The following is a 115,343-nucleotide window of genomic DNA, read 5'->3' as shown; positions in this document are numbered from 1 at the left end:
CGAGGCCGGCGAGCAGGACCGACACCGCCGCGAGGTGGATCGGCTCCACTCGCAGCAGGCCGATCCGCGTCAGGTCGTCGCTGAGGCGCTGCGCCGCGCGGCTGCGGGCGCGCCGCTTGGGGCTGCGCTCGTCCTCCCATGCGGACATGAAGATCAGCAGCGCCCCCATGCCGAGCACTGCTCCGAGGATGATTCCCTTCACTGCCATCAGGCGGCCCCCAGCAGTTCGCCGAGGTCTTGCCCCGCTCGTGCGAAGCGGTCCCGGTGAGGCGGGAACCCGTCGGCCCGGATCAGCCGACCATCGCGGGTCTCGAAGATCTTCTCGATCTCCACTACGCCCTCCTCCACGCGTCCCGGCACGGCCGCGATCTCACGGATGCGGCGGCGCCCGTCGGGCATCAGGTCCTGGTGAACCACCAGGTCGATGGCGGATGCAACGGTGGGGATCACGAAGCCGCCCGCAACGTTCTCCCCAGCCAGCAGAGGCAGCGTGCAGAGCTTTCCGATCGCGTCGCGAGCCGAGTTGGCGTGGATGCTGGCCATGCCGGGCAGGCCGGAGTTGAGGGCGATGAGCATGTCCAGCGATTCCGCTTCGCGCACTTCGCCGACGATGATGCGGTCCGGCCTCATCCGCAGGGTCTCCTTCACAAGGCGGCGCATGCTGATCTCGCCCGTGCCCTCCAGGCTCGCCTGACGGGTCTGCATCGCCACCACATCGCGCACCCGGATGTCGAGCTCGAAGACCTCTTCGATGGTGATGACGCGCTCGCGGGGACGGACGGCTGCTCCCAGACAGTTCAACGTGGTGGTCTTGCCTGCGCTGGTGCTGCCGGAGACGAGGATGTTCAGGCCGGCTTTGACAGCGGCGTCGAGGAACCGGGCCGCCTGGTCCGTGAGAGTGCCGAGCTGAACGAGATCGCTGAGGCTGTGCGCACGGGCGATGAACTTTCGGATGTTGACGCTGATGTGCTGCCGGGTGACGTGCGGGATGACGGCATGGAGGCGGGATCCGTCCGGCAGGAGGGCGTCCACGAACGGGGTGGAGAGGTCGATGCGGCGACCTGAGGAGGCGAGCATGCGCTCCACCAGGCCGCGGACCTGGGAGTCGGACAGCACCAACGGGGTCAGTTCGGCGACGCCGAGGCGGCTGACGAACACCTCCGTTGGGGAGTTGATCCAGATCTCTTCGACGGTGGGGTCGTCGAGGAACGGCTGGAGGGGGCCGAAGCCGCCGATGCGGGCCGCGACATCGGAGACGACCGATTCGGGATCGCGCACGGTCGGCACTTCCCCGCGGGCTGCGCGGGCTTCGTAGTCCGCGAACACTTCGCGGATCAGGGCTTCGAGGGCGTCCGATCCGGTCTCGATCCCCCGCATGCGGATGCTGTCGCGTGATTCCGCTTCGATGATGGCAACGGCGTCCACAGGCCACTCCTCGTTGAATCGACTGTGATCCACATAACCAGACTGCGCGAAGGATCGGGCAGGATTCGGACTTCTTGTGGATAACGTTTCGGGCATGAAGATCACGGAATGATCACGACAGGCCGCCCGCGCTCCAGGGCCGACGGGCTCCGAATCGCTACGATGATCTGGATCGACACCACAATGGAGGCATCCCCCATGGCCAAGAACTCCGCCGCTGAGGACGGGAAGAAGGTCCGCCTGTCCTCGTCCGAATGGAAGTACGCAGCCAAGCGCACTCTTCCCGAATTCACCCGAACCGGCAGCACCGACCTCGCCGCTTCCCTCACCTACTACACGGTCCTCGCCATCGCGCCGGCGCTCGTGGCCGTGTTCTCGCTGACCGCTCTCCTGCTCAAGGGCTACAAGGAGGAGGTCGCCAAGGCCATCAAGGACATGATCATGACCTCCGGTGTGGGCTCCGGCACGGAGGTGGGGCCGGCGATCGACTCCACTCTCGACAGCCTGATGTCCTCCAGCTCCGGAGGCACGGTCGCTCTGATCCTCGGCATCCTGATCGCGCTCTGGTCCGCCTCGGCGTTCGTCAAGGCGTTCTCACGCGTCTCCAACGACATCTACAACGTGGAGGAGACCCGCGGCTTCGTGAAGCTCGCCGGGTCCATGTACCTCGTCACCGTGGTCGTCGTGGTCGGCGCCCTGGTCGCGCTCGCCTCCCTGCTGCTCAGCCAGGGCCTGATCGACTCCCTCCTCGGACCGATCTTCAAGGCGATCGGCATGACCGACACCTTCACCTTCCTGTCCGGCACCTTCATGCCGATCTGGGCGTGGGTGAAGTGGCCGGTCATCCTGGTGCTGCTGTTCGCCATCGTGTCGCTGCTGTACTGGGCCGCTCCGAACCTGAAGCGCCCCTACCGCCCCGTCTCCCCCGGCGGCATCTTCGCCATCATCGGCATCGCCCTGGCCGTGGTCGCCCTGTCCATCTACATGGCCACCGCCGGCAGCTACTCCAGCTACGGCGCCATCGGTGGTGTCATGGCTGTGCTGTTCGCGCTCTGGGTGATCAACATTGTGCTGATCCTCGGCGCCGTGTTCGATGCGGAGTACGAGCGCGCGAAGGAGCTCGCTGCCGGTCACGCCGCTGAGGACGACTTCCCGCTGGAGAAGCGCGGCGAGGACACCCCGACCAAGGCGGACAAGAAGCACGAGAAGCTCGTGGACGAAGCCCGCGACCTGCGCCTGGAGAACATGCGCAACGCCCCGGAGACCAGCAAGGGCGGTCGCTTCCCCGGTCACCAGGTGACCGAGGGCTCCACCGCCGCCGAACCGGAGAACTGAGGAGACCGGCGCCGTGTGCGGACGCTTCGCCTTCCATCAGGAGATCGACGCCCTCGTCGATGACCTCGATGCAGTGGACCTGACCGACGGGGCCCTCACCTCCCGGTTCAACATCCCGCCCACGGCGCCGATCCACATCGTCACCGAATCCGTCGACCGCGACACCGGCGAACTGGTGCGGGCCCTGCGCATTGCACGCTGGGGCCTGCTGCCGCCGTTTGCGAAGGACGAAGCGTTCTCGTCCAAGACGTTCAACGCGCGCGCCGAATCCCTCGCCGACAAGCCCTCGTTCCGCGGCAGTCTGAAGTCGCGGCGGGCGATCATTCCCGTCAGCGGGTACTACGAGTGGACGCCCGTGGAGGGGCAGAAGCGCAAACAGGCGAACATGATCCGCCGCGCCGATCACCGGCCGATGCTGATGGCCGGCCTCGTCGCCTGGTGGAAGGGCGAAGGGAAGAACGAGGGCCCTGCCGCCTACGACGACGGCGAATGGCTGCTGACCGCCACCATCATCACTGCCGAAGCAGAGGGCTCCATGGCCCAGATCCACTCGCGGATCCCCGTCATCCTCACCCGCGACGGTGCGAAGGAATGGCTGAAGCAGGACTCCTTCGAAACCGGGCGCGAAGCCCATGACTGGATCAACACGCAGGCGCCGCGCGTGCCCAACGGCGACCTCGAGGTGTACGCGGTGGACCCGGCGGTGGGGAATGTGCAGGCGCAGGGCCCGCACCTGATGGATCCCGTGTGAGCCCCCAGCACGAGCCCAGAGCCTCAGCCGAAGGGGGGCGACGGAGCCCTCACCCGCCTGGCTGCCGGTGAGCTCTCAGCCGTCCAGGCCCTGGCGGTCCGGACGGCACTGCGGCTTCAGCAGGATTATGAACACGGCGACCGCCAGGACCGTGACCACCACGGCGGGCGCCAGCATCGCCGCCTTGAACATGGACGCACCGATCAGCGCCTGGAACAGCTGCCAGGTGATGCCGTAGGACACGCCGTACCGGCCGCGGCGCAGCAGCGACACCGCCGCCAGGACCAGCAGTGCCGCGAAGACCGTCAGCACCACCGCCAGACCGAACGCCACGGTGGGGATCCCGTCGGCCTCTGTGCGGAGGTTCAAGACCGCGAACACGGCGGTGCCCAGCAGCAGGACCGCCTCCAGCACCAGCAGTGACGCACCGACCACCCGGAGGCGCTCCGGCCGCCCCTCGAGGCCCTGCCCCTCGCTGTCGACAGGAGAACGGGACGCGGACGCGCGGGTGCGGGAGCGATCAGAAGCGGTCATAGGGCCAACTGTATCGCCGGTCCCGTCGGCCTCGGAGCCCACCGGGCCGAGGTGCCCAACCGCGGACGAGGCGGTGTGGGAAGCATTACGGCACCTTCGCGACATAGACCCTTGTGAGCGGCGCCGGGACGGGGAACAATTGATGCACATCCGCCTGTTTCACCGCGTCACTGCGGAGGAACCGGCAGCGGGATGCTCCCTCGGAGCCCCGCCGCCAGCGGAACCGATGCGAACCAGTAAGCCTGCTCGGCAAAGAATGCCGCAGGGAGCCGCCGCCCGGCGCTTCTCCTGCGGTCTGAGAAAGAGAGAGTGACGATGGACTGGCGCCACCGCGCGGCATGCCTCACCGAGGATCCGGAACTGTTCTTCCCCATTGGAAACACGGGGCCGGCGATCACCCAGATCCAGGAGGCGAAAGCCGTCTGCCAGCGCTGCGAGGTCATGAACGTCTGCCTCAAGTTCGCTCTGGAGACCGGCCAGGACGCCGGCGTCTGGGGCGGCCTGTCGGAGGACGAGCGCCGCTCCCTCAAGCGCCGCAACGCACGCGCCCGTCGCGCGAGCTGACATCCACCAGGCGGCCCGCCGCCTGCAGAGGAGCCCGCTGATCAGCACGATCAGCGGGCTTCTCTGCGTCCGGGGTCAGACCGTCACCGCAGCAGGCGATCACACGGTCACAGAAGCAGCAGATCAGACGATCACGGGATCCAGGTACACCTCGATGGTGGCGCGGGTGCCCGCATCCGGACGGTTCTGCCAGGACAGCACCCCGCCCAGCTCCCCCTCCACGAGGTTCTGGGCGATGGTGGTGCCGAGACCATCTGGCTTGCCGGCCATCCCCGCGCCGTCATCGTCCACATGGATCTTCAGGTGGGAACCGGTGCGCTCCACCACGACCTCCAGGGTGCCGCCGGAGCGGGCGAGACCGTGCTCCACCGCGTTCATCGCCAGTTCCGTCACCACCAGGGCCAGCGGCGTCGCCTCCTCCGCGCGGATCACCCCGACCTTGCCGCGGCGCTCCGTGCGCACAGTGGCGGGACCGTGAGCACCGCCGTCCGCACTGGGCGCTGAGACTGTTGCCGCCGCGGCGTCCACCGCAAGGCGCAGGCATCGGTCGATGATGTCGTCGAAGAACACGGTCTCCTCACTGCCCTGCAGCAGCGACTCGTGCACCAGCGCGATCGTGGAGACGCGGCGCATCGCCTCCAGCAGCGCCTCCTTCGCCTCCTCCGACTTCATGCGACGCGACTGCAGCCGCAGCAGCGCGGCCACAGTCTGCAGGTTGTTCTTCACGCGGTGGTGCACCTCGCGGATCGTGGCATCGCGGGTCATCAGTTCGCGTTCGCGGCGGCGCAGCTCGGTCACATCGCGCACCAGGAGGATCGCCCCGATGCGCGTGTCGCCCTGCTTCAGCGGGACGGCGCGCAGCGAGAGCGTGCTGCCGCGGCCCTGCATATCGGCGCGCCAGGCTGCTCGGCCCATCAGCACGAGGGGCAGCGATTCGTCCACGGCAGCGCGGGAACGCAGCATGTCGGTGGCGTGTTCGGCGAGGGACTCCCCCGTCAGGTCACCGTCGATGCCGAAGCGGTGGAATGCGGACAGCGCGTTCGGGGAGCACCACAGCACCCGTCCAGAGGCGTCGAGGGACACCAGGCCGTCCTGCACGCGCGGCGCGCCGCGGCGAGGCGGCACCGGAGCGCCGAGGATCGGGAAGGACCCCTCACTCAGCATCACCAGCAGGCGCATGCCGAGTCGTCGCATCTCCGCTTCGGTGGTGCCCAGGTGGCCCGTCTGGAACGAGGTGAAGGACTCAACGGACAGCAGGGCGATGATCTCTCCGCCGGTGCAGACGGGGGCGAACATCACCGATGCGGTGCGCTCGTCCCGCTCCACGGTCCACTCCTGGGTGGAGACCGTGGAGCTCTCGAACGCGTCGGCCATCTGGGGCCAGTCCGCAGGGGCGTAGCGGTTGCCGACGGGGTCGTCGTAGTACACGGTGGTGCCGTTGCCGGGCCGCGTGTGACCCACGGCCACCATGGTGTCCTTCCCGCCGATGTCGCGGCGGATCCACAGGACGAGGTCAGCGCCCATGAGGTCGGCGACCACCTGCCAGTCCCCCAGCACGAGCTGCAGCCACTGCGCGCCCGTCTGCTCGGATTCGGAATCGGCGTTGAAGAACTTCGACAGTGCTGTGGGCATGGTCTGAGCCTACCGCCCGCACCTCCGGGGCCGGGCGCGGCACCGGGCCGGCTGAGATCAGGGCCGGCTGAGTTCAGGGCCGACGGGGTCACGGCTCCCAGCGCTCGGCCTGCGCAGACCGGTAGGCTCCAGCCGAACACCGCTCCCCGCCTGACTGCCGCCCCGCTGCGGCACGTGGCCGGGGCGGCCCGACACGACCCGGAGGTTCCCCATGCTGCCGTTCAATGAGACCATCGAGTTCTCCCAATCGCCGGAGGCCGTCGCCGCGATGTACGCCGACCCCCAGTACGCCGAGATCCGGAAGCAGGAACTGACCGCTGACTGGGCGACCGCGTACGTCAACGGCACCCCGGAGGCCGGCTTCACCACGACGACCGAGTTTGCGATGCCCACCGATCGCGCCCCGCAGATGGTGCAGTCGGTGATCGGCTCCTCCGTCACCGTTCACGAGGCGCAGACCTGGGAGGCCGCCGGTGCGGACGGCCGGCGTGAGGGCCGTGCCGAGATCACGGTGAAGGGCACGCCTGCGGTCGTCAGCGCCCACTACCGTCTGGAGCCGTCGGCCGGAGGCTCGGTGCTGACGGTGACCGGAGAGCTGAGCGCGCAGGTGCCGCTGGTCGGCAAGCGGATCGAAAAGGCGGCGGAGCCGTACGTGGCGCAGGTGTTCGGCGTGGAGCAGCGCGCGGCGCAGCGCTACTTCGCGGAGCGGGAGGACTGACCGGGCCCAGCCCGTGGAGTGATCGGACGACCGGCGCTGCGCCGACCGGATGCCTCCACCGGGCCACCGTCTGCCGGGCCGTCGCCGGCCGGGCGGTCTCGGTCAGGTGGCGTCAGTCGCCCGCGCCGCTGGCGTAGGCGAACGCCTCCGCCGTCTCCGAGGGGTCGAACCAGAGCACGTCCGGGGCGAACTCGTCGGCGAGGGCCTCCGCCGCGGTGAGTTCGCTGACGTGCAGGGCACGGATGCGGACCGGCTCGTCGGCGGTGAGCCGCCGGGCATGGTCTCCGTTGTCCCCCGCCTCGGCGGGTGCGGCGTCATCGGGCACATCCACGGCGGCGATGACCACGCGTGTGTGCGCGGCGGCGCCGGTGGCGCCGTGCGCGGTGACGAGGACGGCCTCCTGGACGGCATCGAGATCGAGCTGCTCCGCCTCGTCAGCGGTGACGTCCTTCGCGATGCTGGGGTCCACGCCCCACACGAGCGTGCCGGCGGCGATCACGGGTGCGGAGTCGGGGGCGGCGGAAAGCGGAACGAAGATGCGCACGGGACCTCCTGTTGACGACGCCACGATTCTACGCGGGAACCGCGGCGGCCTGCCTCCAGTGCTGATCGATGCGCTCCACTGCCGCCTCGGCGGCCCGCTGCAGAGCCCGCCGGACGGCTGAGCGCGGCGCGGCCTCGGCCAGCAGAGCACCGTCCCACAGTGCGCGCCTCATGACCAGCGGGTCCCTCGGGACAGTGGTGATGCCGGCGGGGGTGAACCGCTGCGCAATCGCCGCCTGCAGCTGCGACTCGGGGGCGGCGCGGTCGGTGCCGTTGATGATGACATGCACGGGAGCCGAGGTGATCGCCTGCAGCGGCCCGACTTCGCGGACGAACCGGGTGATGGACACGGGGTCAGCGGCGCACACTCCGATCACTTCGTCGGCCTCCGCGAGCGCCGAAATGGCGGCTCCGTCGCGGCAGGAGATGAGCGAGTCGGCCAGGGCGTCGTCGTCTTCCAGGCCGGCGGCGATGTCGACCACGACGGCGTCGGCCTCGCGCGCCAGCGCCGCCAGCACCGCGGTCAGCGCCGACGGCTCCACCTCCGCCCACCGGCTCGGCACACCGATGCCGGACAGCAGGCGCAGGTTCGGTTCGATCTCCGGCACGATGCGGTGCAGCGCGTCGGCCGTCAACTGGGACGAGGTGGCGAGCCGTGCTGCGGTGACGAGCCCGGGCACCTCGTCGACCACCCCCAGCAGCTGGGACTGGCAGGGGGCGTCAGTGTCGGCGTCCACCAGAATGGTGCGTCGTCCGGCACGGGCGAGCTCCCCGGCGATGTTCGCGGCGATGGTGGAGCGTCCCGGTGCCCCGGCGGGCCCCCAGACCGTGATGATGCGTCCGCGCGGCTCATCCACAGGTTCGTCCGTGGTCCATGCGTCCGCGTCATCGGCGCCGGCGACGGCCTCGAGGATCGTGGAGTACATCTGCTCGACATCGGCGGCAGGGTCGATCCCCCAGGTGATGCCGAGGTCCGCAGGGGCGCGCCGCGTCCCTCCGTCGAGACCGATCACGGCGGTGCCGCCGGCCATCAGCTGCGCGACGCTGGAGCGGTCAAGGCCGTCGACGTCGCAGTCCACGAGGACCGCGTCGGCCACCCCGGCGCTGACAGCGGCGAGGGCTTCGGTGAGTTCCGCGCAGCGGCGCACGACCCGCACCCGGTCGGGCAGTTCGGTGGCGAAGGCATGGACGATGCGCAGTTCGTCCGCGCCGGAGGCGAGGAGGACGAGGTCGATCATCAGCCGACCTCCGTGCCGCCGAGGACTTCGATGGCGAACATCGAGTCGTCGCGGTCGATGGCTTCGAGCACTTCGGCGACGGAGTCCGCTGGGACGAGCACCTCGACCGTGGCCTTCTGCATGCTCAGGGAGCTGCCGCTGCTGACGGACCGCACCTGGGCGCGGTCCACCAGCATGTGCGCGCCCTTGGTGCTGGCCTCGGCGCCCTCCTTGGCACTGGCGGCGGTCCACACTTCGACCACGTCACCGGACTGCAGGCCGGCAGCGGCGCCGGACTCGATGGGAACGGCGATGGGCCGCAGGGTGCTCTCCTCGCTCTGCCCGATGGCGGAGACGGGCAGCAGCTCGCCCTGTTCGATGCGGGTGGCGGCGAGCGCCCCCGCGGGGATCTGATCGGCGGAGACGGCGTAGCTGCTGGAGCTGTCGCCGAGGCTGACCTCGACCTGCCGGAACGCGGAGGGGTCGATCTTCTGCCCTTCGGCGATGTCGGTGGTGGCCACCAGGACGGTGGTGGTGCGGGTGGCTGCAGTGAGGATGCCGGCTCCGGCGAGCACGCTGATGAGCACCAGGGCGATTCCGGTGAGCAGGCGAGGATCGCGTGCACGGGGGCGGCGCAGGCGCATGGCGCGCACTGGAGCCCGCCCTGGTGCGAGGACGGCGGGGCCGACGGGGTCGGGCGAGCGGGTCTGCTCAGCCCCTTCGGAATCGCGGTTCTGCGCGGCGGAGGGACGGCGGGAGAAGATGCTCATAACGAATCCTGGGTCGACGGTGACGGGACTGTTCGTCCACGCTAGGCCGAGCATCACCATGGTGGGGCGGTTGTGGATGAACGGTGTCCGTATTGAGACCTGGTGTCCTCCGGGGGCGGGCCGCTGGAACCGTCCCGGGCCGGAGCGGCGCGTCTGGTCGAGGTTGTCCACAACAGGTCGTTCACGGCGCGGCTGCGGCAGTGTGCGTGAGAGGATGAGGACCCACGAACCACCCCGCGCGTCGGAAGGACTCGAGCATGGCCGCACGCTTCATCCCCCTGTCTGAGGTTGCTGAGCAGCTGTCCATCAGCGCCTCGCAGGCGTATGCGCTCGTGCGCAGTGGGGAGCTGCGGGCCATCAAAGTGGGCGGCCGCGGCCAGTGGCGCGTGGAGCAGGCCGAACTGGAGGCGTACATCGCCCGCAAGTACAAGGAGACGGAGTGGGAGATCGCGCAGGAGCGCGCCGCCGCTGCCTCATCTGCTGACTGAGGCGACCGTCGCGATCGCCGAGAACGGGATCGCAAGGAGGTCCGCACCGCGCTGATCGCCCCGCAGATCCAGGTGATCCGCCCACACGGCAGCGATTCTGCCGCGCAGCGTCTGCACCCCGGCTGCGACCACAACGGCCCGCCGGCTCTCCTCCCAGTCACTGAGAACGGACCGCAGTGAACGGCGGTCGAACCCGTCGGCCCCGCGGGACCGCTGCGACAGACCTGTCGCAATCTGGACTGCATCCATCCGCACGAGCGTCGCTGCGTCCCCGTCAGAGATCGTCACCCAGTCGGCGCCGACCTCCGCAACCGTGCCGCGGAGCACTCCCCCAGTGATGAGCGTGAGCCGCACCTGAGTGCCCCCATTGCCGGCGAAGCGGTCAGCGAGCCCGATCGATCCGCGCTCCAGGCGGGCGAGTTCACGGGCGCTGCGGCGCGCATCGAGCTGCGAGGCGTGCTGCAGCTGGGCAGCGACATCCTGCAGACGCTCGTCACCGCTGACGGACGAACCCGGTGGACGACGACGGTGTCGGCGGGGCTGGTGTGCGTCACCGGCCGGTTCAACCACGGCAGCTCCTGGTGTCGGCGAGGGCGGCCTGTCCGCCTACGAGTTTTCACGAATGTTAGCAAAGCGGTTGCGACCCCCTCAATGTGGATCTAACCTCATGATCACATTCCAAACAGGACCAATATTTATCAAACTGCATCAAACAGCATGAATGGTGTCGGCGCGGGGCAGCATCCCACCGGCACCCGCCGCAGAGGGGATTCCCATGGACCACCAGCACCACCACGGGCGAGGGACCGCCATCGCCGCATCCGCCGGCGCTGCCGTTCTGAGCGTCAGCAGCACAGTGTTCGCACTTGCGCAGGGCGCTCTGGTCGCCGAGTCCGATCGCATCCAGCAGCTCACTGCTGGGCTCCTGGCCGCTGCAGCGGCTGCGCTGGGAGTCTGCGCCGCGTACCTCGCCCTCGTGTGGGCCCTCATCGCGGTGACCCGCGTGTTCGGAACCGGCTCGGCCGCCGGCCGCATCAGCTTCGGTGCCCTGCGGGTCATTGCTCCACGACTCGCCAAGACTGTGGTCGGGTCCGGACTCGCGGCGGGCAGCGTGGTCGCGTTCAGTGTGTCGGCTGTGGCCGCAGAACCCGCCCCGGCACCGTCCGGTGGGTTCGGCTGGTCGACGCCCTCGGAGCAGTCCGCAGCGGATGACTCCGCCGACGGCTCTGCTGAGGACGGTGATCTGAACGCGGACGACCTCGAGATCGGGTGGGCGCCCCAGCACGACTCCGCCAGCGCACCGCCGGACGCCCCCGCGGATGCACCGCCGCCGGCACCCGCGCCCGCGCGCGATGCGCCCGAACCGGCCAGTGATGAGCCGGCACCGTCCACCGATGAGCCGGCACGCGCCCCTGAAGATCCGACACCCGCCACTGAAGCACCGACACCTGCTCCTGACGAGCCGGCGCCCGCTTCTGAGTCGCGCACCCCGGCGCCGGCATCCGACGCGCCCGCACCCGGCACCACCGCGACTGTCCGCCCGGGCGACTCCCTCTGGCAGATCGCCTCCCACACCCTCGGCCCCTCCGCCGACGACGCCGACATCGCTGCCCTCGTGGAGCAGATCGCCGCCGACCCGGAGAACCGCATCGAGGATCCGGATCTGATCCACCCCGGCGATGAGCTGCACATTCCCTCGGCGGCCGCCCCCACCATCACTCCTGCTGACTGACGAGACGACAAGGAATCCGCATCATGTCCACAGCCCCGATCTCCTCCACGCCCGCAGCTCGTCCCAGCCATCAGCTGGCCCCGTCGGGACCGTTCGCCGACCCCGACAGTGGGGAGCGCGCCGTCACCGCTGTCGCGCGCAACGCGCTTGAAGTGATCCTCGGCCAGCGCCCGCTGACGAGCCTGGACCAGATCGTTGACCTCGAGGTTCGCCGCCGCCTGCATGAGCGGGCGCGGCTGATCGCCGATGTCGCCGCTCAGCGGGGAGTCAGGACCGCTGCCCGCATCCGCGTGGGCGGGGTCCGCTTCTGCGCCGTCACCGACACCGCGGTCGAAGCGAACGCCGTCATCAGCGACTCCCACCGCAGCCGCATGGTCGTCATGCGCTGGGAGCTGCGCCGCGGACGCTGGAAGGTGGTCGTCCTGGACGTCGGCTGAGGGGCCGGCGTCCCCGCTCCTCCCCTCGATTCCGCCCTGCACGAGCGATGCCCCGCCACCTCACGGTGACGGGGCATCTGAATGCACCGGACGATGCAGATCAGCGCCGGCGGCTCTTCGCCTGCTTCTTCTCCGCGCGGCGCTGCTCACGCTCAGCCTTCCGTCGCTCAGCGCGCGACATCGGCGCGGCGCTCTCGCCCTCCGCGGAGGAGTAGGACAGCTGGGAGGGGTTCACCGAATCCTCCAGACCCTTGGCGTGGAGGTGGATCTCGCTCGCCTCATCCTCGAACTCAGCGTCCTCACCCGACGCTGCACTCTCGGTGTCGGCAACCGGTTCGGAGCCGGCCTCGGCGGCTGCACCGGCGGAGGCGCCGACGGAATCGGCGTTCGCGGACAGGGTCGCGGCGCTCTTGGCGAGGAGGTTCTTCACCGCATCCGGGACGAGAGGCTGGCGCTGCACCTGCACGTTGAGGTTGAACAGGTACCCGACCACGTCCTCCTTGATGCCCGCCACCATGTCCTGGTACATCAGGAAGCCCTCGCGGCCGTACTCCACGAGCGGGTCGCGCTGCGCCATGGCGCGCAGACCGATGCCCTCCTTGAGGTAGTCCATCTCGTAGAGGTGGTCGCGCCAGCGGTTGTCGATGACCCGCAGGATCACCTTGCGCTCCAGCTCACGCATCGCGTCCGAACCGAGCTCCTCTTCGCGCTTCCCGTACGCGATGCGGATATCGGACAGCAGCTCCGTGCGCAGGCGCTCCCGCGTCAGGTTCTCCTTGCCGCCGACCTCGTCGATCAGGTCCTCTTCGGTGAACGACACCGGGTACAGGGACTTCAGCGAGCCCCACAGTTCGTCGAGCTCGAAGTCCTCCGCGCTGCGGCTGCCGGTCGCGTTGGCGACGGCGGTGGTGATGACGTCCTCGAGGTAACGGTCGATCGTCGCGGTGATGTCCTCACCGTCGAGCACCCGGTTGCGGTCGCCGTAGACGCGTTCGCGCTGCTTGGTGAGGACATCGTCGTACTTCACCACGTTCTTGCGGATCTCGAAGTTCTGCGACTCGATCTTGCGCTGAGCGCCCTGGATCGCACCGGACACGAGGCGGCCGGTCAGCGGCGTGTCCTCATCCACGCCGCCGCGCGCCATGATCTGCTCCACGCCCGGGCCGGCGAAGCGGCGCACCAGCTCGTCCTGCAGCGACAGGTAGAAGCGGGACTCGCCCGGGTCGCCCTGACGGCCGGAACGGCCGCGCAGCTGGTTGTCGATGCGGCGGGACTCGTGGCGCTCCGTGCCCAGCACGTACAGTCCGCCGAGGTCGCGGACCTCATCCGCCTCGTCCTTCACCTGGCGCTTGGCGCGCTCCAGCGCCTCCTCCCAGGCCGCCTGGTACTCCTCCGGGTTCTCCTCGGCATCCAAGCCGCGGTCCTCCAGGGACTTGTGCGCCATGAACTCGACGTTGCCGCCGAGCATGATGTCGGTGCCGCGGCCGGCCATATTGGTGGCCACGGTGACGGCGCCCTTCGCACCCGCCATGGCGACGGTGGCGGCCTCACTGGCGTGGTTCTTGGCGTTCAGCACGTTGTGCGGCACGCCCTTCTTCCGCAGCAGCTCCGAGAGGTGCTCGGACTTCTCCACGCTGGTGGTGCCCACCAGCACAGGCTGCCCCGTCTTATGGCGTTCGACGATGTCGTTGACGACCGCGGCGAACTTTCCGCGCTCCGTCCGGTAGATCTCATCCACTTCGTCCACACGCTTGGTAGGGAGGTTGGTGGGGATCGGCACCACGCCGAGCTTGTAGGTCGCCATGAATTCGGCGGCTTCGGTCTCAGCGGTGCCGGTCATACCGGCGAGCTTCTCGTACAGCTTGAAGTAGTTCTGCAGGGTGATGGTGGCGAGGGTCTGGTTCTCCGCCTTGATCTCCACACCCTCCTTCGCCTCAATGGCCTGGTGGACGCCCTCGTTGTAGCGGCGCCCGGCGAGGATGCGACCGGTGTGCTCATCGACGATCATCACTTCGCCGTCGATGATGACGTAGTCCTTATCGCGCTTGAACAGCTCCTTCGCCTTGATGGCGTTGTTGAGGAAGCCGACCAGCGGGGTGTTGAGCGACTCGTAGAGGTTGTCGATGCCGAGCTCGTCCTCCACCCGGTCGATGCCGGGTTCGAGAACGCCGACGGTGCGCTTCTTCTCGTCGACCTCGTAGTCACGATCGCGGCGCAGGGTCTTGACCACGCGTGCGAACTCGGCGAACCACTTGTTGACGTCGCCGGACGCGGGACCGGAGATGATCAGCGGGGTGCGGGCCTCGTCGATGAGGATGGAGTCGACCTCATCCACGATGGCGAAGAAGTGGCCGCGCTGGACCCTGTCCTCGGCGTTCGTAGCCATGTTGTCGCGCAGGTAGTCGAAGCCGAACTCGTTGTTCGTGCCGTAGGTGATGTCCGCGGCGTACTCGCGCCGACGCTGCGCCGGGGTCTGGCCGGCGATGATGACGCCGGTGCTCATGCCGAGGGCGCGGAACACGCGGCCCATGAGATCGCTCTGGTAGGAGGCGAGGTAGTCGTTGACGGTGACCACGTGCACGCCCTTGCCGGCGAGGGCATTGAGGTAGGCGGGCAGGGTCGCGACGAGGGTCTTGCCCTCACCGGTCTTCATCTCAGCGATGCGGCCGCGGTGGAGGGCGGCGCCGCCCATCAGCTGCACCGGGTACGCGCGCTGGCCGAGGACTCGGCGGGCTGCTTCTCGAACCGCGGCGAACGCCTCGATCATGATGTCGTCGAGCGTCTCGCCGTCCTCGAGGCGCTGGCGGAACGCGTCGGTCTCCGCACGCAGCTCGTCATCGGTGAGCTCGCGGAACGACTCTTCGAGCTTCTCCACATCATCGGCGATCGCCGCCAGACGCTTCTGCTCACGGCCTTCGCCTGCTCGCAGGATCTTCTCGAAGAAGCTGGCCACTCGTACTCCCTGGATTGCTGAACGTCAGTGTCGTCGGCCTGAGAAGGGCCCAGCCCACGCTAGTCGGGCCACCTTGGAGTCTACAGACAATGAGCGGGCGGGACGCGCCCGTTGTGGTGCGTCCCGCCCTGCGGGTCGTGGTCCGCTCGACTGCGCGGGGCCGACGGGGTCATCCGCCGACGGGTGCGGAGCCGATGCGCGTGCCGGTCATGGCCGGACCCTGCTCACGCTGAGCGTGCGCTCACTGTGAATCGGTGTCCAGTTCGATGACGCCGTAGTTCCAGCCCTTGCGGCGGTACACGACCTTCGGGTGGTTCGTGTCCTTGTCGACGAACAGGAAGAAGTCGTGGCCCACCAGCTCCATGCGGTACAGGGCGTCGTCGATGGTCATCGGCTCAGCCTTGTGCTTCTTCTCGCGGATCACCACGGGCGACTCCGGGGCATCAGCAGCGGTGTCCGGCTCCGGGTCGACAGCCTCGATGGAGCCGGTGGCAGTGCGCTCCTTCTGCTCTTCGATGAGCCGATCCATGTGGACCTGGTCCTCGCCCATGGTGCGCAGGGACTCGGTCTCCACCTGGTGGGCGCGGTCGCGGCCCTTGCGGCGATCCTTGCGGCGGTCGCGCAGGCGGCGCAGACGCTCCATGAGCTTGTCGTAGGCGAGATCGAGGGCGGCGTACTGATCGGCGGCGCTGGCCTCGGAGCGGATGACGGTTCCGTTGTCGTGGACAGTGAGCTCGATCCGCTCCTTCTGGTCCGCCAGTCGCGGGTTCTTCTCGGTCATCACGACGACGTCCGTGCGGGATGCGTTCGGGGCGAGCTGGTTGACCTTGTCGAGCTTGTCGTTGATATGGCGCTGGAAGCGCTCCGTCACGTCGGTGTGGCGGCCGGCAACGTTGATGTCCATGGAATCCTCCAAAGAGATGAGACTCGAAGAATGCGCTCGTGCGCATCCTGATCAGGGTGGGGTGCGCATCACCTCCGACTCTGCTCGAGGATCCAGTCGCCGCTAGCGGCGATCACCGGGGCTTCCGGTGACTTCATTATCCCCGATCGAACTGACAGTGTCATGAGAGTCACAGGCACGTTGCGAGCAGGATTCACGGCCTGACGGACGTTGGCCCGACGCGCTGTGCGGCCGCCACGACAACAGCGCCGAGAACGCGGCACCCGGCCGCTTCGAGCGCATCCGCGGCGGCGGCGAGGGTTGCTCCGGTGGTGGCGACGTCATCCACCAGCACGACGGACGGGCCCCGCCCTGGCGCGTTCCGCGATGTCCCGGTCGTCGGACTTCTCGCCTCGTCGGCGGCGCTCCTCGCCTCTGCCGCGAAGTGCGAGGATCCGAGCGCGCGGGTGACGGCGCGGCCGCTCACCCGCATTCCGCCGGACAGGCGCCGCTCCCGCCGATTCCGTACCCGTCGGCCCGCCACAGCACCACCCGACCGTGCTGCCACGGCAGCACCCGAGCGCGCAGCCGACGCACCTCCCGGCAGCCCCGCGGGCGCCCCGCTCGCCCGCGGCAGCGACAGGCACGACACCACCGGTGTCCGGAGGGACTCCCCCAGCGCCTCCGCAATGAGCTGCGTGTGCTGCTCGCCCCGTCGGCGCACCGCCGCCCCGCTCGAGGGCACCGGCACCAGCACACCACCGTGCCGCAGCAGCTCCCGCGCCGGATCCAGCAGACTGCGGGCGAACGGCTCCGCGAGCGCAAAATGGCCACCGTTCTTGAACGCCAGCACCAGTGCCTGCAGTCGGGCCGTGTAGTCCCCCGCCGCCACCACCGGCATGCGGGGTCTGAACGACACGGCTCCGCGATGCTCACCGAGCTCATCGGGGACGGCGAGCTGCAGGGCGTCGAGCCGGTCATCGACCCGCTCGGCGCCCATCTCGAGCACCGCGGCGCAGTCCGCGCACAACACCCTCCCGCCGACACCGCAGGGGCAGGCCGTCGGCAGCAGAACATCGGCGAGGGACCGCAGAACGGTGTGGGTGGTGGCATGCATGAGCATCATGCTGGCTCGGCGCGCACGGCGGCGCGCGGCGGCCGGCCCTTCTGGGGACGACTCGACGTGTGGACAGCGCTGAGGCGCGGACCGGGGTGCGGCGAGGCGGCGGCGGAACCCGCTGCACGCCCCGCGTGGAGTCCCAGATGATCGCCTGCGGACTCTGGCCCTCCGCTGCCGGCACGAACACGATCATCGCCTGCTTGGAGTACCAGCAGAGCTCACCGGAGCCGTTCACCGGCAGCGGCATCGTCTGGACCGTGGACAGGCCGATCGGATCACCCTTGCGGCTGCGGACCACCGCGCTCTCACCGAGCAGCAGCCGGCCGTCCCGTTTGATCAGCAGCGCCAGCTGCGTGGAGCCCAGCCCCAACGAGGCGCTGCAGATCTCGTCGCCGTCGGCGAGGTTCAGCAGCGCAGACGAATGCTCCGCCCCGCCGGACTCGTTCACGGCGAGGAGTTCACCGGGACGTTCGGAGTCCGCGGTCCAGATCCACCCGAACTGGTCCACCGATGGGGGCACCAACGCCTGCCCGGTCAGCGCCTCCCTGCGCTGGAGGCGACCGTCGGTCGACCCCGTCAGCAGGGTCCGGCGGTCCGGCGTGAGCGCTGCCGCGGTCGAGGACCGAGGGGACCCCACCGGTGCGATGACGCAGTCCTTGGCGAAGGCGGGCACGAGGGACAGCGTGCTGTACCCGTCACCGCTCTCGCGAACCGCCATCACAGCGGCGCGCCGCCGAGTGCCTGCGCCACCCGGTCCACAGCGCGGGCCTGGACGAACCAGCGCAGATCCCCCACCAGAGTCGTGCGGGTCGGGTCGAGGTATGCGATCCTGACCGGCGTCCACAGAAGGTCGAAGGTGGCCTGCGAGATGACCACCATGTCCGGCGGGTCCGCGATCCGCCATTGTCCGGCGACCCGGGTCAGATGGAGGGTGTATCGCATCGGCTCCCCATCCAGGAGCCAGGTGCGCACACCGGAGGAGTCCACGCGGGTCACCGCCGTCAGCGTCACCTCCACGGTGGAGGTGTCGACCTGCGAGATCACCGGTTCTTCATTGGGAACATGGACGAAGACCTCCGTGTCCGGCGCCTACGTGCGGGCCTTTTCGGGCGTGAGGAACTGGCGGGCGACCGCGGAAGCGGACGCAGCCGCTGCGAACGCTGTGAGCGCGCCGCGGCGGGTCAGGCCCCGGCTCCTCATCCGATCTCCCGCGGAGTGCCCACCCACTCGCCGTCGTCCGGCAGCTCCCATGACCGCCGCAGCGCCAGAGGGGAATCGTCCACGGATGCGTCCGGAGTCTTCGGCAGCGTCAGGCGGAACACGGCGCCGCGGCCCTCCTGGCCCCACGCCTCCAGCCAGGCACCGTGCAGGTGAGCATCCTCCGCCGCGATCGACAGGCCGAGGCCGGCACCGCCGAGCGTGCGGGAACGCGCAGGGTCGGCTCGCCAGAACCGGGAGAAGACATGGCGCGCGGACTCCTCGGAGATGCCGACGCCGAAGTCCTGCACGATGATCGCCGCGCACTTCTCGTTCGACGCGGTCTCCACCGCCACCGGGCCGCCCTCCGCGTGCTCCAGCGCGTTCACCAGCAGATTGCGGACGATCCGCTCCATACGGCGGAAGTCCATCTGCAGCAGGATCGGCTCCTTGTGCCACTTCACGCAGAACGCCGAATCCGCCTCGTCAGCGATCGGCTTCAGCAGCTCTACCGTGGAGCGGGCCACATCGCTGAGGTTCTCCTCGCGTTCGTCGAGGATCGCGGCTCCCGCGTCGTGGCGGGAGATCTCCAGCAGGTCCGCCAGCATGTGGTCGAACCGGTTGACCTGGTCGGTCAGCAGCTGTGTGGTGCGCCTGATGGTCGGGGAGAACGAGTCCTTCTCCGCATCCAGCACGGACGCCGCCATCTTGATGGTGGTCAGCGGGGTGCGCAGCTCATGGGAGACGTCGGAGACGAAGCGGTGCTGCACATGGGACAGCTCCGTGAGGTCCGTGATCTTCTCCTGCAGGGACTCCGCCATCCGGTTGAAGCTAGTGCCCACGGTGGCGAGCTCGTCGCCGCCGCGCACGTCGATGCGGTAGTCGAGGTCACCGTCGGCGATGCGCTCAGCGGCGTTCGCGACCCGCCCCAGCGGAGTCTTCAGCATGCGCGCAATGATGATGGTGATGCCGAGCAGCAGCAGCATGATGACAGCGCCGCCGGTCAGCAGCACGGGCCGCATGAACGAGAGCGTGTTCTGCTCCTCCGCGAAGGAGTACAGCATGACGAGGTCGAAGGATCCCGATCCGGGCACGCTGATCCGCACCGCGGTCAGCATTCCCGGGGTGCCGTCCTTCAGCTTCACGTTGCGGTGCACGATCGACCCGGTGGAACCGGACAGCTGCCCTCGCAGCTCGGGGTCCACGTAGTCCATCACCGCGCGGTCCGTGGAGATCGTGGACATGGTGGACTCCTCATCCACCGGCAGCAGCGCCGCTGACGAAAGCGGGCCGTGCTCTTCGGTGCGCAGCGACTGGATGAACTGGGCGACCGAGTCCTGGCGTTCACCGGGGCTGCTGCCCACCGAGCTGCGCAGTTCTCGGGTCAGCGAACTGCGCGCGAGCTCGGTCTGCTCGAACACGAGGTCGCGGCGCTGATCGTAGAGTCCGTCGGCGATGACCGTGGAGAGGTAGCCGCCCACCGCGGTGATCGCGATGGTGGACAGGACGAGGGTGATGACCGCAACGCGGACGCTCAGCGGCCAGTGGGGGTAGTGACGCCTGCCGGAGCGTCCGAGGGGGGCGCTACTTTCCTGCTCGATATCCGACACCACGAACCGTCACCACGATCTGCGGGTTCTCCGGGTCGAGCTCGATCTTGGCGCGCAGTCGCTGCACATGCACGTTCACCAGGCGGGTATCGGCGCTGTGGCGGTAGCCCCACACTTCGCGCAGCAGGACCTCGCGGCTGAACACCTGCCACGGCTTGCGCGCCAGCGCCACGAGGAGGTCGAACTCGAGGGGGGTGAGCGGCAGGCGCTCCTCCCCGCGCCACACGCGGTGGCCCTCCACATCGATGACGATGTCCGCCACCTTGAGCGTTTCGGGACCGGGCTCCTCCTGCCGGCGCACACGGGCGCGGATGCGGGCGACCAGTTCGTCCGGATCGAACGGCTTCGTCAGGTAGTCGTCGGCTCCGGCCTCCAGACCCTCCACGATGTCCTTCGTGTCACTGCGGGCGGTCAGCATGATGATGGGAACACCGGAGACCTCGCGCATGCGGCGGCAGATCTCGTTGCCGTCGGTCCCCGGCAGCATCAGGTCCAGGAGGACGACGTCGTACATGCCGTCCTCGAAGCCGTCGAGTGCTTCATTCCCGTCCGCTGCGGTGGTGACATCGAACCCCTTGCCGGTAAGAACGATGGAGACCATCTCGGCGATGGCCGCATCATCATCGACCACGAGGACCTTGGGTGAAGTGCTCATGGGTCCCATTATGCCGGAAGAGGACGGAAATTCGCTGATCTTACCGCTGCTGGATCAGCATCGGGAGGCCTTCAACATCACGATATGCCAACGAACACGCAGAACAGGTGATGTGCGCCCCGTGCTGGACGAGGTCGCTTCGACATGCGGGGCAGCGCACCACATCGGCCGCCCACGCCGGCAGGGACGGGATTCGGCTGCGCGCTGCGGGATGCGCCGCTCCATCAGGGCGGCCGACGGGTCCCGCCGAATCCGAGCGGCGCCGCCCCGCGGGGGCATCGGCGCGGATGATCCCCAGGATCTCATCGCGCACCCGCGCCATAGTGTTCCCGGTCGCCGCCTCCACGTTCAGTCGCAGCAGCGGCTCCGTGTTCGACGGGCGCAGGGAGAACCACCAGCGCTGATCCTCGGGCATCGCCTCATCCCAGTGGGTGACGGTCATGCCGTCGAGGTCGTCGATCGTGACGCCCGGGACCCCTTCGATGGCGGAGCGGACCCGCTGCGCGGCGCCGTCGGCATCCGCAACGCGGGAGTTGATCTCACCGCTGGCGGCGAACGGGTCGTGCTCCGCCATCAGGTCGGAGAGGGTCCCGCTGCTCTTCTGCAGGGCGCGCAGGGTGTGCAGCGCCGCCAGCATGCCGGAATCGGCGAAGAAGAAGTCCCGGAAGTAGTAGTGGGCGGAGTGCTCACCGCCGAACACCGCGTTCTCCTTCGCCATCAGCGCTTTGATGATGGAGTGCCCCACTCGGCTGACCACCCATCGGCCGCCCTCGGCCTCGATGGCGTCGCGCACATGGCGGCTGGAGACGATGTTGGCGACCACCGCCGGGCTGGTCTCGCCCTCGGCGCGGACTCGGCGGATCTCACCGGTGGCGATCATCGCGGTGATGGCCGACGGGGACACCACCTCACCTGATTCGTCCACCACGATGCAGCGGTCGGCGTCGCCGTCGAAGGCGAGGCCGAGATCGGCGCCCTCCCGCTTCACCGCTGCGCGCAGATCGCTCAGGGTGGAGTAGTCCAACGGATTCGCCTCATGGTTCGGGAAGGTGCCGTCCAGCTCGAAGAAGAGGGGGACCACCCGCAGGGACGGCACCCGCTGGGCGAGCGCGGGAACGGTCAGGCCCGCCATCGCGTTTCCGGCGTCGACCACAACGGTCAGCTCGCGCTCCCCGTCCAGGGGGACGAGGGACAGCACGGTGTCGATGTAGTCGCCGAGGGTGTCGATCTCACGCTGCTCGCCCCTCCGGCGAGCCGCGGGGATGGTGCCTGCGTCCAGGTACGCCTGGGCGGTGTCGCGGATCTCGGTGAGCCCGGTGTCGCGGCCCACGGGAACGGCGCCGGCGAAGCACATCTTGATCCCGTTGTCCGGGCCCGGATTGTGGCTGGCGGTGAACTGCGCGCCTGCGACGTCCCGCAGACCGGAGGCGCAGTACAGCTGGTCGGTGGAGCTGAGCGAAGCCCACAGGACAGTGGAGCCGCGGGTGCGGGCCCCATCGGCGAAGGCGCCGGCGAGCTCCGGGGAGGATTCGCGCATGTCGTGGGAGACGATGATGTCGGCGCCGTCCAAGAGGTCGGCGAACGCGGCGCCGAGGGCGCGGGAGCCGTCGGCGGTGAAGTCCTCGTGGGCGCGCCCGCGGACGTCATAGGCCTTGACGATGCGGCTGAGATCGGTTCCGGAGCGGTCGATCGGTGTGGATACGGTGGTCACGGGTCTCCTCATTCGCTGTCGGCGGAGCGGACAACGCGCAGGTGCCGGCCCTGACCGGCAGCGCCGGCCTGCTGGGCGGGAGTGCCCTCGCGATGGGGCGCCTGCGCGGGAGCGGCGGGGGCGCGGTGGGCGCCGTGCGGTGCTCGGGACGCGGCCGAAGGTCGGTCCTCGGCGTCGGCGAGGGCCTTTGCGAGGGCGAGGACGTCGTCCTGCTGGCGCAGTTCGCCGGGGACGCGCTGCACGGTCCAGCCGTTGGGGACCGTAAGGCTGCGAGCGTGAGCGAGGCACAGGTCGTACCCGTGCGGGTCGCGCTCTGCCGGGAGCGGGCCGATGACCGCGACGGAGTCCGCGTAGTTGTAGGTCAGGACGGCCACGGCCGGCTCAGAGCATCCGGTTTTTGAGCATTCACGATCAGACACGAGGCAACTCTATCGCGAGCCGCAGCGCTGAGCCTCACCGCCTCCGGCGCCGATAGGCTGGGGCCATGCCCTCCCCTCGACGCCGCCGACGCGGCCGCGCCTTCCGTCACGACCTCGTGCCGCCGCATCTGCCCGGCTATGTGAGCCGACGCGAACGCTTCGACGCTTCGGTGCAGGATGCGATGGCGGAGATGCTGCAGCGCTTCCCCCGCGAGCTGGAGTACGTGGAAGTGCTCGCCGAGGACGTTCCGCCCTCGTCGCACGTGCACTGGGAGGACGCGGTGCTGCTGGGACGTGCTTTCCCCGGCGACCGCCAGTCGCCGCCGCAGATCGTGGTGTACCGCCGCCCCATTGAGATGCGTGTGACGGACGCGGAGGACCTGCGGGAGCTGGTGCGCTCGGTCCTGGTGCAGAACGTGGCATCTCTCCTCGGCAAACAGCCCGAGGACATCGACCCCGACTTCAGCCTCTGAGGCCGACCTGTCCTGCGCCCCGGTGGGCCGCCCAGCTGCGGTGATCCGCTCAGTACTGCAGGCGGACGTTGACGCCGGAGGCGGCCACGTTGTTGTCCGCCAGGCGCACACTGCCGATGATCGGTCCGCTGCTGCCCGCCTTCGCGGTCTGGACCCAGTCCCCCGTGATCGATGAGGGCGTCTCCGGCACCACGATCAGGCCCGTCAGGTCCTCCGGCTTCGGGTCGATCTCGTTGGCCGCGATCGACAGGGTCTGACCGTCCGCCACCGGCTTCGTCACCGGCTTCGACAGGGACCCGTCGGCCTTGGTGCCGATCACGGTGACCGTGGTGTCCGCCAGACCGAACAGGCGCACCTGGCCGTCGGCGCCGCCGAGCGGCAGCGCGAGCACGGAGGAGTTCCGGATCGGGTCCGACGGGTTCTGGATCGTGAAGTCCACCGCTTTCGAGGTGGTCTCCCCCGGCTGATCGCTGCCGAACACTGACGAGCGGATCGTGGCGAACACGGGCGCCTCGGATTCCACCGTCACCGTGTAGGCGCCGCGGGGCAGGGTCCCGGTGTCCAGCTGCAGCACGCCGGAGGCGGGGATCTGCACATCTGTCATCTCCCGGTCCTTCACCTCGCCGGTGGGGCTGATGAAGCGGACAGTCGCGGTGGTGGGCTGCCCGGTGCTGTTCAGCAGGTCGATCTTGAGGGGCCGGCCCGCGGTGATGGTTGCGCCGGGGAACACGTGGTCGGTGGACGGCGCCTGCTGCGCGGTGGCGATGTCACCGCCGTGCGGGGTGAGGCCGTCGCGCTCGGACGTCTCCATGCTCATCGCGAGCGGCGAGCCCTGCACGGTGACCGACACGCCGAGCGAGTCGAATCCGGGGGCGATGGATTCCATCGGGATCCGCTCGGTTGCACCCGGCGCGACCACGATGGTGCCGCGGCCCTGCGGGTCCGCTTCGCCGTCGGCTGTGTTCACCGTCAGGCTGGCGGAGGAGGGCCGGTCCGTGGTGTTGGTGAGCACGAGCACGCTCGATGAGCCGGGCGTGGTGGAGACGCCTACGAAGGTGCCCTTCACCCGCGGCTCCCAGCAGCGGGTGAGCGCGAGGGACCGGAAGTCACCGGATTCGGTGCGGACGGCCTGGATGGTGTCCGCGATCGGCCGCTGGGAGTCGAACGAGGTGGAGCGCATGATCGCCCCGTCGGCGCCGGCCTCCGCGGACGCGGTTGCGAACTCCGCCTTCCCCTTCACCGGGGTGGCGTCCAGCGGGGTCCCGTCGCGGTTCTCGGCGTCGATGGTGGGGGTGCGGGGCGTTCCGTCCTCGGTGAGGCGGGTGGCGGCGACCTGGTCCTGCCCGAACAGGAGGCTCGTGTCCGGTTCGAGAGCGAGGGTGCGCACCTGCGCGGTGTCCGCGGGCTTCTGCTCGGCGAGCGCCTCGTCGGTGCCGGTGGTCTGTTCCGGCGGCAGGAACGGCCCGGGGCACGACTGCGCCTGGGCGACCGCGGTGGAGCGGGCGGAGAGGTCCTCCACGGAGGTGAACGACTTCTGGCCGAGGGTCGCGCCGGCAGCGACGACGCCGATGAGGGGGACGAACGCGAGGACGGCGGCGGCGACGCGGCGGCTGCGCACCGGGCTGCTGCCGACAGGGCCCGGGTCGGTGGGGCCGACGGGGTCTGCGGGAACGTGCGGCTCAGTGGGGGTGGAACTCACAGTGCCTCCTTCGAACGGCGGCGCCACGGCAGGGCGACCAGCACGGTCACCGCCAGGATGATGAGGCCGATGATGATCAGCGGGGTCGCCAACGGGCTGGTGTAGCGGATGTGGAGCTCACCGCTGGCGCCTGCCGGCAGTTCGAAGCCCTGCGCCCAGTCGTCGACCACCACCGGGGTCAGGGCGCGGCCGTTCAGGGTGGCGTGCCACCCGGAGTCGGAGCGCTCGGAGAGCATCACCGTCCGCACGTGGTCGGCGGCCTTCACCTGCGCCTGAGCGTCGGTGCGGCCCGACGGCAGGGCCGTCGTCGTGGTCGGATTGATGCGCTGGCCGGGCGCGGAATCAAGGATCATCGCTCGGGCCGACGGGTCCACCACGCGCCACAGCCCGCCCTGATCGGACTCGGTGACGCGCTCGAACCGCGGTGAGGAGTTCAGCGCAAGAGTGATGGAGTCCGCGTTCTCCTGGCTGGGCACCACCACGTACTGCACCGCGAAGGTGGACAGCGGCGGCACCACGCCTGTGCCGTCGTCGGCGAGGTTCGCGGCGATGGAGCCGACGAGGTGCTCACTGGCGGTGTCGAACGGGCTGGCTGTCTCCCCCAGCTCCGCCTGGCGCGCGTTCTCCGCACCGGAGGACTGGTCGATGGAGTCGCCTGCACCGTCCACGACACGGCCGGTGACAGAGCCGTCGTTCTCCTGGTGGAGCACGAGCGTGCGGGTGCGCTGATCGGACACGCCCTGGTCGGCGGCGACAGCGGGGATCTGCAGCTCGGTGGTGCGCTCCAGCTCCATCGCCGACGGCGCCATGATCGCCCACGAGGCGACGAGACCGACGGCGAGGATTCCGAGCACGGGAGCGAGGGTGCGCCGCAGCCAGGTCTGTCCGGCGACCGGCGATGCAACGCGGTGCGCGATCGCGTCCCCCGTGCACAGCAGAGCGGTGACGAGGCCCGCGCACACGATGGAGAGCGCTGGTCCGGCGTAGGAGGTGAAGGGGGTGCCGTCATCGAACCCCGTGACGAACCGGCCGAGGGCCAGGGCGAGCGCGAAGCCGCCCGCCACCACGAGCACCGAGAAGATGCCGACCCGGCCGGCGTCCCCGGCGAGGAACGGGGCGGTCAGCAGCGCCAGCAGCCCGGCGATCATCAGCGAGGCGGCGAACAGGGCCCACAGCAGGGACCCGTCGGCCCCGGCGGCTTCGGCGAGGCGGCCATGCGCGGTGGGCTGCAGCAGCGCGAGGTCCGCCAGTGAAGGGCGGGCGAACGCGCCCTCGACGCCGCTGACGGCGATCAGCGACTTCGGGTGCTGAATGTAGGCGGTGAGGTTCGGCAGGTGCAGGCCGAGAACGGGGACCGCGAACCAAACCATCCGCCAGCGTCGACTGGGGATGAACGGGATGATGAACAGCAGGCCGATGAACGCCATCGGTGCGAGGATCGGCTGCACCGCGCTGATCACCGCAAGCGCGAGACCGCCTGCCGCGGCGGCTGCCGGGCTCGCCTGCGCCGTCTTGTGCGGCAGGCCGATGGCGCGCACCAGACCGATGGCGGCGAGCGGGATCATGAGGTGCACCAGGACGGCGGGCCAGCGACCGGACAGCAGCGCGTCCGCGAGCGGTGGGGCCGTGGTCCAGGCGACCGCGGCGATGAGGCGCACCACGATGGACCGGCTGAGCGTGCCGGCGGCGAACCAGGCGCCGAGCGCCGCCGCGGGGATGGCGAGCAGCTGCAGGGTGAGCACGATCGCGTCCCCGCTGAGGGGGATCATGCCGACGAGGCGGGTGAGGGCGTCGGAGGGGCCGGGCGCGCCGAGCTCCCCGGGGATCCAGGAGGAGAAAACGGTGTCCCACCGGTCCTGGAGCACGTTCGTGGGGGCGATCAGGTGGGGGCCCACGAGAGACCCGCGCCCCAGGATGCTGCGCATCGCCAGCAGGGCGATGGCTGCTGAGAGGCCGGCGAGGACGAGCGTCCACACGGTGTGCCGACCGTAGTCGGCGTCGTCTGCGCCATGACTGGTGCCGGCGATGCCCCAGGTGGTGCGTTTGATGCGGCGCGTGTGCGCGTCATCAGCGAAGAGATCTGTCCACACTTCGTCCAAGGCCAAGCGGGCGGCGGCACTGCGCGGAACGTACAGCGGCGCGAGGCGTCTCCGTGGGATCGGTGAGCGCGCACTCGAGGCGCGGCCGCGGGCGAACACCGCGGGGGCGTGGCGCAGGATCCGGACGAACGCCTGCAGTTCATGGCCGACTGCGCGGGGCCGGTGCGACACGATCGCCCCGATGATCCGGGCGATCAGCGCGAACGGCAGGACGAGCAGCGTCAGGATGCCCATGAGGGTGGGCCGCTGCCGGATCAGGGACAGGACCTGACCGGACCGGAAGGCAACGGGGTCCTTCGCGCCGGTGAGGCGGCTCGGGTCTGCGCTGACACGGGAGTCGGAGACAGCGGTGACGCGTTCGCCGGAGCGCCAGATCCGCTGGCAGAGGTCGAGTTCAGCCCATGGGGAGGCGAGCGCCGGGTCGAACCCGCCGACATCCTGCAGGGCGGCGGTCTGCACCAGCATGCTGGGCAGGGTCACCCCGAGGACGTCGGTGCGCCAGTCCGCCTGCCCCTGGTCGATCTCGCCGGCGTCGACGCTGGTGCGGATCCGATGGGAGTGCGTGAGGGTGATGCCGAGGTCCACCAGCGGCGGAGCATCGGAGCGGGAGTTCGCCGACAGGTGCTTGGAGCCTGCGACAGCAGTGGAGGGCACCTCTCGGACCGTGCGGACGAGTTCCTCCAGCGCGTGCTGGTCGGGTTCGGCCTCCATGGTGAGCAGCCAGAGCCAGCTCTGATCGTCGGCCGTGGCGCGGCGACGACGGCCCCCTCTGGCGCTTCCGCGCTGCCGCAGGCGAGCCGGAACGCGCGCTTCTTCCTGTGCTTCGCGGGTCGAACGGGCGAGCTCCGCTTCGGTGTCGACGCTGCGGGCGCGGCGGCCGCGATGCTGAGGGGAGACCGCGGTGGAGCCGCCGGTGTGCGCGTCGGCACGGCCGCTGGGTTCGGCTGCCCGGGCGCCGTCAGGAGCGACGGCGGCGCCCTGCGCGTCGGCGTCCTGAGCGGCGTGATCGGCGTTGTCGGGGCGACGCCCGCCGGCCTCGCGGCCGGCGATGCGGGAGACGACGGCGCGGGTGGCGCCGGCCATGGTGGCACCGGGCGACAGGTTGATGCGGTCATCCACCATGCCGTCGGTCTGGAGGGTGCCGAGGTACTCGGCGACGGACTCGCTCAGTCCGGCCGCGGCGACGAGGACGGTGCGGTCGGCGGGGCGGGACTGCTGGCGGACTGCGCGGACTGTGCGGTCAATGGCGCCGACGGAGTCGGCGGACGAGACGAGCAGAACGGCGGTGACATCGCGCTGGATCACGGACGCTGGTCGTCCTTTCCGGAGGATCGGTGGGCGCTCAGATGGCCTGCTTCTTCAGGCGGCGGCGTTCGCGCTCGGACAGACCGCCCCAGATGCCGAAGCGCTCATCATTGGACAGGGCGTATTCGAGGCATTCGGCGCGGACCTCGCAGGAGGTGCAGACCTTCTTGGCTTCGCGGGTGGAGCCGCCCTTCTCGGGGAAGAACGCCTCCGGGTCGGTCTGGGCGCACAGGGCCCGCTCCTGCCAGGACGCGGGTTCCAGCTCCTCCCCGAAGTCACCGGCTCCCATGATCTCCACGATCGAGAGTCCGCTCTCCATGGGCGTGCGAGGCGCGTTCTGCTGCATCGGCGCGATCCTTTCCAGCCGGAGGTGTGCGGTGCCGCCGCAGTCTGCGCCCCCCACATCGGGGTCTGACACAATCATCTGCGGACCGGCAGGGCGCCTCTCGGCCACTGTCCTGTCCCAACTAAACTACACCGGTGCAACTCCGCTTCGTCAAGTGCCCGTGAACCTTCGCTCGGGCCCAGTGCGACAGCGGACCGCCCGACTCGAGGAGACCCCACGATGCCAGCACGCCTGCTCAGCGAGGACGAGCCCTTCTTCCGCGAATGGAAGCGCCACCACGGCCCCATGGTCCGGTCCCGTCAGCGGGCCGCTCTCCTCGCCGAGACCGTCGGCATCGACCGGGACCCCGCCGTGCCCGTCATCGGAGTGGTCGGATCCAAGGGCAAGGGCACCACGGTCGCCGCCGCCACCCAGCAGCTGCGCCGCCTCGGCCTGAACGTGGGCACCGTGTCCTCCCCTCCGTTCATCACGAACCTGGAGCGCATCCGGTTCAACGGCGAGCCGATCTCCCTGGAGGACTACACCGAACTCGGACAGGTGCTCTCGGACGCGATCCAGCAGCTGCCGCCGGTAGAGGAGACCGACGGGTACCTCGCCCCCACCGGCTGCTTCACCCTGATGGGCGCCCACTATCTGCTGGAGCGCGGCGCGGACGTCCTCGTCATTGAGGAGGGCCTCGGCGGCGCCACCGACGAGATCTCCCAGTTCCGCCTCGACACGCTCGTGGTGACGCCCGTGTTCCTCGAGCATGAGGGCGTCATCGGCGACACGATCGAGGAGATCGCCTGGAACCTCGTCGGCGCCGGTGACCGCCGCACCGAACGGGTCGTGACCCTGGAGGCACAGGACCCGGTCGCGATCCGCGCGATCGAGGTTCTCCTGCCGCAGGCACATGTGCTGCGAGTGCCGTCCCCGGAGGACCTCGGCTTCGGGCCCCTGACCTCCGCGAACATCGCCGCAGGGTACACCGCCGCACTCGCCGCCCACCACCGCGCGGACACGCTCGAGGACCTGCCTGCGCTGGATCTGAGCGGTGCCCGACACCTGCAGCTGCCCGGGCGCTCAAGCTTTCTGGAGCACAACGGCGCGCCGTGGTTCCTCGACGCGGCGATCTCCCGCGAGGGATTCCAGGCCGCGCTCGCAGCGGTCAGCGCCCACAGCGACTTCCGCGGCGCCCGCTATCTGGTGTGCCTGCCGGACATCAAGGACATCACCCGCATCATCGACGTGGTGGACAAGGACCGCACCACTCTCGTGCGCACCCATGAGGACCACCTGACGTTCGAGAACTACCCGGAGGACTGGGCGCAGGCGTCGTTCGAGGACGCTGTGCGGGACGCGGAGACCTCCGGTGACCCCGTTGTGTGCCTGGGCACGATGAGCTTCGCCGCGGAGATGGCAGAGCGGATGGGACTGGATGTGGACCGCTGGTGGGTGGAGGATCCGTCGGCCGCGGAGACGGGGGTGGAGCGATGAGCGACCTCTCCCCCACCGGCGCCGATCTGCTGGCCGCTCTCGAGCAGCGCGGCCCCTCCCCCGCCCTCATCTGGTACGGCGGCGAGGACGGCCGCACCGAGCTGTCCGGGCATGTGCTCGCGAACTGGGTGACGAAGACCGTCAATCTGCTGCGGGACGAGCTGTTCGCCGAGCCGGACACTCCGATGGTCATCGCGATGCCGCCGCATTGGAAGCGCCTCGTGCTGGCGCTCGCCGGCTGGTCGGTGGGCGCTGAGGTGCGGATCCTCAGCCTCGACGCCGCCGCCGGCGAGGCCGCCGGGCTGCTCGCCGAGCCGCTGGCCGACGGGACGGTCCTCGCCACCAGCGACCCCGCTCTCGACGCCGTGGATCAGGCTGACGAGGTGCTGGTGCTCGACCCCGTGTCCCTCGCGCTGCGCTTCAGCGGCGAGGTCCCCGACCTGGCGCATGACTACCTGCCGGCGGTGCGCGGCCACGGCGACCACCTGAGCGCCCCGCTGGAACACTTCAGCGGCCCTTCCCCCGTCCACCTCGAGGGTGGTGATCATCTCGGCGACGGTTCCGGTTCGGTGGAGCCGGGCGCGGTGGTGGCGCTGGAGGACATCGATGGAGCCGATGCATCGCGCGCGTTCGCGGTGTGGCTGGCCGGCGGTGTGGTGCTGGCGCCTGCGTGGGCTGTCAGTGAGGAGCAGCAGCGCGCCGAAGGGGTGCGCTGACTAGTCGGTGTCGAGGTCGTCGGGTTGGCCCTCGTGGTGCTCGTCGGCATCGTCCTCGTGCTCGCCCGGCTGGGCGTCGCCGCGCAGCACGCGGATCGCTTCGGCCGGATTGCCGTTGAAGATCAGGTTCCCGGACTGCATGACGGCGATGCGCGAGCAGAGCTTCTGCAGCATGTCCAGCTCGTGGGAGACGATCACCATGGTGGCGCCGTCGGCCTGCATCTGACGGATCCGCTCAATGCATTTGCGCTGGAACGGCTCGTCACCGACCGACAGGATCTCATCCACGAGGAAGACGTCCGGGTCGGTGTGGATCGCCACGGAGAACGCGAGCCGCAGGAACATACCGCTGGAGTAGTACTTGACGTCCGTGTCGATGAACTTCTCGATCTCGCTGAACGCGACGATGTCATCGAAGCACGCATCGATCTGCTCCCGGGACATCCCGAGGATCGCTCCGTTGAGGTAGACGTTCTCGCGGCCGGACAGGTCCGGGTGGAACCCGGCGCCGACTTCGATGAGTCCGGCGACGCGGCCGCGGACCAGGACCCGGCCGCTGTCGGGGAACAGCACCCCGCTGATGGTCTTCAGCAGGGTGGATTTGCCGGAGCCGTTCAGCCCGATCAGGCCGACGGTCTCCCCCGAGGACACGGTCAGGTCCACCCCGTTGAGCGCCATGAAGGAATCGGAGAGCTTCTTGCCCTTGAGGGCGGCGAACGCCAGCTCCTTCAAGGAGTGGTTGTGCCGCAGCGAGAACTCCTTGGTAACGGATTCGATGCGGATCATTTCGCGGGCGTCGGCGTCGGGCAGGGACGCGGCGCTGGGAAGAGCGGTTGACATCGCCGTTTCAGAGCTCCTGGGCGAAGCTGCGCTTCGCGCGGTCGAACACGAGGGCCCCCACGATGAACGTGGCGATCGCGGTCAGCAGGCCGAACCACCACAGACCGGCCACGGAGGACCCGATGTCGATCGCGGCCTGCGCCTGTTCACTGGGGTGCGCGGTGCGGGCGTAGCCGCGCCAGAACGCGGAGTGGAACAGCTCCACCACGATGGTCAGCGGGTTGTGTGCGTACAGCGACCAGAGGACGCTGCCGCCCATCTCCTTGTGCACGAGGGACACGGGGTACAGGATCGGTGAGGCCCACGTGGCGATCATGATGATGAGGTCAACGAAGTTCTCCACGTCGCGGAATGCGGCGTTGAGCGCGGCGGCGAGCATGCCGAGGCCCACGGTGAAGATCACGAGGATCGTGAAGCCGGCGGCGAACGATGCCGCTTCTGTCAGGCCGGGCCGCCACCCGAACACGAGGGAGCCGACCGTGAGCACGAGCAGCTGCGGGATGAAGTGGATGATCGCGACCACCGCACTGGACCAGGGGAACAGTTCGCTCGGCAGGTAGATCTTGGAGACGAGGGGCGCGTTGGAGGAGATGGAGCGGGTGCAGTTGCCGAACACTTCGCCGAACAGGTTGATCACCACGATGCCGGAGAACAGGTAGACGGCGTACGCCGGCATCGACCGGTTCAGCTGCAGGAACACGCCGAGGGCGATGAAGAAGACGAGGAACTGCGCGGCCGGTTTGACGTATGACCACGCCATGCCGAGCACGCTGCCGCGGTAGCGGACGCGCAGCTCCTTCTTCACCAGCAGGTGCAGCAGGAACCGCTCCTTGACGGGGTTCAGCCAGCCGGCGTCATCCCCCGGTTCGCGCCATCCCTGCTTCTTCTCCTCACGGTTCAGCGCGGTTCGGCTCAACGATCAGCCCCCGCGCTGTTCTTGTCCTCCCGCTGCGGTGCCGGGTTCGCGGCGAAGGTCTTCTCCCACTCCTCGAAGGAAGTGATGCGCGGCGCGGCATCCTGGAACGCACGGCTGAGCTCCTTCCACCGGCGGGTGAGGTCGGCGTGGACGCGCACAGACTCGCCGAGCGCCTTCACCGCTTCCTTCGGGTCGCGCTGGTACCAGAACACCTGAGTTCCCTCAGCGTTGGAGACAAGGGCGCTGTCGTAGCGGGTGAGGCGCCACCAGCGGGCATCCTGGTGCGCGATCGCTGCCTGCGGGTTCTTCTGCGCCTTCTCCGACGGCTTCACCAGGGTCTGGCGCACCAGCTGCTTCGCCGCCCACAGCGGCAGGGCGGCACGGCGGGGCTGCGTGAGCGGGCGGCCCTTGCGCGGCGGCTTGCCGGGCACCACGGCGGGGAAGTCGTCGATGTTCTTCTTCGGGCGAGAGTCCGCATAGTCACCGGTCTTGGACCGGATCTCAGGAAGGATCGTGCCGATGTTCTGGTGCAGGGCGTCCGGGCCGTCCAGGATGGCGCGCTGCGCGAGGGCACGGCCCATCTGGGTGAAGTACTGCATGGAGATCACGTGCTTGATGTCCATGAACTGCGACTCCTTGGGCACGCGGCCGCCGTTCTCGTACGGGGAGTGCAGGAGGGCGGTGATGATGCGGTTGCGTTCGTGGAAGAACGCCTGCCAGCCGACGAGGTCGTCCTTGTCACCCCAGGCGACGTGCCACACGGCGGCGCCGGGCAGGGACACGGTCGGGTAGCCCGCCTTCTTGGCGCGCAGGCCGTACTCGGCGTCGTCCCATTTGATGAACACGGGCAGGGACAGTCCGATCTCACGCACCACTTCGGTGGGGATGAGGGTCATCCACCAGCCGTTGTAATCCACGTCCACACGGCGGTGCAGCCACGGCGTGGCGCGCAGCGGGTAGGAGGCGAGGTTGTAGCTGAGCTCCATCTCCTCGTTCGGTGCCGCGGGCTGCGTGCGCCACGGGTCCACCACTTCGCCGAAGGTGTGCAGCGAGGAGCGGTTGTTGAGATCGAACATGTGGCCGCCCACGAGGGTGGGGCGGGTGCAGAAGTCGGCGAAGGTGAGGACGCGGTGGAAGGACTCGGGTTCGATGACGATGTCGTCATCGCAGTTGATGACGTAGTCGGAACGGCCGTTGGTGGAAGCCTCGTACATACCGCGGGAGAAGCCGCCCGAGCCGCCGATGTTGCCCTGCTCGATGATCCGGAGCTTCTCGCCCATCCCCTCCTGCAGGGGCGTGAGCTGCTCGGCATGGTCGGTGAGGCGGTCGCTGCCCTGGTCGATCACGTACATGACGTCCATGAGCTCCAGGAGGTCGTCCTGCCGCAGGAGAGTGCGGATGTTGTCCAGGCAGTACTCCACCTTGTTCATGGTGGTCATGCCGATGGAGAAGGTGCCGCGGCGCTTCGCGAGGGAGGCGTCCGCAGAGTACGCGGCGCCGAGGATGCGCAGCCCCTGGGCTCCGGCGAAGGCGTCGAACCAGTACCAGCCACCGTCGCCGAAGGCGTCGAGCTTCAGCGGGACGCGGGTGGTGCGCCTTCCGGTGACGGCGACGGCGTCCACGCGCTGCTGCGCACCCTTGGCGTTGGAGCGGTTCACGACGATCTGCCCGTCACCCTCGGTCTGGATGGTGAGGGTGATCTCCCGCACCGGGGTCCAGCGCCGCCAGTACGAGGCCGGGAAGGCGTTGAAGTAGGTGCCGAAGGACCGGGAGCCTGCGGCGGGGATGGTGGCGCCGAAGCGGGAGCGGTGCTCCGAGAGGTCGAAGTCCTCCGCCACAGCAGCCCCGGGAGCCATTGGGGTCTGCTCCGCCTTCTTCTGCGGACCGACCTCTCCGAGGGCCGACCCGGTGGAGGCGAGGGCGGCGGCCCCTGCAGCAACGGACTCCACGTACAGCGGCAGAGTGTCCGCCATCGGGTCCTCCGGCATGATCAGCCGGTGGAGGACTCGGTGGTCGTCGGGGATGCGGACGGTCTGGTTCATCGGGAAGGCTCCTGGATGGTGGTGCGGATGCGTCTCGGCCGGGCGGGGTGCGCTCAGGACCGCAGCAGGTCCGGCAGCTTGTTGTCCGCCATGGACAGGGCCGCGCCGATCGCCATGTGCATGTCGAGGTACTGGTAGGTGCCGAGGCGTCCACCGAAGAGGGTGGAGGGCTCGGCGGCCGCCTTCTCGCGGTACTGCAGCAGGGTCTCGCGGTCGGCGCTGGAGTTGATGGGGTAGTACGGCTCGTCGTCGCGCTCCGCGAAGCGGGAGAACTCACGCTGGATGAGGGTGCGGTCGGTGGCGTAGTCGCGTTCGGGGTGGAAGTGGCGCGGCTCGATGATGCGGGTGAAGGGTACGGACTCGTCGGCGTAGTTCATCACGGACGTGCCCTGGAAGTCGCCCACATCGAGGTGCTCGGTCTCCAGGTCGATAGTGCGCCACTTGAGGTCGCCGAGCTCGTAGTCGAAGTAGCGGTCCACCGGGCCGGTGTAGACGACCGGAACATTGCCGCGCAGGTTCTTCTTGTTGAGCTCCTGCGATTCGTCGAAGTAGTCCGTGGACAGCTTCACCTCGATGTTGGGGTGGTCCGCCATGTTCTCGAGCCACGCGGTGTAGCCCTTCGTGGGCAGGCCCTCGTAGGTGTCGTTGAAGTAGCGGTTGTCGTAGGTGTAGCGCACCGGGAGGCGGGAGATGATCGAGGCGGGCAGGTCCTTGGGATCGGTCTGCCACTGCTTGCCGGTGTAGTGCTTGATGAACGCCTCGTAGAGGGGGCGGCCGATCAGGGAGATACCCTTGTCGTTGAGGTTCTCCGGGTCCTTGCCCGCGAATTCGCCGGCCTGCTCGGCGATGAGCTCGCGCGCTTCGCTGGGGCTGTAGGCGGCGGAGAAGAACTGGTTGATGGTGCCGAGGTTGATCGGCATCGGGTACACCACGCCCTGATGAGTGGTGTACACCTTGTGCACGTAGTCGGTGAACGAGGTGAAGTCGTTGACGTACTTCCACACCCGCTCATTGGAGGTGTGGAACAGGTGCGCACCGTACTTGTGGACCTCGATGCCGGTGCGGTCATCGACCTCGGAGTACGCATTGCCGCCGATGTGGTCGCGGCTCTCGATGATGGTCACGCGGGCGCCGTGCTCACGAGCCGCGCGGTCGGCGATGGTCAGTCCGAAGAGGCCGGAGCCGACGATCACGAGGTCAGGGTTCGACATGCGTCTGCCTTTCTGAAGTCAACGTGGCTCCACTGTACCGATTCGGCATCTGAGGAGCCCTTCGGGCGGGCCGGTGGAGACCCTCCCAATACCTGTTCACCCCGTGCGGGTGGGAAGTCACACACCGATCTTCTCGACGAGCAGGCGGTACATGAGCCGCCGGAGAGGGCCGGGCACCGTTCGGTAGGCGCCGCGGATGCAGAGGTTGCGCAGCGCGCGGGGCCAGGAGGTGACCCCGTCGGCCACCATGCGGCGCTGCATCCGGATGTCGCTGCGGAACAGTTCGAGGCCGCCGCGTCGGTCGTACAGCTCCGGGCCCACGCGGTAGTCCACGAGCGCTTCGGCGAGGTTGCCTGCACGTGCACCGGCTCGCAGCATCCGGTACCAGAGGTCGTAGTCCTCCATGAACGGGAGGCTCTGATAGCCACCTGCGGCGAGCACGGCCTCCTTGCGGAACACCACGGTGGGATGCTGAAACGGCGAGTGGTCCTTGAGGTACCGCTCGATCTCCTCCTGCGAGGTGGGACGGTTGCGGGTTCGGCCCGAGCCGAGTTCGCGCATGCCGGCGCCGAGGATGTCGAGGTTGCGGCGCAGCAGCGCCGGGATCTGCTTCTCGAAGCGGTCGGCGTGGTTGAGGTCGTCGGCGTCGGCGCGGGCCACCAGCGAGGTGGGGCACGCCAGCAGGCCTTCCTGGAGGGTTTCGGCGAGGCCGCGGTGGTCGCTGCGGCGCAGCACGGTTGCGGGGCCGTACTCGCCGCGCTCCACACCGTCGGCGATGGCGGCGAGCGCCGGGGGCAGGTCACCGTCGCAGGAGAGGACGACATGGTCCGGCGGAAGGGTCTGCGCGCTGGTGGCGCTGTGCAGGGCGGCGCGGACGGCGGAGGGCTCGTCGTTGCCCCACACCGCCATCAGAAGGGTGAACGGCTCGCGGGGATGCTGCGTCACCGGCGGGCCGCCTTCTCCACGGCTCGGATCTCCTCGGCTCGCTCCGGGTCGGCTCCGAGGACCACGGCGTTCATGCGGGGCATCTCGCGCAGGCCCTCGCGCAGGCCGCGCCACGCGATCGGCAGAAGGTCGCCGCGGGTGCGCAGCAGGGTCCTCCCCCAGCCGAGCGCGGACTTCCCGCCGTAGAGGACCTGCTCCTTCCGGGTGAAGGAGTCGGTGCGCAGGAGGGTCCACAGGCGGTTGCGGACGTCGTAGCGCATGCGGCTGCCCGGGTTGGCGGCGGCGTTGGAGAACGCGACGGTGCGGTGCTCGACCACGCTGCCGGGCACGGCGAAGCCCTGACCGCTGCGCAGAAGGCGGCCGGTGAATTCGAAGTCGTCGCTCCAGATGAAGTAGTCGGCCTTCGGCAGGCCGTGGGTGCGGACCTCGCCGGCACGGATGAGGGCGGAGACGAAGCTGGCGGTGCGGATCGGGCGCACTCCGATCTCGGCGAAGCGCTCCACCTCGCTCTGGGGGACCCCGAGGCGGGTCCGTGAGGAGTTCATGGGGTGGTCGCGCCCGTCGGTCCAGACGGCACGGGAGGAGAGCACGGCGGCGCTGATGCCGCGCTGCTGGAGTCGGTGATCAGCGGCGAGGAGTTCGGCGAGGGCGTCCGGAAGGGGGACGGTGTCGTCATCCATGATCCACAGGAAGTCGGTGTGCTCGCCGCTGCGGAGGGCGTGGGCCATGCCGACGGTGAAGCCTCCGGCGCCGCCGACGTTGCGGTTCAGGTGGAGGACGTCAGCGCCGATGTGGTGTTCGTCGGCGACGCGCCCGGATTCGTCGGTGGAGGCGTTGTCGATGATGATGACGCGGTCCGCGGGGCGGGTCTGGTCGGCCAGGGCGTCGAGGCTCTCGCGCAGGAGATCGGGGCGGTTGTACGTGACGACGACAGCGGTCACGTGCATCGGCGCGAGGTCGGCGGGCATGGATGATCTCCGTTTCGTCGGGCTGGTTCGCCTCGAGTGTAATCGGGCGAGCCTGCCGAATCGTGGTGGCGCGAGGGGAGGTGAGGTGAAGATTGTTCGCACACGCGGCGATGGGGTTGTGAGGGTGGGCCGACGGGCCTCGAAGTGGGACCGTTGCTGTGTACTCTGAGTGGGCAGCAGACCCCGAGCAGTTCGAATCGGAGACCCCATGAACCAGGATTCCCCCGAGCAGTCCGGCAGGTCGCATGCGCGACCCGGCAGCTCTGCCCGCCCCATCGGCCCAGCCGGAGGGAATCCTCACACCCGCTCGTCTCGTCCGCGCCCGCCGCGCGGTTCCCGTCCTGTTCCGACGGGTGAGCAGCCCACGCAGCAGATGCCGCGCCAGGAGCCGCCGACCCGTCGGATGCCGCCCGTCCGCGGTGGCGCCCCTGCTGGTGGCGCACCTGCTCGAGGCGCGACCCCCGTCGGCCAGGGCGGCGCTGCCGCAGCCACGGCCGGCTCTCAACCCGCTGCTGCACAGCCGGGCGCGCTGCGGTCGCAGGGACGCCCGCAGCGCGTGCCCGGCCAGGTGGGCGGCTCCCGGCCCGTGCGGCGTGAGGGCGGCCGACGGGGTCTGCCGCGGTGGGCGAAGCTTGCGCGAACCGCGGTGATTCTGCTGATCATCCTCGTGCTCGGCTGGGGTGTGGGGCTCGGGGTGTGGACGAACTCGCACATTCAGCACACGGCTGCGCTCTCGGGCGCCGAGGACACGCCCGGCACGACCTATCTCGTCGCCGGCGCGGACCTGGAGGACGGCGGCGCGCAGCGCACTGACACCCTCATGCTGGTGCACAAGGCGGACAACGGGAACACCTATCTCGTGTCGATCCCCCGCGACACCCTCGTGGACATCCCCGGGAAGGGGAAGTACAAGATCAACGCCGCCTACGCGATGGGCGGCCCGCAGCTTCTGGTGAAGACGATCGAGCAGTTCACCGGTCTGACGGTGGACCACTTCGTGGTGATCGGGTTCGACGGCGTCACCGACATGGTCGACGCCGTGGGCCACGTGAACCTGTGCATCGACCAGGACGTGGACGATGAGAAGTCCGGTCTGAAGATGACGAAGGGCTGCCACGACGTGGGCGGTGAGCAGGCGCTTGCGTTCGTCCGCGCCCGCTACTTCGATCCGCGCGCAGATCTGGGGCGCCAGGAGCGCCAGCAGCAGTTCATCTCATCGATGATGAAGCGCGCCGCCTCCCCTGCCGTGCTTCTGAACCCGTTCGCCCATGTGCGCTTGGCGAGCGCGTCCGGCCGAGCACTGCTGACCGACGACGACACCGGGCTGGTGGACGTGACGCGACTGGGAATGGCGATGCGCAGCGCATCGAATTCCGGCAGTGCGGTGCCGATGCCGATCGACAACCCTGCTTTCCAGACCAAGCATTCGGGTGTGGCGATCTCCACCGATGATCAGGAGATCGAGACGTTCTTCTCCGAGATCAAGGACGGCACGCTCGATGTGGAGAAGGCGAAGAAGAACGCCCTGTGATGGGCGCGCTCAGCGCAGGATCATGTCGATGACGATGTTGATGGAGTTCAGAACCGACTGACCCTTGGCGCGGGAGTAGTCGGTGTACAGGATGTGCACCGGATGCTCCTTGTAGGTGAGGCCGTGCCGATGGATCTCCGAGGGGATCTCCGAGGCGTGCGCCATGCGGTTCTGCTCAATGGTGATGACCTCGCAGGCGGTGCGGCCGAGCACGCGCAGCCCGTTGTGGGCGTCGGTCAGGCTGACCCCGGTGGTCAGGTTCTCGTACACGATCGCCCCCTTGAGCACAATCCGCTTCAGCAGGCCCGGCTTGGTGCGGGTGTCCAGGAAGCGGGAACCGAGGACCACGTCCACGCCGTCATCGTGGAGCATGCGGATCATGGAGGCGGCGTCATCCACCTGATGCTGACCGTCGGCGTCGAAGGTGACGACCTGGCGCATGTTCTCGTCCTGCAGGGCGTAGTCGATGCCGGTCTTCAGCGCGGCGCCCTGCCCCATGTTGTAGGGGTGGCGGACCACGACGGCGCCGGCGGCTTCGGCCTGCTCAGCGGAGTCGTCGTCGCTGCCGTCATCCACGCAGACCACGAGGGGGTAGCGGGTGCGCAGCTGCGTGATCACGTCATGGATCACGGGGCCCTCGTTGAAGAGGGGGATGACGAACCAGGTGGTGTCCGTTCCCGGGTCGGGCAGGGGCGCTGAAGTGGTTGGCTCGCGGCGCTCCTCGGGGACGTGGCTCATCGCGCTCCTTCGGTGGTTCGGCGTCGTGACGGCGGGGCCGGGCGGCGGGCGCGAGCTTCGCCGCATTCGGCATGGCGCTCCCATGGTCCCCGACCTCTAGGAGGATACCCTGTTGAGGACTGTTAACCGGGACGCGGACTCGGCCTGGTGGCCGGATTCGCATCGACCATGTGAGGACACCCGAACGTGAAGACTGCCGTTGTTGCACTGGGGAAGATCGGCCTTCCCCTCGCCGTCCAATTCGCTGACGCAGGCCACGAGGTCATCGGCGTTGACGTCAACCAGCGCACCGTTGACATGGTCAACGACGCGAAGGAGCCGTTCCCCGGCGAAGCGCACCTGCAGGAGAAGCTGGAGGAGCTCGTCCCCGCTGGTCGGCTGCGCGCCACCACGGACTATTCGGAGGCCATTCCCGGCGCCGACGCCATCGTGATCGTGGTGCCGCTGTTCGTCAACGACGAGACCTGGGAGCCGGACTTCGCTTGGATGGACGCGGCCACCACGTCGCTTGCCGAGCACATCACCCCGGGCACGCTCGTCTCCTACGAGACCACCCTGCCCGTCGGCACGCTGCGCAACCGCTTCGTGCCCGCAATCGAGAAGATCTCCGGCCTGAAGGAGTCGAAGGACTTCTTCGCCGTGTTCTCCCCGGAGCGAGTCCTCACCGGCCGCGTCTTCGAGGACCTGCGCAAGTACCCGAAGCTGATCGGCGCCCTCTCCCCTGAGGGCACGAAGCGCGCCACCGAGTTCTACGAGTCCGCCCTCCAGTTCGATGAGCGCCCGGATCTGGCCCGCCCGAACGGCGTGTGGGACCTCGGCACCCCGGAGGCGTCGGAGCTCGCGAAGCTCGCCGAGACCACCTACCGCGATGTGAACATCGGTCTGGCGAACGAGTTCGCGCTGTTCGCGCAGGACAACGGCATCGACGCATTCAAGGTGATCGAGGCCTCGAACTCGCAGCCGTACAGCCACATCCACCAGCCGGGCATCGCCGTGGGCGGGCACTGCATCCCGGTGTACCCGCGCCTGTACCTCTCCGGCGACCCGTCGGCCGAGACCGTGCGCTCCGCTCGCATCCTCAACGCCTCCGTCCCCGCGAAGTTGGTGGAGCGCGCTGAGAAGCTGCTGGGGTCCCTGAAGGGCATGAAGGCCGTGGTGCTCGGTGCGTCCTACCGCGCCGGGGTGAAGGAGACCGCCTTCTCCGGTGTGTTCCCGACCGTCGATGAGCTCACCAAGCGCGGTGCTGAGGTGGCGGTGCACGACCCGTTCTACACCGATGAGGAGCTCGAGGGCTTCGGCTGGACGCCGTGGCACGAGGGCGATGCCGCTGACCTGGTGATCGTGCAGACGAACCACCCGGAGTACACGGAGTACTCCGCGGACACGGTGCCCGGTGTGAAGCTGATCGTGGACGGCCGCAACATCACCGGTGCGGAGAAGTGGCAGGGCACCCCGCGCCTGGTCCACGGCGACGGCGAGCAATCGACCGCCTCCGCGAAGGACGCCTGACATGCCCGGCGCTGCTCTCCTCGCCCATCCCGCTGTGACCGGAGCCGTCGTGGCGGCGCAGGGCGCCCCCGCGTTCGCGAACCGGGCGTTCATCATCCAGATGATCCTGATCCTCGGCATCATGGGGATCACCGCGTGGCTGTTCCTGAAGCGCGGCGCCAAGCAGCTGGCGATCCGCCGACTGCTGATCATCATGTTCGCCCTGTTCGCGGTGTTCACCGTGATCTTCCCGACGATCCTCACTCAGGTGGCGCAGCTCGTCGGCGTGGGCCGCGGCGCTGACCTTCTGCTGTATGCGACCGTGGTGGTCCTGCTGGGCTTCCTGGCGCTGCAGGAAGCGCGGACGAAGAACGCGGAGAAGCGCACCACGTACCTCGCGCGCCGCCTGGCGATCGCCGATGCTCCCACCCCCGAGGAGTTCCGTAAGCGTGCTTTCGGCAAGGGGCACTGATTTGCGCAGGGAACTCTGATGACGTGGATCCACTTCATGGGGGCGGCTGCTGCAGCAGCCGCCCTCATCCTCATCCCCGGCTGGGCTGTGCTCCGTTTGTGCGGAGTCTCCCAGCGTATCGCCTGGGGCGCCGCCCCCGCCGCTACTGCCGGCGTGCTCGGAACCGGCGCCGTCGTCAGCCAGCAGATGGGACTGCCGTGGTCACTGCTCACGGCCGGCCTGTCGACGCTCACCTGCATAGGCCTTGTCCTGCTGGCGCGCCTCGCTGCGAGCCGAGCCGCGGGCCCCGAACCCGACCGTCCATCCGGACGGCGGTCCGCGCCGCCAAGGTCCCGCATCCATTTCGCAGCCACGTGCGGTGCGCTCCTCACGTCAGGGATGATCAGTGTCCTCCCGGTGCTCCTCTCCATGCCCGGACCCGATGCCGTCCTCCAGCGCTGGGATGCGCTCTTCCACCTCACGGCCGTGGAGCACGTCCGCGAAACCGGCGATGGCTCAACGCTCACCCTGGGAACCATTGCCTTTTCATTCCCGAATCCGTCCTTCTACCCGGCAGCGTTCCATGACATCGCTGCGCTCGTGCCGACCGACTCCACTCTGCTGGCCGTCAACGCGACGGCCATCGTCGGTGCGACCGTGCCCTGGGCGCTCGGCAGTGCTGCGCTTGCTCACCGTCTCTGGCCCCGCGTCACCTGGGCGCCGACCGCCGCCGCTTGTTTCGCGCTCCTGGCACCGGCTGCGCCGCTGAGCGAATGGGTGCACCTCTCCCCCACCTCGAACCTCATCGGCTTCTCCGCGCTCCCCGGCGCACTCGCACTCATCCATGCCGCGTATTCGCGCCTCGTCGCCGCCGGCCCCGCTCGACGCGGGATCATCGCGCATACGGCAGCAGTGGCGATGTCCCTGGTCGGCATCGCACTCCTCCACCCCAACGTCCTGATCACACTCTGCCTGCTGGTCGCCATCGCAACGGCTGCGCAAGGACTCCAGTCGATCCGACGAGGTGCCCGACCGGCGGCTGTGCTGGTCATTCCGCTGCTGGCTGCAGCACCCATCCTCGCCATCGCGCTCCTGCCGGGCAGCGAGGTCGCGGGAAGCTTCACCGGCGGGCTCCGAGTTCCGGGCTGGAAGGCGGTCGGCGAACTGGGACTCGGGCTGCTGACCGTGTGGCCGATGGCGATCGGGGTCGGTCTCTGGGCGCTGGCATGGACGGGCGCCTACGCCTTTGCTCGGCGAGGGTCGTGGATCCCGCTGCTGTGCATAACCGCCATCGGCGTCCTCTACCTCGACGCCGCTCTCGACTCCTCACTCGGCCTGTCGCGACTGTGGTACCGCGGGCAGGACCGCCTGTCGATGCCGCTGACCATGCTCGCCGTGCAGTTCGCCATCGCCGGTACGGCGCACCTGTGGACGCTCATCAGACGACTTCCCAGCATGACCTGGCAGACCATCGTCATCGCTAGCGCCGTGGTCACCAGTTCGATCCTCATCGGCTGGTCCGTGCCTGCCCGCATCGACAACGCGAACCTGAACTTCGCCCTCGACCGCACCGACCGCAACCGCTTCTTCGACACCGAGGAATGGGCGATGCTGCGCACCGCCGCGAGCACCCTCGACTCCGACGGGACACTGCTCGCCAGCCCGTTCTCGGGGGGTTCCCACCTGTTCGCCGCCCACGGCCAGCAGGTGCGCTTCGGAACCGCCGGCCATGCCCTCCGCAATCAGGACCTCCGGGTCCTCGCAGCCGCTGAAGACCCGACCGCTCCGAACAACTGCGAATTCCTCCGCTCAGAGGGGGTGCGCTACATCTATGTCGACTCCCGCGCGTACAACGTCTCCCACCGATACGACCCGCTGCTCACACGGCGCATCGACGGGCTGGAGCCCATCGCCAAGACGCAGCACTCCGCACTGTACGAGCTCACCTGCGGCTGACCGCGGCGACGGGGACCATCGACCTCCCGGCGATTCTCCCCGGTTCCTCCGGTCAGTCCGCTCAGCGGCGCCGGGGCAGGCGGATGCTGAGGGACCGTTCGACGAGGCCGACGATCCTCGCGGCGACCGCTTCGAGGCTCGCATTTCCCTCCGTCCACCGTCGGAGCTCCTGGGGGCCGCCGACGCGCTCCGGCTCATCGATCGCGGCCAGCATTGCCTCGGCCGCAGACTCCGGCGTGTAGTCAACAGCCCAGCCGAGCCTGTTCTCCTCGATCATGCTGACGGTGGGCCCCTCACCGGCGTAGATCACCGGCGTCCCCGATGCTGTGGAAGCATAGATCTTCGTCGGAATGGCGAAGTCATACCCCTGCCCCGGGCGAACACACGCCAGGGACGCAGCCGCTCCTCGCAGGCGGGCTGACAGCTCGTCCGTCCCGACCCGGGAGTGGAAGGACACACCACCCAGACCCGTCTCCTCGACCACCTGCTCCAGATGCGCCTTCTCCGAACCTTCGGAGAAGAACTCCAGGCGGGCGGACGGGTGCACCTCGCGAACACGCCGGAACGCCTCCAGGAAGATCCCTGCGCCATGCCACTCCGACACGGTGCCGGCGTAGACGAAGACCGGAGTGCTCCGGGCACCGCGCTCGGGGCCGTCTGCGGAGAAGTCACCCACGCGGATTCCGTTGCCGATCATGGCCACCTCGACCGAATCCCCGCACAGCTCTCGGATTCGGTGCTCTACGCCGGGGGAGATCGCCATGACCACTGCGGCGCGGCGCCAGACGAGCCGCTCCACGAACCCCAGAACCGCCGGAACGATCGCCGGAGTGCCGTCCAGCGTGCCGGCGGCATCGGCCCAGATGTCAGCTGCGTAGTAGACGTACGGAATCCGCCTGATTCCCGCGGCCACCATCACCGCGAATCCCGTGGTGGGCGGCGGCTCCGCAATGATCACGGCCGGGCGCGGCATCACCAGGACCCTGAGGATGAGAGGAACATCGAAGCTCATGTACGACAGGTAGCCCTTCACATGCCCCTGCGAGTCCCTCAGCACCGGCCAACGCGACACATCCTGATCGGCAGGCTCGCCGTCACCGGGGACCGACGTCGTCAGCACCCCAACAGGGATTCCCGCCGACCTCAGATGGTCGAACAGCGCTCGATGCCGAAACGCTGCCGGCGTCAGCTCCGGGGAAAAGAGACGCGTGGCGAGCACTGCTCCTCCCCGAGACCCGGCCGGACGCCGGAGGCGTCCACCGACCTCAGCGGCGCAACGGCGCACCCTGGTGATTCCGGAGTGAACAGCAGACAGCAATGAAAGCTCCTGTACGGTCTGGCGAGGTGATCCGCGCGGTGGACCGCCCGGAGGACCAGCTTACCCAAGGCGCCGCCGCCGACCGACACCTGGACGGTCGACAGCTGGGCGCCGCGTGCGCAGCCCCACCGCGATCCCCGACTCTGCCGCGGTATAGTGTCGGGCGTGTCTGAACCCGCAATCCTCCTGATCAGTCTGTCCCCCATCACACGCGATTCGCGCGTGCTCCGGCAGTTGAGCGTCGTCAGAGATTTCGGGCGGGTGACGACCGTCGGGTACGGTCCGAAGCCGGATGATGCGGACGAGCACATCGAAGTGCCCGAATCGCTCAAGACCCTTCCTCAGACCCCCATGGGCGTTGCCCGCCTCGCGCTTCGGCAGCTCAACAGGTCCGAGCTCGCCGCCCCTGCCATCCAGTGGGTGCTCGGCGCACTCAAGAATCGACGGTTCGATGCCGTGGTCGCCAATGAGGCGCGGATCCTCGCCCTGGCTGCGGCCGTGGCGCACGGCGCACCGATCTGGGCGGACATGCACGAGTGGGCGCCGGAGGAGCGCACCCACATCACCTCGTGGCGTCTCCTGGTGGCGCCGCTGATGGACCATCTGTGCCGCAAGCACCTCCCTCAGTGCGCAGAGGTGACAGCGGTGGGCGGCAGGATCGCCGAGCTGTACGAAGCACGCTACGGAGTCCCGACCCAGCTCATGCGGAACTCGTCCCCGTGGCAGGATCTCACCCCCTCACCAGTCGACGGCGATAACGTCCGCCTCGTCCACTCCGGAGCCGCGGTGAAGGGGCGGAACCTGGAACTGATGATCGATGCGGTCCTCTCCCTTCCCGAACGGTTCACCCTCGACCTCTTCCTCGTCCCCGGGAACGACGGCGGTGCCTACATGCGCACTCTGCGGGAACGTGCCGGATCGAGCTCCCGCATCCGATTCCACGACCCCGTCGTCCCTGCCGACCTCCCGGCGACGCTCAACGGGTACGACATGGGGGTGTTCTGGATCGAGCCGTTCAACACGAATGCGCGGCTCACACTGCCCAACAAGTTCTTCGACTTCGTGCAGGGCCGACTCGCCGTCGCGATCGGGCCGAGCGAAGAGATGGAGCCGCTCGTCCGAAGCCACGGCCTCGGCCCCGTCGCCGCCGGATTCACGGTGGAGCAGTGCGCCGACTCGCTGCGTACTGTGACCCGCGAGCAGCTGCAGGAATGGAAGCAGGCCTCGCATCGCGCATCGAAGGAGCTCAGCTTCGCCACCGATGCCGACGTCGCCCGATCCATCATGCGCCGCATGCTCGCCGCCTAGTCGACCCGAGACGGAGTCCCCATTGATCACCATTCCACGTCCGGACCAGATCGCGGATTTCGCGCACAACCGCATGCTCACTCGCCTGGGCTCCGATTCCGGCGCCGGTGTCGTCGACCGAATCTGGGCCGCCGCGTGGTCCCCCCGCAGCGCACGACTCGTCACTCGCGCCGCGCAGGCGCTGCACCGCCTGGACACGGGCACACCGTTGCCGTGGGATGAGCTGAGATCCATCGCCGCGGAGCTCCTCGCCGCCGCGGACGGCATGGCCGGACATGCTGCGGTTGCCAGGCGCCTGCGCAATCTGGCCGTGCGACTGATGTACCACCGCACCATGCACGCCGGGGCGACTCGTTCTCCCCTGATGCACAACAACTCCGAGTTCATCGGAGTCCTGCGCAGCGCCCACAGCTCCAACGAGCTTCTGGTCCGCCCGGACTCCCCCATCCCCTCGGCTGCATCCGATCGGGCTGCCGGCAGCTCACCACTCAAGGTGCTCATCCTCTGCCACTCCTCGTGGACATTCATCGATCGTGTGCAGAGCGACCTCGCCGCCAACACGGAGATCGAGTTCCGCACCTTCGATGTCTCCGCTCTGCCGCTGTCGGAGCGCCCCACGTGGGGAACCGTTCTTCGCCAGCGCGACCGATGGAACACACGCCGCAGGCTCTCTCCTGTGCCGAAGAGCCTCGCTCCGCATCTGGCATGGGCGGATGTCGCATTCGTCGAATGGGGAGCCGAGACCTTTGCCTGGTTCAGCTTCCTCGACCTCACCGACTGCTCCGTGCGCGCCGTTGCGCGGATCCACCGCTACGAGACACTCACGCCCTATCCGATGCTCGTCCGGGGCGGCTTCTACGATGCCGTCTGCTTCGTCACCCCGGCGCTGCGCCGCCTCATGGAGACGAGCTCGCCACGGCTCGCACAGACGCAGCACCTGCCCGTGGTTCACAACGTCCACGACTTCACCGAGTTCTTCGCCGCCGACAGTCCTTTCAGGGACCGCTTCGCGCTCGTCCAGGTGGGCTGGTCCGTTCCCGTCAAGGACGTCCTGTTCTCTTTGGACGTCCTGGAGCATCTGCGTGCCCGGGATCCGCGTTTCCACCTGCGTCTGATCGGACGGCCGCTGTCGACGACTTCCACGGCGGCGACGCGAGCCTGGGCGGACGAAGTCGAAAGCAGAATCGAACAGTTCGGCAGCGGGGTGCGCGAGGAGGGTTTCCGCGACGACATCCCGGAGGTCCTCGCCCAGTCAGGGTTCCTGCTGTCGTCGTCGGTCTCAGAGGGCACCCATGAGTCCGTTGCGGAGGCCGCCGCTGCCGGCTGCATCCCCGTGGTGCGCAACTGGCCGGACATCGCTCCGTGGGGTGGGGCCCAGGCGATCTATCCCGCCGAATGGACCATCGGAACACCTGCTGAGGCTGCGGAGCGCATCCTCGCCCTGGTGGAGGACGCCCCGTACGAGAGCACCTCCGCATCGGTTCGCCGTTGGGTCCAGGAGAACCGACGCGAGGATGAGGTTCGCGCCGACTACGTCGGTCTTCTCAAGGGCTGACGCCCCGTCATCGTCGTGCAGGGGCCTGCGGGACTCCGCTGACTGACTAGTCGATGGATGCTGTGGAAGGGCGCCCGCTGACTCCCTCCACCCGATCCACCTGCGGCACGGCGCGATCGGTGCGGCTCCACCACTGCATCGGCGGATCGATCTCTCCGCAGACGTCGATGCGCCACAACTTCGCGCTTCCGCTCTGGTCGATCAGAGTGAAGCCGTCCGAGGTGTCGACACCGTAGAAGCCGGGCATCGCCTCTTCACGCTCGGACTCGTTGTACGAGATCGGCTCATCCTCATAGAAGTACTGGATGCCGTAGTGCCGCAGCAGCTGGCAGACCCGGGGATCCTGCCTGATGTAGCCGAAGTTGTCCTTGAGGAAGATGCCGTCGCGGTCGACCTCGCGAACGTTCATCTGCGTGAACACCGAGTCCACGTCCGAGTTCAGCGGAAGATAGGCGATACCGGTTGCGGGGTCGCCTATGACGACGGATCCCTCCGGCAGGTCCCGGCCGAGGCGATCGAGGAGCGCCGCCTCGTCATACCCTGTGAGCGGACGGTCCTGCGTATCGCCCGACCCCACCATCGATGCGGACACCGAACTGATGTAGGCGGACCCCACCAGCGCCGCTGCCACAGTGCCGCCGGCCCAGAGCCGCGGGAGCCGGGTCCCCCAGGACCCTGCGACCGGCTCGCGCTCCCCTCGGCGGTCCAGCGCCCAGAAGAAGACAGCGGCCACTGCCAGCGGCAGAATGGTCACCTGGACTGCCATCAGCCGGAACGTGTCGGAATACCACAGGCCGGAGACGGCGCTCAGCACCGGCAGCGGGAAGTAGGCACCGAGGAGGATGAGGGTCTGCAGCAACCAGGCAACGCCGACCCAACGGGCGCCGGGGCGCCGTGCGAGCAGCGCAACGCCGAACAGGATGAGCGGCAGATAGACGGCCGCGCTCAGCACCCCCTGCGGCTTCGTCAGATCCGTCGGCCAGTTCGCGAGAATGCTGACCACCTTCAGCAGGACGTCGTTCCACCCCGCGATCGAATCCCTCAGCAGGAACGAGCGCACCTGTGCTGGCGCCAGCAAGAGAGCCGCGCCGCCCAGGACGATGACTGCTCCCCCGATCGCCGTCAGGGTCAGCGCCCGTCGGCTGAGTGCCCGCCTGAAGGTCCGGCTGGAGCGGGCGATCACCGCCACCACAAGGGGCAGGGCGATCACCAGGAAGCTGAAGAACACTGACGGGTGAGTCATGCCCAGGCCGCCCGTGCAGGCGATGAGGATCAGTCCGCTGAGCACCAGGGACCCCGGAGCCCGTCGGAGCCGCCCCCAACGGCTCTCCCGCAGGAAGAGCAGGAGGATGACGAGAAGTCCCGGCAGGAAGGACACTGCCAACGCGTTCGGCCAGAAGGACTTGGTGTACGCCATCCCGGCGGGGAAAGCCGGGAACAGAGCTGCGGCCAGAACGCCGATGTGCATCGCCCACCTGCGGCCGCGGAACACCACGCGGACCAGCAGCGCCGAATTGACGGCGAAGACGATGGGGATCAGGAGGTAGGACACGACGTGCGCGGCTTCCACAACACCGATGGCGGGGATACCCAGAACGGTGAGGGCGTGCCAGATCGTCGGGTAGGTGACGTGCCGAACCTGAATCCCGTACATGAAGTCCACCGCGGCGAACATGGACACGGTCCCGGTCTCACCGATCGCATCCAGCACGTTGTAGTGGTACATCGGGTCCACGCGGGGATTGGGCAGGGTCGGATCGACCGTGAGGACCACCGGCAGCCACAGGAACGTGACGGCGACAGCCATCAGCGCGATCAGTCCCGCCGCCTCGCCGCGACCCCAGCGCGGTCTGACAGCCGACGAGCCCTGCGCCTGCCCCGATCGGACCTCGGAACGGAGGGTCGCTGCTCGACGCGCCGCATAGGCACCCAGCCATAGGGCGAGGGTGAGCAGCAGATAGGTGAGCACTCCGTATCGGATCCCCCAGCGCTGAGCGACGACTCCACCCACTCCGAGCATCACCGCAGTGATGAGCGGGGCGCCTGCGACTGCACGGGTCAGCGAGGTCCGCATGAGCAGCAGTGCGACTCCGCCCGGTAGATAGAGGAGGACGGCGAAGACGAGTGCCCACGGAAGCAGCGGGAGCCATTGCACAATGTGTCCTGAACTCATCCGTCCGCTCCAGCAGTCAGAACCTCGGCTGCTGTGGTCGCCCGCTTCTGCCAGGTCTGGCTGTGCCGCTCTGTGCGGGCGTTCTCGGCAGCTCGCTCCAGTCGTGCGGGATCGTCGGTGAGCGATCGCAGGAGTGCCGCGATGCTGTCCCGGTCATACGGGACGGAGAAGCCCACATCCAGGTCGTCGACCATGTCACCGGCCAAGGTCTGCGCTGACGCGATGACCGGCTTGCCGAAGCCGATGTATTCGAACAGCTTCATCGGCACCGCAAAGCGTCTGTACTGATTCGGACGCACCAGGAGGAGGCAGGCCGACGCCTGGTCGTAGAAGCGCCCGAGCTCGTTGGACCCGGCGTGCTCGACGGTCACGCGATCGCAGAGGAGGTCGTCGTAGGTCGATCCGAATCGTGCCCAGGACGCTTCGGGGACCACCACCACCAGCGAAGCCGACGGTGTCTGCTTGACCGCAGCGAGCATGTCGTCGATCTCGTGCCCGGGTCCCACTCCTCCCACGTAGAGGAGGGAGAGTCCGCTGCCTGTGCGGGCCTCCCTGACCTGGGCGCCCGGCGGCAGGGCGGTCGATGGCACGGCGGGACCGGGCAGATGCTCAGCCATCGCCAGCGACGGCAGGAACAGGTGGGCGCGGAACCGCCGCAGGCCCCAGAGGTCGACCCGATACGCCAGCTGCATCAGCAGTCGGCGCAGCAGCGGAACGCTCTTCTGCTTCTCCGGGAAGCGCCAATAGACGTCTCGATAGAACTGCCCGTAGGGGATGCCACGGCGATCGCACCACGCCAGGATCCGCAGCTCGAGCAGAGGGGCAAGCCCTCGGAAGGCACTGGTCGACAACAGGTTCGGTTGGGTGGAGTTCTCCGAGTACGCGAAGTCGATTCTCTGGCCGGCGTCCACCCGACGCCGTGCTCGCTGAAAGTCCTGTGCCCTCTGAAGCGGGTCGCCATGGATCAGTGACACCTGGTACCCGGCGTCGAGGAATGCCTCGTACATCTTGTTCGGACGCTGACGGCTCGCGCTCGTCGGAGCTGCAGCGAGTTCGAACGGTGCATGGAACAACATCCGGGGCCGCGCCGCACTCGCAGCAGCATCCTCCACATTCGAGAGGAGGAGATCAGCAAGGGCGTGTGGGGATTCGTCATCGGAACGGACGAGGGTGAAGAGCGGCCACTGCGCGAGCAGCTGCTGGGCTTGCGAATCGTCAGCGATGATGGTCGCCGCTTCCTGCAGTGCGTGGCCGAACGCCTCGCGGGCTCGGCGACTGCGGGACGGAGCCACGCCCGGCGTCACCACTGCCATGAACGGAACGCCGGATGCAACGGACAGGTCATGGCTCAGCGCCAGGGCCTCCTCAGCGCCAACGGCGATGATCACGTCAGGACGCTGCGTGCCGAGGGCGCGAAGCGCCCGCGCAGCGCGGCGGCGCCACGACTGCGACTGGCACTGGCCCGCCGCCGGGCCCGAGACGGCGTACTCACGGATCTGTTCACCAACGGCGTACTCACGGATCTGTTCACCAGTCGAAAAGTGGGAGCTGCGACCGGGGCGGGTGCGGGACCACCGGTCGGCCGGGACGAGCACGACATGCTCGACGTCGTCACCGCGGCGGTTCAATCGCTCCGTGATGCGGTCCAGCAGCGGAGCATCCTGCCAGGCGAGGCCTCGCACGTGTGCCTGGCTGCCGGATTCAGATCTGCTGCTGATGAGCAGAATGTTCATGCCTGGTTGCTCCTTTCGGGCTGCCCTGTGTCATGCGAGCGCTCGTTCGGCGCGCTTGTCGAATCCGGTTGCCGCGATCATCGCCATGACCAGGAGGACAACCAGGAGGAACGCCATCGCGAAGCCGATGATCGTCAGAGTCGGGACCAGAGCCAGTGGTGAGAAGAACAGGAGGCTCAGGGGGGTGGCAGCGAAGACGATGGAGAAGATCAGCAGCCATTCCTGGTTCTCCGTGACGACGAACAGCGTCGAGATCGGGGAGGTCACGAGCTGCATGGCGAGCCACGGAGTCAGAGCGCGGGCGATGTCTCCGGACATGTCCCATTGGGGGCCGAAGAGGAAAAGGAACATCCAGGGCGCCAGAATGTAGATAAGGCCGAACGGGAACACCGTGATGAGCAGGGCCCGTTTGATCGTTGCGGCCACCAAAGGCCGCATGTCGCCGGGTTCGACACGGGACAGCTTCTGGAAGAACACCTGTGACACCGCGCCGTTCATCAGGCCGATCGGCACCATCATGATGGTCCATGCACGGCTGAACTGGCCCACCGAGTCCAAAGCAACCAGGCCGATCATCAGTGGAATTCCGTTGATGCGGATGCCGTCGATCAGAGCGTTCGGCAGGTTGAGTAGCGGCATCTTCTTGTACCGGATCAGCAGATCACGTTTGCTTGCCACACCCGCGGGAATCGGCTCCCGCACAGCATGGGACTTGCGGCGAAGATTGAAATAGGCGAACGCCGGCCCGACCATCGTTCCGAGGATGAGTCCCAGCAGGTGCCGCTGTCCCAGAAGTCCAGCAGCAACCTGTCCGCCGCTGGATCCGACCATCTGCTGCACTCGGTTGAGTGAGATCGTGCGGTAGTCCTTGTTCCTGTTGAACCAGTACTGAAGGACAGTCGCCTGAGCGAGGAAGAACACTGACAGTCCGGCCAGTGGCATCCAGCGGGCGAGGTCCTCGCTGCCGTACACGTCGACGATCAGCCCATGGAGTGCGAAAGCCGCTGCTGCGACCACAGCAGCGACGATCATGTTGCTGATCGTGGCGATGCGCACGATCCGACGAGCTTCGTCGGCGCTCTCGGGAAGGACGATCGTCAGGTCCATCCGCAGCGATGCCACGGTCGCAGCGATAGCGACCAAGGACCCGTAGATGGCGAACTGCCCGAATTCTTCGGGGGTGAACATTCGAGCAGTGAAGATCGACGCGATCAGCGCCACCATCTGAGCGACTGCGGTTCCGGACGCCAGGACTGCGATGTGCCCGAGCAGGGGATATTTCTGAGTGGTCCGCTTGGACAGCTCAATGATCCGGGCTTTCAACGCCACCGGCGTCCCCACCTCCTCCGCGCGTGCTCGATCCGCATGCTGTGCTGACGCAGACTCGTCAATGCTAGTGGACGGGCCCGAGGTAGGCTAGCACCGCGGCCCGCCGGGGCGGAGATGTGATGCACGTTGAAGGAGAGGTCACGGCACGATGGATTCCTCTGCGCGTATAGCGCTCAGCACAGCTCTGCTGGCGATCCCTCCCACCTACTTCGTCACCGAGCACGCGGAGGAGCTGCGTCGGCGCGGTGAGCCGTACAGCTTCGCCGTCGTCCCGCTCGCGGCCCGCGTGGATCCGGGGACGGTGACCACCCCCGTGCTTCCCGCTTTGACCATCCCGCGCTCCTACCGGACGCGTTCAGCACTGGCGAAGTTCGCGATGCCCCTCCAGGCGCGCACGCTGACGCGACTGCGCCCGGACCTCATCCATCAGCATCACGGCACCTGGTCCTCCGGTGCCCGCTCAGCAGCTCGGGCGCTCGACGTCCCGCTCGTCACCACACTGCACGGTACTGACGTCGTCCACGCACTCCGGTCAGACCCGCGTGGTCTGCAGCGCGTTCACAGGAAGCAGGTGCAGCAGGCCTTCCGCGACTCGGACCTGCTGTTGGCGGTCAGCGAGCATCAGCGCCGGCTTGCGCTGCGGGCGGGTGCGCCGGCGGATCGTCTGCATGTCCACTACCAGGGCATCGACACAGAGTACTTCTCACCGGATACCAGTGGGATCGCAGAAGACCGTCCACGTCGGCTGCTCTATGTCGGCGGTCTGATTCCGCGCAAGCGCGTCGACCTCGCGATCGACGCCTCCATCCGAGCGCACGGCACACTTGAGCACGAGCTGCTGATCGTCGGTGACGGACCGGAGAGATCCGCGCTGGAGGCGAAGGCGGAGGACCACCCGCACATTCGCTTCCTCGGCGCGCAGAGCCGTGCAGGCGTACGGGAGCTGATGAGGTCCTCGGACCTGCTCCTGCTGCTGTCGCACAGCGAAGGTGCGGGGCTGGTGATCCTGGAGGCCCAGGCCTGCGGTATGGCCGCCGTCGTCACCGGCGGCGACGGAAAAGCGGAGATGGTAGAGGACGGCGTCACAGGCCGCGTCATCACCGGTGACTCCCCCACGCCCGACGACGCTGCCCGAGCGATTCTGGAGTGGACGCCGCAGGACACCGAGACGCGACGCCAGATCAGCCGTACCGCCCGCAGCTTCGTGGTCGAGAAGCGCAGCGTCCGGCGCGGTGCGTCAGAGCTGGACGGGCACTACTGCAGTCTCCTGAGCCGCTGAGCGCCGCGCCCCTCCCCGTGAAGGTCATCGCTCCCGAAACATGAAGAAGGGTCCTCGGACGCTCACGCGACCGAGGACCCTTCAGTCAGCCGGAAAGGCTCCGACTCAGGCTCAGGCGCCGAGGCTGACCACCGTGTTGTTCGCCGCGCTCTCCAGCACGGCCTCCACGGCGCGCACGGTGTGCAGGCCGTCGCGCATGGTGACGTAGTTGTCACCCCTGCCGAGGACGGCGTCGCGGAACGCTTCGTGCTCGGTGGCGAGCGGTTCCTTCCGGTTGAGGGCGTAGCGGATCTTGTCGCCCTCGCTGACGCCGCGGAAGCTGGCGAAGGAGTCCCACATGTTCGTAGTGGATTCGCCGTTCTCGTAGAACCAGAGGTCGGCGGTGACGGTGTCGCCCACGAGGGCGCCCTTCTCGCCGGTGACCACAGTGGTGCGCTCCTTGAACGGGGACAGCCAGTTCACCAGGTGGTTGGTGATGATGCCGTTCTCCAGGCGGCCCGTCACGGACACCATGTCCTCGTATTCGCGGCCGGACTTGCCGGTGGACACCGCTGCGACCGACTGGAAGTGGGACTGCGCCACCCAGGCGGTGAGGTCGAGGTCGTGCGTGGCGAGGTCCTTGACCACGCCCACGTCGGCGATGCGGGCGGGGAAGATCCCCTGCCGGCGCGTGGTGATCTGGTAGAGCTCACCGAGCTGGCCGTCCTCGAGTCGCTTGCGCATCGCCTGCAGGGCCGGGTTGTACCGCTCGATGTAGCCGACCGCGCCGATGAGCCCGCGGGACTCGAACGCTTCGGTGATCGCTTCGGCCTCCTGGATGTCGAACGCGAGGGGCTTCTCCACGAGCGTGTGCACGCCTGCCTCAGCGAGCGTCATCGCAACATCGTGGTGGAAGGCGGTGGGCACGGCGACAACGGCGTAGTCGATGCCGGCCTTCACCAGCTCCTCAACACCGGGGAGGATGTCGTAGCCGGGGGCGGCGCCGTGCGGGTCGCCGCCCGGGTCCGCCACTGCCACGAGGTCCACGCCCTCGAGGTTCATGAGGTTGCGTGCGTGGTGGCGGCCCATCATGCCGAGGCCGATGAGGCCGGCGCGGAGATTCTTCGTCATGCTCAGGCTCCTGCGGTTGCGACGGCGTTGACTGCCTCGACGATGCGGTCACGGTCCGCATCGCTGACGCTCGGGTGGACGGGCAGGGACAGCACCTCGCGGGCCGCCTTCTCCGTGTTCGGCAGGTCGAGCTCCAGCTCGAACGCCGGCAGGCGGTGCACCGGGGTCGGGTAGTACACGCCGCAGCCCACGCCGTGCTCCTCACGCAGAGCCTGCGCGAAGCGGTCGCGCTCCTGGGCGGACGCGCCGTCGATGCGGATCGTGTACTGGTGGTACACGTGGGTGGCGCCGTCGGCGACCTTCGGCACCACAACGCCCTGCAGGTTGGCGTCGAAGTGGGCGGCGAGCTCCTGGCGGCGCTTCGTCCACTCCTCCAGCTTGGTGAGCTGGACGCGGCCGATCGCGGCGTGGATGTCGGTCATGCGGTTGTTGAGGCCGGGGATCTCGTTCGCGTACTGCTTCTCCATGCCCTGGTTGCGCAGCAGGCGGAGGGTGCGGGCGATCTCGGGTCCCTCAGCGGAGACCATGCCGCCCTCACCGGAGGTCATGTTCTTGGTCGGGTACAGCGAGAACATCGCCCACTGGCCGAAGGTGCCGACCTGCTGGCCGTTCAGCTCAGCGCCGTGCGCCTGCGCGGCGTCCTCCCCCACGAACAGGCTGTGCTTCTTCGCGATCTCGAGGATGCGGTCCATCGCGGCCGGGTGGCCGTACAGGTGGACCGGCTGGATGCCCACGGTGCGGTCCGTGATGGCGTCCTCGATGGCCGACGGGTCGATGCAGAAGGTGTCGATGTCGATGTCGACGAACACGGGGGTGGCGCCGATGACGGCGACGGAGTTGGCGGTGGCGGCGAAGGTGAACGACGGGACGATGACCTCGTCGCCCGGCTTCACGCCGGAGGCCAGCAGGCCGAGGTGCTGACCGGAGGTGCCGGAGTTGACGGCGACGCATTCACGACTGCCGGCGAGCTGAGCAGAGAACTCCTTCTCGAACTCGGCGACTTCGGGGCCCTGCGCCACCATGCCGGAGGCGAGGACACGGTCGACAGCGCGGCGCTCATCGTCGCCGATGATCGGCTTCGCGGCGGGGATCATGGGCTTGTTCATTCGGAATCCTTCTCGATCTGTGCGGTGTCGGAGTCAGTCTCGCCGGAGCCGGCGGGTTCGGTGCTGGTGGCGGGTGCGGGCTGGGAGTCGGCGGCGCGCAGACCGCCGGTGGTCTCGTCGGGGACATACCAGGCGCCGGTCTGGGGGCAGACCCAGGCATCGGTGCCGTCGTCGGCGGGCTTCAGAGGAACCCCTGCGCGGCCCACCCAGGCGAGGCGCTTCGCGGGAACACCCGCCACGAGGGCGTGCGGGGGCACGTCGCGGGTGACGGTGGCGCCGGCGGCGACGGTCGCCCAGGCGCCGATCGTCACGGGGGCGATGCAGACGGCGCGGGCTCCGATGGCGGCGCCCTCCTCCACGGTGACGCCGACGGGCTCCCAGTCACTGGCGTCCTTCGGCGTGAGGTCGGGGTTGACGGCGCGCGGGAAGTGGTCGTTGGTGAAGACGGCGGCGGGGCCGACGAAGACTCCGTCGGCCAGCTTCGCCGGTTCATACACGAGGGCGTAGTTCTGCACCTTGCAGCCGTGGCCCATGGTGACGCCGGTGCCGATGTAGGCGCCGCGGCCGACGATGCAGTTCTCGCCGAGGACCGCGTTCTCGCGGACCTGTGCCAGGTGCCAGATGGAGGAGCCGTCGCCGATCTGGGCGGCGTCGGAGACGTCGGCGCCGGGCGCGACGCGGAAGCGGCCCTCGCTCGGGGCCGATGCGGTGGAGTCGTTCATGGCTTCGAGCCTACATTTCCCGACTGTCAGTCAGAGGGAGCGGCGCAGCGATTCTCCCTTGGAGACGGCCAGTTCTCGCAGTTCCTGCTGATATGTGACCATCCGCTCACGCAGCTGGGCGCCGTGCTCGGTGTTGTTCGCGCCGAGGATGCGCGCCGCGAGCAGTCCGGCGTTCTTCGCACCGCCGACGGAGACGGTCGCCACCGGCACACCGCCGGGCATCTGCACGATCGACAGCAGGGAGTCCATGCCGTCGAGGTGCTTGAGCGGCACCGGCACCCCGATCACGGGCAGCGTGGTGACGGAGGCGAGCATGCCGGGAAGGTGGGCGGCGCCGCCGGCGCCGGCGATGATGACGCGCAGGCCCCGCGCTTCGGCGGTGCGGCCCCACTCGATCATGTCCTCCGGCATGCGGTGGGCGCTGACCACGCCGACCTCGCATTCGATGCCGAACTCGGTGAGCGCTTCGTGCGCGTCCTTCATCACGGGGTAGTCGGAGTCGGAGCCCATCACGATGCCGACCAGCGGGCGTCCAGCGGCGTGGGCGTCCGGGGCGCCGGTGGCGTCGGAAGCGGTGGAGTCGGCGGCGGGGGTGGTGTCAGTCATCGCGTCCTCTTTCGGGAAGGTCAGCGGGTGGTCGGTGGATGGAAGCGGGGCGGGTCAGCCGACGGCGCGGGCCGGCCGGCGGGGCGGGTCAGTCGTCAGCGTCGACGATGGTGGCGGCGGCGCGGATCCCCCGAGCGGTCACCTCGTCCATGTCCTCACCGGTCAGGTTCACGTGCCCCACCTTGCGGCCGGGACGCACGCCCTTGCCGTACAGGTGGATGGTGGCCGACGGGTCCTGCTCGACCGCGATCCGCCCGCCTTCCACGAGGTCCTCGCGGGTGCCGCCCAGCAGGTTCACCATCACAGCGGCGGGACGCAGCGGCTCCGTGGAGCCCAGCGGCAGATCGGCAACAGCGCGCAGATGCTGCTCGAACTGGGAGGTGACACAGCCGTCCATCGACCAGTGCCCCGTGTTGTGCGGCCGCATGGCCAGCTCGTTGACGAGAACGGTGCCGTCGGCCAGTTCGAACAGCTCCACGGCGAGCATGCCCACCACGCCGAGGTCCTCGGCGATGCGCTCAGCGAGGCCGCGGATCTCGGCATCGCGTTCAGCGGACAGTCCGGGAGCGGGGGCGGCGACGCGAAAGCACACGCCGTCCTTCTGTTCGCTCTCCACCACCGGATAGGCGGCGACCTGTCCCCCGGGGCGGCGCGCCACCTGCGCGGACAGCTCCCGAGTGAACGGCACCAGCTGCTCGGCGAGGAGGTCATCACCGCGCTCCAGCCAGTCGGCGACCTCATCGGCCGAGGAGATGACGGCGACGCCGTGGCCGTCATAGCCGCCGCGGGCGGTCTTCACCACGATGCGGCCGCCGGCTTCCTCCAGTGCCCGTTCGAGGTCAGCGCGGCTGGTGATCCGCCACCATTGGGGGCAGGGGTGGCCGAGCTCGGTGAGGCGCTCGCGCATCACCAGTTTGTCCTGTGCGTGGATGAGGGCGTCGGCCCCGGGGCGCACAGCGATCCCGTCGGCCTCCAGGGCGCGGAGGATGTCCTGGGGAACGTGCTCGTGGTCGAAGGTGACGGCATCGACGCTCGCAGCGAAGGCCGCAACTGCATCGGCGTCCTCGTGGCTGCCGATCTCCACTCGGTGAGCGACCTGTGCGGCGGACTCCGTGTCGCTGCCGGCGAGGACGGCGATGTCCAGACCGAGTTCGATGGCGGCGGGGATCATCATGCGGGCGAGCTGCCCGCCTCCCACAACGCCGATGGTGCGAACGGTGGAGGGCGCAGAATCAGTCATCACGGCGACCATTCTAGGCGAGGACCGATCAGCGCTGGGACTGCGCCTGCTGCGCCCGCCGCTCCTGGCGGCTCATCACTCGGCCCTGGGAGAACCCGTCGGCCTCGTTCGCGCTGGCACGGGAGGTGAGCGTTGACTCCCCGAGGACCACATCGCCGTCGCTGCCCTCCCCCGGGGCGGTGATGAGGAAGACGCCGAACACCGCCGGCTGCTCCTGCAGCAGCTCCAGCCGGCCGCCGTCGTCCTCCACCAGCGTGCGGGCGAGCGCAAGGCCCACACCGGTGCCGGTGGACTTCGGGCCCTGCACGGACCGTTCGAAGATGCGCGTGCCGACCGTCGGGTCCACACCCTCTCCCTGATCCGCCACCTCGATCACCGTGGAGTGCGAGTTCGCGCGCACCTTCAGGCTCGTGGTGCCGCCGCCGTGCATGAGGGAGTTCTCGATCAGGGTGGCGACCACCTGCGTGAGGGGTCCATCGGACGCCCACACCGCTGCGGACTTCGGCACGTGGATGCGCAGCTCTCGGCCCGCCTGACGGAACGCGTGCTTCCACTCCTCGCTCTGCTGGGTGAGCACATTGCGCAGCTCCACCACGCCCGGGGTTCGGCGCTGCGAGGAGCGCGGCTTGTTGATGAGGTCGTTGACCACGTTCGTGAGGCGGTCCACCTGCTCCAGGGACACGCGCGCCTCGTCCCGCACCCATTCCTCCGAGGAGGTTGCGAGGATCTCGTCCAGGCGCATCGACAGGGCCGTCAGCGGTGTGCGCAGCTGGTGGGATGCGTCCGAGGCGAGCGCGCTCTCCGCCTCCAGCCGTTCGGTGAGCGCGATGCCGGACTTCGTGAGCTCCACGGCCACCATGTCGATCTCCGCGATCCCGGACTCCTGCCACTGGGTGCGGGCGCGGCCCGAGCCGAGCTCAGCGGCTCGGCGCGTCAGCTTGGTCAGGGGCGCCGACAGCCTCTGCGCCTGCCACAGCGCCACGGAGATGGCGATCGCGATCGCGCTCAGCGCCGTCAGCACGATCAGCACCACCGCGCCGCCGGTGTGGGCGCGCACATCCGACTGCGGAATCGAGATCGTCACGACCTGCCGATTGGAACCGGCCGCGGAGACCACAACGGGGTTCTCCCCGGGCGGCTGTCCGGCCTGCACGGTGCGGCCGTCGTACGTCACGGAGATGTGGACGTTGAGGTCCGCTGTCTGGTCGACGTACTGCTCCAGCATCGGCTCATCGATGCGCTGCCCGTTGTTGAGGCGACCGTCGGTGGCGGTGACCACGGACTGCAGCAGGGTGCGCCCCGAGTTGCTGAGGTTGTTCTGCACCAGGGTCAGCCAGGCTGTGCCGAGGGGAATGCCGAGGAGCAGAACCACCAGGAGCACGGAGACAAGGGTGGCCTGCAGGACCCTGCGCTGCATGAATCAGCTCTCGGCGGGGTTCTCGAAGCGGAAGCCGACTCCGCGCACGGTGGTGATGCGGGTCGGGTTCGTGGCGTCGTCGCCGAGCTTGCGGCGCAGCCAGGAGATGTGCATGTCGAGGGTCTTGGTGGAGCCCCACCATTCGGCGCCCCACACCTCTCGCATGAGGTCGTCACGGGTCACCACGGAGCCCGCTTCGCGGATGAGCACGGCGAGCAGGTCGAACTCCTTGGCGCTGAGGGTGAGCTCCTCACCGCCCACGTAGGCGCGGCGGGCGGAGGCGTCGAGCTCCACACCGTTGACGGAGAACGCGTCGGACTGCTCCTCCACGGCCTGGGTGCGGCGCAGCAGGGCACGGATGCGGGCCTGCAGCTCACCGAGGCGGAACGGTTTGGTGACGTAGTCATCGGCGCCGGCGTCCAGGCCCACCACGGCGTCGACCTCATCGGCGCGGGCGGTGAGGATCAGGATCGGGGCGGTGACGCCGCCCTTTCGGAGGCGGCGCGCCACTTCGAGTCCGTCGATGTCGGGCAGGCCGAGATCGAGGATCACGAAGTCGATCGGGTCCTCCTGCGCGGCGGCGGCCAGGGCATCCATGCCGCGCGATGCGCGCATGACGGAGTAGCCCTCACGGTCCAGGGCGCGGGACAGCGGTTCTGCAATGGCCGAGTCATCCTCGACGAGAAGTAGGCGAGTCACAGTTCCTGATCCTAACGGCCCGGTGCTGACAGCGCTGGGCGATCGGAGCGGATACCGGGTGCTTCCGGGCCGCTCAGCGGTTGATGACGATGCGGGACGCGGCGGCGCGCTCCAGCCGCACCACGGTGGTCAGGCCGATTCCCTGCAGTTCCACTGACCACTCCTCGGCGCGGCTGAACCCTCCGGGGAAGGCGCGGTCCACTGTTTCGGCGGTCTCCAGATCCACCACCACGGCTCCGGGTTCGGCGATGCCTTCGAGGCGGGCGGCGAGGTTGACGCGCGGACCGAACACGTCACCGTAGCGGGAGAACATGTTGCCCCAGGTCAGCCCCACGCGCACCGCCGGCAGGATGGGGCTGGCGGCGACGGCTTCGGTGATGGACAGGGCGATGCGGACGCCGTCCTCGGGCGTGTCGGCGAGGAACATCATCTCGTCGCCCACGGTCTTGACCACGCGGCCGCCGCCCTCGGAGATGATGTCGCGGCACAGACCCTCGAACTGCTTGATGACGTCAGCAAGCTCGAACCCGTCGATCGACTGGGCAAGCCGGGTGAACTGGACGAGGTCGGCGAAGGCGACGGCGCGCGGCAGCGGAAGCGCCTCGTCGGACCAGGACTCGCCGACGCTGCGGAGGATCTCCGATCCGGCGCGGGCCGTGTAGGACGCCATCTGCCGACGGAAGGCGTAGACGACCTGGCGTTCGAACACGCCGAGGAACTCCGGGGCGCGCTCCAGCATGAGCATGCGGGCCTGAGAGTCGGAGACCTTGCCTCCGGCCTTCGCCTCGTCCACGAGGGCTTCGGTGAGCCACATGGCGAGGCGGCCGGTGTGGAAGCCGAAGCCGCGGGCGAAGTTGACGAACGTGTCCTCGTCGATCTCGCCGTCGGTGACCAGTCGGATGAGCTCGCCGATGGCCTCCGCATCCTCATCGGTGAAGACGGCGATGTCATGATCAATGCCGCCGAACCCCATCCCGCGCCAGTACTTCGCGACCAGGGACTCGGGCAGGCCGTGGAGGGCCTGGAGTTCGCGGGCGGAGTGGGTGCGCGGCCCCTGCAGGAGCACTCGTTCGAGAGCGCCGACGCTCTGGCGGACGCGTGCGAAGCGCCGGTTGAGCTGCTGCGGAATGCTCATCTCCGCGGTGACGGTGGGGACGGCACCGTCACTGGGCTCGGCAGAGCTCATACACCAACGCTCCTCTCGTTCGTATCCGGCACCAGGTGGACGTCCCCGGCGGTGACGGTCGTGCGGGTCCCGTCGACCGCGCAGATGACGAGTCGGCCGACGGAGTCGACGGTCTCGGCGGTGCCGCGGATGGTGGCGGAGCCGGTCTGATCGACCACGTGCACCGCTCGTGAGATCGTGACACATCTCTCACGATAGATCGAGGCCATCTCATCAGCACCCGTCCGAGTCTCCAGACGCTGGACCCAGTGGTCCATGGCTGCGCAGATCGCGCGAGCGATCCGCTCCCGCTCCCCGTCATCAGGACTGCGGCCGATCACCGCCTCAACGGTGCCGGCATTCGCGAGGAGAGGGTCGCCCGCGTCGATTCCGCCGCGCAGGTTCACTCCGACTCCCACGGCGACGCGCTCACCGTCCACGGCCGCGAGGATTCCGGCGAGCTTGCGCCCGTCGGCGTCGAGGACGTCGTTCGGCCATTTGAGCTCGACGGCCGCGCCGACGCTGTCCTCCAGAGCGTCCTGCACCGCGAGCGCCATCGCCAGCGACAGCCAGCCCCACTGGTCCCGTTCGATCCTGGGGCGCAGCACATAGGTGAGGGCGAGGGAGTCGCCGGGTCGGTTCTGCCAGGTGCGTCCCTGTCGGCCCCGGCCGGAGCGCTGATCGAAGGTGGCGACGGCGAACGGTGTGCGGCGGGAGGCGAACGCGTCCTCGCAGACCAGATCGTTGGTGGAGCTCGCCCAGGGGACGAAGGTCAGGCTGGTCGCGTCCACGGCCGCATGGCCCCTTTCTGCTGGTCGGCTGGGGAAGGCACCCGGAGAGAGTAGCGCATCACAGTGCGGAGGCGGGTAGCGTAGGATCCTTGCAGTTCCGGCCGCGCACCAAGGAGTGAGAGTGAACGACGCGTCTCCGACGAATCCCCAGGAGCCCCGAGCCATCACAACGGCTGAGCGGATCGCGGATCTGCAGGAGCGGTACGACACCGCCGTCACCGCCGCCGGCCGGACCGCCGTGGAGAAGCAGCACGCCCGCGGCAAGAAGACCGCTCGCGAGCGCATCACCGACCTCCTGGACGACGGTTCGTTCGTGGAGACCGATCGATTCGTCCGCCACCAGTCCACCGCGTTCGGTCTGGACAACAAGCGCCCCGACGGCGACGGCATCGTCACCGGCTACGGCACCATCGACGGCCGCCAGGTCTGCGTGTACTCCCAGGACTTCACCGTGTTCGGCGGGTCCCTCGGTGAGGCGCACGGCCGCAAGATCATGAAGGTGCAGGACCTCGCTCTGCGCACCGGAGTACCGCTGATCGGCATCCTCGACGGCGGCGGTGCTCGCATCCAGGAAGGGGTGGCGTCCCTGGCCGCCTTCGCCGGCATCATGCGCAACAACACCCGCGCTTCCGGTGTGATCCCGCAGATCTCGCTGATCATGGGCCCCGCGGCGGGCGGTGCCGTGTACTCCCCGGCGCTGACGGACTTCATCGTGATGGTGGAGAAGACCAGCCACATGTTCATCACCGGCCCGGACGTCATCAAGACCGTCACCGGTGAGGACGTCGGCTTCGAGGACCTCGGCGGGGCCCGCACCCACACGTCGAAATCCGGCGTGGCGCACTACATGGCGCCCGATGAGGATGACGCCATCGAGTACGTCAAGGACATCCTGTCGTTCCTGCCGCAGAACACCCTCAGCGATCCGCCGGTGTTCCCGCTGGACACGCCGACGGAGACCACGCAGGAGGACGAGGCGCTGGATTCGCTGGTGCCGGATTCCCCGAACCAGCCGTACGACATGCTCACCGTGATCCGCACCGTGCTGGACGACGGTGACTTCCTCGAAGTGCAGCCGAACTACGCGCAGAACGTGGTCATCGGCTACGGCCGCGTGGAGGGCCAGAGCGTGGGCATCGTGGCGAACCAGCCGTCCCACTTCGCCGGCACCCTCGACATCGACGCCTCCGAGAAGGCCGCGCGGTTCGTCCGCACCTGCGACGCCTTCAACATCCCGGTGCTCACGTTCGTGGACACCCCGGGCTTCCTGCCGGGCACGGATCAGGAGTGGAACGGCATCATCCGCCGCGGCGCGAAGCTGCTGTACGCCTACGCCGAAGCGACGGTTCCGCTGATCACCCTGGTCACCCGCAAGGCCTACGGCGGTGCGTACATCGTGATGGGCTCCAAGGACCTGGGCGCCGATATCAACCTGGCGTGGCCGACCGCGCAGATCGCTGTGATGGGTGCGCAGGGTGCGGTGAACATCCTGCACCGCCGCACGCTCAAGAGCGTGGCGGAGGACGGCGGCGATGTGGAGGCGGAGCGCGCGAAGCTGCAGGGTGAGTTCGAAGAGCGGTTCGCGACCCCGTACCTGGCGGCGGAGCGCGGCTGGATCGACGGCGTCATCGCGCCCCGGGACTCCCGCCTCGAGATCGCGCATGCGCTGCGCCTGCTGCGCACGAAGCGGGACATGCTCCCGACGAAGAAGCACGGGAACATTCCGCTGTGAGCACGCCCGAGTCCGGCGCCCCGCAGGGGCAGGTGGAGGTGTCGCCCGCGGCATCGACCGCGGTGAAGCTCGTGAGCGGTCAGCTCTCCAACGATGAGCTCGCAGCGATCGCCGTGGCTGTCTCCGCGCTGAGCGTGGTGGCGCGCGAGGAAGCGCACCAGCGGGAGCTGGAGTCGCGCTCCGGTGACCGCGGTACGGGCTGGTCCTCCCCGGTGCACCGGGTGCGCGGGGGCCATGCTCTGCGCGGTGAGCGCGGGCCGATGGCCTGGCGGTTCAACCACCGCTGAGCACGTGCGCCGATAGGATCGGTGTCATGACTCACACCATCCCCTCGACCCCGTCCGCCATCGACCGCATCGCCGATTCCTACGTGGAGAAGGCCACCGCCCTGAACCCACTGCTCGCGAGCGGCCTCGGCGTGCCCGGTCATGACCGCGACATGCCGGACCTCTCCCCCGCCGGCCTCGATGCCGAAGCGGATCTCGCCCGCACCACCCTCGCCGACCTCGACGACGCCGAAGCCGCTGCCCGCGACGCCGGCGAAGAGCTCTCCCAGAACGACCGCCTCACGCTCGCCGCGATGCGCGAACGCCTCGGTCTCGACCTGGAGATGCACGAGAAGCTGATCCCGCACTCACAGGTCAACAACATCACCTCCCCCATCCAGGGCCTGCGCGCCGTGTTCGATCAGATGCCCACCACCGGCGACACCGATGCTGAGGCAGTCGAGAACTGGGACGTGATCCGCGAGCGCCTCACGAGGATCCCCGCCGCACTGGAGGGCTTCGCCGAGTCGCTGCGCTTCGCCGCCGACAAGGGCGTGCTCTCCGCTCAGCGCCAGCTGCGGATCGGCGCCGAGGAGGCCCGCGGCTTCGCGGCGGCCGACGGGTTCTTCGCGCAGCTCATCACCCAGGCCCCCAGCAGTGATGAGCAGCTGGCGGCGGGCCTGCGGGACGCCGCCGACCAGGCGCGCGGAGCATACGCGCAGCTCGCGGACGTGCTCGATGAGCTGCACCCGTCGGCCCCCGAGGCCGACGCGGTCGGCGAGGACGCCTACCGCCTGCACTCGCGCGCCTACATCGGCGCCGAGATCGACCTGGAGGACACCTACCGGTGGGGTGTGCGGGAGCTGCTCGGCATCCTCGAGGAGCAGCGGCAGATCGCCGCGCGCATCAACGAGCACTACGGCAACGGTGGCGGCGACGATGTGGACGCCGCCTACGCCAGCCTCAACGAGGACGAGGCATGGCTGGTGCACGGCTCGGACAACCTGAAGGCGTGGATGCAGGAGAAGTCCGATGCGGCGGTGGCCGCCCTCGCCGATGAGCACTTCGACATACCCGAGCAGCTGCACACCCTGGAGTGCATGATCGCCACGACCGGCTCCGGCGGCATCTACTACACGCCGCCGAGCGAGGACCTCACCTCCCGCCCGGGCCGCATGTGGTGGGACGTGCCCGAGGGCGTCACCGCCTTCCACACGTGGAAGGAGACCACGACCGTCTACCACGAGGGCGTTCCGGGCCATCACCTGCAGCTCGGCACGCAGACCATGCAGGCGGGACTGGGCCGCCTCAACCGGTGGCGTGCCCTCATGTGCTGGATCTCCGGCTACGGAGAGGGCTGGGCCCTGTACGCGGAGCGCCTGATGGATGAGCTCGGCTTCCTCGCGGAGGATGCGGAGCGGCTCGGCATGCTCAGCGAGCAGCGGATGCGCGCCGGTCGCGTGGTCCTCGACATCGGCCTCCACACCGGCCGCCCGGTGCCGGAGGAGTTCGGCGGCGGCGAGTGGACCTACGAGAAGGCGTGGGAGTTCATGACCGAGTTCTGGGGCCTCGGTGAGGAGCACCGCCGGTTCGAGCTGCACCGCTACCTCGGCTGGCCGGGCCAGGCGCCGTCCTACAAGGTGGGCCAGCGGGTCTGGGAACGTCTGCGCGCCGAGTCGCCGCTGCCGTCCCGCCAGTTCCATGACCGCACCCTCGCGCTGGGTGCGCTGCCGCTGTCGATCCTCGAAGACGCTGTGAAGGAGATGCGATGACCACCGCACGCCCCGAATCCGTCGGCCCCGCCGGCGGCGAGGAGTTCGAGCCGCTGCTGCTGCTCGCCTCCGCATCCGCCGGCCGCCATGAACTGCTCAGCCGCGCCGGCATCGCGTTCAGTGCCCGCCCCGTGGACCTCGACGAGGGCGCTGTTCTCGCCCGCGCTGTTGAGGCGGCCGACGGGGACCTCCCCGCCGCGGAGCAGGTCCTCGTGCTGGCGCGGGCGAAGGCCGAAGCGGGCCTGGACGCCTCCGACGGCGGCTATGTGGTCCTCGGCTGCGACTCCATGCTGGAGTTCGACGGCGAGGTCATGGGCAAACCCCTGGAGGCCGGGCGCGCCGTGGAGCGCTGGCGGCAGGTGCGGGGGAAGTCCGCGGTGCTGCACACCGGCCACTGGATCGTCGACGACCGCGACCCGGAGGACGGCGGCACCGGCGCCACCATCGGCACGACCGTCTCCACCGAGGTCTCGTTCGCGGACCTCAGCGATGAGGAGATCGACGCGTACGTCGCCACCGGGGAGCCGCTCGGCGTGGCCGGCGGCTTCACCATCGACGGCCGCGGGTCCGCGTTCATCGACTCGATCACCGGTGACCACACCGCGGTGATCGGTCTGTCGATACCGGCGCTGCGTGGCCTGCTCGCGGAGCTGGACCTTCTGGTCAGCGACCTGTGGACCGACCCCGAAGGTTGCTGACAGGTCACTGAGGTGCGCAGGTCAGGTGGGGGTCTCCCCACCTGACCAGGGCCCGCTCACCGATGAACCTGAAGGCGCACGGCGCGCGGCCCACCGGATATGCTTGCTGTCCGACTGGCCCCGCCCGTGCCCCGTTCACGGCCCACTGACCCGTTTCTTCGAAGGAATCGCGAATGTCCCGTCCCTCCGCCTACCGCCCGTTCTCCACGGTCCTCATCGCCAACCGCGGCGAAATCGCCGTGCGGATCGCTCGGGCCTGCCGTGACGCCGGGCTGCGCTCGATCGCCGTCTACTCCGACAGCGATCGCAGCGCCCTGCACACGAAGGTGGCCGACGAGGCGTACGCCCTGGGCGGCACCACCGCCGCCCAGTCGTACCTCGTGGTGGACAAGCTGCTGGACATCGCCCAGCGCTCCGGCGCCGACGCCATCCACCCCGGCTACGGATTCCTCTCCGAACAGGCCGACTTCGCGCAGGCCGTGATGGACGCCGGCATGGTGTGGATCGGCCCACCGCCGCGCGCCATCGAACAGCTCGGCGACAAGGTTAGCGCCCGCCACATCGCCCAGCGCGCCGGTGCCCCGCTCGTCGCCGGCACGAAGGACCCCGTCAAGGGGTCCGATGAGGTCCTCGAGTTCGCGAAGCGCGAAGGCCTCCCCATTGCGATCAAAGCGGCGTTCGGCGGCGGCGGCCGCGGCCTGAAGGTCGCCCGCGAACTCGCCGAAGTGCGCGAACTGTACGACTCCGCCGTCCGTGAAGCGGTCTCCGCGTTCGGCCGCGGCGAATGCTTCGTGGAGCGGTTCCTCGACTCCCCCCGCCACGTGGAGACGCAGTGCCTCGCGGACTCCCACGGCAACGTGCAGGTCGTCTCCACCCGTGACTGCTCCCTTCAGCGCCGCCACCAGAAGCTCGTGGAGGAGGCGCCCGCACCGTTCCTCACCGACAACCAGAACACCCAGCTGGTGGAGGCCTCCCGCGCGATCCTGCGCGAAGCCGACTACGTGGGCGCCGGCACCTGCGAGTTCCTCGTGGGCAAGGACGGCACCATCTCCTTCCTCGAAGTGAACACCCGCCTGCAGGTGGAGCACCCCGTCACCGAAGAGATCACCGGCGTGGACCTGGTGCGCGAGCAGTTCCGCATCGCCGCTGGTGAGAGGATCAGCGAAGAGACCCCGGTCAGCCGCGGCCACTCCTTCGAGTTCCGCATCAACGGTGAGGACGCCGGCCGCGGATTCCTCCCCTCCCCCGGCCCCATCAAGGTGTTCGAAGCACCCAGCGGCCCGGGCGTCCGCGTGGACTCCGGTGTCCGCGCCGGTGATGAGATCTCCGGCCACTTCGACTCCATGCTCGCCAAGCTCATCGTCACCGGCGCCACCCGCCGGGAGGCGCTCGAGCGCTCCCGCCGCGCGCTGGACGAGTTCCGCATCGACGGTCTGCCCACCGTGATGCCGTTCCACCGCCTCGTGGTGGACGATCCGGACTTCGCCCCGCAGAAGGACGACGAGCCGTTCCGCGTCCACACCCGCTGGATCGAGACCGAATGGACCGGCGAGGTCACGCCCGCTCCCCTGCCCGTGCCGGGCGAAGAGGACGAGGGCCGTGAGAACGTGGTCGTGGAGGTCGACGGCCGCCGCGTCGAAGTGTCGCTCCCGGCTTCGCTGCGGGCGCCGCGGACCCCGTCGGCCCAGCGCCGCCGCCGCACCCAGCGCGGCCAGACCGGCCCGGCTGCCGCCTCCGGCAACGCCGTCACCGCCCCCATGCAGGGCACCATCGTCAAGGTGGTCGCCGAAGAGGGACAGTCCGTGGCCGACGGCGACCTGCTCGTGGTGCTCGAGGCGATGAAGATGGAGCAGCCGATCCTCGCCCACCGCAGCGGCGTGGTGAAGAACCTCGACGCGGAGATCGGCGCGACCGTCTCCGCCGGCGCTGTCCTCTGCGAACTCGACGACTGATCGATCTCGGAGGGCCCGTCGGCCCCGGCGGATCCCGGCTGCTCCCCGGTACGATCGGGGCATGACGAACACGCACGACACCGCCCAGCCGTACCGCGATGCCGACGCGGCCGCAGCCGCCATCCGCTCCGCCTCCGGCTTGGAGCGCATCGACCTGTCCCTCACCCTCGGATCCGGCTGGTCCGGTGCCGCCGACCTCATCGGTGACGAAGTGTGGTCCGCGCCTGCGCACTCCATCCCCGGGTTCTCCCGCCCCGCCGTGGACGGCCACACCGGGATGCTCCGCGCCATCCGCGTCACCGGCACCGACGCGATCGCCCTCGTCCTCGGCGCCCGCACCCACCTGTACGAGGGCAGGGGCGTGCCGGCCGTGGTGCACGGCGTGCGCACCGCCGCCGCCCTCGGCGCCCGCACCGCGATCCTCACCAACGGCTGCGGCGGTCTCAACCGCGACTGGCGGCCCGGCACCGCCGTCCTGATCCGCGACCACATCAACTTCTCCGGCGCCACCCCGCTGGTGGGAGCGACGTTCCTCGACCAGACCGAGGCGTACTCGCAGCGCCTGCGGAGCCTCGCTCACCGCATCGACCCGTCCCTGCCGGAGGGCGTGTACATGCAGTTCCACGGCCCCACCTACGAGACGCCCGCCGAGGTGCGCATGGCCGGGGTGGTCGGCGCTGACCTCGTGGGGATGTCCACGGTGCTGGAGACCATCGCGGCCCGAGAGGCCGGCATGGAGGTGCTCGGCATGTCGCTCGTGACGAACCTCGCCGCCGGCATCTCCCCTGAGCCCCTGTCCCACCAGGAGGTCATCGAGGCGGGCCGGGCCGCGGCACCGCGGCTCGCGGACCTGCTGTCGAAGATCACCGTCGGCATCGCCGAAGCCGGCCCCACCACTGAGGAGCGCACCGCATGAGCACCCCCGACCCCGCCCTGCTGGAGCGCGCCCGCACCTGGCTCGCCGACGACCCCAACCCCGCCACCCGGGAATCCCTGGAGTCCCTGATCGACACAGCCGAGAACGGAGACGCGGCCGCCGCTGCCAAGCTGCAGGACGCGTTCGCAGGGATGCTGCAGTTCGGCACCGCGGGCCTGCGCGGCGCCATGGGACCCGGCCCGAACCGCATGAACGACTCCGTCGTGTCCCTCGCCGCCGCCGGCATCGGAGCATGGCTGCGCGAGAGGGTCGGCGATGCCCGCGTGGTGATCGGCTTCGATGCCCGCTGCCACTCCGAGGAGTTCGCGCGCCGCAGCGCCGCCATTCTCACCGCCGCCGGACACCAGACGATGCTGATGCCCGCCGCCTGGCCCACCCCCATCACCGCCTACGCGGTCCGCGCGCTCGATGCGGACGCCGGCATCCAGGTCACCGCCTCCCACAACCCCGCCGCGGACAACGGCTACAAGGTGTACCTCGGCGGCCGCGCCACCAGCGCAGAGGGCCGCGGGGTGCAGATCGTGCCGCCGGTCGATGCGGAGATCGCCGCGCAGATCGCCGCAGTCGAATCCGTCTCATCGATCCCTGTCGCCGAATCCGGCTGGACCACGCTCGGCGGCGATGTGCAGGGCGAGTACGTGCAGGCGATCCAGCAGGTCCTCACCCCGGGCGGACCCCGCGATGTCAGCATCGTGCACACCTCCATGCACGGGGTCGGCCACGACACGGTGATGACCGCGCTGTCCCAGGCCGGGTTCCTGACCGTGCATGCCGTGGGGGCGCAGGCGGACCCCGACCCGGACTTCCCCACCGTGGATTTCCCGAACCCGGAGGAGCCCGGCGCGATCGACCTCGCGCTGGAGCAGGCGCGCCGCGTGGGCGCCGACCTCGTGATCGCGAACGACCCGGACGCTGACCGGTGCGCTGTGGCGGTCCCGGACCCGCGGCTCGGCGACTGGCGGATGCTGACCGGTGATGAGCTCGGTGCCCTGCTCGGCTTCGCACTGCTGCGCCGCACCACCGAGAGCAGCGTGTACGCCAACTCGATCGTGTCCTCCCGCCTGCTCGCCGCCATCGCCGACGGCGCGGAGGTGAAGTCAGCGCAGACCCTGACCGGGTTCAAGTGGATCGCCCGCACCGAGGACCTCGCCTTCGGGTACGAAGAGGCGATCGGCTACTGCGTGCTGCCGGACGTGGTGCGCGACAAGGACGGCATCTCAGCGGCGCTCGCCATCGCGGAGCTGGCCGCCGAGGTGAAGGCCGACGGGTCCTCCCTGATCGGTGTGCTCGATGCCCTGGCCCGCCACTGCGGGCTGTTCGCCACGTCGCAGGTCTCGCTGCGGGTGACGGATCTCGATGAGCTGGGAGCGATGATGGCGCGGCTGCGGCAGAATCCGCCCGCGCAGCTGAACGGCTGCCCGGTGACGGTGACGGACCTCGCCGGCGGCACCGGCCCCGGCGAAGCGGGCGGCGGTGTACCCGCGGGCCTGCCGCCGACGGATGCCGTGGTGCTGCTCGCGGAGGACCGCTCCCGCATCATCGTGCGGCCCTCCGGGACGGAGCCGAAGCTGAAGTGCTACCTGGAGGCTGTGGAGGACGTCGCCCCCGATGCCTCCTTCGAGGACCTCACCGGCGCCCACCAGCGCGCTCAGCGGACGCTGACGGCGCTGGCGGGCGAGATCCGCCAGGTGCTCGGGGTTCAGTAGCCGTTCGCCTGCGACTCCTCGGTGATGCTCTCGGTCTCACCACCGAGGCCGGCGCCGCCGGCCTGCTGACCGCCGGCCGCCTCCTCGAGGATGGCGGCGGAGCCGGACAGGCCCAGACGGTTCGCGCCGGCGGCGATCATCTCGCGCGCCGCAGCGAGGGTGCGGATCCCGCCGGAGGCCTTCACACCGAGGTCCTCGCCGACGGTGTCGCGCATCAGACGCACCGCGTGGGCGCTGGCGCCGCCGGCGGGGTGGAACCCAGTGGAGGTCTTCACGAAGTCGGCGCCGGCGTTCTTCGCGGCCCGGCAGGAGGCGACGATCTGCTCATCGCTCAGCGCCGCCGATTCGATGATGACCTTGAGGACGGCGCCGGGGATCGCGTCGCGGACGGCGCGGATCTCCGCTTCGGTGAAGTCGGCATCGCCGGCGGCGGCCCGGCCCACGTTGATCACCATGTCGACTTCGTCAGCACCGTTGTCGACGGCGAGCTTCGCCTCGGCGGCCTTGACCTCGGGGGCGTGCTGGCCCGACGGGAAGCCGCACACGGTCGCCACGTGCACGGTGGTGTCGATCGGCAGCATCGACGGGGACACGCAGATCGAGTAGGTGCCGAGCTGTTCGGCTTCACGGGCGAGGGCGGCGGCGTCGGCCGGGCTGGACTCGGGCTTCAGCAGGGTGTGGTCGATCAGCTGGGCGAGTTCGCTCGACGTGAGGGCGGAGGCGTCAGGGGCGGTGGTTGTCACGTTGTCGTTCATACGCGTCATTCTCGCACGCGCCTACACTGGGGCATCGTGAACACTGAGCCCCCAGCCGCCGCGGTCCGCCGCATCGTCCTGCTCGCGGGACCCTCCGGCAGCGGCAAGGGCCGCCTCGGCGCCCTCGCCGGCATCCCCCTGGTCCAGCTGGACGACTTCTACCGAGACGGCGACGAGCCGGGCCTGCCGCAGCGCTTCGGCATCGTGGACTGGGACCACCCCGCCTCCTGGAAGGGCGACGACGCCCTCCAGGCACTGATCGCGCTCTGCCACGAGGACTCGGTCCGGATCCCCACCTACTCCATTCCCCGCAGTGCCCGCACCGGCACGCAGACCATCCGCGCCGCCGGCTTCCCGATCGTGCTGGCCGAGGGCGTCTTCGCCGCGGAACTCGTGGAGCCGCTGCAGAGGCTCGGTCTGCTGGCCGACGGGATCGTCCTCGACCGCCCCACCGCCCTCGTGACGGGCCTGCGGGTGGCGCGCGATGTGCGGGAGCGCCGCAAACCGCTGCCGACGATCATGCGCCGCGCCGTCGGCCTCGCCCGGTCCCAGAAGACCGATGTGGCGACCTGGGCGAGCAAGGGGCTGCGGCCCCTCGGCTTTCGGGACGCGCTCACCCGGGTGCGGGCGCTGATGACCGCCGCCGACGCTCAGACGGAGCGCGCGGGCCGGACCGAGCAGGTGGCCGAGCCGCCGGTGATCACCGTGTCCGCGGTGTGCTTCACGCACTTCACTCCCCCGGGGCCCGGTGTGCCGAACGGTCAGTGGCGCCTCTTCAGCGTCCGCAAGAAGGGCACGGACCGCTTCATGCAGCCCGGCGGCAAACCGGAGCCGGGTGAGACCGCTGTGCAGGCAGCGGTGCGGGAAGTGAAGGAGGAACTGAACATCTCGCTCGCCCCGCACCAGCTGGTGGAACTGGGCTCGCACCGCACCATGGCGGCCAACGAAGCGGGGCATGCCCTGGAGGGGACGGTGTTCCTCGCTCCGCAGGTGCACAACCCTACGGACATGGCGATCCGCGCGGAGCTCGAAGAGGCCCGCTGGATCGACATCGAGAACCCGTCGGACGACGTCCCGATCGCCCCGCTGATGCGGGAGTTCATCCTCCCTGCCCTGCGCGAGCGCCTGCGCTGACTCGCCGGCCGGTTCCCGCCCTCAGGCGATGCGGTCGAGGATGCGGCTGGGCAGCGGGAACTCCTCGGCCCCCGCATCGATCATGAAGGCGCCTGCAATCGCTTCCTCGGCGCGGCTGAACTTCTCCGGCATGTTCGTCTGCATCCGGGCGATGACCTCGCCCTTCGTCACCCGCTGACCGAGGGTGCGCATCAGCCGCACACCGGCCTCGTGCTGCACCGGGGCGCCCGGGGTGGAGCGACCCGCGCCGAGGCGCCACGCCGCCACCCCCACCTTCAGCGAGTCGATATCGGTGATGACCCCGTCGGCCTCCGCCACCACATCGGTGAACTCCGCCGCCTGCGGCAGCGGGGCGTCCACGTCCCCGCCCTGGGCGGTGATCATGGCGCGCCACGTGTCCATCGCGCGGCCGTCCTGCAGCGCAGCCTCCACATCGACGTCGCTCTTTCCGGCGGCGGCGAGCATCTCGCGGGCGAGCGCAACGGTCAGCTCCACCACGTCGGCGGGGCCGCCGCCCTGCAGCACCTCCAGGCTCTCCTCCACCTCGATGGCGTTGCCGGCGGTGAGGCCGAGCGGGGCGGACATGTCCGTCAGCAGCGCCACGGTCCGCACGCCGGCGTCCGTGCCGAGGTCCACCATGGTGCGGGCGAGCTCGCGCGCGTCCGCCTCATCACGCATGAACGCACCGGCACCGGTCTTCACATCGAGGGTGAGGGCGGCGGTGCCCTCCGCGATCTTCTTCGACATGATCGAGGAGGCGATCAGCGGGATCGAGTCGACGGTGCCGGTGACGTCCCGCAGCGCGTACAGGCGCTTGTCGGCGGGGGCGAGCCCGGAACCGGCGGCGCAGATCACGGCACCGACCTCGCGCAGCTGAGCGAAGAACTCCTCGTTGGTGAGGTCGGCGCGCCAGCCGGGAATGGATTCGAGCTTGTCGAGTGTGCCGCCGGTGTGGCCGAGGCCGCGGCCGGACAGCTGCGGCACGGCGGCGCCGAAGCTGGCGACCAGGGGCGCGAGAGGCAGCGTGATCTTGTCGCCCACGCCGCCGGTGGAGTGCTTGTCCGTGGTGGGGGCGCCGAGGCCCTCGAAGCTCATGGTCTCGCCCGAGTCGATCATGGCGCGGGTCCAGTGGGCGATCTCAGCACGGTCCATCCCCTGCAGGCAGATCGCCATCGCCAGCGACGCCATCTGCGAATCGGCCATGTGGCCGCGGGCATAGGCGTCGATGGTCCAGGCGATCTGCTCGGGGGTGAGGGTTCCGCCGAAGCGCTTGGCGCGGATGATGTCGACGGCGTCGAACTGTTCGGTCATGAGGGGTCTCCTTCGGTGCGGCGCTCCGCGGCGGCGGGGCCAGCAGGGTCGGCGGCGGCGGGGTCGTCGAGGTCGGCGGGGCCGAACGCCTGCGGCAGCACCGCATCGAGGGTGCGCTCCCCCAGCGGGGTGAGGATCCGGAACTGCGGCGACGCATGCTCGGCGAGCAGCTGGCGGCAGCGGCCGCACGGCATGATGACCGCCCCATCGCCGTTGACGCACACGAACTTCTCCAGCTTCCCGCCGCCACCGGCGATGAGCTCGGAGACCAGTCCGCATTCCGCGCAGAGCGTCACGCCGTAGCCGGCGTTCTCCACGTTGCATCCGGTGACGGTGCGCCCGTCGTCGGCGAGCCCCGCCGCGCCCACCCTGAAGCCCGAGTAGGGGGCGTAGGCGCGCTGAGCGACGTCGCAAGCGGAATCCAGCAGGGCGTCGAACCCTGCGGTCTGCGCCGTCGGCCCTGTCGTCTCCGTCGGTTCCGTCGGTCCCGCCGGGGTGGGGGTGTCCATGCGTTGACTCCGTTCGGCAGCGGTGCGGGCGCTGAGGGTGCCGGCGCCCGCTCGAGCGGTCACGATGACCGGGTGGCGGTCACTTGATGTAGGGCTTGCCGTCGGCGGCGGGGACGCGCACGCGGCCCACGAAGCCGGCCACGGCCAGCAGCGTCACGATGTACGGGAGCATGTTCAGGAACTCCGAGGGCACCGTGAACTTCTCCACGCCCGCCGGCAGCGGCGAGGAGGAGAGGATGCCGAGGTTCTGCTGCAGGGCGGTCGCGAACGCGAAGAACAGCGCCGCCATCGCCGCGCCCACCGGGTGGTAGCGGCCCAGGATCATCGCCGCGAGCGCAATGTATCCCTTGCCGGCGGAGATCTCCTGCGTGAACGCCACATTGGTGCCGACCGTGAGAGTGGCACCGCCGAGACCGGCGATCGCGGAGCCGAGCAGCACGTTCGACCAGCGGGTGCGGGCCACGTTGATGCCGACGGTGTCCGCCGCCTGCGGATGCTCACCGACGCTGCGGACCCGCAGCCCCCACCGGGTGCGGAAAAGGGCGACGGTGCAGACTGCGACGATGACCCACATGAGGTACACGAGGATGTTCTGGCTGAACAGCATCGGGCCGATCAGGGGGATGTCCGCCAGCACGGGGATCCGCAGCTCGGGCAGGCGCAGCGGCACGTTGTACCGCTCGGCCTGCGGCTTCAGCACCGCCCCGTAGAAGAAGCTGGTCAGGCCGACCGCCAGCACGTTCAGCACCACGCCGACGATGATCTGCTGCACGTGGTATCCGACTGCGAACAGTGCCAGCAGTGCACCCATCACGAGCGCGACGAGCGGGGCGGCGAGCATGCCGATCCAGGGGCTGCCCGTCATGGAGCCGACCACGGCGGCGCCGAAGGCACCGAACAGCAGCTGGCCCTCGATCGCGATGTTGATGACGCCGGCGCGTTCGGACAGCACACCGGACAGGGCGCCGAACACCAGCGGCACGGCGAGTCCGAGGGTGGCCTTCAGCAGGAACTCGATGTTCAGGGACTGGGCTGCGACGGTCCACACGAGGAACGCGACGGCGAACAGCACACCGAAGCCGACCTGCAGCGCGGGCTTCGCGAAGCGCGGCCAGGTGCGGTTGGTGGCCTGCATGAACCAGGCGAAGCCGGCGAGGGCCAGCAGCACCATCGACAGCACGATCGCGGTGGGCACCGACGGCACCGTGATCTCCGTGGGGATGCCCATGGAGGTGAACATGGAGTCGTGCGCGATGGTGAAGTGGGAGTCCTGGCCGCGGACTCCGCCGATGCCGAACACCAGCAGGGACACCAGGGCGAAGAAGGTGAGGGCGGCCGGCATCTTCCACCAGCCGGGCAGGCGGCCCTTGGCTTCGGTGAGGCGGACCTCGGAGTCCCCGGTGGTGATGGGGGCGCGGCTGACTGCGGTCGAGTTCATCTCAGGCCTCCTTGGCGGCCGCGGTGCGGCGGGGACGGGTCAGCAGGTTCAGGCCGGACATGCGGCGCACCAGCGGCGGGGCCGCGATGAACAGCACCACGAGCGCCTGGATGACGGCGACGAGGTCGATGGGCACGCCCTGGCCCTCCATGTAGCGGCCGCCGGTGGACAGCCCGGCGAACAGGATGCCGGCCAGGATGATGCCGACGGGTCCGGAGCGGCCCAGCAGGGCCACGGTGATGGCGTCGAAGCCGATGCTGCCGGCGATGCCGTCGTTGAGGGAATGTTCGGTGCCGAGCACGTTGACGGCGCCGCCGAGGCCGACGAGGCCACCGGCGATCAGCATCACGAGGAAGCTGGAGGTGCCCACGCTGATGCCGGCGACCTGTGCGGCGCGGGGGTTCTCGCCGACCGCGCGGAAGCGGAAGCCGAGGGTGGAGCGGGACATCAGCCACCACAGGAACAGGGCCGCCAGCAGCATGATGACGAAGCCGAGGTGGAGGCGGAACTGGTCGCCGAGCAGGCGCGGCAGCATCGCGGTGGCCTTCACCTGCGGGGACTGCGGGGTGAGCACGTTGGGTGCGCGGAACGCGGCCGTGGTGAGGAGCCAGGCGAGCAGGTTCACCGCGATCCAGTTCAGCATGATCGTGGTGATCACTTCGTTGGCGTCGAAGCGGGCCTTGAGGAAGCCGGCGATGCCGCCCCAGAGCCCACCGGCGGCGATGCCGGCGGCCAGCGCCGCGATCAGGTGGATCACCGGGGGCAGGGACAGGCCGAAGCCCACCCAGGCGGCGGCTGCGGAGCCGACGATCAGCTGGCCGGTGCCGCCGATGTTGAACAGGCCGGCGCGGAAGCCGACCGCCATGCCGAGCGCGGCGATGATCAGCGGGGTCGCGACCGTGAGGGTTTCGATGAGGCGGTTCCACGCCTGGGTGGAGGTCCTCGCCCTGTAGTCGTACACGGCGCCGCGGAAGAGCGCGTCGTACGCGGAGACGATGGCGTCCCACGAGGCGCGGAAGAAGTCGGAGGGGCGGGCGAACAGGTACGTGGCGGACTGGCGGACGTCCTCGTTGGAGATGAGGATCAGCACGGCGCTGATCAGGAACGCGAACACGAACGCCATGATCACCACGGGGATCTCGCTGCGCCCGATGCGGGCGGCGAGCGTGGGGGTGTTCTCGTTCTCAGCAGTGGGGGCGCTCACGCGATGTCTCCTTCGGCGGCGAGTTCTTCGTTGGCGAGGGTGCTGCCGGAGGCGACTTCGGCGCGGGCCGCTTCAGCGGTGTAGCCGGCCATCATCAGGCCGAGCACTTCGCGGGATTCGTCTCCGGGCACGATGCCGAGGATGCGGCCGCGGTACATGACCGCGATGCGGTCGGACAGCTGGCTGATCTCGTCGAGCTCCGTGGAGACGATGATGACGGGGGTTCCTTCGCTGCGGGCCGCGATGATGCGGCGGTGCAGGAACTCGATGGAGCCGACGTCCACGCCGCGGGTGGGCTGGGCGGCGATGAACAGGGAGAGGTCGCGGCTGAGCGCGCGCGACATCACGACCTTCTGCTGGTTGCCGCCGGACAGGGAGCCGACGGGTGAGTCCGTGCCGGAGGTGCGGATGTCGAACTCCTCGACCTGCTCCTGGGCGTGCTTGCGGATGCGCGGCAGCCGCAGGGAGAGGGCGGAGCCGAAGGGGCGGCGGTTGTGCTGGTCGAGCACGAGGTTCTCGGCGACGCTGAAGGAGCTGATGAGGGCGTCGTGCGTGCGGTCCTCGGGGACGAACCCGACCCCGGCGTCCAGCACCTGCTTGGTGGAGCGGCCCACCAGTTCGGTGCTGCCGAGGCGGATGGAGCCCCACACGTTCTTCTGCAGGCCCATGATCGCTTCGGTGAGCTCGGTCTGGCCGTTGCCCTGCACTCCGGCGATGCCGAGGATCTCCCCTTCGCGGACGTCGAAGGAGACGTTGTCGACGGTGCGCAGCCCGGCGTCGTCCACCACGGTGAGGTCGCGCACGCTGACGGCGGTCTCCCCCGTCGGCGCCTCCTCCTTGTCGAACTGGAGGGCGACGCTGCGGCCCACCATCAGGTTCGCCAGTTCGGACTGCTCCGCGGACGGGTCGGCGGTGCCGACGATCCTGCCGCGGCGGATCACGGTGATGCGGTCGGCGACGGCGCGCACTTCGCGCAGCTTGTGGGTGATGAACACGATGGAGGTGCCCTCGTCCCGCAGCTGCTTCATGATCTGCATGAGCTCGTCGGTCTCCTGCGGGGTGAGCACCGCGGTGGGCTCATCGAGCACGAGGACTTCGGCGCGGCGGGACAGCGCTTTGATGATCTCCACACGCTGCTGCGCACCGACGGGGAGGTCCTCGACCACGGAGTCGGGGTTGATGTCGAAGCCGAACCGTTCGGAGATCTCCCGCACCTTCGCGCGGGCGGTCGCCATGTCCAGCATGGGGCCCTTCGTGGGTTCGTGGCCCAGTGCGACGTTCTCCGCGACGGTGAACACGGGCACCAGCATGAAGTGCTGGTGGACCATGCCGATGCCGGCGGCCATGGCGTCGCCGGGGCCGCTGAAGCTGACGGGCTTCCCGTCGAGCAGGATGCGGCCGCCGTCGGGCTGGTACAGCCCGTACAGAACGTTCATCAGGGTGGATTTTCCGGCGCCGTTCTCGCCGAGCAGGGAGTGGATCTCCCCGGGTTCGACCACCAGGTCGATGCTGTCGTTGGCGGTGAACGAACCGAAACGCTTCGTGATGCCCTGCAGTTCGAGTTTCACGGTCTCCTGCTCCTTGCGCGGCCGTCGTCGGCGGTCAGAAGGCCGACGGGTCCCGAAGAACCCGTCGGCCGGTGATGGTGATGATCAGGGGATCACTTCGGGGAGGACGGGGAGTCGACCGTGACCTTGCCGTCGATGATGTCCTGCTTCAGCGAGTCGATCTCCTTCTTCAGGTCCGCGGGGACCTTGGAGTCGAAGTCGTAGAAGGGGGCCAGCGACACGCCCTCGTTCTCCAGGGTGCCCACGTACGGCTCGTTGGAGAACTTGCCGGCCATGTCGGCAGCGGCGACGTCCTCAACAGCGGGGGCGATGCCCTTCATCACGGAGGTGAGGATGACCTCCTTGGAGTCCGGGTTCGTCTTGACGCCGTCGGCGTCCACCCAGATCACCTTGGTGCCGTCGTGCTCCTTCGCGGCGGCGAGGGTGCCGGCGCCGACGGGGCCCGCGACCGGCATGATGATGTCGGCCTTCTGGCTGATGAAGCCTTCGGTCAGGGTCTTGCCCTTGGTCTGATCCTCGAAGTCGCCGGAGAAGGAGCCGTCCTGCTTGTCCTTGTTCCAGCCGAGCACCTTGACGTCGGTGCCGTGGACCTCGTTGTACTTGGCGACGCCGTCCACGAAGCCGTCCATGAAGATGGTGACCGAGGGGATCTTCATACCGCCGTAGGTGGCGACCACGCCGGTCTCTGACATGCCGGCGGCGAGGTAGCCGGCCAGGTAGGAGGCCTGGGCGGTGTCGAAGAGGATCGGCTTGACGTTTTCGACTTCGATCGGGTTGCCGTCGGAGTCGAGGGCCGGGGAGTCGATGATGGCGTAGTGCGCATCGGGGTTGGCCTTCGCCGCGGTGGCGGTGGAGCCGGCCAGGAGGAAGCCGACCGTGTAGGTCAGGGTGCAGCCCTGGTTGAGCATGTTCTGCAGGTTCGGCTGGAAGTCAGCCGGGGAGGAGGACTCGGCGGTCTGGATCTCCGCACCGGTCTGGTCCTTGATGGCGACGAGGCCGTCGTGGCCGGACTCGTTGAAGGACTTGTCGTCGAAGCCGCCCTGGTCGGAGACCATGCAGGCCTTGTAGTCCTTGGGGGCGCTGCTGTCGCCACCGGCGCCCTTCTGCTCTTCGGGTGGTGCGCCACAGGCGCTGAGAAGGAGCGCTCCGGCTCCGAGGATAGCCGCTGCGCGGGCTGCCGTTGACTTCATGGGGATCCTCCAACGACACGGGGGTCGGGTCAGGGGTCGGGGCCGGGCTCCGATGCCAGGCGCTGCCGTTAACCTACCCCGCCGCAGAGGGTTTGCAGAACCCAGAGGTCCCACCGCGGCGGCGACCCCGGTCAGCGCTTCTGGTCGCGCTGCACGCACAGGGCCGCGAGGAACCCGGCGCCGCAGCGGATGGCGCGCTCGTCGATCACGAGGTCCCCCATGTGGAGGTCGTAGGTGCGGCCTCCGGGAGTGCGGGTGCCGAGGCGGCCCAGCGCCCCGGGCACCTTCCCGAGGTACCAGGCGAAGTCCTCACCCCCGAGGGACTGCGGCGCCGCCTCCACGCTCTCCGGACCGAACTGACCGGCGGCGGTTCGCTCCATGAGGCGCACGCAGCGGGCGTCGTTGGTGACCGGCGGGATGCCGCGGGTGTGGTGCACGCTCGCTTCCACCCCGAGGGGCCGCACCAGCATGACGAGCAGTTCTTCCAGGAGGGTGGAGGCGCTGTCCCAGGCGTCGCGGTCCAGGCAGCGCAGCGTGCCCTGCATCTGCCCCGAGGAGGGGATCGCGTTGAAGGTGCTGCCGGCGTGGATGGAGCCCCAGGTGAGGTTGACGCCGCTGCGGGGGTCGAGGCGCCGGGTCAGCATCGCCGGCAGCTGGGTGGCGACCAGCCCCATGGCGCAGATGAGGTCCTGGGTGTTGTGGGGCCGGGAGGTGTGGCCGCCGGCGCCGCGCAGTTCGATGGAGATCGGGTCGGCGGCGGAGGTGATGGGGCCGGTGCGCATGCCGATGCGGCCCACGTCGAAGCTGGGGTCGCAGTGGAGGGCGTAGATGGAATCGATGCCGTCCACCACGCCCTGCTTCACCATCTGCAGCGCGCCCGGCGGGGTGGGGCTCTCCTCGGACGGCTGGAACACGAGCCGCACCGTCCGCTTCAGGCGACCCGCGGCCTGGACGGCGCGCAGCGCCATGGCGGCGCCGAGGACGCAGGTCATGTGGACGTCGTGCCCGCAGGCGTGGGAGACGCCGTCGTTGCGGGAGCGGTACTCCACCTTCTTCAGATCGGGGATGCCGAGGGCGTCCATGTCGGCGCGCAGCGCGACGGGGCGCAGGGAGTCATCGGTGCCGCGGATGTCGCAGAACAGGCCGGTCTGCTTGGTGAGGCTGGGTTCGAGGCCGAGGTCGCGCAGCTCGGCGGCGATCAGGGCGGTGGTCCGGAACTCCTGGTGGCTGAGCTCGGGGTCGGCGTGGAGGCGTCGGCGCACCGCGATGAGGTCGTCGATGCGGGAGTCGATGATGCGGTCGATGATGCCGCCCTCTCCGACGACGGCTTGGTGGCGGGCAGCCTCGGGTCCGGCGGTGCGGTTCTGCTCGTTCTCAGGCGTCGGCGACGGTGTCACCCCTTGCCCCTTTCCGTTCATGTCGGTCGTGTTCGTGCTCCCGGTGGTCAGCGCAGATGTCCCTGCCCATGCTCCTGGAGGTTCGCGACGAGGCCGGAGAGGCTCTGCGCGTGGTCGTCGGCGAGGACGAGGAGGACGTCCTCGGTGTCGACCACGGTGATGTCCTCCAGGCCGACGACGGCGACGGGGCGGCCGGTGCGGGAGTAGATGCTGGCGCGGGAGGCGTCGGCGATGACGGGGGCGTCCCCGAGCGCGACCACGTCACTGCCGGCTCCCCCGCTCCCCTGCTGTACGGCTGAGCCGGCCGGCGTGGCGTCGTCGTGCCCCTGCTGGGCGGCCGGCCGGGCGCTGCGCAGCTGACGGCTGAGCGCGTGGAAGTCGCCGACGTCGTCCCAGTCGAATCGGGCCGGCACCATCGCCACCGCTCCCTCCGCGGCGAGCGGCTCCGCGAGCGCGTGGTCGATCGCGATGGAGGTCATCCCCTGCCAGATCCGGTCGATCTCCTCGGGGCCGACGTGCTCCTGGCCCAGGCGGGCCAGCTGCCGCGCAGCGTCCGCCACCTGCGGCAGCAGCCGGTCCAGCCAGTGCAGGATCAGGGAGGCGCGGGCAACGAACATGCCGGCGTTCCAGGTGAAGCCCCCGGCGGCGAGGAAGGACTGGGCGGTCTCGGCGTCCGGCTTCTCCACGAAGCGGGCAACCGCGCGCGCGCCCGCAGCCCCGAGCTGTTCGGGGGTTCCGTCGGCCTCCTGGATGTACCCGAAGCCCGTGGCCGGGTAGGTCGGTTCGATGCCGATGGTGACGAGGTGGCCGAGTTCGGCGGCGCGGTGGGCGGCGCGGATGGTCGCGGTGAAGCCGTCGACGTCGTGGATCAGGTGGTCGGCGGCGAAGGAGCCGATGACGGCGTTCTCATCGATGCGTTCGGCGACCGCAGCGGCCCAGGCGATCGCCGGCATGGAGTTCTTCGGGCTCGGTTCGGCGAGGATGCGGGCGTGGCGGTCCGCTCCCGCGGCCACGGCTTGGGCCTGGGTGGTGACGGCGTCGCGGTGAACAGCACCGGTGACGATGATCGGTGGGTGGTCCGCAATGGGCTCGAGGCGGCGAAGGGTCTGCTGCAGCAGGGACGAGCCCGTGCCGGTCAGGTCCAGCAGGAACTTCGGTTCGCTGCGGCGGGACAGGGGCCACAGACGGGTGCCGGACCCGCCGGCGGGGACGATCGGGATGAAGACGGAGCTTGCGCACATGCCCCCACAGTACCGAGCCGCAACCAGGTGACCGACCGAAGAGTCGGTGAGCGGTGTTCGCTCGCCCGGACAGGACAGTCGACACGCCTCGATGTCCAGCGGGCGTTGGGCGTTCGCCCTGTGTTCTCCAGTGCTAGTGTGATAAAGCCAAAACCCCTCACGAACCAATGGAGGTCCCCGTGGCGAATGCCAAGTCCGGGACGCTGTACCGCGGACGCGAAGGCATGTGGTCCTGGGTTGCCCATCGCATCTCCGGCATGCTTCTGTTCCTGTTCCTCATCGTCCATGTGCTCGATACGGCACTGGTGACCGTCTCCCCTGAGGCCTACAACGTGGTCATCGGCCACTACAAGACGGTGGTCTTCGGCCTCGGCGAGATGGGCCTGGTCGGCGCCGTCCTGTTCCATGCGCTCAACGGCCTGCGCATCATCGCAGTCGACTTCTGGTCCAAGGGACCGGCGAAGCAGCGCGCACTGTTCTGGGGCGTGGTCATCGTCTGGGCACTGATGATGCTCGCCTTCATCCCCCGCCACCTCATGCACATGTTCGGAGGCTGATCATGACCTCGACTTCCATCCCCCAGCCGAGCACCCGCTACTCGCGTTCGCGCTACCGCCGCACCGGCCGGTCCGGCCCGAACTTCGAGATGATGTCATGGCTGTTCATGCGCCTGTCCGGCCTCGTCCTCGTCTTCCTGGTCATCGGCCACCTGTTCGTGAACCTGTGGCTAGGCGAAGGCGTCAAAGCGATCGACTTCGGCTTCGTGGCCGGCAAGTGGGCCAACCCGTTCTGGCAGGTCTGGGACCTGCTGATGCTGTGGCTCGGCATGATCCACGGCGCCAACGGCGTGCGCACCATCATCAGCGACTACGTGGAGCGCCCGCGCCTGCGTCAGGGCCTGAAGTACCTGCTGGCCGCCGTCACCGTCGTCATCATCCTGCTCGGCACCCTGGTCATCTTCACTTTCGACCCGTGCCTGCCGGGCGTCGACTCCCAGACCATGGCGAAGTACTGCCAGGCCTGAGCACTCCCCCACTCAACGCGAGGAAAGAACCGTATTCATGCAGACCCACAAGTACGACGTGGTGATCGTCGGCGCCGGCGGCGCCGGCATGCGCGCTGCGCTGGAGTCCTCCACGCGCGCCCGCACCGCTGTGCTGACCAAGCTGTACCCCACCCGCTCCCACACGGGCGCGGCCCAGGGCGGCATGTGCGCCGCCCTGGCGAACGTCGAAGAGGACAACTGGGAGTGGCACACCTACGACACGGTCAAGGGCGGCGACTACCTGGTGGACCAGGACGCCGCTGAGGTGATGGCGAAGGAGGCGATCGACGCCGTCCTCGACCTCGAGAAGATGGGCCTCCCGTTCAACCGCACCCCGGAGGGCCGCATCGACCAGCGCCGCTTCGGCGGCCACACCCGCGAGCACGGTGAGGCGCCGGTGCGCCGCTCCTGCTACGCAGCGGACCGCACGGGCCACATGATCCTGCAGACCCTCTACCAGAACTGCGTCAAGCAGGAGGTCTCGTTCTACAACGAGTTCTACGTTCTGGACGTGCTGCTGTCCGGCGACCCCCGCACCGACGAGGACGTCCGCGCCGCCGGCGTGGTGGCGTACGAGCTCGCCACCGGCGAGATCCACGTGTTCCAGGCGAAGTCCGTCGTCTTCGCCTCCGGCGGCTTCGGCAAGATGTTCAAGACCACCTCCAACGCCCACACCCTCACCGGTGACGGCCCCGCGATGGTGCTGCGGCGCGGCCTGCCGCTGGAGGACATGGAGTTCTTCCAGTTCCACCCGACCGGTCTCGCCGGCCTCGGCATCCTGCTGTCCGAAGCCGCCCGCGGCGAGGGCGGCATCCTTCGCAACAGCGAGAACGAGCGCTTCATGGAGCGCTACGCCCCCACGCTGAAGGACCTCGCCCCGCGTGACGTGGTGGCCCGCGCCATGGCGAACGAGGTGCGCGAGGGCCGCGGCTGCGGCCCGAACCGCGACTACGTGCTGCTGGACCTCACCCACCTGGAGCCCGCGCACATCGACGCGAAGCTGCCGGACATCACCGAGTTCGCCCGCACCTACCTGAACGTGGAGCCGTACACGGAGCCGATCCCCGTGTTCCCCACCGCCCACTACGCGATGGGCGGCATCCCCACCAACATCCGCGGTGAGGTGCTGCGCAACGAGAAGGACGTGGTGCCGGGCCTGTACGCCGCCGGCGAGGTGGCGTGCGTGTCCGTGCACGGGGCGAACCGACTCGGCACGAACTCGCTGCTGGACATCAACGTGTTCGGCCGCCGCGCCGGCATCTACGCCGCCGAGCACGCCCACGAGGTGGACTTCGCGGAGGTCGCCGAGAACGCTGAGGCGCCGACCGTCCAGCTGCTCGAGGAGCTGAAGAACCGCCCGGCGAACCCGGATCGCATCGCGGCGATCCGCCGCGACCTCCAGGAGGTCATGGACGCCCACGTGCAGGTGTACCGCACCGACGAGACCTGCCGTCACGCGCTCGCCGAGATCAAGAAGCTCAAGGAGCGCTACGCCGCCGTGTCCGTGGACGACAAGGGCACCCGCTACAACCTCGACCTGCTCGAGGGTGTGGAGCTCGGCTTCCTGCTCGACCTCGCCGAGGTCGTCGCCCTGGGCGCCCTGGAGCGCAAGGAGTCCCGCGGTGGTCACTTCCGTGAGGACTACCAGAAGCGCGATGACGTCAACTTCCTGCACCACACCATGGCCTACCGCACCGCGGACGGCACCGGTGAGGAGGGCACCGACATCCGCCTGGGCAAGAAGGACGTCGTCATCACCCGTTACGAGCCGAAGGAGCGCACGTTCTGATGTCTTCCGCTGCTGCCGACACCACCGCATCCGGCGCGCCCGAGGGCCGTCAGGAGAAGCCGCGCATGAGCGGCGACCAGGAGATCCCCACCTTCCAGGTCACCCTGAAGATCGCCCGCTTCGACCCGGACACTGACCGCGGCCACTACTGGGACGAGCACACCGTCACCATGTACGGCACGGACCGCATCCTCGATGCGCTGCACAAGATCAAGTGGGAGATCGACGGCTCGCTCACGTTCCGCCGCTCCTGCGCGCACGGCGTGTGCGGCTCCGATGCGATGCGCATCAACGGCCGCAACCGCCTGGCCTGCAAGACCCTGCTGAAGGACCTGAACCTCAACAAGCCCATCACGGTGGAGCCGATCAAGGGCCTGCCGGTGGAGAAGGACCTGATCGTGGACATGGAGCCGTTCTTCGACTCCTACCGCGAAGTCATGCCCTTCCTGGTGGCGCAGGGGCAGGAGCCGTCCCGCGAGCGCCTGCAGTCCGCTGAGGAGCGCGAACGGTTCGACGACACCACCAAGTGCATCCTGTGCGCCGCGTGCACCTCGTCCTGCCCCGTGTTCTGGACCGACGGCCAGTACTTCGGCCCCGCTGCGATCGTGAACGCGCACCGCTTCATCTTCGACTCCCGCGATGACGCCGGTGAGCAGCGCCTGGAGATCCTCAACGACCGCGAAGGCGTGTGGCGCTGCCGCACCACTTTCAACTGCACCGAGGCATGCCCCCGCGGCATCCAGGTGACCAAGGCGATCGCCGAGGTCAAGCAGGCGATGATCAACGGCCGCATCTGACGGCCGCGCCCCGGCCGGACCATCCTGCCGGATCACACGACAGCAGCGCCCGCCCACCACTCCCCCATGGAGCATGTGGGCGGGCGCTGCTGCGTCTGCGGGTGGGCTGGACCTGAGCCCGCCATGGATCCGGTCCGCCCTGCCCTCCGCGGCCGGGCCGCGGCCGTCAGGACAGCAGCGTCTCGCCGATGAACCCGTCGGCCGCGCACCCCGGCGGGATCGCGAACACGGCCGACCCGATCGGCGTGGTCCACGTGTTCAGCAGGTCCCCCTCGGCCAGGCGCTGCTGAATAGGCAGGAACTGCTCGAGCACATCCGCCTGGTAGGACGCGAACAGCAGTCCCGTGTTCGATCCGGACTCCGCCCCCGGCAGGGGCGCATCGTCGTAGTTGTAGGGGCGGCGCAGGATCCGCTCCCGCGCGCTGCGTGACGTGGCACGGCGCATGTGGGAGAAGTCGTCGATGACGGGCATCCCGGTCGCTGTCTTCGCGTGGTAGTCCGGGGCGTCATGCTCCTTTGTGCCCGTCAGGGGTGCGCCGGTGTCGAGGCGGCGCCCGATGGAGAATTCGCGACTGGGTCGGTCCACCTCATCCCACGTCTCCATGTTCATGGCAATGCGGCGCAGCACGAGCGACGTGCCGCCGTTCATCCACGAGCCGTCCTTCACCCAGATCAGGTCGTCGAACGCATCCTCATCGGGATGCGGGTTCACCGTGCCGTCCACCTGCCCGAACAGGTTGCGCTGCGTGCGGCCGTCGTCGTGCGCGCCGCGGGCGCTGCGGAAACCGCGCTGGACCCAGGCGAGGTCGGCGAACGGCCGCACGGACTTCAGCATGGCCCGCTGCGCATGCGACAGCGCGACGGGGTCGTCGGAGGCGACGAGGATCAGCAGGTCCCCGCCGGAGAACTCGTCCTGCAGCTGGTCGATCTCGAACGCGGGCAGCGGCTTCAACCAGGCGGGGGCGGCGCCGCCGGCGCGCTCCACGAACCCCGGACCGAAGCCGATCGTGATGGTGAGGGCCGACGGGTCCGCCGCCAGCTCGGGCTCCACATCCGTCAGCGGGGCCCGGCCGTCGGTGAGGCGGGATGCGTCGTCGGTGACGATGCGCATCATCCGGGCGAGCGCGTCCCGGTCCGTGTCCTTCTTCAGGGTGAACGCGATGAACGCGGCGTGGGCGGCGGGGGCTTCCGTGATGCCGGCCTGGTGGGTGCCGTAGAAGGCGGTCCTCTCCTCCCCGAACGGGGCGGGGCTCTCCTGCTGGGCGGGCTCGGCTCCGCGGTTCCTGGTGAGGAGACCGGAGGCGGTGGATGCGCCGAGCGCGCCGCCGACTGTCAGGCCCGCTGCAGTGAGTGCGCCGCCGGTCAGCAGTCGCCGTCGCGAGGTCCCCGACTGCGCGGGGGCCGGCTCAGCCGAGTTCGGCTCAGCGGGGCTGGCCTGGTCAGTGGCCGCCATCGGATGCACCCCCGTGGCCGGGCGCGTAGTCCTCCTGTGCTCCGGCGAAGTCGCGGATCTGTGCGGTCAGTTCGAGGGTGCTCCCATCGGCGAGCTCCAGGTCGATCGCGACCTCGTCACCGGGCTTCAGCGGGCCGGTCAGGTCCATCAGCATGATGTGGTCGCCGCCGGGCTCCAGAGTGAGGGAGGCGCCCGGTTCGATGGTGAACCCGCCTTCCTTCTCCTTCATCGTCATCCCGCCCTTGGCGTTGCCTTCGGTGCCGTGCAGCTGCACCATGTGCGCCGCCTCGGAGGAGCCGCCCGTGATGGTGATGGCCTTCGGCCCGTTGTTGGTGATCTCGGCGAACACGCCGGTCATGCCGTCGTCGGCGGCCTTGCCCCAGGCGTCGTGCACGGTGAGATCCGCGCTGGTGGCCGTGGCGCCCTTGTCGGTACCGCCCTGGTCGGAGCCGCCGCCGTCGGAGACGACCGCGGGGGTGCTGGAGGTGTCCGAGCCGGCGCTTCCGGAGGCTCCGTCGGCACCGCTGGAGCAGGCGACGAGGGCGGCGAGGGCAGCGGTGGCGACGCCGGCGGCAGCGGCGCGGCGGGACAGGGCAAGACGGCGGGAGCGCATGCGCATCAGAGCGGGGTCCTTCGCAGATCGGGACGGCCGCGCGGCAGTGCGGGCCCGGGCGCACGCCACCCTATCCGTCCCGAATCCCGGCCGGGAGGACCAAGGTCCCCACCCTGGAGACAGCGGAGCGGCCGGCGGATCCGTGCGTTCACACGGTCCCGTCGGCCGCTGTCGATGCCGAGGTGGCTGCCCTCCGGGCACCGCCGGGTGGGCAGTCGGGGCTTCCTCAGTCCGTTCGATAGTCGACGACCAGTGGTGCGTGGTCGCTCCACCGCGTGTCGTACGAGGGGGCGCGGTCCACGCGGCAGTCCACCGCGCGGCCCGCGAGGTCCCGGGAGGCGATCTGGTAGTCGATGCGCCAGCCGGCGTCGTTGTCGAACGCCTTTCCCCGGTTGGACCACCAGGTGTACGGCCCGGGGACATCGCCCGCGTGCGTGCGGCCGATGTCCACCCAGTCGAGCTGGTCGAACATCCTGTCGTAGTAGGCCCTCTCCGTGGGGAGGAAGCCCGCCTTCTTCAGGTTGCCCTTCCAGTTCTTGATGTCGCGCTCGGTGTGCGCCACGTTCAGGTCGCCGGTGAGCAGGACGTGGTTGCCCGCCTCCCGCAGCAGCCCGATGCGCTCCACCATGGCGTCCATGAAGCCGTACTTGTCGCTCATCTTCTGTTCGTCCTCGGCGTTGCCGGTGTGGACGTACGCGGAGATGATGGTCAGAACCGCATCGTCGTTGAACGGGGAGGTGATGTCCGCCTCCACCCACCGGCCGGCCGTGGCGTAGTACTCCACGCCGATGCCGAGGCGAGTGTCCAGGAACGGGTGGCGGGAGCAGATCGCCACACCGGCGCGGCCCTTGGCGGCCGCTTCCGCGTGGACGACGTTCCAGCCCTCACCGATCAGCGGGGCGACGAGCTCGTCAGGAGCCCGCACCTCCTGCAGGGTGATCACGTCCGGTGCGGCCTGCTCGATCCAGTCGTGCATGCCTTTGCGCACCGCGGCGCGGATCCCGTTGACGTTGACGGTTGCGACGGTGAAGGTCACTTGTCAGCGGCCTTCTTCTTCTCCCATGCGCGCTCAGCGGACTCCACCACGTTCGCCATGAGCAGGGCGCGGGTCATCGGGCCCACACCGCCCGGGTTCGGGGAGTACCAGGAGGCCTTCTCCTCGCAGCCCGGGGCGAAGTCGCCCTGGATCTTGGACTTGCCGGTCTCCGGGTCCTTCGTGCGGGACACGCCCACATCCAGGAGGACAGCGCCCTCCTTGATGTGCTCCGGCTTGATCAGGTGCGGTGCGCCGGCGGCGCCCACGACCACGTCGGCCTGCTTGATGAGCTCCGGCAGGTTCTTCGTGCCGGTGTGGCAGAGGGTCACGGTGGCGTTGAACTCGCGGCGGGTCAGCAGGGAGCCGATCGGGCGGCCCACGGTGACGCCGCGGCCGACCACGACCACGTGCTTGCCGTTGAAGTCGATGCCGTGGCGCTGAGCGAGCTCGATCGCTGCGCGCGGGGTGCAGGGCAGCGGGGTGTTGATCGGATTGTTGACGTTCAGCACGAGGCGGCCCAGGTTGATGGGGTGCAGGCCGTCGGCGTCCTTCTGCGGGTCGATGTACTCGAGCACGGCGTCGGTGTCGATGTGCTTGGGCAGCGGCAGCTGGACGATGTAGCCGGTGCAGGACTCGTCGCTGTTGAGCTCATCGAGGACCTTGAAGAGGTCCTCCTGCGAGATGTCCTCCGGGAGGTCCTTGCGGATCGAGTTGATCCCGATCTCCTCGGAGTCGCGGTGCTTGCCCGCCACGTAGATCTCGGAGGCGGGGTCCGCGCCCACCAGGACGGTGGCGAGGCCGGGCTTCACGGCGCCCTCGGAGATGATCTTCTCCACGCGCTCCTTGAGCTCCTGCTTCATGGTCTTGGCCGTGGTGCGGCCGTCGAGGACCTGTGCGGTCATGTGCGTCTTCTCCTTCTGTCGGAAGAGCTGGGGGGTCAGTACTGCTCGAGGCCGGCGTACAGCGGCTTGGAGTCGGCGAGGGCGCGGGTGCGCGCACGCAGCTTCTCCAGGTCCGCGTCGCCCTTGAGGGCCTCGGCGATGACATCGGCGACCTCGGTGAACTCCTCGGCGCCGAAGCCGCGGGTGGCGAGGGCTGGGGTGCCCACGCGCAGACCCGAGGTGACCCGCGGCGGGCGCGGATCGTTGGGCACGGAGTTGCGGTTCACGGTGATGCCGACCTCGTGGAGGATGTCCTCCGCCTGCTGGCCGTCGATCTTCGAGTTGACGAGGTCGACCAGCACGAGGTGGACGTCAGTGCCGCCGGAGAGGAGCTTGATGCCGGCATCCGCGGCGTCCTTCTCCATGAGGCGATCAGCGATGATCTGGGCGCCCTCGAGGGTGCGCTGCTGGCGCTCCTTGAACTCCGCGGACTGGGCGACCTTGAACGCCACGGCCTTGGCGGCGATGACGTGCATGAGCGGGCCGCCCTGCTGACCCGGGAACACGGCTGAGTCGACCTTGCGGGCGAGTTCCGCCTTCGACATGATCAGTCCGGAGCGGGGGCCCGCCAGGGTCTTGTGGACCGTGGAGGACACGACGTCGGCGTAGTCGATGGGGCTGGGGTGCAGGCCCGCGGCCACGAGACCGGCGAAGTGAGCCATGTCGACCCAGAGCTTCGCGCCGACCTCGTCGGCGATGGAGCGGAAGGCATCGAACTCGAGCTGGCGCGGGTAGGCCGACCAGCCGGCCACGATGACCTGCGGGCGGGTCTCCAGCGCGAGCTTGCGGACCTTGTCCATGTCGATGCGGCCGGTGTCCGGCTCCGTCTCGTAGGCGACGACGTTGTAGAGCTTGCCGGAGAAGTTGATCTTCATGCCGTGGGTCAGGTGACCGCCATGGGCGAGCGACAGACCCATCATGGTGTCGCCGGCTTCGGCGAGTGCGTGCATCACGGCAGCGTTCGCGGAGGCGCCGGAGTGCGGCTGCACGTTGGCGTGCTCGGCACCGAACAGCTGCTTGACGCGCTCAATGGCGAGGTTCTCTGCGACGTCCACGTACTCGCAGCCGCCGTAGTAGCGCTTGCCGGGGTAGCCCTCGGCGTACTTGTTGGTGAGGACGGAGCCCTGCGCCTGCAGGACTGCGCGCGGAACGAAGTTCTCACTGGCGATCATTTCGAGCATGTCGCGCTGGCGACCGAGCTCCTGATCGAGGACCTTCGCGATGTCGGGATCGAGCTCAGAGATCGAGCTGTTCATCAGGTTCATTTCTTCTCCTTCACGGACGGACACATCCTCGGCCGAGCAGCGGTGAGGAAGGAGTACGGGAGCGGGGGCCACTGCACGCCCGCCCAGGGTTCTTCTTACCAGGTCAGTCTGACGCTTTCGCCCAGATCCCTAGAGATCCAGGCCGAGTCTCACGGGTTCGGGCTCCAGCGCGATCCCGAAGTGATCCTGCACACGCCGCTGGACTTCGCGGGCGAGCAGACGGATGTCCTCGCTGGACGCCCCGCCGCGGTTGGTGAGCGCCAGCGAATGCTTCGTGGAGACCGATGCGCGCACCTCGCCATCGGCCTGGAGGGTGAAGCCGCGGTCGATGCCGGCGTGACTGATCAGCCACGCGGCACTGCTCTTGATGCGGCCGTCTCCAGCGGGGAACTGCGGGGCGCCGTCGGGCAGCGCGGCCGCCTGTTCAGCGGTGAGGATCGGGTTGGTGAAGAAGCTGCCGGCGCTCCAGGTGTCGTGGTCGGCTTCGTCCAGGACCATGCCCTTGCTGCCGCGGATCTGCAGCACCGCTTCGCGCACCTCGGCCGACGGGGCCCGCTCCCCCACCTCGACGCCGAGTCGGCCGGCGAGCTCCGGGTAGCGGATCGGTGCGGACAGGTCGCTCTTCTCCTGGTGGAAGGTGACGCTCAGCACCACCCAGCGGTTGGTGGCCGAAGGCGTCCCGCCCGTGTACGGAGTCGCCTTCAGCACGGACATGCGGTAGCCGAAGGCGAGCTCGGCGGGCGTCAGCACCCGTCGAGCGCAGTCGTGGCGGTCCCACACCTCGACCTCGGCGATGGTGGCGGAGACGTCCTGGCCGTAGGCGCCGACGTTCTGGATGGGGGTGGCACCGACGGAGCCGGGGATGCCGGAGAGCGCTTCCGTGCCGGAGGCGCCGTGCTCGATGGCGTGGCGGACCGCGTCGTCCCACACGGTGCCGGCGGCGTGAGTGATGGCGAGGCCGTCGATGTCACCGCGGTCCTCGGTGGTGATGATGATGGGCCGCACCTGGGCCGGCTCGGCCGGCGGCAGGGTGCGCACGACGGTTCCGCGGAAGGGGGCGTCGGAGGCGACGAGGTTGGAGCCGCCGCCGAGGACGAGCAGGGGCTGCCCGGCCTCATCGGCGGTGCGGACCGCGTCGATGATCTCCTCGGGAGTGCGGGCGTCGATGACCTCGTCGATCTCGCCCCCGATGCGCAGGGTGGTGAGGTCGCTCAGCCTCATGCAGCGTCCCCCATCGAGGCGCCGGACGAGTCGGCGGGGTTCGTCTCGCCGATGCGGACGACGGCGCGGGACTTGCCGAGCACGCGGGCACCGCCGCTGGTGACGGTGAGGTCGATGCGGGCTTCCTGCTTCGCCTCGTCCACGGCGCCGATCACGGCGACGACCTCGACGTCGACGGAGCCGAGAGCGGGCACGGGCACGGGCTTGGTGAAGCGTGCTTCGGCGCGGAGGATGCGGCCCGGGTCGCCTGCCCAGTCGGAGACGGGGGCGAGGACGGAGCCCATGGTGAGCATCCCGTGGGCGATCACGGACTCGAGGCCGACGCTGCGCGCGAACTCGTCGTTGTAGTGGATCGGGTTGAAGTCACCGGAGGCGGCGGCGTAGCGCACGAGGCTGTCACGAGTGAGTGTGATGGTGGCGCTGGCGACCTGGGTGCCCTTGTGGTTCGCGGTGATGCCGGCGGGGGTGGGGACGGTGGCGGTCATGTCAGTTCTCCTCTCCGCGCACCACGAGGGAGGAGCGGACGCTGGCGGCGTGGGCTCCGCCGGCGTCGGTGAAGTCGACACGGGTGCTGATCATGGCGTGGGGGCCGACGGACTTCACGGACTCCACGGTGAGCTGGGGTGTGAGGACGTCGCCGGCGACGATGGGGCGGGCGAGGTCGAAGGACTCATCGGAGTGGACGACGCGGGAGAAGTCGACGCCGGCGTCGGGGTCGTTGATGTAGGCGGCCTCGGCCTGCTGGGCGAGGGACACGAGGAACGTGGGGGTGGCCACGATGTCGCGGTAGCCGGCGGCGCGGGCGGCGTCGGTGCGGTGGTGCAGTTCGTTGGCGGCGCCGGTGGCGGTGGCGAAGGCGCGGATCGCGTCAGCGGTGACGGCGGCGGCGTCGCCGGGCGGGTACTGCCTGCCCGCGTAGTCGGGGTTGGGCTGAGTCACGTGAGCCTCCTTGTGCGTACGGTGCCGCCGAGGATTCTAGTCCGCTGGCCTGGGCGGCGAGTTCCGGCCGAGCGGGCGGAGGCGGTGCGTCGGCTGCGGGGCCGACGGGTGCCGCGCGTGGTTCGGGCAGAGAAAAAGCCACCCGTAGCGCCGGGTGGCTTTTTTCTATGGTCTCGCAGACCGAAGATCAGCGGGTCTCGCGGTGAGCCGTGCTGCGGCCGCAGGTCGAGCAGAACTTCTGGAGCTCGAGGCGGTCCGGGGTGTTGCGACGGTTCTTCTTGGTGATGTAGTTGCGGTTCTTGCATTCTACGCACGCCAAGGTGATCTTCGGACGCACGTCAGAGCTCTTGCTCGCCACGATTGCCTCTTTTCGTCATGCGCACTCGCATACGCTGTTTCGATGTGCCTCCGAGCCGGAGACAAGTCAACACTCCAGCATCGGACTGGAAGTGGTACCGAGGGCGGGGCTCGAACCCGCGACCTCACGATTATGAGTCGTGCGCTCTGACCAGCTGAGCTACCCCGGCTTGATCGGGAAAGCGGCCCGGCAACCACGTGGGATGCCGGGCCGAATCCTTCTCAGAGCCCCGAACGGGAATCGAACCCGTGACCTTCTCCTTACCATGGAGACGCTCTACCTTCTGAGCTATCAGGGCAACCTGCGAAACTTTATCAAGCTTGCTCGTGAGAGACAAACCGAAGAAGTCTCCGGTGCACGAGATCACATCTGCGGGATGTGGACTCTCCTGCGTGGCGGGTGAGGGATTCGAACCCCCGAAGGCGATGCCAGCTGATTTACAGTCAGCCCCGTTTGGCCACTCCGGAAACCCGCCGGAGGTCCGATCCGGCGATCACTCACCCGATCTGACTCGAACAATACTAGCGACAGTTCACCGGGGGTTTCCAATCCCGCCAGGCGGAATGTGACCTGATCCGCTCACGGCGTGCGCCTGCGCTGGTAGCCGCTGACTGGGGCGGTCAGCAGCAGTTCGTGGGCCGACCGCCCCAGTCCAGCGGCGACTGTGCTCAAGCAGCGGAGGGCAGCGCTGTGCGGTTGGTGCCGCCGGCGGAGATCATCGCGCCGAAGAGTGCGCGGGAGGCCTCTACCTGCCCGGACATCTGCTCTTCGAGTGCACGTTGGGCACGGCTGATGAGCTCCAAGACGTTCTCGATCCGTCTGCTGAGCTCCTTCCAGATCACGCGGGCCTCGTCGCAGTCATCGCCCCACCAGGGCAGAGCGAGGATGAGCGGGTTGCAGGTGTTGTGGGACCCGCTGATCTTCTGGATGCAGTCCGCGACGATCTCCAGCGCCTTCTTCACAGAGGCGGGATCGAGGCCGATGTAGTCGTTCATGGTGTTCTCCTTCGATTGGTGGCGGGTCTCCGGCTCAGGCGGCGGATGCGGTGAGCTGCTGGTCGGCCTCGGTGACGAGGTGCTGGCCGAGGGTGCGCAGCTCTTCGACGAGCGTGAGCTCCTCGGAGAGCGGGACGCAGTACGTGGTGATGAAGTGTTCGCGGTCCTCACCGATCCACTCGATCGCCTCCATCGCGTCGATAGCGGATTCCAGGGCCTGACCGATGCTCTGTGCGGCATCGGTGAGGCTCTGGCCGCTGTTCTTGACGGCGGCGGGGCTCATTCCTTTGAAGGTGGATTCAGCCATGGCTGTGTCCTTTCGCGCCGGGTTCACTCCCGGCTGTGTCGTGTGGGCTGCTTCCGGGCCGTGTCGGTGCCGGTCTGCCCGTTCCGGATTGTGTGGGTGATGGTGCGCCTGCTCCAGGCGTGGGGGCGGGGGCTGCAGACCCCCGCTGCTCTGGTGGTTCTCGGCAGGGTGAGAGTCGACGCTTCACTGCGGGCTCACCCCTACGGATCCGGGTCCACTGGGTGCGCCGACGCGGCGGATGCGGCCGGTGCTCGGAGCGGGGACGAACCCGTCGGGTCCGGCGGAGGCGGCTTCCTGTTCGGCGGCGTGGTGGTCGAGCGATTCGCCGATGCCGAGGACGTTGGAGGACAGCAGGCGCAGCTGCGTGTCGATGTGCCTGTCCCAGCGCTCAATGACGGTGTCGCGGTCGGGACCGCGCCAGTCGAGGTCGATGAGCAGGTGGCGGAGCGCGTCGGTATAGCCGTCGAGCTTCTGCCCGTAGTCGGTGATCTGCTGCGCGGCTCGCCGCGCCTCAGTGGGGTTCATGCCGAGGAATGTCATGGGGTCTCCTCCCGAACGATGGTGGCGGTGGCGGCCAGGACGGGCACGGGCCCGCGCGGGCTGAAGTGGTAGCCGCGGCCCGGTCCGGGGGCATCCGGGTAGCGCAGTCGGTGGCTGCCGAACAGGGTGGAGCCGGATGGGTCGGCGGTCTCGAGCAGAAGTCCGGTTCCGTCGGCGGTGAAGACGCGGGTGAGCTGCCTGCTCGGGGCCGCTGCTGTGGTGTCGAGGTCGCCGACGAGGTGGAAGCCGTATCCGGTCGCGGTGCGCAGAACGTCAGCGATGTGGTGGTGCTCGTCCTCATGGGCGAGGTCGCGCAGCCCGGTGACGGCGATGAGGCCGCGCACGTCCGGTTCGGCTGCCCCATCGGCGCAGGGCTCCTCCCCCGGGGCCGCGGCGAGGTGGTCGGCGAGGTCGCCGGTGAGGGCGAGGAGGTCGGCCAGACCGATGGCGACCTCGTCTGCGAGGTCGCGCAGCTGTGGGTGCAGCGGTCCGCGTTCGGCGTGGGCGAGGATGATCGGCGCCGACGGGTGCATCCGGCGGAACTCCGAGCAGTGGGCGATCAGGGCGGTGGTGCGGCCGCTCCCCTGGGCACCGGCGATGAGCATGGTGGCGGAGGGCACCGCGACCAGCGGCTCCACGCTGTCGGCGCGCAGGCCCACTCGTAGCTGCTTCTCCGTGAGCGGCAGGTCGTCGAGGCCGACGGATTCCGGCAGCGTCGGGATGCCGGAGGGCCTCTGCCCGGATGCCCCGGTGGCGGGTTCAGTGGTGGTGGTGCCCAGGTCCGGCGCGGGCGGCTGAGCGATCTGCGCTTCGGTGCCGTTGATGAGGGCCCGCCCTGCCGGTGAGTCCGCAGTGAGGACACCGGGGCGCTCACCGGCGATGCGGTAGTCGTCGTCCGTCGACAGGCGCAGCACGATGCGGTGCTGGGCGGATCGGGCGATGGCGGCGGGCAGGGCCTGCGGGTGCTCTGCGGTGACGGCGAGGGTCAGGCGGAGGCGCCGCGCGTCCCGCAGGAGCGCCAGCAGTGTGTCCTGCCAGTGCGTGTGTCCAGCGGAGGCGAGGGCGTCACGCAGGCCTCCCGCGTCGATGAGGATGAGTGTGTCGGTCGGAACCTGCGGGGCCACAGTGAGGTCGGCGAACCGGGCCATGAGGCGGTTCATGCGGGGCAGGTCCGCGAGCGCAATGACGTCAGCGGTCTCCGGGAGGTCGTGCAGGGCGGCGAGGCCGCCGCTGGGGCCGTCGATGCCCCAGATGGTCAGGGGCCGGCTGGTTCGGCGGGCCGCCTCCGCGGTGGTGTGCGCGAGGGTAAGCAGCGCGCTGGTGCGGCCGCTTCCGGGCGCCCCCACGATGGTGATGGCGGTGTCCTGACCGGGCGTCACGCTCATGACGGTCTGCAGCTGTCGATGCGGGAAGTCCAGCAGCGCGAATGCACCGGCGGCGGTACCCCTGCGTTCACTGAGGCGGTCGAGGCTGATGCTCTCGGGCAGGCCATCGAGCCAGGGGCGGCGCGGTGCAGGGCAGCCGGTGGCGTCGGCGAGTCGCTGCAGCCCGGTGACGATGCGCTGAGAATCCGTCGGCTGGCCCTCCGCTCCCCCGTTGCTCGAGCTGGGCGTGAGCTGTTCGGTGCTGCCGGCGGAGACGGTGGCAGCCTCCCTGGCTGCGCCGCTGGGCTCGGCGACGGGGCGGATGGTGATCCTGCTGCGCTGCTGCTCCGTGGTGCGGCCGCCGACGAACGCGCCCTGCAGGTGGGTGAGCTGTCCGGGGCCGCGGGAGATGACAGCGCGGCCGGGCCGGTCCGCGGGGAAGTCGACGGCGTCGCGGACACCGACGATGTCCGCGGAGTCCGTTGCGTCGGTCTGCCGAAGCGCGATCCGCAGCGGGGTGTTCGTGCGCAGGCTTCCGGTGATGATGCCGGAGGGGCGCTGCGTGGCGAGGATCAGGTGGAGGCCGAGGGAGCGGCCCCGCGCGGCGATGTCGACCACGCCGTCGATGAAGTGCGGAACATCGGCCGCGAGCGCAGCGAACTCGTCGATGACGATCACGAGGCTCGGCGGGCACTCCGGGTCCTGCCTGTCCTCCAGGGTGCGCAGGTCCTTCGCTCCCTTCTGGTGGAGGATCTCTTCGCGGCGGCGCACCTCAGCGCGCAGGGATGCGAGGGCGCGGTCCACGAGGTGATCGGTGAGATCGGTGACGAGGCCGACGCAGTGCGGCAGGTGGACGCAGTCAGCGAACGCACTGCCGCCCTTGTAGTCGACGAACAGGAACGTGATGCGCTCGGGTGAGGCGTGCGCCGCCATGGACAGCACCCAGCTCTGCAGGAATTCGGACTTTCCGCTGCCGGTGGTGCCGCCGACGAGGGCGTGGGGGCCGTCGGCCCGCAGGTCCACGGTGCAGGGCGCGGTCCCGGTGTGTCCGAGGACGGCTGTGAGAGTGCCGCTGCGGCGGCTCCAGTTCTCGGCGGCACGGCGCAGGAAGGTGCGCAGGCTGCCGCCGTCGACCTCCAGCAGCGACCAGGAGTGGGGCATGGTGGTGGAGTCGGGGGTGCTGGCGCTGGCGTCGGCGAGCGGCGCGAGGTGGCGGGCGAGGCGGCGCTGCGCCGAGTCGCTGAGGGTGTCCAGGACGTGGGCGCGGCTGCGGGTGATGCTCCAGGTGGAGCCGGGCTCACCGGCTTCCTCGTGGTCGACCCGGGCGCTGTCGGCGGCGATGTGGGCGCGGGTGCGGCAGGCCGCCGGGACCTCTCCGCTGCTGCGCGCGATCCAGATGACGTGGATCCCAGCGGCGGGTCCGCCATCGAGCAGTGCGCTCAGGTCGGTGCGGCTGACCAGCGCGGGTTCGACGAGGGCGACGACGATCCGCGGGAACGGGACCGTGGCGTCAGCGCCGGCCTCGGCATCGGGTGCCTGCAGGCGGGTGTGCAGTTCGGTCAGCAGCACGGCGATGAGGTCACGGGCGGCGGCGCTGCCGCGTGCGATGTGGGTGGTGCGCAGGGGGCTGAACGGGCTGCTCGTGTGGGGCAGGTGGTGCAGCCAGTCGGGGATGTCGTCATCGACTGCGGCGATGGCGGTGAGCGTGAGGTCGGCTGGTGAATGGAGGGCAGCGAGCTGCAGCAGGGCGGACGCGAGGACCGGCGCGGTGTGCGTCCCCTCCCCGATCAGTGCAGCGGGTGTCCGGCCGGTGAGCGGGATGGTGATGGGGGCGTCCGTGATGTCGGCGAGGCCGTCGGCGGCGCGGGCGAGCTGCCGGCGCAGCTCGGGTTCGTCAGCGCCGCCGGATGCAACGGTTGTGGCGGAGGTGCGGCTGCCCGTGCCGATGCGGACGGTGCCGAACGTCGCATCGACGCGGCGGCGGCCGAACACAGCCGGGCCGAGCCGGCCGACCTCGTCGCCGAGGTCGCGGATGTGAGGGTGGTGCGCGGCGAGGAGCTCTCGTTCGCGGGCGTGGTCCAGGTCGAGCGTGGCGCGCAGTGCGTCGATGTCGCTGTCGAAGTCATGCCAGGCATCGCCGCGCTGCAGGCGGTGGTTGCGGCGGGAGTTGACGTACCCGGCGGTGGCGAACGCCGGCATGAACAGGATGAACATGAGGCTGAACGGGCTGCGGGTCAGGGCGAACAGGCCGGCGCCGAGGAACAGCGGCATGATCAGCATCATGATCGGGAAGGTCTGCCGAGTGGGGCGGCCGGGCGGTTTCGGCAGGGTGTGCCCCTCCCCGGTGACGGGTTCGAGCAGGGCGGGTGCTGGGTCCACGGGGATGGCGGCGGCGTCGGTGGCGTCCCCGCTCGTGCTGGGGGTGCGGCGCAGCCGCAGCGTGGCCTGCCCGATATGGATGATGTCCCCGTGCAGGATCGGGGCGTCGGTGATGGCGCGACCGTTGATGCGCACCGGGGAGCTTTCGGTGGCGGCGCGGATGCGGTCGCCGTCGGCGCTGATGCTGAGGTGGGCGTGGACCTCGTCCAGCGTCGTGTCACCGAGGCTCAGAATCCCCGTGCGGCTGCTGGTGCCGATGGTGTGCTCGCCGGTGGTCAGCGGCAGGTGGAGCCCTTCGGCGGGGCCGGTGAGAGCGGACAGGTAGGCGGCCGGTGCCGCGTGAGGTCCGGAGCGCTCGAGCGTCGGACGGCTGCTCGAGGCGGGGTCGGCGCCGGCGGCACGGAGGCGAACGGTCGTGCCGGAGAAGATGCCGGAGTGCAGCAGCCGCAGCTGCGGGTTGATGCGCTGCCCGCCAACGCTGATGGTGAGCGGACCCGACCCGTCCGCGGCATCCGCGTTCGGACGGGGCCCTTCGGCCGGGATCGCGGCGGCGGTCGATCCGGCGTTCTCGGCCCAGGTGTCGAGCGCGTCCGCGAGGTCGCCGACGGTGGCGGTGCCGTCTGCGGTGACAGCGAGTGCGGTGGTGTCCGCGTCGGTTTCGAGTGTGAGTCGCAGCCGCATGTCTCCCCCTCAGGACACTGCGTTCTCACTCCTTACGGAGCGCCGGCTGTCGGCCGGTGCACTCGATTATTCGGCGGCGCGCCTCGCTTCGTCCGCCTCCTGCACGGCTTTGTGGAGAAGGGGAAGGTCAGACTGATCCACAACGCGGGACATGACGGCGTACTCCACGAGCCGGGCGCGCCTGTTGGAGGCGAGACGGCCGGGGCCGCCGCGCAGACCGCGCACACCCATGCGGTCGAGCTTGTCGCACACGTTGTCGAGCTTGCGGTTGAACTTAGTGCGGGTCCAGCCGAGGCGATCGGCGGCGTCAGCGGACGACGGGATCGAGGAGATCGATTCGCCGTCGCGCATCAGCATCGGCTCGGCCAGCACCAGGATCAGCAGCTTCTGCGAATCGGTGAGGACGACCTGGCCGATGGTCTTGGGACCGTCGTCGTCGAGTTCGCGCGGAATGGTGGCGAACTCCGGGGATGTCGTATGGATGGAGAACTCGTAGGTGGTGGGGCCGGCGGTGAACACGACCTTCGTCTGATCGAATACGAGCGGCAGGCGGGCCCCGGGTGACAGCACGGCCTGCATGGTGCCGGAGTTGTCGGTGATGGAGGCGCTGAGCCGGTCACCGACGTTCAGCAGCCACCACAGTCCGTCGATGCTGCTGATGGCGAGGAACCGCCGGTGCAGGAACGGGTTGCGTTCGTCGATGATGAGATCGGCTTCGCGTCCGATCGTGAGGGAACCGTTGTCTGCGACGTCAGTCCACTCACCGCAGAACTCCACTGATACCTGTGCCATGGCACAACTTTATGGCATCCGCCACGAAACTACGCATTACGCCATAATCCGCTGGGAGAAGACCGACTCTTCCCGACCCTCCCACCATGCCGCTCGGCGGGCCGCATCATCGAGCTCGTCGGCGAGCATCCCCAGGTCAGAGGGCCGATCCGCGACGGACGGTGCCGTCGCCCGCTCCAGCGCCGTGACGAGCGCCGCATCGGACGTCCACGACGTGTCGGCGCCTTCGTCCAGGACGGCGAGGACCGTGCTGGCGAGGGCGTAGACATCGGAGCGGGGCTCTCCCCCGCTGGCCTGTCCGACTTCGGGCGCCTGGTGCTCGAGGGCGGCTTCGGCGATCCAGTGGACACCGGGGGCGCGGTGCGCGCTCAGGTGGATCCGGCCGCTGGGAGTGGTGGTGAGCGCCTGCGGACACAGCGCCAGGTGGAGGTGTCCGGCGGCGTGGAAGCGATGGAGCGCAGCGGCGATGTCAGCTGCGGCGCGCAGCAGGTGGGCCGGGTCCACGACCGATGGGTCAAGCACCTCGCCGTTGTCGTCGGTGACGAGGTAGAGGTGGCGGCCGCGCCGACTGTCCACGAGGCCGCCGGCGCGCACGGGGGTGATGCCGGGCAGATCGGAGAGCCGGGCGAGGGCGTCGATCCGCTGCTGGGCGCGGGCGGGGCTGACGCCGGCGACGAGGGCCGGGTCCGTCCAGGTGCGGACGGTGACGGGTCGGCGGTCCTCCACTGATCGGTAGGCGCTGGCGGTGGCGCCGCTGGCCGGGCACTGCTGGGGTGTGTGCGGTCGCGGGGTGAAGCCCTCGATGGGCAGGTGGCGACGGCGTCGGATCATCGGTGATCTCCTCCGTGTCTGGCCTCGGCGCTCCTCGTTGATGCGCGGGCGGTGGCTGCGACGATCCGGTTGGGACGCTGCGGCGGCGCGCCGGTGGTGCGGCCCGGCGCGTCTGGGTGCGCTGCCGTGCTGTCCGGTCCGGCGCGGCGAGCGGCACTTCGGGCGGTCAGCCTGCTGCGGGTTCCGCTCTCCGGGGGCGTCGGGGTCGTGCGTGCATCTGCACGCGTCGTCGCCCCTGAGGCCCGGGTGGTGGACGGCGGGTCGAGCTGGGCCTGGATGGCGCGGTCGGCGTCGGCACTGCGGCTGCCGCTGGGCAGGTTGCGGACGTGGGTGAAGGCTGTGACTCCGGTGATTCCGCTGTCCAGGAGGGTGCGGGCCGGTTGCGGGTCGCCGAGGTGGACGCTGATGGCGGCGATGTCGTCTCGGGTGATGCTGGCCGGCGGGCGTGCACCGGGCTCGGGCTGGTGCCCGTCGGCTTCGGTGAGGTCGATCTGGCTGCCGCTGACGAGGATGGCGCGGATTGTGGTGGTGCCGCGCAGCAGGATGTGGAGGCGTTCGCCGTCGTCGTCGAAGGCGAGGAGGGGTTCGTCTCCGGCTGCGGCGGCGAGGTTGGTGAAGGCGTCCGGGGCGCTGAGTGCGCGGCGGAGGCCTGCTGCATCGCTGTGGCTGGTGCCGGGCGGCAGCAGGAGTCCTCGGCCGCCGGTGCGGATGAGCAGGGCGGCGCCGTGTGCGCACCAGGTTCCGTTGTGATCCGGCATTGTTTCCCCCCTCTGCCGGTTCGTCCCGGTCAGACGCTGCCGGCGTCGAACAGGGAGTAGCGGTTGATCTCTTCAGCGGCGTCGTCGGCGACTGCTTCGAGGGCGACGACGGTGGCGTTGTCGCGGCCGCCGGCTTCGACGGCTTTGGTGACGAGGGAGGGGGCGACGTCGCGGATGTCGTCGGCTTCGCGGAGGCAGTATTCGATGACGGCGTCGTCGAGTTCGCCGTTGATGCCGTCGGAGCAGATGACGAAGCGGTCACCGAGCATGGCCGGCAGGCGCCAGAAGTCCGGGCTGGAGTTGGGGCCGGGGCCGAGGGCGCGCGTCACCATGTTGCGGTAGGGGTGGACGCGGGCTTCCTCTTCGGTGATTTCGCCGCGGTCGACGAGTTCCTGCACGACGGAGTGGTCGATGCTGATCTGTTCGAATTCGTCGTTGGAGAGGCGGTAGATGCGGGAATCGCCGAGGTTCATGACGACCCAGGTGGCCTGGTCGTGGTCGAACGAGGTGCCGACGAGGGCCACGGTGGTGCCGGCGGAGCGCGCGGCGGTGGAGTCGTCGAGTCGGGTGATCCGCTCGTAGGCGACGATGAGGTTCTCGGCGAGGGTCTCGGGGGTGATGTCGTGCTGCCCGGCGAGGTCGCTGAACTGGTCGACGACGATGGCGCTGGCGATCTCTCCGGCGTTGTGGCCGCCCATGCCGTCGGCGACGAGGTAGATCGGATGGGCGGCGAGGTAGGAGTCCTCGTTCATGCTGCGCACGCGCCCGACGTGTGTGGCCGCTGCTGACCGGACCCGGATGGGCTCGGTCAGCAGCGTGCCGTACTGGGAGTCATCCCTCACGCGTTCTTCTCCACGGTCACGTCCCGGTCACCGAGCTGGAGGGTCCAGCCGTCGGGCAGGATGGTCGGCTGGTTGGCGGGGACCGGGTAGACGGTGCCGTCGACGTCGGTGACGGAGGTTCCGTTGGTGGAGCCGAGGTCGGTGACGACGATGCCGTGCTGGTTGTTCTCGATCAGCGCGTGGGTCTTGGACATGGAGCGGGACTCGTCCTGCACGGCGATGACGCTTTCGCCACCGGATGCCTGCGGGTTGCGGCCCACGAGGGTGCGCGGGGCGAGGGTGTGCTCTTCGCCGTTGTCGAAGCGGAGGCGGATTCGGGCCATGAGCTCCGTGGCATCGTCGTCGGAGCTGGTGGCCTGCTGCGCGGCCGGTGCGGCGACGAGGCGGGTGGCGTCGTCGTCTTCGTCCTGCTGGGCGGTGTCGGCGTGGCCGACGACGACGTTGTCGCCTGCTGCTTCGGTGCTCTGGTCGAGGCGCTGGCCGACGGAGTCATCGCTGACGGCAGCGGCGTCCTCGGTGGTGTTCTCATCTTCGGGCGAAGCCGTGAGGGCGGAGTCGTCGCTGGAGACGGAGACGCCGACACCTGCTGCCGCGGAGTCCTGTTCTGCCTGTGCGCTGCTCTGCTCCTCCGCGCCGTCGGTGAGCTCCTCACTCTGGTGCTCAGCGTTGAGAGCGGGGGCTGCCTGCTCCTGGGCGGGCGCATCTGCCGTTGCTTCACCGAAGGTGCCGGAGGCGGTGGCGTCGGCGGGCTCTGCGGACAGCGCATCGGAGTCGTCGGAGACGCTCACGCCGTGACCGGCGGCGACTGCGGCGCTGTCGTCATGAGCGGCGTCAATGTAGCTCTCGCCTGTGGTGGAGGCTCCCTGGCCGTGGTCCTGTTCACCGAAGGCGGGGGCAGCGGACTGGTCGCCGGAGGCCGGGGCTTCGGACTGGTCGCCGGAGGCCGGGGCAGCGGACTGGTCACCGTAGGCCGGAGCTGCGGAGCCCTGGCCGACGGCCGGCGCGGCTCCGACGGCGAAGGAGCCGCCGGCGGCAGGGGCGCTGAACTGCTGCGCCTGTTGGTCCTGGGCGCCCCACTGGGGTGCCTGCTGATCCTGGGCGCCCCACTGGGATGCCTGCTGATCCTGGGCACCCCACTGGGGTGCCTGCTGCGCGCTGGGCTCACCGTACTGCGGAGCCTGACCGGCGGAGGGCTGACCGAAGGACGCCTGCTGGTCGTAACCGCCCTGCTGGTCGTAACCGCCCTGCGGGACGGGGTTGTTGGCGCTCGCCTGACCGAAGGCCGGGGCGGACTGCTGGAATCCTTCTGCGCTGTTCTGCCCGAACTGGTTGGGGGCCTGGCCGAAGCCAGCGGAGTGCTGGTCGTAGCTGCCGGCGCCAGCGGCCTGGTTCGAGTTCGAGGCGCGCTTGTCGATGGTGAGCTTTCCGGTCGCCTGCTTGATGGTGCGGATGCCGACGGCTCCCATGCCGGGGCTGGTTCCCTTTGCCGCCCGCAGGCCGATGACGGCGAGCAGGAGGATGAGGAAGATGACGACCGCGGCGACCCAGAGGATGAAGTAGAGGGCGCCGGGCTTGGATGCGTTGGAGAGCATGTAGCCGATTTCGGCAATGGCGACGAGGATGATCGGCAGGGCGCTGATGAAGATGACGTCGATCAGCCAGGATCCGACCTTCTTGCCGCCGGATGCGGGGGTTTCGGAGGACAGGGGTCCGCTGTTGGCGCTCGCTGTCGGTCCGTATGGCGTGTTGGTCATTGCGATTCCTCTGTCGATTGAAGTCGTGGGCTGACAGTCTGGTGGCCTGCCGGTGCTCAGCGGCGCGGTGCGGACCGGCCGTGCTTGCTGATCATCCTAGTTCCTTGTGCCGTGGGAGGGCCCGTGAGACCGGCTGGTTCCCTGCCCCGCCTGACACTACCGAAATCGGGATTGACTTGCGCGGATAGTTCGCCCCGTGTGGATAACGATCCGGTATGGACTGCCCCTGGTCCCCCGGTGCGGCCTGCTTCGCCCAGCTCCTCGCTCGCGTTGTCAGGCTGGGAGGGCGGGTGGAATCAGGCGGAGCGGCGCACAAGTTGGGTGGTGAATTCCAGGAGTGCTGAGCGCGCCTGAGATTCGGGCAGGTCGCGGATGATGTCGATGGCTTCGTCGCCGTACTCGTCGGCGAGCTCTTGTGTGCGGTCGGTGGCGGGATCGGCAGCAAGGAGTTTGACGGCGTGCTGGAGCGCGTCGTCGCTTTCGAGGTCGGACTCGATGGCGTGGAGCACCGCAGTAGTGCCCGGGGCGTCGTCGCCGTCGGCGTGCCGTTGGCGCAGCAGCAGGGTCGGCATGGTGGGCACTCCTTCGCGCAGGTCGGTGCCGGGGGTCTTGCCGGAGGTCTCTGGGTTGCTGCGCAGGTCGATGACGTCATCGGCGAGCTGGAAGGCAACACCGACTGCCTCGCCGTATCGGCCCAGTGCGCCGACGGTGTCCGCGGCGGCGTTGCCGAGTTGAGCGCCGAGGATTCCGGCGGCGGCGATGAGGGAGCCGGTCTTGTTCTCGAGCACGGAGATGTAGTGCTGGAAGGCGTCGGCGTTCTCGGCGGGGCCGACGGTTTCATTCAGCTGGCCGAGGCAGAGCCGCTCAAAGGTGTTGGCATGGAGGAGGACCGCTTCGGGTCCGAGCTTGGCACTGAGGGCGCTTGCACGGGCGAAGAGGAAGTCGCCGGTGAGGATGGCGACGTTGTTGCCCCAGACCTGGTGAGCGGCGCGGGTGCCACGACGGGTGGTGGCTCCGTCCATCACGTCATCGTGGTAAAGGCTGGCGAGGTGGGTGAGTTCGACGAGGACTGCTGCGTCGAGGACCTTGTCATTGGTTCCTTCCCCGAGGTGTGCAGCCAGGAGCACCAGGAGGGGGCGGATGCGCTTGCCGCCAGCGACCATGAGGTGTTTGGCGGTCCACTGTGCCATTGCGTCGTGAGTGGCGACTGCGTCGTTGAGCCGCTTCTCCACCTCTGCGAGATCGGTGAGGAGGGAGTCGGCAAACGCATCGTCCAGGTCTGACGGCAATGCGAACGAGGACATCTGTGTTCCTTCACGGGTCGAGGGAGTCGAGCACCGCCGCGCGGCGCGTCCAAAGCTCAATCCTACCCGCTGGGGATGCGGTGCCCTGCTCCCAGGCCGTCACGTGTTGACGAGACGCTTGTTTGCGTTCGAGTGGCTCTCACCCGCTCTCAGGCCAAGCCAATGAACCTGTGCCGCGAAAAAACGATTAAATGCGTGTGGGCCCCAACCACAAGGCTGGAGCCCACACCACACAAGAAAAGAGTCCGGCAGCGACCTACTCTCCCACACCCTCCCGAGTGCAGTACCATCGGCGCAGTTGGGCTTAGCTACCGGGTTCGGAAAGGTAACCGGGCGTTTCCCCAACGCTATGACCACCGGAACAACCACACAAAGACCGTTCCACACCACACCCACCGGGTGCAGGGATCAGACACTATACAAACAATACAACCCCACCACCAACACCACCCACAAAAAGGGCACTGCCGGCAGCCACAAGGGGTGCGGTCAATCAACCGCCTAGTGGACGCGAACACACAAGCAAACACACCAACCAACAGCCAGTGCTTTATGCGTATTTTGATAAAGTCATCGACCAATTAGTACCAGTCAGCTCCACACGTTACCGCGCTTCCACATCTGGCCTATCAACCCAATCATCTCTTGGGGGTCTCACACACCCAAAGGTGCACGGATATCTCATCTCGAAGCAGGCTTCCCGCTTAGATGCTTTCAGCGGTTATCCCTTCCCAACGTAGCCAACCAGCCATGCCCTTGGCAGAACAACTGGCACACCAGAGGTCAGTCCATCCCGGTCCTCTCGTACTAGGGACAGGCCTTCTCAAATATCCAACGCGCGCAGCGGATAGGGACCGAACTGTCTCACGACGTTCTAAACCCAGCTCGCGTACCGCTTTAATAGGCGAACAGCCTAACCCTTGGGACCAACTCCAGCCCCAGGATGCGACGAGCCGACATCGAGGTGCCAAACCATGCCGTCGATATGAGCTCTTGGGCAAGATCAGCCTGTTATCCCCGGGGTACCTTTTATCCGTTGAGCGACACCCATTCCACAATGAGGTGCCGGGTCACTAGTTCCAGCTTTCGCTCCTGCCCGACATGTCTGTCTCGCAGTCAAGCTCCCTTGTGCACTTACACTCAACACCTGATGACCGACCAGGCTGAGGGAACCTTTGAGCGCCTCCGTTACTCTTTAGGAGGCAACCGCCCCAGTTAAACTACCCATCAGGCACTGTCCCTGAACCAGATCATGGCTCGAGGTTAGATATCCAAAACGACCAGAGTGGTATTTCAACAACGACTCCACCAACACTAGCGTGCCAGCTTCCCAGTCTCCCACCTATCCTACACAAGCCGCTCCGAACACCAATACCAAACTATAGTAAAGGTCCCGGGGTCTTTCCGTCCTGCTGCGCGTAACGAGCATCTTTACTCGTAATGCAATTTCGCCGAGTTCGCGGTTGAGACAGTGGAGAAGTCGTTACGCCATTCGTGCAGGTCGGAACTTACCCGACAAGGAATTTCGCTACCTTAGGATGGTTATAGTTACCACCGCCGTTTACTGGGGCTTAACTTCCCAGCTTCGCACCCGAAGGCGCTAACCAGTCCGCTTAACCTTCCAGCACCGGGCAGGCGTCAGTGAGTATACAGCGTCTTACGACTTCGCACTCACCTGTGTTTTTAGTAAACAGTCGCTTCTCCCTGGTCTCTGCGACCCTCCCAGCTCTCACTGGTCAGGTCCCCCTTCTCCCAAAGTTACGGGGGTATTTTGCCGAGTTCCTTAACCACGATTCTCTCGAACGCCTCGGTATTCTCTACCAGATCACCTGAGTCGGTTTAGGGTACGGGCGGCTGCGCTCGTGGCGCCGGGACTTTTCTCGGCAGTACAGGATCACCCAACTTCCCCACTAAAGGGTCACTATCACGTCTGACCTACACGCGCCCAACATTACTCGGGCACAGGCTGCACGCTTAGACGGGGACAACCATCGCCCCGCGGAAGCTACCTCACTGCGTCATCCCACACGCTCACCTACTCACCGATTGGACCCCAGCCTCACACCACACCAACACCCGAAGGTGAAGAGCAGCGCTCGGGTGGTTAGCATCACGACTTTCAGCATGGGTCCTCACACAACCGGTACGGGAATATCAACCCGTTATCCATCGACTACGCCTGTCGGCCTCGCCTTAGGACCCGACTAACCCAGGGCGGATAAACCTGGCCCTGGAACCCTTGATCATTCGGCGGACGGGATTCTCACCCGCCTAATCGCTACTCATGCCTGCATTCTCACTCGCACACCATCCACCACAAGGTCCCCCCGCAGCTTCACACAATGCACGACGCTCCCCTACCCACCCCACACACAGTGGAGTGACACAGCTTCGGCGGTGTACTTAAGCCCCGCTGAATTATCGGCGCGGAATCACTTGACCAGTGAGCTATTACGCACTCTTTCAAGGGTGGCTGCTTCTAAGCCAACCTCCTGGTTGTCTCAGCAACTCCACATCCTTTCCCACTTAGCACACGCTTAGGGGCCTTAGCTGATGTTCTGGGCTGTTTCCCTCTCGACTATGAAGCTTATCCCCCACAGTCTCACTGCTGCGCTCTCACGTCACCGGCATTCGGAGTTTGGCTAAGGTCAGTAACCCGGTGGGGCCCATCGCCTATCCAGTGCTCTACCTCCAGGACGAAACACGCAACGCTGCACCTAAATGCATTTCGGGGAGAACCAGCTATCACGAAGTTTGATTGGCCTTTCACCCCTATCCACAGGTCATCCCCTCCATTTTCAACTGAAGTGGGTTCGCGCCTCCACGCGGTCTTACCCGCGCTTCACACTGCCCATGGATAGATCACTTCGCTTCGGGTCTAGAGCCGGCAACTAAAGACGCCCTATTCAGACTCGCTTTCGCTACGGCTACCCCACACAGGTTAACCTCGCTACCGACCACTAACTCGCAGGCTCATTCTTCAAAAGGCACGCCGTCACCCCACAAAAAAGGCTCCGACGGATTGTAAGCACACGGTTTCAGGTACTATTTCACTCCCCTCCCGGGGTACTTTTCACCTTTCCCTCACGGTACTTGTCCGCTATCGGTCACAAGAAAGTATTTAGGCTTACCAGGTGGTCCTGGCAGATTCACACCGGATTTCACGAGCCCGGTCCTACTCGGGACAATGCACCATCACCCAGCCATGCAGTTTCAGCTACGGGACTCACACCCACTACGGTTCCCCACTCACAAGGATTCACCTACCACACACTGACAGCGACGACCAGGCGGCAGCCCAATCCATGCACATCCCACAACCCCTGATCAGCAACCTCTGCCGAGTATCACACCAACCAGGTTTAGCCACATCCGCTTTCGCTCGCCACTACTCACGGAATCACAATTGTTTTCTCTTCCTACGGGTACTGAGATGTTTCACTTCCCCGCGTTCCCCCCATACCGCCTATACATTCAACGGCAGGTACCAGACCATAACGCCTGGCAGGTTTCCCCATTCGGACATCCCCGGCTCACAGGTCGGTTGTCACCTCCCCGGGGCTTAACGCAGACTCCCACGTCCTTCATCGGCTTCTTGTGCCCAGGCATCCACCGTGCGCCCTTGAAAACTTCAACAAAACACACATAAAAATGAACACACAGAGACAAAACAAAAACAAAGCTTCGTTTCGCAACAATCTGTAAATTGCTTACAAGATGCTCGCGTCCACTATGCAGTTGACAAACAACACCCCCACACCAAGGCCCCACCACCCACACAGGATGGCTCCTACCCCAGCAGGGAAGAAACGACACAAGCCGCCTCACACCCCAATAGTGTGCCTACCAGACCCCACCAGCCGAACCCAGACCCGTTCCAGCACCCCCGAAGAGACACGTACTAGAGCCAGCCCAACCAGCAGCAGCCTGTTGATTCATTGATGTTCCACCCAACGAGCAGCACCCGCAACACACTCGGTCACGACAGTGCCATAACGCTCGAAAGATACTCCTTAGAAAGGAGGTGATCCAGCCGCACCTTCCGGTACGGCTACCTTGTTACGACTTAGTCCCAATCACCGATCCCACCTTCGACAGCTCCCTCCCACAAGGGGTAAGGCCACTGGCTTCGGGTGTTACCGACTTTCGTGACTTGACGGGCGGTGTGTACAAGGCCCGGGAACGTATTCACCGCAGCATTGCTGATCTGCGATTACTAGCGACTCCGACTTCATGGGGTCGAGTTGCAGACCCCAATCCGAACTGAGACCGGCTTTTTGGGATTCGCTCCACCTCACAGTATCGCAACCCATTGTACCGACCATTGTAGCACGCGTGAAGCCCAAGACATAAGGGGCATGATGATTTGACGTCATCCCCACCTTCCTCCGAGTTGACCCCGGCAGTCTCCCATGAGTCCCCACCCGAAGTGCTGGCAACATGGAACGAGGGTTGCGCTCGTTGCGGGACTTAACCCAACATCTCACGACACGAGCTGACGACAACCATGCACCACCTGTGCACCAGTCCAAAGAAAACCACATCTCTGCAGCGATCCAGTGCATGTCAAGCCTTGGTAAGGTTCTTCGCGTTGCATCGAATTAATCCGCATGCTCCGCCGCTTGTGCGGGCCCCCGTCAATTCCTTTGAGTTTTAGCCTTGCGGCCGTACTCCCCAGGCGGGGCACTTAATGCGTTAGCTACGGCGCGGAAAACGTGGAATGTTCCCCACACCTAGTGCCCAACGTTTACGGCATGGACTACCAGGGTATCTAATCCTGTTCGCTCCCCATGCTTTCGCTTCTCAGTGTCAGTAATGGCCCAGAGACCTGCCTTCGCCATCGGTGTTCCTCCTGATATCTGCGCATTTCACCGCTACACCAGGAATTCCAGTCTCCCCTACCACACTCTAGCCTGCCCGTACCCACCGCACGCCCAACGTTAAGCATTGGGTTTTCACGGCAGACGCGACAAGCCACCTACAAGCTCTTTACGCCCAATAATTCCGGACAACGCTTGCGCCCTACGTATTACCGCGGCTGCTGGCACGTAGTTAGCCGGCGCTTCTTCTGCAGGTACCGTCACCCAAAGGCTTCTTCCCTACTGAAAGAGGTTTACAACCCGAAGGCCGTCATCCCCCACGCGGCGTCGCTGCATCAGGCTTCCGCCCATTGTGCAATATTCCCCACTGCTGCCTCCCGTAGGAGTCTGGGCCGTGTCTCAGTCCCAGTGTGGCCGGTCGCCCTCTCAGGCCGGCTACCCGTCATCGCCTTGGTGAGCCATCACCTCACCAACAAACTGATAGGCCGCGAGCCCATCCTCCACCGATAAATCTTTCCAACCCACACCATGCGGTGCAGACAGAACATCCGGTATTAGCCCCGATTTCTCGAAGTTATCCCGAAGTGAAGGGCAGGTTACTCACGTGATACTCACCCGTTCGCCACTAATCCAACCCAGCAAGCTGGGCCTTCATCGTTCGACTTGCATGTGTTAAGCACGCCGCCAGCGTTCGTCCTGAGCCAGGATCAAACTCTCCATAAAAAAATTTGAAACCCGGCAGAAAACAAACAACCGACGCTGATAAAAATCTGCGTTCAATTGTCCGAAGAAATCAACTAGAAAATTGATCCTCTGCCAAAAAAACTTTGGCATCAATAAACAGACACACTATTGAGATATCAAACAACTTGCGCACCCGAACCTCGCCCCCGATCACAATCGGCGGTTCCTTCCGGAGCAACCCCTCTAACCTACTCAGCTGACCAGACCCTGTCAAATCCCGGCACCGTGACCTCAGCCACACCGAACGACTTCGCCAGTCCACCTCTTCAGTTATCCCCCTGAGCAGCACCCGGAAGAAGTTCATCTCCCGTTCACCGCCCTGCGGGGCAACGAGATAAAACATTACGGCCCCCGAACCGAGGCGCGCAACCCTGTGGGGGCATTTGGTGGCGCGAGCAACATACGCCCCGGCTCGCCGTCCGATCTGTCCTGATTCTCAGGTCGCTGACCTGCAGTTTCCTGACGGCGGCCACCGTGTTCGGGGACCGCGCTGCTGAAGGGGGCGGTGCTGAGACGGCGAACGGGGCACCAGTCTGTGCTGGCGCCCCGTACGGGTTCAGTGGTCGTGATCGGGGAGCTGAGTCTGCCTCCTATGCGATGCCGCGTCGCGATCCATCTGGAATCGGGCGAGATCCATCAGGATTCGGTCGCGTTCCATGAGAAAGCGGTCGACGTCCATCAGAGACGCAGGCGAGTCAGTCGCCGATGCGGATCATGGCGGCGTTCTTCTTGCCACGGCGCAGCAGGACATATCCACCGGCGAGTCGCTGCACGGAACCGAGCTCCGCATCCAGAGCCTCCGGACCACCGGCCAGCTTCTCGCCGTTGATGGACAGGCCGCCGTCCTTCAGCGCGCGGCGAGCCGCACCCTTGGACTCCACCAGGCCGCTCTCGGTGAAGGCGTCGATCAGCGGAGCCGTGCCGGCCAGCGACACCGTCGGCAGCTCCCCTGCGATCACACCGACGGTTGAGTCGTCGAGCTCGCGGACATCGCCGCGGCCGAAGAGAACAGCCGCCGCAGCCTTCGCCTGCGCCGTCGCCTCCTCACCGTGCACGAGCGTGGTGAGGTCATCGGCCAGGGCGGTCTGCGCCTCGCGCTTGAAGGAGCGCTCAGCCGTCGCCTCCTCCAGCTCCGCGAGGTCGTCACGGTCGCGGAAGGTGAAGTAGCGCAGGTAGTTCATGACGTCGCGGTCATCGGCGTTGAGCCAGAACTGGTGGAAGGCGTACGGGCTGGTCAGCTCCGGATCCAGCCACACGGCGCCGCCCTCGGACTTGCCGAACTTGGTGCCGTCGGCCTTCGTCACCAGCGGGGTGGTCATCGCGTGGGCCTGCACGCCCTCCACCCTGCGGATCAGATCAGCACCGCCGACGATGTTCCCCCACTGGTCGTTCCCGCCGAACTGCAGCGTGACGCCGTGGCGTCGGTACAGCTCAAGGAAGTCGAGGCCCTGCAGGATCTGGTAGGAGAACTCGAGGTAGCTGAGGCCCTCGTCGGAGCGCAGTCGCGCTGCCACGATCTC

97 protein-coding genes, 3 tRNA genes, 3 rRNA genes and 2 pseudogenes (2 of these 105 cut by a window edge) are annotated in these 115,343 nt (G+C 68.4%); 29 read left to right on the top strand and 76 right to left on the bottom strand.

Annotated elements, in window-relative coordinates; genetic code table 11:
* Together FHX50_RS01280 and FHX50_RS01275 are read right to left on the bottom strand one after the other, a co-directional pair.
* A protein-coding gene (locus tag FHX50_RS01280; RefSeq protein WP_183373719.1) for a type II secretion system F family protein crosses the window boundary here: on the bottom strand, positions 1–208 show its 5' portion. It extends 665 nt beyond the left edge of the window; only the first 208 of its 873 coding nucleotides appear in the window; the start codon lies at positions 206–208; its stop codon lies off the left edge, out of view.
* A complete protein-coding gene (locus FHX50_RS01275) occupies positions 208–1,425 on the bottom strand; it encodes a TadA family conjugal transfer-associated ATPase (protein WP_183373711.1) in 1,218 nt (405 codons plus the stop codon). Before FHX50_RS01275 ends, FHX50_RS01280 begins: the two co-directional genes overlap by 1 nt.
* A 198-nt stretch (positions 1,426–1,623) precedes the next feature.
* On the opposite strand from FHX50_RS01275, the gene FHX50_RS01270 reads away from it, so the two are divergent.
* The gene (locus tag FHX50_RS01270; RefSeq protein ID WP_183373709.1) at positions 1,624–2,760 is read left to right on the top strand and encodes a YihY/virulence factor BrkB family protein; all 1,137 of its coding nucleotides are present in this window, start codon (positions 1,624–1,626) and stop codon (positions 2,758–2,760) included.
* A gap of 13 nt (positions 2,761–2,773) precedes the next feature.
* Positions 2,774–3,511, top strand: a complete 738-nt coding sequence (locus FHX50_RS01265; RefSeq protein ID WP_183373707.1) for an SOS response-associated peptidase — start codon at positions 2,774–2,776, stop codon at positions 3,509–3,511.
* A 75-nt stretch (positions 3,512–3,586) separates the two neighbouring features.
* Here FHX50_RS01265 and FHX50_RS01260 read toward each other — a convergent pair whose 3' ends face one another.
* Entirely contained in the window at positions 3,587–4,045 is a 459-nt protein-coding gene (locus tag FHX50_RS01260) for a hypothetical protein (protein ID WP_183373705.1), read from the bottom strand.
* A 315-nt stretch (positions 4,046–4,360) separates the two neighbouring features.
* On the opposite strand from FHX50_RS01260, the gene FHX50_RS01255 reads away from it, so the two are divergent.
* Positions 4,361–4,609: a WhiB family transcriptional regulator gene (locus FHX50_RS01255; protein ID WP_183373703.1), complete on the top strand. Its 249-nt coding sequence runs from the start codon at positions 4,361–4,363 to the stop codon at positions 4,607–4,609.
* A 123-nt stretch (positions 4,610–4,732) separates the two neighbouring features.
* Here FHX50_RS01255 and FHX50_RS01250 read toward each other — a convergent pair whose 3' ends face one another.
* On the bottom strand, positions 4,733–6,241 hold the full coding sequence (locus FHX50_RS01250; RefSeq protein WP_183373701.1) for a sensor histidine kinase: 1,509 nt from the start codon (positions 6,239–6,241) through the stop codon (positions 4,733–4,735).
* A gap of 211 nt (positions 6,242–6,452) precedes the next feature.
* Between FHX50_RS01250 and FHX50_RS01245 the strand changes: the two genes are divergently transcribed.
* On the top strand, positions 6,453–6,959 hold the full coding sequence (locus FHX50_RS01245) for a DUF2505 domain-containing protein (RefSeq protein ID WP_183373699.1): 507 nt from the start codon (positions 6,453–6,455) through the stop codon (positions 6,957–6,959).
* A gap of 112 nt (positions 6,960–7,071) precedes the next feature.
* Here the strand turns inward: FHX50_RS01245 and FHX50_RS01240 are convergent, their stop codons facing one another.
* The 3 genes from FHX50_RS01240 to FHX50_RS01230 are packed head-to-tail and all read right to left on the bottom strand — an operon-like array spanning position 7,072 to position 9,660.
* Positions 7,072–7,503, bottom strand: coding sequence for a hypothetical protein (locus FHX50_RS01240; RefSeq protein WP_183373697.1), 432 nt, complete (start codon positions 7,501–7,503; stop codon positions 7,072–7,074).
* A gap of 28 nt (positions 7,504–7,531) precedes the next feature.
* Positions 7,532–8,740 (bottom strand): CpaE/TadZ family protein, encoded by a 1,209-nt coding sequence (locus FHX50_RS01235; protein ID WP_183373695.1) that lies wholly within the window; start codon positions 8,738–8,740, stop codon positions 7,532–7,534.
* Positions 8,740–9,660 carry an SAF domain-containing protein gene (locus tag FHX50_RS01230; protein WP_183373693.1) on the bottom strand — a complete coding sequence of 307 codons (921 nt, stop codon included), beginning with the start codon at positions 9,658–9,660 and terminating at the stop codon, positions 8,740–8,742. The genes FHX50_RS01235 and FHX50_RS01230 overlap by 1 nt, the downstream gene beginning before the upstream one ends.
* An 86-nt stretch (positions 9,661–9,746) precedes the next feature.
* Here FHX50_RS01230 and FHX50_RS01225 point away from each other — a divergent pair, with 86 nt between their 5' ends.
* A complete protein-coding gene (locus tag FHX50_RS01225; RefSeq protein WP_183373691.1) occupies positions 9,747–9,977 on the top strand; it encodes a helix-turn-helix domain-containing protein in 231 nt (76 codons plus the stop codon).
* On the opposite strand, the gene FHX50_RS01220 is transcribed toward FHX50_RS01225, so the two are convergent.
* The gene (locus FHX50_RS01220; RefSeq protein ID WP_183373689.1) at positions 9,963–10,547 is read right to left on the bottom strand and encodes a hypothetical protein; all 585 of its coding nucleotides are present in this window, start codon (positions 10,545–10,547) and stop codon (positions 9,963–9,965) included. The two genes, FHX50_RS01225 and FHX50_RS01220, sit on opposite strands and share 15 nt — an antisense overlap.
* A 205-nt stretch (positions 10,548–10,752) precedes the next feature.
* Here FHX50_RS01220 and FHX50_RS01215 point away from each other — a divergent pair, with 205 nt between their 5' ends.
* Together FHX50_RS01215 and FHX50_RS01210 are read left to right on the top strand one after the other, a co-directional pair.
* Positions 10,753–11,709, top strand: coding sequence for a LysM peptidoglycan-binding domain-containing protein (locus FHX50_RS01215; RefSeq protein ID WP_183373687.1), 957 nt, complete (start codon positions 10,753–10,755; stop codon positions 11,707–11,709).
* A gap of 23 nt (positions 11,710–11,732) precedes the next feature.
* Positions 11,733–12,146: an Rv3235 family protein gene (locus FHX50_RS01210; protein ID WP_183373684.1), complete on the top strand. Its 414-nt coding sequence runs from the start codon at positions 11,733–11,735 to the stop codon at positions 12,144–12,146.
* Positions 12,147–12,246: 100 nt separating this feature from the next.
* On the opposite strand, the gene secA is transcribed toward FHX50_RS01210, so the two are convergent.
* The 9 genes and pseudogenes from secA to FHX50_RS01170 form a co-directional block, all read right to left on the bottom strand.
* On the bottom strand, positions 12,247–15,099 hold the full coding sequence (gene secA / locus FHX50_RS01205) for a preprotein translocase subunit SecA (protein ID WP_183373682.1): 2,853 nt from the start codon (positions 15,097–15,099) through the stop codon (positions 12,247–12,249).
* Between the two features lie 241 nt (positions 15,100–15,340).
* Complete coding sequence (gene hpf / locus FHX50_RS01200) at positions 15,341–16,003, bottom strand: ribosome hibernation-promoting factor, HPF/YfiA family (protein WP_183373673.1); 663 nt, start codon at positions 16,001–16,003, stop codon at positions 15,341–15,343.
* A gap of 193 nt (positions 16,004–16,196) precedes the next feature.
* A complete protein-coding gene (locus tag FHX50_RS12420) occupies positions 16,197–17,051 on the bottom strand; it encodes a ComF family protein (RefSeq protein ID WP_425485173.1) in 855 nt (284 codons plus the stop codon).
* A complete protein-coding gene (locus tag FHX50_RS11965) occupies positions 16,960–17,775 on the bottom strand; it encodes an LpqB family beta-propeller domain-containing protein (protein ID WP_343064020.1) in 816 nt (271 codons plus the stop codon). Before FHX50_RS11965 ends, FHX50_RS12420 begins: the two co-directional genes overlap by 92 nt.
* 44 nt (positions 17,776–17,819) lie before the next feature.
* A pseudogene (locus FHX50_RS01190) lies at positions 17,820–18,173 on the bottom strand (LpqB family beta-propeller domain-containing protein); the annotation flags it as partial.
* A 125-nt stretch (positions 18,174–18,298) separates the two neighbouring features.
* Complete coding sequence (gene mtrB, locus FHX50_RS01185; protein WP_183373667.1) at positions 18,299–19,912, bottom strand: MtrAB system histidine kinase MtrB; 1,614 nt, start codon at positions 19,910–19,912, stop codon at positions 18,299–18,301.
* Complete coding sequence (mtrA, locus tag FHX50_RS01180; RefSeq protein ID WP_275436560.1) at positions 19,884–20,573, bottom strand: MtrAB system response regulator MtrA; 690 nt, start codon at positions 20,571–20,573, stop codon at positions 19,884–19,886. The genes mtrB and mtrA overlap by 29 nt, the downstream gene beginning before the upstream one ends.
* 31 nt (positions 20,574–20,604) lie before the next feature.
* On the bottom strand, positions 20,605–22,275 hold the full coding sequence (locus FHX50_RS01175) for a phosphohexomutase domain-containing protein (protein WP_239375172.1): 1,671 nt from the start codon (positions 22,273–22,275) through the stop codon (positions 20,605–20,607).
* Positions 22,276–22,283: 8 nt separating this feature from the next.
* Positions 22,284–22,694, bottom strand: coding sequence for a DUF3499 family protein (locus FHX50_RS01170; RefSeq protein WP_183373660.1), 411 nt, complete (start codon positions 22,692–22,694; stop codon positions 22,284–22,286).
* 65 nt (positions 22,695–22,759) lie between these two features.
* On the opposite strand from FHX50_RS01170, the gene FHX50_RS01165 reads away from it, so the two are divergent.
* Positions 22,760–23,167 carry a metallopeptidase family protein gene (locus FHX50_RS01165; RefSeq protein WP_183373658.1) on the top strand — a complete coding sequence of 136 codons (408 nt, stop codon included), beginning with the start codon at positions 22,760–22,762 and terminating at the stop codon, positions 23,165–23,167.
* A 49-nt stretch (positions 23,168–23,216) separates the two neighbouring features.
* Here the strand turns inward: FHX50_RS01165 and FHX50_RS01160 are convergent, their stop codons facing one another.
* The 3 genes from FHX50_RS01160 to FHX50_RS01150 are packed head-to-tail and all read right to left on the bottom strand — an operon-like array spanning position 23,217 to position 28,559.
* The gene (locus FHX50_RS01160; protein WP_183373656.1) at positions 23,217–24,866 is read right to left on the bottom strand and encodes a DUF5719 family protein; all 1,650 of its coding nucleotides are present in this window, start codon (positions 24,864–24,866) and stop codon (positions 23,217–23,219) included.
* On the bottom strand, positions 24,863–28,270 hold the full coding sequence (locus FHX50_RS01155) for a glycosyltransferase family 2 protein (protein ID WP_183373654.1): 3,408 nt from the start codon (positions 28,268–28,270) through the stop codon (positions 24,863–24,865). The genes FHX50_RS01160 and FHX50_RS01155 overlap by 4 nt, the downstream gene beginning before the upstream one ends.
* Positions 28,271–28,307: 37 nt before the next feature.
* Complete coding sequence (locus FHX50_RS01150) at positions 28,308–28,559, bottom strand: WhiB family transcriptional regulator (protein ID WP_183375236.1); 252 nt, start codon at positions 28,557–28,559, stop codon at positions 28,308–28,310.
* Positions 28,560–28,835: 276 nt separating this feature from the next.
* Here FHX50_RS01150 and FHX50_RS01145 point away from each other — a divergent pair, with 276 nt between their 5' ends.
* A complete protein-coding gene (locus FHX50_RS01145) occupies positions 28,836–30,092 on the top strand; it encodes a folylpolyglutamate synthase/dihydrofolate synthase family protein (RefSeq protein ID WP_183373652.1) in 1,257 nt (418 codons plus the stop codon).
* A complete protein-coding gene (locus FHX50_RS01140) occupies positions 30,089–30,808 on the top strand; it encodes a TIGR03089 family protein (protein ID WP_183373650.1) in 720 nt (239 codons plus the stop codon). Before FHX50_RS01145 ends, FHX50_RS01140 begins: the two co-directional genes overlap by 4 nt.
* Here the strand turns inward: FHX50_RS01140 and FHX50_RS01135 are convergent, their stop codons facing one another.
* The 6 genes from FHX50_RS01135 to FHX50_RS01110 all read right to left on the bottom strand — a co-directional run bounded on the left by FHX50_RS01135 (position 30,809) and on the right by FHX50_RS01110 (position 37,730).
* Positions 30,809–31,648 carry an ABC transporter ATP-binding protein gene (locus FHX50_RS01135; RefSeq protein ID WP_183373648.1) on the bottom strand — a complete coding sequence of 280 codons (840 nt, stop codon included), beginning with the start codon at positions 31,646–31,648 and terminating at the stop codon, positions 30,809–30,811.
* A 7-nt stretch (positions 31,649–31,655) separates the two neighbouring features.
* The gene (locus tag FHX50_RS01130; RefSeq protein ID WP_183373646.1) at positions 31,656–32,564 is read right to left on the bottom strand and encodes an ABC transporter permease; all 909 of its coding nucleotides are present in this window, start codon (positions 32,562–32,564) and stop codon (positions 31,656–31,658) included.
* Positions 32,561–34,606 carry a glycosyltransferase gene (locus FHX50_RS01125; protein WP_183373644.1) on the bottom strand — a complete coding sequence of 682 codons (2,046 nt, stop codon included), beginning with the start codon at positions 34,604–34,606 and terminating at the stop codon, positions 32,561–32,563. Before FHX50_RS01125 ends, FHX50_RS01130 begins: the two co-directional genes overlap by 4 nt.
* Before the next feature lie 53 nt (positions 34,607–34,659).
* The gene (gene glf, locus FHX50_RS01120; protein WP_183373638.1) at positions 34,660–35,817 is read right to left on the bottom strand and encodes a UDP-galactopyranose mutase; all 1,158 of its coding nucleotides are present in this window, start codon (positions 35,815–35,817) and stop codon (positions 34,660–34,662) included.
* A gap of 117 nt (positions 35,818–35,934) precedes the next feature.
* On the bottom strand, positions 35,935–36,762 hold the full coding sequence (locus tag FHX50_RS01115; protein WP_239375139.1) for a glycosyltransferase: 828 nt from the start codon (positions 36,760–36,762) through the stop codon (positions 35,935–35,937).
* On the bottom strand, positions 36,759–37,730 hold the full coding sequence (locus tag FHX50_RS01110) for a glycosyltransferase (protein WP_183373637.1): 972 nt from the start codon (positions 37,728–37,730) through the stop codon (positions 36,759–36,761). The genes FHX50_RS01115 and FHX50_RS01110 overlap by 4 nt, the downstream gene beginning before the upstream one ends.
* Before the next feature lie 556 nt (positions 37,731–38,286).
* Here FHX50_RS01110 and FHX50_RS01105 point away from each other — a divergent pair.
* Complete coding sequence (locus FHX50_RS01105; protein ID WP_259923377.1) at positions 38,287–39,261, top strand: LCP family protein; 975 nt, start codon at positions 38,287–38,289, stop codon at positions 39,259–39,261.
* Positions 39,262–39,270: 9 nt separating this feature from the next.
* Here the strand turns inward: FHX50_RS01105 and FHX50_RS01100 are convergent, their stop codons facing one another.
* Complete coding sequence (locus FHX50_RS01100) at positions 39,271–39,999, bottom strand: glycosyltransferase family 2 protein (RefSeq protein WP_183373636.1); 729 nt, start codon at positions 39,997–39,999, stop codon at positions 39,271–39,273.
* Positions 40,000–40,185: 186 nt separating this feature from the next.
* On the opposite strand from FHX50_RS01100, the gene FHX50_RS01095 reads away from it, so the two are divergent.
* The 3 genes from FHX50_RS01095 to FHX50_RS01085 are packed head-to-tail and all read left to right on the top strand — an operon-like array spanning position 40,186 to position 43,894.
* The gene (locus tag FHX50_RS01095; protein ID WP_183373634.1) at positions 40,186–41,508 is read left to right on the top strand and encodes a nucleotide sugar dehydrogenase; all 1,323 of its coding nucleotides are present in this window, start codon (positions 40,186–40,188) and stop codon (positions 41,506–41,508) included.
* A gap of 1 nt (position 41,509) precedes the next feature.
* Positions 41,510–41,959: a DUF2304 domain-containing protein gene (locus FHX50_RS01090; RefSeq protein ID WP_183373630.1), complete on the top strand. Its 450-nt coding sequence runs from the start codon at positions 41,510–41,512 to the stop codon at positions 41,957–41,959.
* Between the two features lie 18 nt (positions 41,960–41,977).
* Positions 41,978–43,894, top strand: a complete 1,917-nt coding sequence (locus FHX50_RS01085) for a DUF6541 family protein (protein WP_183373629.1) — start codon at positions 41,978–41,980, stop codon at positions 43,892–43,894.
* Positions 43,895–43,955: 61 nt separating this feature from the next.
* Here FHX50_RS01085 and FHX50_RS01080 read toward each other — a convergent pair whose 3' ends face one another.
* Positions 43,956–45,113, bottom strand: a complete 1,158-nt coding sequence (locus tag FHX50_RS01080; protein ID WP_183373628.1) for a glycosyltransferase — start codon at positions 45,111–45,113, stop codon at positions 43,956–43,958.
* A 264-nt stretch (positions 45,114–45,377) separates the two neighbouring features.
* Here FHX50_RS01080 and FHX50_RS01075 point away from each other — a divergent pair, with 264 nt between their 5' ends.
* Positions 45,378–46,520 (top strand): glycosyltransferase family protein, encoded by a 1,143-nt coding sequence (locus tag FHX50_RS01075; protein WP_343064019.1) that lies wholly within the window; start codon positions 45,378–45,380, stop codon positions 46,518–46,520.
* 22 nt (positions 46,521–46,542) lie between these two features.
* Entirely contained in the window at positions 46,543–48,075 is a 1,533-nt protein-coding gene (locus tag FHX50_RS01070; protein ID WP_183373626.1) for a glycosyltransferase, read from the top strand.
* A 46-nt stretch (positions 48,076–48,121) separates the two neighbouring features.
* Here FHX50_RS01070 and FHX50_RS01065 read toward each other — a convergent pair whose 3' ends face one another.
* The 3 genes from FHX50_RS01065 to FHX50_RS01055 are packed head-to-tail and all read right to left on the bottom strand — an operon-like array spanning position 48,122 to position 53,310.
* The gene (locus FHX50_RS01065) at positions 48,122–50,248 is read right to left on the bottom strand and encodes a DUF6541 family protein (RefSeq protein WP_183373625.1); all 2,127 of its coding nucleotides are present in this window, start codon (positions 50,246–50,248) and stop codon (positions 48,122–48,124) included.
* Positions 50,245–51,981, bottom strand: a complete 1,737-nt coding sequence (locus FHX50_RS01060) for a glycosyltransferase family protein (protein WP_183373624.1) — start codon at positions 51,979–51,981, stop codon at positions 50,245–50,247. Before FHX50_RS01060 ends, FHX50_RS01065 begins: the two co-directional genes overlap by 4 nt.
* 30 nt (positions 51,982–52,011) lie before the next feature.
* Positions 52,012–53,310, bottom strand: coding sequence for an oligosaccharide flippase family protein (locus FHX50_RS01055; protein ID WP_183373623.1), 1,299 nt, complete (start codon positions 53,308–53,310; stop codon positions 52,012–52,014).
* A 148-nt stretch (positions 53,311–53,458) separates the two neighbouring features.
* Here FHX50_RS01055 and FHX50_RS01050 point away from each other — a divergent pair, with 148 nt between their 5' ends.
* Positions 53,459–54,589 carry a glycosyltransferase gene (locus FHX50_RS01050; protein ID WP_183373622.1) on the top strand — a complete coding sequence of 377 codons (1,131 nt, stop codon included), beginning with the start codon at positions 53,459–53,461 and terminating at the stop codon, positions 54,587–54,589.
* 111 nt (positions 54,590–54,700) lie between these two features.
* Here FHX50_RS01050 and FHX50_RS01045 read toward each other — a convergent pair whose 3' ends face one another.
* The 9 genes from FHX50_RS01045 to FHX50_RS01005 all read right to left on the bottom strand — a co-directional run bounded on the left by FHX50_RS01045 (position 54,701) and on the right by FHX50_RS01005 (position 63,445).
* Complete coding sequence (locus FHX50_RS01045; RefSeq protein WP_183373621.1) at positions 54,701–55,699, bottom strand: Gfo/Idh/MocA family protein; 999 nt, start codon at positions 55,697–55,699, stop codon at positions 54,701–54,703.
* Between the two features lie 2 nt (positions 55,700–55,701).
* On the bottom strand, positions 55,702–56,805 hold the full coding sequence (locus FHX50_RS01040) for a DegT/DnrJ/EryC1/StrS family aminotransferase (protein WP_183373620.1): 1,104 nt from the start codon (positions 56,803–56,805) through the stop codon (positions 55,702–55,704).
* Positions 56,802–57,527, bottom strand: a complete 726-nt coding sequence (locus FHX50_RS01035) for an acyltransferase (RefSeq protein WP_183373619.1) — start codon at positions 57,525–57,527, stop codon at positions 56,802–56,804. The genes FHX50_RS01040 and FHX50_RS01035 overlap by 4 nt, the downstream gene beginning before the upstream one ends.
* Before the next feature lie 30 nt (positions 57,528–57,557).
* Positions 57,558–58,133 (bottom strand): 5-(carboxyamino)imidazole ribonucleotide mutase, encoded by a 576-nt coding sequence (gene purE / locus FHX50_RS01030; RefSeq protein ID WP_183373618.1) that lies wholly within the window; start codon positions 58,131–58,133, stop codon positions 57,558–57,560.
* An 88-nt stretch (positions 58,134–58,221) separates the two neighbouring features.
* Positions 58,222–59,373 carry a 5-(carboxyamino)imidazole ribonucleotide synthase gene (locus FHX50_RS01025; RefSeq protein ID WP_183375233.1) on the bottom strand — a complete coding sequence of 384 codons (1,152 nt, stop codon included), beginning with the start codon at positions 59,371–59,373 and terminating at the stop codon, positions 58,222–58,224.
* 28 nt (positions 59,374–59,401) lie between these two features.
* The gene (locus FHX50_RS01020; RefSeq protein WP_183373617.1) at positions 59,402–60,790 is read right to left on the bottom strand and encodes an ATP-binding protein; all 1,389 of its coding nucleotides are present in this window, start codon (positions 60,788–60,790) and stop codon (positions 59,402–59,404) included.
* A 3-nt stretch (positions 60,791–60,793) separates the two neighbouring features.
* Positions 60,794–61,489 (bottom strand): response regulator transcription factor, encoded by a 696-nt coding sequence (locus FHX50_RS01015; RefSeq protein ID WP_183373616.1) that lies wholly within the window; start codon positions 61,487–61,489, stop codon positions 60,794–60,796.
* Positions 61,490–61,562: 73 nt separating this feature from the next.
* Complete coding sequence (locus FHX50_RS01010) at positions 61,563–62,675, bottom strand: adenylate/guanylate cyclase domain-containing protein (protein WP_183373615.1); 1,113 nt, start codon at positions 62,673–62,675, stop codon at positions 61,563–61,565.
* Positions 62,672–63,445 carry a biotin--[acetyl-CoA-carboxylase] ligase gene (locus tag FHX50_RS01005; protein WP_183373614.1) on the bottom strand — a complete coding sequence of 258 codons (774 nt, stop codon included), beginning with the start codon at positions 63,443–63,445 and terminating at the stop codon, positions 62,672–62,674. Before FHX50_RS01005 ends, FHX50_RS01010 begins: the two co-directional genes overlap by 4 nt.
* Before the next feature lie 121 nt (positions 63,446–63,566).
* Between FHX50_RS01005 and FHX50_RS01000 the strand changes: the two genes are divergently transcribed.
* The 7 genes from FHX50_RS01000 (at position 63,567) to FHX50_RS00970 (ending at position 72,508) form a co-directional block, all read left to right on the top strand.
* Positions 63,567–65,177 (top strand): carboxyl transferase domain-containing protein, encoded by a 1,611-nt coding sequence (locus tag FHX50_RS01000; protein WP_183373613.1) that lies wholly within the window; start codon positions 63,567–63,569, stop codon positions 65,175–65,177.
* Positions 65,174–65,464 (top strand): hypothetical protein, encoded by a 291-nt coding sequence (locus FHX50_RS00995; protein ID WP_183373612.1) that lies wholly within the window; start codon positions 65,174–65,176, stop codon positions 65,462–65,464. Before FHX50_RS01000 ends, FHX50_RS00995 begins: the two co-directional genes overlap by 4 nt.
* A gap of 26 nt (positions 65,465–65,490) precedes the next feature.
* On the top strand, positions 65,491–67,215 hold the full coding sequence (locus FHX50_RS00990; protein WP_183373611.1) for a DUF885 domain-containing protein: 1,725 nt from the start codon (positions 65,491–65,493) through the stop codon (positions 67,213–67,215).
* Positions 67,212–67,913 (top strand): Maf family protein, encoded by a 702-nt coding sequence (locus FHX50_RS00985; protein WP_183373610.1) that lies wholly within the window; start codon positions 67,212–67,214, stop codon positions 67,911–67,913. Before FHX50_RS00990 ends, FHX50_RS00985 begins: the two co-directional genes overlap by 4 nt.
* Positions 67,914–68,086: 173 nt before the next feature.
* Positions 68,087–69,865, top strand: coding sequence for an acetyl/propionyl/methylcrotonyl-CoA carboxylase subunit alpha (locus FHX50_RS00980; RefSeq protein ID WP_183373609.1), 1,779 nt, complete (start codon positions 68,087–68,089; stop codon positions 69,863–69,865).
* Between the two features lie 61 nt (positions 69,866–69,926).
* Positions 69,927–70,781, top strand: a complete 855-nt coding sequence (locus tag FHX50_RS00975; RefSeq protein WP_183373608.1) for a purine-nucleoside phosphorylase — start codon at positions 69,927–69,929, stop codon at positions 70,779–70,781.
* Entirely contained in the window at positions 70,778–72,508 is a 1,731-nt protein-coding gene (locus FHX50_RS00970; protein ID WP_183373607.1) for a phospho-sugar mutase, read from the top strand. Before FHX50_RS00975 ends, FHX50_RS00970 begins: the two co-directional genes overlap by 4 nt.
* On the opposite strand, the gene deoC is transcribed toward FHX50_RS00970, so the two are convergent.
* A complete protein-coding gene (deoC, locus tag FHX50_RS00965) occupies positions 72,502–73,263 on the bottom strand; it encodes a deoxyribose-phosphate aldolase (RefSeq protein WP_183373606.1) in 762 nt (253 codons plus the stop codon). The two genes, FHX50_RS00970 and deoC, sit on opposite strands and share 7 nt — an antisense overlap.
* 36 nt (positions 73,264–73,299) lie before the next feature.
* Between deoC and FHX50_RS11960 the strand changes: the two genes are divergently transcribed.
* Positions 73,300–74,397 (top strand): NUDIX domain-containing protein, encoded by a 1,098-nt coding sequence (locus tag FHX50_RS11960; protein ID WP_183373605.1) that lies wholly within the window; start codon positions 73,300–73,302, stop codon positions 74,395–74,397.
* A 21-nt stretch (positions 74,398–74,418) separates the two neighbouring features.
* Here FHX50_RS11960 and FHX50_RS00955 read toward each other — a convergent pair whose 3' ends face one another.
* The 8 genes from FHX50_RS00955 to FHX50_RS00920 all read right to left on the bottom strand — a co-directional run bounded on the left by FHX50_RS00955 (position 74,419) and on the right by FHX50_RS00920 (position 84,255).
* On the bottom strand, positions 74,419–75,708 hold the full coding sequence (locus FHX50_RS00955; protein WP_183373604.1) for a thymidine phosphorylase: 1,290 nt from the start codon (positions 75,706–75,708) through the stop codon (positions 74,419–74,421).
* Positions 75,705–76,217: a cytidine deaminase gene (locus tag FHX50_RS00950; protein ID WP_183373603.1), complete on the bottom strand. Its 513-nt coding sequence runs from the start codon at positions 76,215–76,217 to the stop codon at positions 75,705–75,707. The genes FHX50_RS00955 and FHX50_RS00950 overlap by 4 nt, the downstream gene beginning before the upstream one ends.
* A gap of 79 nt (positions 76,218–76,296) precedes the next feature.
* A complete protein-coding gene (locus tag FHX50_RS00945) occupies positions 76,297–77,655 on the bottom strand; it encodes an ABC transporter permease (protein ID WP_183373602.1) in 1,359 nt (452 codons plus the stop codon).
* 1 nt (position 77,656) lies between these two features.
* Entirely contained in the window at positions 77,657–78,859 is a 1,203-nt protein-coding gene (locus FHX50_RS00940) for an ABC transporter permease subunit (protein WP_239376019.1), read from the bottom strand.
* Positions 78,856–80,427, bottom strand: coding sequence for an ABC transporter ATP-binding protein (locus tag FHX50_RS00935; RefSeq protein WP_183373601.1), 1,572 nt, complete (start codon positions 80,425–80,427; stop codon positions 78,856–78,858). Before FHX50_RS00935 ends, FHX50_RS00940 begins: the two co-directional genes overlap by 4 nt.
* A 92-nt stretch (positions 80,428–80,519) precedes the next feature.
* The gene (locus FHX50_RS00930) at positions 80,520–81,617 is read right to left on the bottom strand and encodes a BMP family lipoprotein (RefSeq protein ID WP_183373600.1); all 1,098 of its coding nucleotides are present in this window, start codon (positions 81,615–81,617) and stop codon (positions 80,520–80,522) included.
* 131 nt (positions 81,618–81,748) lie between these two features.
* Complete coding sequence (locus FHX50_RS00925; RefSeq protein ID WP_239376013.1) at positions 81,749–83,014, bottom strand: amidohydrolase; 1,266 nt, start codon at positions 83,012–83,014, stop codon at positions 81,749–81,751.
* A 47-nt stretch (positions 83,015–83,061) separates the two neighbouring features.
* Positions 83,062–84,255 (bottom strand): mannose-1-phosphate guanylyltransferase, encoded by a 1,194-nt coding sequence (locus FHX50_RS00920; RefSeq protein WP_183373598.1) that lies wholly within the window; start codon positions 84,253–84,255, stop codon positions 83,062–83,064.
* Positions 84,256–84,434: 179 nt separating this feature from the next.
* On the opposite strand from FHX50_RS00920, the gene sdhC reads away from it, so the two are divergent.
* Positions 84,435–84,812, top strand: coding sequence for a succinate dehydrogenase, cytochrome b556 subunit (gene sdhC / locus FHX50_RS00915; RefSeq protein WP_183373597.1), 378 nt, complete (start codon positions 84,435–84,437; stop codon positions 84,810–84,812).
* Between the two features lie 2 nt (positions 84,813–84,814).
* A pseudogene (locus FHX50_RS00910) lies at positions 84,815–85,180 on the top strand (succinate dehydrogenase hydrophobic membrane anchor subunit); the annotation flags it as partial.
* On the opposite strand, the gene FHX50_RS12415 reads toward FHX50_RS00910, so the two are convergent.
* Positions 85,147–85,257, bottom strand: coding sequence for a DUF1580 domain-containing protein (locus FHX50_RS12415; protein WP_375544815.1), 111 nt, complete (start codon positions 85,255–85,257; stop codon positions 85,147–85,149). The pseudogene FHX50_RS00910 and the gene FHX50_RS12415 overlap by 34 nt on opposite strands.
* Positions 85,258–85,316: 59 nt before the next feature.
* Here FHX50_RS12415 and sdhA point away from each other — a divergent pair, with 59 nt between their 5' ends.
* Together sdhA and FHX50_RS00900 are read left to right on the top strand one after the other, a co-directional pair.
* A complete protein-coding gene (gene sdhA / locus FHX50_RS00905) occupies positions 85,317–87,089 on the top strand; it encodes a succinate dehydrogenase flavoprotein subunit (RefSeq protein ID WP_183373595.1) in 1,773 nt (590 codons plus the stop codon).
* Between the two features lie 65 nt (positions 87,090–87,154).
* Complete coding sequence (locus tag FHX50_RS00900) at positions 87,155–87,886, top strand: succinate dehydrogenase iron-sulfur subunit (protein WP_183375229.1); 732 nt, start codon at positions 87,155–87,157, stop codon at positions 87,884–87,886.
* Positions 87,887–88,052: 166 nt separating this feature from the next.
* Here FHX50_RS00900 and FHX50_RS00895 read toward each other — a convergent pair whose 3' ends face one another.
* The 26 genes from FHX50_RS00895 to tyrS all read right to left on the bottom strand — a co-directional run.
* Entirely contained in the window at positions 88,053–89,339 is a 1,287-nt protein-coding gene (locus tag FHX50_RS00895) for a Dyp-type peroxidase (protein ID WP_183373594.1), read from the bottom strand.
* Positions 89,326–89,958: a copper chaperone PCu(A)C gene (locus tag FHX50_RS11875; protein WP_221187071.1), complete on the bottom strand. Its 633-nt coding sequence runs from the start codon at positions 89,956–89,958 to the stop codon at positions 89,326–89,328. The genes FHX50_RS00895 and FHX50_RS11875 overlap by 14 nt, the downstream gene beginning before the upstream one ends.
* Before the next feature lie 220 nt (positions 89,959–90,178).
* On the bottom strand, positions 90,179–90,988 hold the full coding sequence (locus FHX50_RS00885; protein ID WP_183373593.1) for an exodeoxyribonuclease III: 810 nt from the start codon (positions 90,986–90,988) through the stop codon (positions 90,179–90,181).
* Positions 90,985–91,890 carry a bifunctional methylenetetrahydrofolate dehydrogenase/methenyltetrahydrofolate cyclohydrolase gene (locus FHX50_RS00880; RefSeq protein ID WP_183373592.1) on the bottom strand — a complete coding sequence of 302 codons (906 nt, stop codon included), beginning with the start codon at positions 91,888–91,890 and terminating at the stop codon, positions 90,985–90,987. Before FHX50_RS00880 ends, FHX50_RS00885 begins: the two co-directional genes overlap by 4 nt.
* Before the next feature lie 35 nt (positions 91,891–91,925).
* Positions 91,926–93,194, bottom strand: coding sequence for a serine hydroxymethyltransferase (gene glyA, locus FHX50_RS00875; protein WP_281368059.1), 1,269 nt, complete (start codon positions 93,192–93,194; stop codon positions 91,926–91,928).
* Between the two features lie 129 nt (positions 93,195–93,323).
* Entirely contained in the window at positions 93,324–94,415 is a 1,092-nt protein-coding gene (locus FHX50_RS00870) for a UDP-N-acetylmuramate dehydrogenase (RefSeq protein ID WP_183373591.1), read from the bottom strand.
* On the bottom strand, positions 94,412–94,900 hold the full coding sequence (locus FHX50_RS00865) for a MaoC/PaaZ C-terminal domain-containing protein (RefSeq protein WP_183373590.1): 489 nt from the start codon (positions 94,898–94,900) through the stop codon (positions 94,412–94,414). Before FHX50_RS00865 ends, FHX50_RS00870 begins: the two co-directional genes overlap by 4 nt.
* 1 nt (position 94,901) lies before the next feature.
* Positions 94,902–95,354, bottom strand: a complete 453-nt coding sequence (locus FHX50_RS00860) for an FAS1-like dehydratase domain-containing protein (RefSeq protein ID WP_183373589.1) — start codon at positions 95,352–95,354, stop codon at positions 94,902–94,904.
* 187 nt (positions 95,355–95,541) lie between these two features.
* Positions 95,542–95,712 (bottom strand): 50S ribosomal protein L33, encoded by a 171-nt coding sequence (gene rpmG, locus FHX50_RS00855; protein WP_183373588.1) that lies wholly within the window; start codon positions 95,710–95,712, stop codon positions 95,542–95,544.
* A 92-nt stretch (positions 95,713–95,804) separates the two neighbouring features.
* Positions 95,805–95,881 (bottom strand) — tRNA-Met (locus FHX50_RS00850).
* Between the two features lie 56 nt (positions 95,882–95,937).
* Positions 95,938–96,010, bottom strand: a tRNA-Thr gene (locus tag FHX50_RS00845).
* 95 nt (positions 96,011–96,105) lie between these two features.
* Positions 96,106–96,187: transfer RNA gene (locus FHX50_RS00840), tRNA-Tyr, on the bottom strand.
* Between the two features lie 193 nt (positions 96,188–96,380).
* Positions 96,381–96,707, bottom strand: coding sequence for a hypothetical protein (locus FHX50_RS00835; RefSeq protein WP_183373587.1), 327 nt, complete (start codon positions 96,705–96,707; stop codon positions 96,381–96,383).
* A gap of 34 nt (positions 96,708–96,741) precedes the next feature.
* Positions 96,742–97,014 (bottom strand): hypothetical protein, encoded by a 273-nt coding sequence (locus FHX50_RS00830; protein ID WP_183373586.1) that lies wholly within the window; start codon positions 97,012–97,014, stop codon positions 96,742–96,744.
* A 183-nt stretch (positions 97,015–97,197) separates the two neighbouring features.
* Positions 97,198–97,554, bottom strand: a complete 357-nt coding sequence (locus FHX50_RS00825) for a WXG100 family type VII secretion target (RefSeq protein ID WP_183373585.1) — start codon at positions 97,552–97,554, stop codon at positions 97,198–97,200.
* Entirely contained in the window at positions 97,551–101,978 is a 4,428-nt protein-coding gene (locus tag FHX50_RS00820; RefSeq protein ID WP_183373584.1) for a type VII secretion EssC family protein, read from the bottom strand. Before FHX50_RS00820 ends, FHX50_RS00825 begins: the two co-directional genes overlap by 4 nt.
* Before the next feature lie 66 nt (positions 101,979–102,044).
* On the bottom strand, positions 102,045–102,770 hold the full coding sequence (locus tag FHX50_RS00815) for an FHA domain-containing protein (RefSeq protein ID WP_183373583.1): 726 nt from the start codon (positions 102,768–102,770) through the stop codon (positions 102,045–102,047).
* 36 nt (positions 102,771–102,806) lie between these two features.
* A complete protein-coding gene (locus FHX50_RS00810) occupies positions 102,807–103,601 on the bottom strand; it encodes a hypothetical protein (RefSeq protein WP_183373582.1) in 795 nt (264 codons plus the stop codon).
* Positions 103,598–104,359: a hypothetical protein gene (locus tag FHX50_RS00805; protein ID WP_183373581.1), complete on the bottom strand. Its 762-nt coding sequence runs from the start codon at positions 104,357–104,359 to the stop codon at positions 103,598–103,600. Before FHX50_RS00805 ends, FHX50_RS00810 begins: the two co-directional genes overlap by 4 nt.
* Before the next feature lie 29 nt (positions 104,360–104,388).
* Positions 104,389–105,201, bottom strand: coding sequence for a PP2C family protein-serine/threonine phosphatase (locus FHX50_RS00800; protein ID WP_239375998.1), 813 nt, complete (start codon positions 105,199–105,201; stop codon positions 104,389–104,391).
* Positions 105,198–106,955 (bottom strand): FHA domain-containing protein, encoded by a 1,758-nt coding sequence (locus tag FHX50_RS00795; RefSeq protein ID WP_183373580.1) that lies wholly within the window; start codon positions 106,953–106,955, stop codon positions 105,198–105,200. The genes FHX50_RS00800 and FHX50_RS00795 overlap by 4 nt, the downstream gene beginning before the upstream one ends.
* A 296-nt stretch (positions 106,956–107,251) precedes the next feature.
* On the bottom strand, positions 107,252–108,259 hold the full coding sequence (locus FHX50_RS00790) for a polyprenyl synthetase family protein (RefSeq protein WP_183373579.1): 1,008 nt from the start codon (positions 108,257–108,259) through the stop codon (positions 107,252–107,254).
* 243 nt (positions 108,260–108,502) lie between these two features.
* A 5S ribosomal RNA gene (gene rrf, locus FHX50_RS00785) occupies positions 108,503–108,620 on the bottom strand.
* Between the two features lie 200 nt (positions 108,621–108,820).
* A 23S ribosomal RNA gene (locus tag FHX50_RS00780) occupies positions 108,821–111,895 on the bottom strand.
* 381 nt (positions 111,896–112,276) lie between these two features.
* Positions 112,277–113,802 (bottom strand): 16S ribosomal RNA (locus FHX50_RS00775).
* Together the 16S, 23S and 5S rRNA genes form the textbook arrangement of a ribosomal RNA operon.
* A 716-nt stretch (positions 113,803–114,518) precedes the next feature.
* Positions 114,519–115,343, bottom strand: partial view of a tyrosine--tRNA ligase gene (gene tyrS / locus FHX50_RS00770; RefSeq protein WP_183373578.1) — the 3' portion only. Its footprint extends 450 nt past the window's final position; only the last 825 of its 1,275 coding nucleotides appear in the window; the start codon falls outside the window, past its right edge; the stop codon is at positions 114,519–114,521.

The organism is Helcobacillus massiliensis (assembly GCF_014191425.1).
Lineage (GTDB): Bacteria > Actinomycetota > Actinomycetes > Actinomycetales > Dermabacteraceae > Helcobacillus > Helcobacillus massiliensis.
Note: the sequence above shows the minus strand (reverse complement) of the source record. Positions and strands in the feature narration are given on the sequence as shown.

Excerpts from the sequence above, each read along its gene's own strand:
- FHX50_RS01050 (WP_183373622.1), top strand. The coding sequence starts at position 53,459 with ATGGATTCCTCTGCGCGTATAGCGCTCAGCACAGCTCTGCTGGCGATC.
- FHX50_RS01210 (WP_183373684.1), top strand. The coding sequence starts at position 11,733 with ATGTCCACAGCCCCGATCTCCTCCACGCCCGCAGCTCGTCCCAGCCAT.
- FHX50_RS00985 (WP_183373610.1), top strand. The coding sequence starts at position 67,212 with ATGACCACCGCACGCCCCGAATCCGTCGGCCCCGCCGGCGGCGAGGAG.
- FHX50_RS01065 (WP_183373625.1), bottom strand. The coding sequence starts at position 50,248 with ATGAGTTCAGGACACATTGTGCAATGGCTCCCGCTGCTTCCGTGGGCA.
- FHX50_RS00835 (WP_183373587.1), bottom strand. The coding sequence starts at position 96,707 with ATGAACGACTACATCGGCCTCGATCCCGCCTCTGTGAAGAAGGCGCTG.
- FHX50_RS00795 (WP_183373580.1), bottom strand. The coding sequence starts at position 106,955 with ATGACCAACACGCCATACGGACCGACAGCGAGCGCCAACAGCGGACCC.
- FHX50_RS01260 (WP_183373705.1), bottom strand. The coding sequence starts at position 4,045 with ATGACCGCTTCTGATCGCTCCCGCACCCGCGCGTCCGCGTCCCGTTCT.
- FHX50_RS00870 (WP_183373591.1), bottom strand. The coding sequence starts at position 94,415 with ATGAGGCTGAGCGACCTCACCACCCTGCGCATCGGGGGCGAGATCGAC.
- FHX50_RS00815 (WP_183373583.1), bottom strand. The coding sequence starts at position 102,770 with ATGGCACAGGTATCAGTGGAGTTCTGCGGTGAGTGGACTGACGTCGCA.
- glf (WP_183373638.1), bottom strand. The coding sequence starts at position 35,817 with ATGTCGAACCCTGACCTCGTGATCGTCGGCTCCGGCCTCTTCGGACTG.
- FHX50_RS01090 (WP_183373630.1), top strand. The coding sequence starts at position 41,510 with ATGCCCGGCGCTGCTCTCCTCGCCCATCCCGCTGTGACCGGAGCCGTC.
- FHX50_RS01010 (WP_183373615.1), bottom strand. The coding sequence starts at position 62,675 with ATGAGCTCTGCCGAGCCCAGTGACGGTGCCGTCCCCACCGTCACCGCG.
- hpf (WP_183373673.1), bottom strand. The coding sequence starts at position 16,003 with ATGGACATCAACGTTGCCGGCCGCCACACCGACGTGACGGAGCGCTTC.
- FHX50_RS00980 (WP_183373609.1), top strand. The coding sequence starts at position 68,087 with ATGTCCCGTCCCTCCGCCTACCGCCCGTTCTCCACGGTCCTCATCGCC.
- FHX50_RS00820 (WP_183373584.1), bottom strand. The coding sequence starts at position 101,978 with ATGCGGCTGCGACTCACACTCGAAACCGACGCGGACACCACCGCACTC.
- FHX50_RS01060 (WP_183373624.1), bottom strand. The coding sequence starts at position 51,981 with ATGAACATTCTGCTCATCAGCAGCAGATCTGAATCCGGCAGCCAGGCA.
- FHX50_RS01245 (WP_183373699.1), top strand. The coding sequence starts at position 6,453 with ATGCTGCCGTTCAATGAGACCATCGAGTTCTCCCAATCGCCGGAGGCC.
- FHX50_RS00950 (WP_183373603.1), bottom strand. The coding sequence starts at position 76,217 with ATGGACACCCCCACCCCGGCGGGACCGACGGAACCGACGGAGACGACA.
- FHX50_RS01125 (WP_183373644.1), bottom strand. The coding sequence starts at position 34,606 with ATGAACCAGACCGTCCGCATCCCCGACGACCACCGAGTCCTCCACCGG.
- FHX50_RS00920 (WP_183373598.1), bottom strand. The coding sequence starts at position 84,255 with ATGTGCGCAAGCTCCGTCTTCATCCCGATCGTCCCCGCCGGCGGGTCC.
- FHX50_RS00825 (WP_183373585.1), bottom strand. The coding sequence starts at position 97,554 with ATGACATTCCTCGGCATGAACCCCACTGAGGCGCGGCGAGCCGCGCAG.
- FHX50_RS00880 (WP_183373592.1), bottom strand. The coding sequence starts at position 91,890 with ATGACCGCACAGGTCCTCGACGGCCGCACCACGGCCAAGACCATGAAG.
- FHX50_RS01235 (WP_183373695.1), bottom strand. The coding sequence starts at position 8,740 with ATGATCGACCTCGTCCTCCTCGCCTCCGGCGCGGACGAACTGCGCATC.
- FHX50_RS01250 (WP_183373701.1), bottom strand. The coding sequence starts at position 6,241 with ATGCCCACAGCACTGTCGAAGTTCTTCAACGCCGATTCCGAATCCGAG.
- FHX50_RS01225 (WP_183373691.1), top strand. The coding sequence starts at position 9,747 with ATGGCCGCACGCTTCATCCCCCTGTCTGAGGTTGCTGAGCAGCTGTCC.
- FHX50_RS00990 (WP_183373611.1), top strand. The coding sequence starts at position 65,491 with ATGACTCACACCATCCCCTCGACCCCGTCCGCCATCGACCGCATCGCC.
- glyA (WP_281368059.1), bottom strand. The coding sequence starts at position 93,194 with ATGAACCTGATGAACAGCTCGATCTCTGAGCTCGATCCCGACATCGCG.
- deoC (WP_183373606.1), bottom strand. The coding sequence starts at position 73,263 with ATGAACGACAACGTGACAACCACCGCCCCTGACGCCTCCGCCCTCACG.
- FHX50_RS01145 (WP_183373652.1), top strand. The coding sequence starts at position 28,836 with ATGCCAGCACGCCTGCTCAGCGAGGACGAGCCCTTCTTCCGCGAATGG.
- FHX50_RS01165 (WP_183373658.1), top strand. The coding sequence starts at position 22,760 with ATGCCCTCCCCTCGACGCCGCCGACGCGGCCGCGCCTTCCGTCACGAC.
- FHX50_RS00955 (WP_183373604.1), bottom strand. The coding sequence starts at position 75,708 with ATGACCGAACAGTTCGACGCCGTCGACATCATCCGCGCCAAGCGCTTC.
- FHX50_RS00830 (WP_183373586.1), bottom strand. The coding sequence starts at position 97,014 with ATGGCTGAATCCACCTTCAAAGGAATGAGCCCCGCCGCCGTCAAGAAC.
- FHX50_RS01135 (WP_183373648.1), bottom strand. The coding sequence starts at position 31,648 with ATGTCAACCGCTCTTCCCAGCGCCGCGTCCCTGCCCGACGCCGACGCC.
- FHX50_RS01040 (WP_183373620.1), bottom strand. The coding sequence starts at position 56,805 with ATGAACAAGCCCATGATCCCCGCCGCGAAGCCGATCATCGGCGACGAT.
- FHX50_RS00805 (WP_183373581.1), bottom strand. The coding sequence starts at position 104,359 with ATGCCGGATCACAACGGAACCTGGTGCGCACACGGCGCCGCCCTGCTC.
- sdhA (WP_183373595.1), top strand. The coding sequence starts at position 85,317 with ATGCAGACCCACAAGTACGACGTGGTGATCGTCGGCGCCGGCGGCGCC.
- FHX50_RS01025 (WP_183375233.1), bottom strand. The coding sequence starts at position 59,373 with ATGACTGATTCTGCGCCCTCCACCGTTCGCACCATCGGCGTTGTGGGA.
- FHX50_RS11875 (WP_221187071.1), bottom strand. The coding sequence starts at position 89,958 with ATGCGCATGCGCTCCCGCCGTCTTGCCCTGTCCCGCCGCGCCGCTGCC.
- FHX50_RS01110 (WP_183373637.1), bottom strand. The coding sequence starts at position 37,730 with ATGCCCGCCGACCTCGCGCCGATGCACGTGACCGCTGTCGTCGTCACG.
- FHX50_RS01035 (WP_183373619.1), bottom strand. The coding sequence starts at position 57,527 with ATGAACGACTCCACCGCATCGGCCCCGAGCGAGGGCCGCTTCCGCGTC.
- FHX50_RS00930 (WP_183373600.1), bottom strand. The coding sequence starts at position 81,617 with ATGAAGTCAACGGCAGCCCGCGCAGCGGCTATCCTCGGAGCCGGAGCG.
- FHX50_RS01020 (WP_183373617.1), bottom strand. The coding sequence starts at position 60,790 with ATGCAGCGCAGGGTCCTGCAGGCCACCCTTGTCTCCGTGCTCCTGGTG.
- FHX50_RS00945 (WP_183373602.1), bottom strand. The coding sequence starts at position 77,655 with ATGAACTCGACCGCAGTCAGCCGCGCCCCCATCACCACCGGGGACTCC.
- mtrA (WP_275436560.1), bottom strand. The coding sequence starts at position 20,573 with ATGGGACCCATGAGCACTTCACCCAAGGTCCTCGTGGTCGATGATGAT.
- FHX50_RS00865 (WP_183373590.1), bottom strand. The coding sequence starts at position 94,900 with ATGACCGCCACCGTCCCCACCCCCGCCGGCATCACCGCGAACCACAAG.
- FHX50_RS00895 (WP_183373594.1), bottom strand. The coding sequence starts at position 89,339 with ATGGCGGCCACTGACCAGGCCAGCCCCGCTGAGCCGAACTCGGCTGAG.
- FHX50_RS00810 (WP_183373582.1), bottom strand. The coding sequence starts at position 103,601 with ATGATCCGACGCCGTCGCCACCTGCCCATCGAGGGCTTCACCCCGCGA.
- FHX50_RS00900 (WP_183375229.1), top strand. The coding sequence starts at position 87,155 with ATGAGCGGCGACCAGGAGATCCCCACCTTCCAGGTCACCCTGAAGATC.
- purE (WP_183373618.1), bottom strand. The coding sequence starts at position 58,133 with ATGACTGACACCACCCCCGCCGCCGACTCCACCGCTTCCGACGCCACC.
- FHX50_RS00790 (WP_183373579.1), bottom strand. The coding sequence starts at position 108,259 with ATGTCCTCGTTCGCATTGCCGTCAGACCTGGACGATGCGTTTGCCGAC.
- FHX50_RS01100 (WP_183373636.1), bottom strand. The coding sequence starts at position 39,999 with ATGAGCCACGTCCCCGAGGAGCGCCGCGAGCCAACCACTTCAGCGCCC.
- FHX50_RS00970 (WP_183373607.1), top strand. The coding sequence starts at position 70,778 with ATGAGCACCCCCGACCCCGCCCTGCTGGAGCGCGCCCGCACCTGGCTC.
- FHX50_RS12415 (WP_375544815.1), bottom strand. The coding sequence starts at position 85,257 with ATGGTCTGGGAGTCGACGCCCGGCAGGCACGGGTCGAAAGTGAAGATG.
- FHX50_RS01045 (WP_183373621.1), bottom strand. The coding sequence starts at position 55,699 with ATGACGAAGAATCTCCGCGCCGGCCTCATCGGCCTCGGCATGATGGGC.
- FHX50_RS01270 (WP_183373709.1), top strand. The coding sequence starts at position 1,624 with ATGGCCAAGAACTCCGCCGCTGAGGACGGGAAGAAGGTCCGCCTGTCC.
- FHX50_RS01215 (WP_183373687.1), top strand. The coding sequence starts at position 10,753 with ATGGACCACCAGCACCACCACGGGCGAGGGACCGCCATCGCCGCATCC.
- FHX50_RS01255 (WP_183373703.1), top strand. The coding sequence starts at position 4,361 with ATGGACTGGCGCCACCGCGCGGCATGCCTCACCGAGGATCCGGAACTG.
- FHX50_RS01085 (WP_183373629.1), top strand. The coding sequence starts at position 41,978 with ATGACGTGGATCCACTTCATGGGGGCGGCTGCTGCAGCAGCCGCCCTC.
- FHX50_RS01140 (WP_183373650.1), top strand. The coding sequence starts at position 30,089 with ATGAGCGACCTCTCCCCCACCGGCGCCGATCTGCTGGCCGCTCTCGAG.
- FHX50_RS00975 (WP_183373608.1), top strand. The coding sequence starts at position 69,927 with ATGACGAACACGCACGACACCGCCCAGCCGTACCGCGATGCCGACGCG.
- FHX50_RS01150 (WP_183375236.1), bottom strand. The coding sequence starts at position 28,559 with ATGGGAGCCGGTGACTTCGGGGAGGAGCTGGAACCCGCGTCCTGGCAG.